The organism is uncultured Ruegeria sp. (assembly GCF_947504215.1).
In the GTDB taxonomy this organism is placed as follows: domain Bacteria; phylum Pseudomonadota; class Alphaproteobacteria; order Rhodobacterales; family Rhodobacteraceae; genus Ruegeria.
In genome coordinates, this window is sequence record NZ_CANNGO010000005.1 from 224209 (window position 1) to 333062 (window position 108854).

Annotated in this window: 106 protein-coding genes (1 of these 106 running past the window's edge); 66 read left to right on the top strand and 40 right to left on the bottom strand. The window is 56.9% G+C overall.

The features are described from left to right. The 3 genes in view from truB to rbfA are tightly spaced (at most 60 nt apart) and all read right to left on the bottom strand, a layout consistent with a single transcriptional unit that may run on beyond the window. Positions 1-380, bottom strand: the start of a protein-coding gene (truB, locus tag Q1B21_RS11770; protein WP_299079045.1) for a tRNA pseudouridine(55) synthase TruB. The gene continues 526 nt to the left of window position 1, outside the view; the window shows 380 of its 906 coding nt (coding positions 1-380); it begins with the start codon at positions 378-380; its stop codon lies off the left edge, out of view. 60 nt (positions 381-440) lie between these two features. Beyond that, positions 441-1178, bottom strand: coding sequence for a phosphodiester glycosidase family protein (locus Q1B21_RS11775; protein ID WP_299889571.1), 738 nt, complete (start codon positions 1176-1178; stop codon positions 441-443). Beyond that, on the bottom strand, positions 1175-1570 hold the full coding sequence (rbfA, locus tag Q1B21_RS11780; protein WP_085822706.1) for a 30S ribosome-binding factor RbfA: 396 nt from the start codon (positions 1568-1570) through the stop codon (positions 1175-1177). Before rbfA ends, Q1B21_RS11775 begins: the two co-directional genes overlap by 4 nt. Before the next feature lie 93 nt (positions 1571-1663). On the opposite strand from rbfA, the gene dapB reads away from it, so the two are divergent. Then, positions 1664-2473, top strand: coding sequence for a 4-hydroxy-tetrahydrodipicolinate reductase (dapB, locus tag Q1B21_RS11785; protein ID WP_298934452.1), 810 nt, complete (start codon positions 1664-1666; stop codon positions 2471-2473). A 410-nt stretch (positions 2474-2883) separates the two neighbouring features. Here dapB and Q1B21_RS11790 read toward each other — a convergent pair whose 3' ends face one another. The 3 genes from Q1B21_RS11790 to Q1B21_RS11800 form a co-directional block, all read right to left on the bottom strand. Beyond that, positions 2884-3747, bottom strand: a complete 864-nt coding sequence (locus Q1B21_RS11790) for a hypothetical protein (RefSeq protein WP_299889574.1) — start codon at positions 3745-3747, stop codon at positions 2884-2886. Between the two features lie 137 nt (positions 3748-3884). Continuing rightward, the gene (locus Q1B21_RS11795) at positions 3885-4475 is read right to left on the bottom strand and encodes an HD domain-containing protein (RefSeq protein WP_299889575.1); all 591 of its coding nucleotides are present in this window, start codon (positions 4473-4475) and stop codon (positions 3885-3887) included. Next, entirely contained in the window at positions 4472-5608 is a 1137-nt protein-coding gene (locus tag Q1B21_RS11800) for a gamma-butyrobetaine dioxygenase (RefSeq protein WP_299889577.1), read from the bottom strand. The genes Q1B21_RS11795 and Q1B21_RS11800 overlap by 4 nt, the downstream gene beginning before the upstream one ends. 99 nt (positions 5609-5707) lie before the next feature. On the opposite strand from Q1B21_RS11800, the gene Q1B21_RS11805 reads away from it, so the two are divergent. Next, a complete protein-coding gene (locus tag Q1B21_RS11805) occupies positions 5708-6562 on the top strand; it encodes a LysR family transcriptional regulator (protein WP_299889579.1) in 855 nt (284 codons plus the stop codon). 4 nt (positions 6563-6566) lie between these two features. Here the strand turns inward: Q1B21_RS11805 and Q1B21_RS11810 are convergent, their stop codons facing one another. Continuing rightward, positions 6567-6749: a DUF1674 domain-containing protein gene (locus Q1B21_RS11810; RefSeq protein ID WP_298934552.1), complete on the bottom strand. Its 183-nt coding sequence runs from the start codon at positions 6747-6749 to the stop codon at positions 6567-6569. An 88-nt stretch (positions 6750-6837) separates the two neighbouring features. Between Q1B21_RS11810 and Q1B21_RS11815 the strand changes: the two genes are divergently transcribed. The 7 genes from Q1B21_RS11815 to Q1B21_RS11845 all read left to right on the top strand — a co-directional run bounded on the left by Q1B21_RS11815 (position 6838) and on the right by Q1B21_RS11845 (position 15311). Further along, positions 6838-8097, top strand: coding sequence for a transcription antitermination factor NusB (locus Q1B21_RS11815; protein WP_299889581.1), 1260 nt, complete (start codon positions 6838-6840; stop codon positions 8095-8097). Between the two features lie 88 nt (positions 8098-8185). Further along, entirely contained in the window at positions 8186-9925 is a 1740-nt protein-coding gene (locus tag Q1B21_RS11820; RefSeq protein ID WP_299889583.1) for a heparinase II/III family protein, read from the top strand. A 22-nt stretch (positions 9926-9947) separates the two neighbouring features. Further along, entirely contained in the window at positions 9948-11537 is a 1590-nt protein-coding gene (purH, locus tag Q1B21_RS11825) for a bifunctional phosphoribosylaminoimidazolecarboxamide formyltransferase/IMP cyclohydrolase (RefSeq protein WP_299889584.1), read from the top strand. Continuing rightward, positions 11537-12013, top strand: coding sequence for a signal peptidase II (gene lspA / locus Q1B21_RS11830; protein ID WP_299889586.1), 477 nt, complete (start codon positions 11537-11539; stop codon positions 12011-12013). The genes purH and lspA overlap by 1 nt, the downstream gene beginning before the upstream one ends. A gap of 50 nt (positions 12014-12063) precedes the next feature. After that, complete coding sequence (locus Q1B21_RS11835) at positions 12064-12582, top strand: DUF3035 domain-containing protein (RefSeq protein ID WP_299079008.1); 519 nt, start codon at positions 12064-12066, stop codon at positions 12580-12582. A gap of 81 nt (positions 12583-12663) precedes the next feature. Continuing rightward, positions 12664-14004 (top strand): pitrilysin family protein, encoded by a 1341-nt coding sequence (locus tag Q1B21_RS11840; RefSeq protein WP_299079005.1) that lies wholly within the window; start codon positions 12664-12666, stop codon positions 14002-14004. Continuing rightward, positions 14001-15311, top strand: a complete 1311-nt coding sequence (locus Q1B21_RS11845; RefSeq protein ID WP_298934463.1) for a pitrilysin family protein — start codon at positions 14001-14003, stop codon at positions 15309-15311. The genes Q1B21_RS11840 and Q1B21_RS11845 overlap by 4 nt, the downstream gene beginning before the upstream one ends. A 21-nt stretch (positions 15312-15332) precedes the next feature. Here the strand turns inward: Q1B21_RS11845 and Q1B21_RS11850 are convergent, their stop codons facing one another. From Q1B21_RS11850 to deoC, 3 genes are read right to left on the bottom strand one after another with little or no spacing between them, the layout of a single operon-like run. Continuing rightward, a complete protein-coding gene (locus Q1B21_RS11850; protein WP_299889589.1) occupies positions 15333-16142 on the bottom strand; it encodes an SDR family oxidoreductase in 810 nt (269 codons plus the stop codon). A 25-nt stretch (positions 16143-16167) separates the two neighbouring features. Then, on the bottom strand, positions 16168-18501 hold the full coding sequence (locus tag Q1B21_RS11855) for an aldehyde dehydrogenase family protein (protein WP_299889591.1): 2334 nt from the start codon (positions 18499-18501) through the stop codon (positions 16168-16170). Between the two features lie 48 nt (positions 18502-18549). Beyond that, the gene (deoC, locus tag Q1B21_RS11860; protein WP_299889592.1) at positions 18550-19548 is read right to left on the bottom strand and encodes a deoxyribose-phosphate aldolase; all 999 of its coding nucleotides are present in this window, start codon (positions 19546-19548) and stop codon (positions 18550-18552) included. A gap of 200 nt (positions 19549-19748) precedes the next feature. On the opposite strand from deoC, the gene Q1B21_RS11865 reads away from it, so the two are divergent. From Q1B21_RS11865 to Q1B21_RS11895, 7 genes are all read left to right on the top strand, one after another. After that, a complete protein-coding gene (locus tag Q1B21_RS11865) occupies positions 19749-20702 on the top strand; it encodes a zinc ABC transporter substrate-binding protein (RefSeq protein WP_299889594.1) in 954 nt (317 codons plus the stop codon). A gap of 3 nt (positions 20703-20705) precedes the next feature. After that, positions 20706-21509: a metal ABC transporter ATP-binding protein gene (locus tag Q1B21_RS11870; protein WP_299889596.1), complete on the top strand. Its 804-nt coding sequence runs from the start codon at positions 20706-20708 to the stop codon at positions 21507-21509. 3 nt (positions 21510-21512) lie between these two features. Next, positions 21513-22718: a metal ABC transporter permease gene (locus tag Q1B21_RS11875; RefSeq protein ID WP_299889598.1), complete on the top strand. Its 1206-nt coding sequence runs from the start codon at positions 21513-21515 to the stop codon at positions 22716-22718. After that, positions 22715-23644, top strand: coding sequence for a metal ABC transporter permease (locus Q1B21_RS11880; RefSeq protein ID WP_299889600.1), 930 nt, complete (start codon positions 22715-22717; stop codon positions 23642-23644). Before Q1B21_RS11875 ends, Q1B21_RS11880 begins: the two co-directional genes overlap by 4 nt. A 281-nt stretch (positions 23645-23925) precedes the next feature. Then, positions 23926-25791: a DNA mismatch repair endonuclease MutL gene (gene mutL, locus Q1B21_RS11885; RefSeq protein WP_299889602.1), complete on the top strand. Its 1866-nt coding sequence runs from the start codon at positions 23926-23928 to the stop codon at positions 25789-25791. 57 nt (positions 25792-25848) lie between these two features. Then, entirely contained in the window at positions 25849-27087 is a 1239-nt protein-coding gene (locus Q1B21_RS11890; RefSeq protein ID WP_299889604.1) for a DNA recombination protein RmuC, read from the top strand. A 50-nt stretch (positions 27088-27137) separates the two neighbouring features. After that, complete coding sequence (locus Q1B21_RS11895; protein WP_299889606.1) at positions 27138-28448, top strand: adenylate/guanylate cyclase domain-containing protein; 1311 nt, start codon at positions 27138-27140, stop codon at positions 28446-28448. Between the two features lie 17 nt (positions 28449-28465). Here the strand turns inward: Q1B21_RS11895 and Q1B21_RS11900 are convergent, their stop codons facing one another. Beyond that, positions 28466-29116, bottom strand: a complete 651-nt coding sequence (locus Q1B21_RS11900) for a ChrR family anti-sigma-E factor (protein WP_298934474.1) — start codon at positions 29114-29116, stop codon at positions 28466-28468. A gap of 10 nt (positions 29117-29126) precedes the next feature. Next, on the bottom strand, positions 29127-29783 hold the full coding sequence (locus Q1B21_RS11905; RefSeq protein ID WP_298934475.1) for a sigma-70 family RNA polymerase sigma factor: 657 nt from the start codon (positions 29781-29783) through the stop codon (positions 29127-29129). A gap of 146 nt (positions 29784-29929) precedes the next feature. Between Q1B21_RS11905 and Q1B21_RS11910 the strand changes: the two genes are divergently transcribed. The 4 genes from Q1B21_RS11910 to Q1B21_RS11925 all read left to right on the top strand — a co-directional run bounded on the left by Q1B21_RS11910 (position 29930) and on the right by Q1B21_RS11925 (position 31836). Then, positions 29930-30703 carry a DUF1365 domain-containing protein gene (locus Q1B21_RS11910; protein WP_299889609.1) on the top strand — a complete coding sequence of 258 codons (774 nt, stop codon included), beginning with the start codon at positions 29930-29932 and terminating at the stop codon, positions 30701-30703. An 85-nt stretch (positions 30704-30788) separates the two neighbouring features. Further along, entirely contained in the window at positions 30789-31106 is a 318-nt protein-coding gene (locus Q1B21_RS11915) for a DUF3775 domain-containing protein (protein WP_298934477.1), read from the top strand. Between the two features lie 239 nt (positions 31107-31345). Continuing rightward, entirely contained in the window at positions 31346-31573 is a 228-nt protein-coding gene (locus Q1B21_RS11920) for a DUF1127 domain-containing protein (protein WP_298934478.1), read from the top strand. 59 nt (positions 31574-31632) lie between these two features. Continuing rightward, positions 31633-31836: a hypothetical protein gene (locus Q1B21_RS11925; RefSeq protein WP_298934479.1), complete on the top strand. Its 204-nt coding sequence runs from the start codon at positions 31633-31635 to the stop codon at positions 31834-31836. A gap of 94 nt (positions 31837-31930) precedes the next feature. Here the strand turns inward: Q1B21_RS11925 and Q1B21_RS11930 are convergent, their stop codons facing one another. From Q1B21_RS11930 to Q1B21_RS11945, 4 genes are read right to left on the bottom strand one after another with little or no spacing between them, the layout of a single operon-like run. Then, positions 31931-33073, bottom strand: a complete 1143-nt coding sequence (locus Q1B21_RS11930) for a saccharopine dehydrogenase family protein (RefSeq protein WP_299889612.1) — start codon at positions 33071-33073, stop codon at positions 31931-31933. 3 nt (positions 33074-33076) lie between these two features. Further along, positions 33077-34132: a saccharopine dehydrogenase gene (locus tag Q1B21_RS11935; protein ID WP_299889614.1), complete on the bottom strand. Its 1056-nt coding sequence runs from the start codon at positions 34130-34132 to the stop codon at positions 33077-33079. Between the two features lie 14 nt (positions 34133-34146). Then, the gene (locus tag Q1B21_RS11940; protein ID WP_299889615.1) at positions 34147-34761 is read right to left on the bottom strand and encodes a glutathione S-transferase family protein; all 615 of its coding nucleotides are present in this window, start codon (positions 34759-34761) and stop codon (positions 34147-34149) included. Positions 34762-34785: 24 nt separating this feature from the next. Continuing rightward, the gene (locus tag Q1B21_RS11945) at positions 34786-35436 is read right to left on the bottom strand and encodes a histidine phosphatase family protein (protein WP_299889616.1); all 651 of its coding nucleotides are present in this window, start codon (positions 35434-35436) and stop codon (positions 34786-34788) included. Between the two features lie 156 nt (positions 35437-35592). On the opposite strand from Q1B21_RS11945, the gene Q1B21_RS11950 reads away from it, so the two are divergent. The 4 genes from Q1B21_RS11950 to gcvP all read left to right on the top strand — a co-directional run bounded on the left by Q1B21_RS11950 (position 35593) and on the right by gcvP (position 41609). Further along, positions 35593-36771 carry a Zn-dependent hydrolase gene (locus Q1B21_RS11950; RefSeq protein ID WP_299889618.1) on the top strand — a complete coding sequence of 393 codons (1179 nt, stop codon included), beginning with the start codon at positions 35593-35595 and terminating at the stop codon, positions 36769-36771. A 394-nt stretch (positions 36772-37165) separates the two neighbouring features. Continuing rightward, on the top strand, positions 37166-38260 hold the full coding sequence (gcvT, locus tag Q1B21_RS11955; protein ID WP_299889620.1) for a glycine cleavage system aminomethyltransferase GcvT: 1095 nt from the start codon (positions 37166-37168) through the stop codon (positions 38258-38260). An 18-nt stretch (positions 38261-38278) separates the two neighbouring features. Beyond that, entirely contained in the window at positions 38279-38644 is a 366-nt protein-coding gene (gene gcvH / locus Q1B21_RS11960) for a glycine cleavage system protein GcvH (protein WP_299889622.1), read from the top strand. A 109-nt stretch (positions 38645-38753) separates the two neighbouring features. After that, entirely contained in the window at positions 38754-41609 is a 2856-nt protein-coding gene (gene gcvP / locus Q1B21_RS11965) for an aminomethyl-transferring glycine dehydrogenase (protein ID WP_299889723.1), read from the top strand. Positions 41610-41645: 36 nt separating this feature from the next. On the opposite strand, the gene Q1B21_RS11970 is transcribed toward gcvP, so the two are convergent. After that, positions 41646-42932 (bottom strand): cytochrome c peroxidase, encoded by a 1287-nt coding sequence (locus tag Q1B21_RS11970; protein WP_299889624.1) that lies wholly within the window; start codon positions 42930-42932, stop codon positions 41646-41648. On the opposite strand from Q1B21_RS11970, the gene Q1B21_RS11975 reads away from it, so the two are divergent. Further along, positions 42933-43403, top strand: coding sequence for a tetratricopeptide repeat protein (locus Q1B21_RS11975; RefSeq protein WP_298934490.1), 471 nt, complete (start codon positions 42933-42935; stop codon positions 43401-43403). Positions 43404-43437: 34 nt separating this feature from the next. On the opposite strand, the gene dctP (Q1B21_RS11980) is transcribed toward Q1B21_RS11975, so the two are convergent. From dctP (Q1B21_RS11980) to Q1B21_RS12005, 6 genes are read right to left on the bottom strand one after another with little or no spacing between them, the layout of a single operon-like run. Beyond that, positions 43438-44499 carry a TRAP transporter substrate-binding protein DctP gene (gene dctP / locus Q1B21_RS11980; RefSeq protein ID WP_299889626.1) on the bottom strand — a complete coding sequence of 354 codons (1062 nt, stop codon included), beginning with the start codon at positions 44497-44499 and terminating at the stop codon, positions 43438-43440. Between the two features lie 24 nt (positions 44500-44523). Further along, positions 44524-45813, bottom strand: a complete 1290-nt coding sequence (locus Q1B21_RS11985; RefSeq protein ID WP_120634119.1) for a TRAP transporter large permease — start codon at positions 45811-45813, stop codon at positions 44524-44526. Continuing rightward, the gene (locus Q1B21_RS11990; RefSeq protein WP_299889629.1) at positions 45814-46401 is read right to left on the bottom strand and encodes a TRAP transporter small permease; all 588 of its coding nucleotides are present in this window, start codon (positions 46399-46401) and stop codon (positions 45814-45816) included. Between the two features lie 52 nt (positions 46402-46453). Then, positions 46454-46972: a flavin reductase family protein gene (locus tag Q1B21_RS11995; RefSeq protein ID WP_299889631.1), complete on the bottom strand. Its 519-nt coding sequence runs from the start codon at positions 46970-46972 to the stop codon at positions 46454-46456. After that, positions 46969-47859: an aldo/keto reductase gene (locus Q1B21_RS12000; protein ID WP_299889633.1), complete on the bottom strand. Its 891-nt coding sequence runs from the start codon at positions 47857-47859 to the stop codon at positions 46969-46971. Before Q1B21_RS12000 ends, Q1B21_RS11995 begins: the two co-directional genes overlap by 4 nt. Further along, entirely contained in the window at positions 47859-49013 is a 1155-nt protein-coding gene (locus Q1B21_RS12005) for an LLM class flavin-dependent oxidoreductase (protein ID WP_299889635.1), read from the bottom strand. Before Q1B21_RS12005 ends, Q1B21_RS12000 begins: the two co-directional genes overlap by 1 nt. A 106-nt stretch (positions 49014-49119) precedes the next feature. On the opposite strand from Q1B21_RS12005, the gene Q1B21_RS12010 reads away from it, so the two are divergent. The 5 genes from Q1B21_RS12010 (at position 49120) to Q1B21_RS12030 (ending at position 54816) form a co-directional block, all read left to right on the top strand. After that, positions 49120-49830, top strand: a complete 711-nt coding sequence (locus Q1B21_RS12010) for a GntR family transcriptional regulator (protein ID WP_299889637.1) — start codon at positions 49120-49122, stop codon at positions 49828-49830. Between the two features lie 19 nt (positions 49831-49849). Further along, positions 49850-50950 carry a Gfo/Idh/MocA family oxidoreductase gene (locus Q1B21_RS12015; RefSeq protein ID WP_299078925.1) on the top strand — a complete coding sequence of 367 codons (1101 nt, stop codon included), beginning with the start codon at positions 49850-49852 and terminating at the stop codon, positions 50948-50950. A 195-nt stretch (positions 50951-51145) separates the two neighbouring features. Continuing rightward, a complete protein-coding gene (locus Q1B21_RS12020) occupies positions 51146-52300 on the top strand; it encodes a phosphoserine transaminase (RefSeq protein WP_299889639.1) in 1155 nt (384 codons plus the stop codon). 63 nt (positions 52301-52363) lie between these two features. Continuing rightward, a complete protein-coding gene (serA, locus tag Q1B21_RS12025) occupies positions 52364-53959 on the top strand; it encodes a phosphoglycerate dehydrogenase (RefSeq protein ID WP_298934499.1) in 1596 nt (531 codons plus the stop codon). Between the two features lie 119 nt (positions 53960-54078). After that, a complete protein-coding gene (locus Q1B21_RS12030; RefSeq protein ID WP_299889641.1) occupies positions 54079-54816 on the top strand; it encodes a metallophosphoesterase family protein in 738 nt (245 codons plus the stop codon). Here the strand turns inward: Q1B21_RS12030 and Q1B21_RS12035 are convergent. Next, on the bottom strand, positions 54803-56320 hold the full coding sequence (locus Q1B21_RS12035) for a malonyl-CoA synthase (RefSeq protein ID WP_299889643.1): 1518 nt from the start codon (positions 56318-56320) through the stop codon (positions 54803-54805). The two genes, Q1B21_RS12030 and Q1B21_RS12035, sit on opposite strands and share 14 nt — an antisense overlap. Positions 56321-56487: 167 nt before the next feature. Between Q1B21_RS12035 and serB the strand changes: the two genes are divergently transcribed. Genes serB through Q1B21_RS12055 form a run of 4 tightly spaced genes read left to right on the top strand, consistent with a single transcriptional unit; the run spans position 56488 to position 58499 of the window. Continuing rightward, entirely contained in the window at positions 56488-57366 is an 879-nt protein-coding gene (gene serB, locus Q1B21_RS12040; RefSeq protein ID WP_299889645.1) for a phosphoserine phosphatase SerB, read from the top strand. Positions 57367-57411: 45 nt separating this feature from the next. Beyond that, positions 57412-57741 carry a helix-turn-helix transcriptional regulator gene (locus Q1B21_RS12045; protein WP_299078907.1) on the top strand — a complete coding sequence of 110 codons (330 nt, stop codon included), beginning with the start codon at positions 57412-57414 and terminating at the stop codon, positions 57739-57741. Continuing rightward, on the top strand, positions 57729-58157 hold the full coding sequence (locus Q1B21_RS12050) for an SRPBCC domain-containing protein (RefSeq protein ID WP_298934504.1): 429 nt from the start codon (positions 57729-57731) through the stop codon (positions 58155-58157). Before Q1B21_RS12045 ends, Q1B21_RS12050 begins: the two co-directional genes overlap by 13 nt. A gap of 21 nt (positions 58158-58178) precedes the next feature. Continuing rightward, on the top strand, positions 58179-58499 hold the full coding sequence (locus Q1B21_RS12055) for a YciI family protein (protein WP_298934505.1): 321 nt from the start codon (positions 58179-58181) through the stop codon (positions 58497-58499). Positions 58500-58504: 5 nt separating this feature from the next. On the opposite strand, the gene Q1B21_RS12060 is transcribed toward Q1B21_RS12055, so the two are convergent. Next, on the bottom strand, positions 58505-59503 hold the full coding sequence (locus Q1B21_RS12060; RefSeq protein ID WP_299889649.1) for an asparaginase: 999 nt from the start codon (positions 59501-59503) through the stop codon (positions 58505-58507). A 177-nt stretch (positions 59504-59680) separates the two neighbouring features. Between Q1B21_RS12060 and Q1B21_RS12065 the strand changes: the two genes are divergently transcribed. The 5 genes from Q1B21_RS12065 to Q1B21_RS12085 all read left to right on the top strand — a co-directional run bounded on the left by Q1B21_RS12065 (position 59681) and on the right by Q1B21_RS12085 (position 63171). Beyond that, complete coding sequence (locus Q1B21_RS12065) at positions 59681-60214, top strand: invasion associated locus B family protein (protein ID WP_298934507.1); 534 nt, start codon at positions 59681-59683, stop codon at positions 60212-60214. Positions 60215-60388: 174 nt separating this feature from the next. Then, positions 60389-60556, top strand: coding sequence for a hypothetical protein (locus tag Q1B21_RS12070; protein WP_298934508.1), 168 nt, complete (start codon positions 60389-60391; stop codon positions 60554-60556). A gap of 149 nt (positions 60557-60705) precedes the next feature. Further along, positions 60706-61083, top strand: coding sequence for a lysozyme inhibitor LprI family protein (locus Q1B21_RS12075; RefSeq protein WP_299889651.1), 378 nt, complete (start codon positions 60706-60708; stop codon positions 61081-61083). A 78-nt stretch (positions 61084-61161) separates the two neighbouring features. Beyond that, positions 61162-62349, top strand: a complete 1188-nt coding sequence (gene rlmN, locus Q1B21_RS12080) for a 23S rRNA (adenine(2503)-C(2))-methyltransferase RlmN (protein WP_299889652.1) — start codon at positions 61162-61164, stop codon at positions 62347-62349. Positions 62350-62550: 201 nt separating this feature from the next. Next, entirely contained in the window at positions 62551-63171 is a 621-nt protein-coding gene (locus Q1B21_RS12085; RefSeq protein ID WP_299889654.1) for a cytochrome P460 family protein, read from the top strand. Here Q1B21_RS12085 and Q1B21_RS12090 read toward each other — a convergent pair. Both Q1B21_RS12090 and Q1B21_RS12095 read right to left on the bottom strand, forming a co-directional pair. Further along, positions 63168-63512 carry a hypothetical protein gene (locus Q1B21_RS12090; protein WP_298934512.1) on the bottom strand — a complete coding sequence of 115 codons (345 nt, stop codon included), beginning with the start codon at positions 63510-63512 and terminating at the stop codon, positions 63168-63170. The two genes, Q1B21_RS12085 and Q1B21_RS12090, sit on opposite strands and share 4 nt — an antisense overlap. Continuing rightward, complete coding sequence (locus Q1B21_RS12095; protein WP_299889656.1) at positions 63509-64435, bottom strand: J domain-containing protein; 927 nt, start codon at positions 64433-64435, stop codon at positions 63509-63511. Before Q1B21_RS12095 ends, Q1B21_RS12090 begins: the two co-directional genes overlap by 4 nt. Positions 64436-64594: 159 nt before the next feature. On the opposite strand from Q1B21_RS12095, the gene Q1B21_RS12100 reads away from it, so the two are divergent. Continuing rightward, positions 64595-64978 (top strand): hypothetical protein, encoded by a 384-nt coding sequence (locus Q1B21_RS12100; RefSeq protein WP_299889658.1) that lies wholly within the window; start codon positions 64595-64597, stop codon positions 64976-64978. On the opposite strand, the gene Q1B21_RS12105 is transcribed toward Q1B21_RS12100, so the two are convergent. Next, a complete protein-coding gene (locus Q1B21_RS12105) occupies positions 64979-66082 on the bottom strand; it encodes a cystathionine gamma-lyase (RefSeq protein WP_299889660.1) in 1104 nt (367 codons plus the stop codon). A gap of 4 nt (positions 66083-66086) precedes the next feature. After that, on the bottom strand, positions 66087-66929 hold the full coding sequence (locus Q1B21_RS12110) for a TIGR00730 family Rossman fold protein (RefSeq protein ID WP_299889661.1): 843 nt from the start codon (positions 66927-66929) through the stop codon (positions 66087-66089). A gap of 79 nt (positions 66930-67008) precedes the next feature. Between Q1B21_RS12110 and Q1B21_RS12115 the strand changes: the two genes are divergently transcribed. The 4 genes from Q1B21_RS12115 (at position 67009) to Q1B21_RS12130 (ending at position 70431) form a co-directional block, all read left to right on the top strand. Continuing rightward, positions 67009-67917 (top strand): threonine/serine dehydratase, encoded by a 909-nt coding sequence (locus Q1B21_RS12115; protein WP_299889663.1) that lies wholly within the window; start codon positions 67009-67011, stop codon positions 67915-67917. Positions 67918-68068: 151 nt separating this feature from the next. Next, complete coding sequence (gene dapD, locus Q1B21_RS12120; protein WP_299078876.1) at positions 68069-68896, top strand: 2,3,4,5-tetrahydropyridine-2,6-dicarboxylate N-succinyltransferase; 828 nt, start codon at positions 68069-68071, stop codon at positions 68894-68896. Positions 68897-69157: 261 nt separating this feature from the next. Next, positions 69158-69460, top strand: coding sequence for a TetR/AcrR family transcriptional regulator (locus Q1B21_RS12125; protein WP_299889666.1), 303 nt, complete (start codon positions 69158-69160; stop codon positions 69458-69460). A 116-nt stretch (positions 69461-69576) separates the two neighbouring features. Next, positions 69577-70431 carry a nuclear transport factor 2 family protein gene (locus Q1B21_RS12130; protein WP_299889668.1) on the top strand — a complete coding sequence of 285 codons (855 nt, stop codon included), beginning with the start codon at positions 69577-69579 and terminating at the stop codon, positions 70429-70431. A 233-nt stretch (positions 70432-70664) separates the two neighbouring features. On the opposite strand, the gene Q1B21_RS12135 is transcribed toward Q1B21_RS12130, so the two are convergent. The 4 genes from Q1B21_RS12135 to Q1B21_RS12150 form a co-directional block, all read right to left on the bottom strand. Further along, positions 70665-70802, bottom strand: coding sequence for an alpha/beta fold hydrolase (locus Q1B21_RS12135; protein WP_299889670.1), 138 nt, complete (start codon positions 70800-70802; stop codon positions 70665-70667). Between the two features lie 390 nt (positions 70803-71192). Then, positions 71193-71564 (bottom strand): ribbon-helix-helix domain-containing protein, encoded by a 372-nt coding sequence (locus Q1B21_RS12140; RefSeq protein ID WP_299889672.1) that lies wholly within the window; start codon positions 71562-71564, stop codon positions 71193-71195. Between the two features lie 14 nt (positions 71565-71578). Next, positions 71579-71899, bottom strand: coding sequence for a muconolactone Delta-isomerase family protein (locus tag Q1B21_RS12145; RefSeq protein ID WP_298934523.1), 321 nt, complete (start codon positions 71897-71899; stop codon positions 71579-71581). 28 nt (positions 71900-71927) lie between these two features. Further along, the gene (locus tag Q1B21_RS12150) at positions 71928-72323 is read right to left on the bottom strand and encodes a VOC family protein (RefSeq protein ID WP_298934524.1); all 396 of its coding nucleotides are present in this window, start codon (positions 72321-72323) and stop codon (positions 71928-71930) included. A gap of 320 nt (positions 72324-72643) precedes the next feature. Between Q1B21_RS12150 and Q1B21_RS12155 the strand changes: the two genes are divergently transcribed. From Q1B21_RS12155 to Q1B21_RS12175, 5 genes are all read left to right on the top strand, one after another. Continuing rightward, positions 72644-74374 carry an ATP-binding protein gene (locus tag Q1B21_RS12155; protein WP_299889675.1) on the top strand — a complete coding sequence of 577 codons (1731 nt, stop codon included), beginning with the start codon at positions 72644-72646 and terminating at the stop codon, positions 74372-74374. Beyond that, complete coding sequence (locus tag Q1B21_RS12160) at positions 74371-75711, top strand: sigma-54 dependent transcriptional regulator (RefSeq protein ID WP_299889676.1); 1341 nt, start codon at positions 74371-74373, stop codon at positions 75709-75711. The genes Q1B21_RS12155 and Q1B21_RS12160 overlap by 4 nt, the downstream gene beginning before the upstream one ends. Before the next feature lie 125 nt (positions 75712-75836). Beyond that, positions 75837-76847 carry a TRAP transporter substrate-binding protein DctP gene (gene dctP / locus Q1B21_RS12165; RefSeq protein ID WP_299889678.1) on the top strand — a complete coding sequence of 337 codons (1011 nt, stop codon included), beginning with the start codon at positions 75837-75839 and terminating at the stop codon, positions 76845-76847. A 66-nt stretch (positions 76848-76913) separates the two neighbouring features. Then, a complete protein-coding gene (locus Q1B21_RS12170) occupies positions 76914-77546 on the top strand; it encodes a TRAP transporter small permease subunit (RefSeq protein WP_299078854.1) in 633 nt (210 codons plus the stop codon). Between the two features lie 11 nt (positions 77547-77557). Beyond that, positions 77558-78958 (top strand): TRAP transporter large permease, encoded by a 1401-nt coding sequence (locus tag Q1B21_RS12175; protein ID WP_299889681.1) that lies wholly within the window; start codon positions 77558-77560, stop codon positions 78956-78958. A 265-nt stretch (positions 78959-79223) separates the two neighbouring features. Here Q1B21_RS12175 and Q1B21_RS12180 read toward each other — a convergent pair whose 3' ends face one another. Next, positions 79224-80303, bottom strand: coding sequence for a helix-turn-helix transcriptional regulator (locus Q1B21_RS12180; protein WP_299889683.1), 1080 nt, complete (start codon positions 80301-80303; stop codon positions 79224-79226). A gap of 127 nt (positions 80304-80430) precedes the next feature. Here Q1B21_RS12180 and Q1B21_RS12185 point away from each other — a divergent pair, with 127 nt between their 5' ends. Continuing rightward, positions 80431-81462 carry an alpha/beta fold hydrolase gene (locus Q1B21_RS12185; protein ID WP_299889685.1) on the top strand — a complete coding sequence of 344 codons (1032 nt, stop codon included), beginning with the start codon at positions 80431-80433 and terminating at the stop codon, positions 81460-81462. An 80-nt stretch (positions 81463-81542) separates the two neighbouring features. Here the strand turns inward: Q1B21_RS12185 and Q1B21_RS12190 are convergent, their stop codons facing one another. Then, entirely contained in the window at positions 81543-83084 is a 1542-nt protein-coding gene (locus Q1B21_RS12190) for an ankyrin repeat domain-containing protein (protein WP_299889687.1), read from the bottom strand. Between the two features lie 553 nt (positions 83085-83637). Here Q1B21_RS12190 and fosX point away from each other — a divergent pair. The 4 genes from fosX to Q1B21_RS12210 all read left to right on the top strand — a co-directional run bounded on the left by fosX (position 83638) and on the right by Q1B21_RS12210 (position 86463). Beyond that, on the top strand, positions 83638-84021 hold the full coding sequence (gene fosX / locus Q1B21_RS12195) for a FosX/FosE/FosI family fosfomycin resistance hydrolase (RefSeq protein WP_299889689.1): 384 nt from the start codon (positions 83638-83640) through the stop codon (positions 84019-84021). Positions 84022-84249: 228 nt separating this feature from the next. Next, positions 84250-85266 (top strand): Fe(3+) ABC transporter substrate-binding protein, encoded by a 1017-nt coding sequence (locus Q1B21_RS12200; RefSeq protein WP_299889725.1) that lies wholly within the window; start codon positions 84250-84252, stop codon positions 85264-85266. Between the two features lie 118 nt (positions 85267-85384). Beyond that, entirely contained in the window at positions 85385-85939 is a 555-nt protein-coding gene (locus Q1B21_RS12205; protein ID WP_299889691.1) for a helix-turn-helix domain-containing protein, read from the top strand. Beyond that, complete coding sequence (locus tag Q1B21_RS12210) at positions 85936-86463, top strand: GNAT family N-acetyltransferase (protein ID WP_299889693.1); 528 nt, start codon at positions 85936-85938, stop codon at positions 86461-86463. Before Q1B21_RS12205 ends, Q1B21_RS12210 begins: the two co-directional genes overlap by 4 nt. Positions 86464-86494: 31 nt before the next feature. Here the strand turns inward: Q1B21_RS12210 and Q1B21_RS12215 are convergent, their stop codons facing one another. Next, positions 86495-87295 (bottom strand): phenylalanine 4-monooxygenase, encoded by an 801-nt coding sequence (locus Q1B21_RS12215; RefSeq protein WP_299078838.1) that lies wholly within the window; start codon positions 87293-87295, stop codon positions 86495-86497. Between the two features lie 119 nt (positions 87296-87414). Here Q1B21_RS12215 and Q1B21_RS12220 point away from each other — a divergent pair, with 119 nt between their 5' ends. The 4 genes from Q1B21_RS12220 to Q1B21_RS12235 all read left to right on the top strand — a co-directional run bounded on the left by Q1B21_RS12220 (position 87415) and on the right by Q1B21_RS12235 (position 93368). Continuing rightward, positions 87415-87873 carry an Lrp/AsnC family transcriptional regulator gene (locus tag Q1B21_RS12220; RefSeq protein WP_299889695.1) on the top strand — a complete coding sequence of 153 codons (459 nt, stop codon included), beginning with the start codon at positions 87415-87417 and terminating at the stop codon, positions 87871-87873. Between the two features lie 128 nt (positions 87874-88001). Next, a complete protein-coding gene (locus tag Q1B21_RS12225; protein ID WP_299889697.1) occupies positions 88002-88568 on the top strand; it encodes a hypothetical protein in 567 nt (188 codons plus the stop codon). Then, a complete protein-coding gene (locus tag Q1B21_RS12230) occupies positions 88510-89988 on the top strand; it encodes a DNA polymerase Y family protein (RefSeq protein ID WP_299889699.1) in 1479 nt (492 codons plus the stop codon). Before Q1B21_RS12225 ends, Q1B21_RS12230 begins: the two co-directional genes overlap by 59 nt. Continuing rightward, positions 89985-93368 (top strand): error-prone DNA polymerase, encoded by a 3384-nt coding sequence (locus Q1B21_RS12235; protein WP_299889701.1) that lies wholly within the window; start codon positions 89985-89987, stop codon positions 93366-93368. Before Q1B21_RS12230 ends, Q1B21_RS12235 begins: the two co-directional genes overlap by 4 nt. 278 nt (positions 93369-93646) lie before the next feature. Here the strand turns inward: Q1B21_RS12235 and Q1B21_RS12240 are convergent, their stop codons facing one another. The 3 genes from Q1B21_RS12240 to Q1B21_RS12250 all read right to left on the bottom strand — a co-directional run bounded on the left by Q1B21_RS12240 (position 93647) and on the right by Q1B21_RS12250 (position 98547). Next, entirely contained in the window at positions 93647-94858 is a 1212-nt protein-coding gene (locus Q1B21_RS12240; RefSeq protein WP_299889703.1) for an NADH:flavin oxidoreductase/NADH oxidase family protein, read from the bottom strand. Positions 94859-94939: 81 nt separating this feature from the next. After that, positions 94940-97333: a 1-deoxy-D-xylulose-5-phosphate synthase N-terminal domain-containing protein gene (locus Q1B21_RS12245; protein ID WP_299889705.1), complete on the bottom strand. Its 2394-nt coding sequence runs from the start codon at positions 97331-97333 to the stop codon at positions 94940-94942. A 14-nt stretch (positions 97334-97347) separates the two neighbouring features. Further along, positions 97348-98547: a methionine gamma-lyase gene (locus tag Q1B21_RS12250; protein ID WP_299889707.1), complete on the bottom strand. Its 1200-nt coding sequence runs from the start codon at positions 98545-98547 to the stop codon at positions 97348-97350. Between the two features lie 115 nt (positions 98548-98662). Between Q1B21_RS12250 and Q1B21_RS12255 the strand changes: the two genes are divergently transcribed. The 6 genes from Q1B21_RS12255 to Q1B21_RS12280 all read left to right on the top strand — a co-directional run bounded on the left by Q1B21_RS12255 (position 98663) and on the right by Q1B21_RS12280 (position 105572). Further along, entirely contained in the window at positions 98663-99118 is a 456-nt protein-coding gene (locus tag Q1B21_RS12255) for an Lrp/AsnC family transcriptional regulator (RefSeq protein WP_299889709.1), read from the top strand. Between the two features lie 1146 nt (positions 99119-100264). Beyond that, a complete protein-coding gene (locus tag Q1B21_RS12260; protein WP_299889711.1) occupies positions 100265-101587 on the top strand; it encodes a sugar ABC transporter substrate-binding protein in 1323 nt (440 codons plus the stop codon). A 57-nt stretch (positions 101588-101644) separates the two neighbouring features. Then, positions 101645-102520, top strand: a complete 876-nt coding sequence (locus Q1B21_RS12265; protein WP_299078825.1) for a carbohydrate ABC transporter permease — start codon at positions 101645-101647, stop codon at positions 102518-102520. After that, entirely contained in the window at positions 102517-103344 is an 828-nt protein-coding gene (locus Q1B21_RS12270) for a carbohydrate ABC transporter permease (RefSeq protein WP_298934544.1), read from the top strand. Before Q1B21_RS12265 ends, Q1B21_RS12270 begins: the two co-directional genes overlap by 4 nt. Continuing rightward, positions 103344-104405, top strand: coding sequence for an ABC transporter ATP-binding protein (locus Q1B21_RS12275; RefSeq protein ID WP_299889714.1), 1062 nt, complete (start codon positions 103344-103346; stop codon positions 104403-104405). The genes Q1B21_RS12270 and Q1B21_RS12275 overlap by 1 nt, the downstream gene beginning before the upstream one ends. Before the next feature lie 138 nt (positions 104406-104543). Continuing rightward, on the top strand, positions 104544-105572 hold the full coding sequence (locus tag Q1B21_RS12280; protein WP_298934546.1) for a LacI family DNA-binding transcriptional regulator: 1029 nt from the start codon (positions 104544-104546) through the stop codon (positions 105570-105572). Positions 105573-105975: 403 nt separating this feature from the next. On the opposite strand, the gene Q1B21_RS12285 is transcribed toward Q1B21_RS12280, so the two are convergent. Then, entirely contained in the window at positions 105976-106791 is an 816-nt protein-coding gene (locus Q1B21_RS12285; protein WP_299889717.1) for a cyclase family protein, read from the bottom strand. A 263-nt stretch (positions 106792-107054) separates the two neighbouring features. Here Q1B21_RS12285 and msrP point away from each other — a divergent pair, with 263 nt between their 5' ends. Together msrP and msrQ are read left to right on the top strand one after the other, a co-directional pair. Then, complete coding sequence (gene msrP / locus Q1B21_RS12290) at positions 107055-107957, top strand: protein-methionine-sulfoxide reductase catalytic subunit MsrP (RefSeq protein ID WP_299889719.1); 903 nt, start codon at positions 107055-107057, stop codon at positions 107955-107957. 4 nt (positions 107958-107961) lie between these two features. Beyond that, positions 107962-108576 carry a protein-methionine-sulfoxide reductase heme-binding subunit MsrQ gene (msrQ, locus tag Q1B21_RS12295; RefSeq protein WP_299889728.1) on the top strand — a complete coding sequence of 205 codons (615 nt, stop codon included), beginning with the start codon at positions 107962-107964 and terminating at the stop codon, positions 108574-108576. The last annotated feature ends 278 nt before the right edge of the window (positions 108577-108854 follow it).

The window sequence follows — 108854 nt, forward strand, 5'->3', positions numbered from 1 at the left end:
GCGGAGAATTTTGGGGGAACCTGCATGATTTCACCTATGAAAGGCGACAGGGCTTGCTTGATGTCATCATCGGAAGGCCGTGCCGCGCTTTCGGCAATCACCTCGCCCTCGGCATCGTCGGTATTGGTCGCCTGACCCAGACGAACAGTGAATGTGTAGGCTTTCAGGGCATCGGTGATGTAGGGAACGGTTTTCGTGGCCTCGCCCAATGCCACGGCCAGAACGCCAGTTGCTTCAGGATCCAGCGTACCAGCGTGTCCAGCCTTCTTGGCGTCCATCGCCCAACGCACTTTATTGACCACGGCGGTCGAGGTCATGCCCGCAGGCTTGTCCACCACCAGCCAACCGGAAATGTCGCGACCCTTGCGTTTGCGTCCCATCTTGCACCTTGAATCTTGCTGAGGCGCGCGACCTATCGGATCACATGTGCCCTGTCAATTTCAGGGCACGTCTTCGACAACGCCAACAATCGGACCCAGCGAAAACCCAACATCGGAACGGTTCGCAGCGCGGTCGTAAACGCGTGAGATATTGCCGTCAAAGAACAGCGCATTTGGTGTTTCCAGCACGTCTCGAAACAGGCTGCCAAACTCGTGGAAGGTCACGTAGTCTTCTGAAATGGCAAAAACCGCGCGCGTTCCGTCTTTGCTGGTCCCAACGCCATTGCGGATGTAACGAGAGGTCGAATCGAGCAGGAACCGTGGGTGAAGCTCTCCATCGATCACCAGCATCGGGCCGGATTGGCTGGCGAAGCGGCATTCCGGTGCTTGATCGATGAAATCCAGCGTCTCGAACACATCGGCACGGCCCTCTCGGATGCAGAAGACACCGTTGGGCAGCAGGCCGAAATTACCCGGACCGGGATTTGAGATCACGCGCATGACCTCCTGCCCGTCTTCGACATAGTGGCCGACGGGCGAGCGGTCGTCGTGATACATGCCCGCATTCATTGCAAAGGCCAAGCGCTTACCTGTTGGCTCCAGCGTTTCATTCACGGATGAGAAATGCCCTAACAGTTCGTCGTTTTCGTCCTTCAGGAACAGGCGCAAGTCTTCAGTCGCGGCATCCACCTCGCAGATGGTGTACCGCTTATCCTCGTGAGTCAGTTTTTCGCAGGTGACTGCCGAGGCTTGCGCCGCCCAGAAGACAGCGCCCAGAACTATAAGCGTGCGGATCACTCGTCCAGATCGCGGCGCACCGCGTCCTGATCGAACATCCGGCGAGTGTCATCCAGACGGTCGAACGTGTCATCCAACCGGAACCGCAGATCGGGCGAGAATTTCAAACCAACCTTTTTGCCGACCATGCGCCGCAATTCGTGTTTGTTACGGGCCAGCAGCTCAATCACGTCCTCCTGCCCTTTGCCACCCAATGGCAGCACATAGGCGGTTGCGATCTTCAGATCGGGCGAGGTGCGCACTTCACCTACGGTGATCGACATGCGGTTCAGGTCGGGGTCGTGGACATCTCCGCGTGCCAACACTTCGGACAGGGTGCGGCGGATCAGTTCGCCGACACGGAGCTGTCGTTGGGACGGGCCGGGGCCATCGTGGAATTTGTTCTTAGCCATAAACCCCGATCTAAGCGCAAAGCGGGGCTTTGCCAAGCGGCCCCGAACCGGGTAGGAGGCTTTGAGCCGAATTTGACAAGAAGGACCAGCGCAATGACCCATATTCCGGGGATCGTCATCACAGGGGCTTCGGGCCGTATGGGGCAGATGTTGATCAAGACCGTGACTGACAGCGACCGGGCGCGACTGGCCGGAGTAGTCGAGCGCGAAGGGCATGACTGGATCGGTCAGGATGTGGGCGAAGCTATAGGCGGTCAGGCACTGGGCATCACTGTGACCGACGATCCGCTTGAGGCTTTTGCACAGGCACAGGCGGTGATCGATTTCACCGCCCCTCAGGCGACACTGGAGTTTGCGGCGCTGGCGGCGCAAGCGCGCTGTGTGCATGTCATCGGCACCACTGGCATGACGGACGAACAGATCGCCGCGCTGGAACCAGCCTCGCGCCACGCTGTGATTGTGCGGGCCGGGAATATGAGTCTTGGGGTCAACTTGCTGGTGCAGCTGACCAAAAAGGTCGCGGCCGCACTGGATGAAGATTTTGATATCGAAGTGATCGAAGGTCATCACCACCACAAGGTTGATGCACCGTCAGGCACGGCACTGATGCTGGGCGAAGCGGCTGCCGAGGGGCGGGGCGTTAATCTGGCCGATGTGTCGGACCGGGGTCGCGATGGGATGACCGGAGCCCGCAAGCGCGGCGACATCGGGTTTCACGCCATCCGCGGTGGCGACATTGTCGGAGAGCATGATGTTCTGTTTGCTGCACCGGGCGAACGGATCGTGCTGCGCCATCTGGCCACCGACCGCGCCATCTTTGCCCGCGGCGCGCTGAAGGCGGCGCTGTGGGGGCAAGGCAAGGCTCCGGGTCAGTATGACATGGTGGATGTATTGGGGCTGTAAGCGCTCCTAGAGATATGTAGCCAATACAATAAAAATCACAAATGCGATTACCCAAAAGAGCATCGCTGTTATGAGTGATGCCCCCTGCAACAATAGTAGCCTAAACATTTTTGCGTTTGGGATTAGCGGTATAGCATTGGGCATATGAGGGTCATGGCATCTTTCAACCATGAAAAAGTAATTCGCCGCTCCATATGCATTGAGCAGAAGCCGTCTGCGAGTCGGAGGGATGCCCCGTGCCTTGGTCCAAAAATCAATAAATTCATCTTTGAAGTTAAATATTGGGAAAATCGAAGCGAGAAGAATCATAGCGGCCCATGATGAGAGAGTCATGACAACCACAAATCCGATCATGATAAGAAACAGAGTAATCAATTTCGTTTACGGTTCACTATTGTAAGATTGCGTTTCTATCCTCTAAAGGCCGCCAGACCGGGCGGTTTCGCGCCGTCCTGTTCTACCTTCGAGAACAGCAGCCCCAGCCGCTGATCCCATGTCGGGTACTGGCCTGTCAGGGCAAAAGTAAGTCGTTCGGCCCCGATGGATATGCCAAGGGGTGCGACCTCTCCTGCAATCACAATTTCTCCGATCTCGGTCCAGTTGGGTGATGGCGGATAGGTGGCAGGCGCGGGCTCATCTGTCTCGCCGGCGCGATAGTAGACACCCATGGTCACGAGGTAGTCCTCGCCAAAGCGGTCCGGAAAGAAATATCCCGAAGCATCGCGCGCGGCCAATGCTTCGACATCGTCCCGCAGCAGAACTTTTTCTGGGAAGGGCAGGCCCATTTCGTCCAGAACAGGTCGCATATCGGTGGATTGCGGGACACTGACAAAGGCAATGCGCGCGGGGTCCAGACCAAGGTTGCCAGTCAATATGCGCACCATCAGGCGTGTGGCGACCTGACCATCCGTGCCGCGGGCTAGGTGACAGCCGATTTCGTGAAACAGGGGCAGAATGTCAGCACGGCTCTTTTCCGCGATATCCCCAACACGGGCTAAGGGCTGAATAACAAAGGCCTCGTTTGGCAGGGCAGATTGGTCAAAATCATGTCTCAGCCCACCATTGTAAGCATCATCCCCGGTGACAATGGACAAAGGCTGGGTTTCAGCAAAACCGAGATCTGAAAACACGTCTTTGAGCCTGGCGAGTGTTCTCTCAAACGCCGCCTCAAAGTCCGGGTTCGGATCGATATTTGCATTAGTAACGCCTGGAAGGACTGCACCAAGCGTGGCTGCGGTGCCCAATTGCACAGCTCTGCGTCGGTTCAATTCCATGTCGCGGCCCTTCTTTTAGTGCATCTACGGTTCCATCTCAGACTATCGCAGAAGATTGGAGCAGATGTTAAGAAATTCTGAAAACCCGTTGGCAGGCCTAGGGCGCGGTTTTCAGATCAGGTTTTGACCGGGCCCGTTTAGGCGGCACCCAAATGCCGATCGACCATCCGCTGCACTATAGGGGCAAAATGGGAAAAATCGGGGGTCTCCATGTTGGCGCGTTTTCCAGCTTCGTCCAGATACCGCACCTGAATGATCTCTTTCAGGTTCGGATTTGCCTCGAACTCGGTCACTTCCTCGGCGCTCATCGGTCCGCCCTGTAACTCTAATGTGTGGACCGATGCCTCGGACAAACGGCTGAAATACTCAGGCTTGGTGGCGCACAGGTAGCGTTTGGCCGCGACATGATAGCGGCAACAATCGGTGATGACGGTTGGAAAGAACTGCTCTAGCACATCTGCGCCTGCGTCTTCGTGATGGCGGTCTTCGGTATCGTCCGGGTGATAGGTGCCGAACTCGGACGTGAAATGCCCGATGTCGTGCAGCAGGGCACCGACAATGATCTCTTCGGGCATCCCATTCTGCTCGGCAATAGTTGCACCTTGCAGCATGTGTTCGGCCATGGTCACTGGTTCGCCCAGATATTCCTCGCCGCCGCGACGGTCGAAGATATCTGCGATGAAGGCCACGATATTGGCGCGGGTCAGGGTCGAAGAGTCGGGTTTCATTCCGCCGCCTCCGGCTGCGTCGTTTCCATTGCCGCTAGAGTGGACAGCAGCCCGTCCTTATCGGCATAGCATCCCTGCAACCAACGTGTTCCCGAGCCGGAATAGCCCAATCGCGCGTGCAAGACACGGGTGTTGTCAACGATGAAGCTTTCGCCCGGTTCAAGCTTGAACGACACGCCCATGTTTGGGTCGTCGATAATCTCTCCCAACTGGCGATAGGCGGCGTAGTAAGCCTGCATCTGATCGAAGGGCACATCTACAAACGGTGCGGATGAACGGTTGTTGAACCGGATGCCGATCAGCTCACCGTCAGGCGAAAGCTCGATCATAGGGCGCCGCGAGCGCAGGCAGACACCGCCCGAACCCTTGTATTCGAAACGGGCGGGATAACCTGCGAGCAGATCAAACCCTTGGGGATTCAGCTCATGCAGGCGCTGGGCGGCGCGAAAGCCATCGACGACAATAGAATCGCCACCTTCTGCCGAGTTTTCAAGGCAGTATAGGATCTGCAGAGTTGGCACCGGATCGCGATAGGGGTTGTCGGTGTGGGCCTGCAACCCGAGGCCGGTATAGGCTAGGTTGGTTGGGTTCACCTCGGTCCGGACTTCGAAATAGGGCCCATAGTTGGTTTCGCGCACATAACCGAACAGATCGGTCATCTGCAGCAGAGACTCCGGATCGGTGGGGCCGCCGGTCAGCTTGGCAAATCCAAACTCTGCAACAGCGGCCAGCCAGTCGCGTTTGGCGGTCGGGTTGGTGTGTACGTCGGACCAGTCGGCGCTGGGCGCGTCAAAACCACGTTGCCACGTGGTCAGACCGGGCGTGAGCCAGCCGTTTTTTTGCACCCTGTCCCAGTCATAATTATGCGCGGCCAGCCAATCGGCAGGGAAGGTGACCGTTTTGCCTTCGGGTTGAAACGTGACGCTCAGATCGCCATTGCTGATCGTGGCGGCGCTGACGGAAATATCGGTTGGGATATCGCCGATTGTGATCAGGCGTTGGCCATTTCCGGGTGCGCGGGTTTCAGGGTCAAGCGCGTTGTCGCGCAGCCAGATGGCGTGGAAACGAGCCTGGGTATCGGTGTCGAATTCAACAGTCACGACCGAGGCATCAAAAGTAGCGGAGCGCAGCATTGGGGATCTCCTGTTCAGCGCGGGCTTTGCTTGAGCAAATACGTCCCTTGTGGCATTACGACAATTAATCCTTCTTTCTGCTGAGGGATGGAAAATCTAATGGCTGGGAAAAAGACTGGACTGCCCCCGCTGGACTGGCTGCGCGTATTCGAGGCGGCCGGGCGGCTAGGTGGATTCTCCGCAGCGGCGCGAGAGTTCGGCCTGACGCAAGCGGCAGTCAGCCAGCGGATCGGCAATCTTGAGGCATGGTTGGGTCGGTCCCTATTCGTGCGCGAGGCGCGCGGCGTGTCGCTGACCGTTGAAGGCGAAAGCTATCTGCCGTTGGTGCAAGACAGCCTGCAGGCCTTGGAGCGCAATACTGAAGAGTTGTTCGGAAAATCGCCCCGCGCGTTACGAGTGGCGGCGCTGTCGTCACACATTCACGCGCTGGTATTGCCCTGTCTCGCGCGATTTCAGGAAACGCGCCCCAACGTGCGGGTAATGACCGACTCGGTGGCGCGACGGTCGTCGCTGGACGAAGAACGCACGTGGCTTCAAATCCGCTACGGGCGCGGTGCTTGGCCCGGCCGGGATGCAGTATTGATCGCGGATGAAGTGTTGGTGCCGATGGCCGCCGCGGGGGTGTGCTGGGGTGCCCCGCTGATTGACGTACGGGGGGAAAGGCCGGGGTGGCAGGACTGGTCCGTTAAGGCCGATCAGCCGGAGCTGCCGCAATCAAGCGTCAGTTTCGATTCGATGGAACATGCATTGACGGCGGCGCGGCTGGGGATGGGTGTGGCTCTGGGGTCCGTTCCGTTGGCCTCGGATGGCTTACAGGCTGGGCGCTTGCATAGGCTGGACTTGCCGGACTTAGAAACCAAGGATGGCTATTGGCTGACCTGGCCTGAGGAACGGGCAAAATCCAAAAAGCAGCGCGCACTGATTGATGATTTTCTGCAAGCCTTGCGCGGTTGACCGATCAGAAGTCGATCGCCAGCCCTTTTTTCTCCCAATCGCCATAGCGGGCAGGGTCCGGGCCATCACGTCCGCCCAGTTCCTTGGGCAGTTCCTTGGCCTGGGCTTTGGCTTTGCGGCGACGCTCTTCAGCCTCGGCCAAGGCGCGCTGAGCGGCGGCGGGCAAGTCTTTGGGGTCGTCACTCATGACATCGGGTTCCTTTCCGTCCACCGCCTTGATATACGCCCCCGTCCGCCAAAGGCAATGCGGATCCAGGTCACATGAAGGCGGTACCATGTCTAACAGCGCAACAGCAGCGCGGCGCAGCGCAATCTACCTGCTGGATCAGATTCTGGGTGAGGGTCGGTTGCTGTCTGAATGCCTAGTAGCGGGTGCGCTGGACCGTTTGCCCCCGGAAGACCGCGCCCGGGCGCAGCGGCTGGCGCTCGAGACCCTGCGGGGGATAGAGCGTGCCGACCGTCTGCTGGAAAATCACCTGAACCGTGCTCCCGCTTTGACCGTGCACAACGCCTTGCGACTTGGTGCGGTTGAGCTTTGCAACGGTGAGGCAGCGCATGGCGTGGTGAATTCGATGGTCGAGATCATCGGACGGTCGCGCAAGCACGGGCGGTTGAAAGGGCTGGTGAACGCGGTATTGCGTAAAGTTGCCGCTGAAGGGCCGGAAGCCTGGCCAAAAATGCGGGTGCCGCGCCTACCAGAGTGGCTGCGCGACCCACTGGTTGCAGCTTGGGGACCCGAGGCTGTTGGAGGCATGGAGCAAGCGCACTTCGCGGGTGCGCCACTGGATCTGACCTTGAAACCGGGCCGTGATGCTCCGGCTGGTGAGACGCTGCCAACCGGATCGGTGCGATTAATCAATGCAGGGCAAGTCTCGGCCCTGCCGGGATACATTTCCGGAGACTGGTGGGTTCAGGATGCGGCGGCGGCTTTGCCGGTTCAGATCCTGGCCCCGAAGGTTGGCGAAACAGTGCTGGACTTATGTGCCGCGCCGGGGGGCAAGACACTGCAGCTGGCGGCAGCTGGCGCCGAGGTCACGGCGCTGGATATCTCAGAGGCGCGGATTGAACGCGTGCGAGAAAACCTTGCTCGGACCGGGTTGAGCGCTCAGGTGGTTGCAGGCGATGCGCTGGATCATGCTGGACAATATGATGCGATCTTGCTGGATTCGCCCTGTTCTGCCACGGGCACGATCCGGCGTCATCCCGATTTGCCGTTCGCCAAGGATGGATCGGAATTCGGCGATTTGATCGATCTGCAGTCCCGGATGTTGGCACATGCCTGGACGTTGCTAAAACCCGGCGGGCGGCTGGTCTATTGCACATGCTCCCTGCTGCCTGACGAAGGCGAAGTTCAAATCGAAGAGGCGCTGCCGCAGTATCCGGACATGAGCGTGGATCGCACGGCGCTGAACATACCCGGTATCGAAAAAGACTGGATCACCGAAGAAGGCGGTCTGCGGCTGCGACCGGATTATTGGCTCGATCACGGCGGGATGGATGGGTTCTACATCGCCTGCCTGAACAAATCCGCCTGACCGCACGCTTTTCGATGACTTGACGATCGGCGCGGTCTATCGTTGGTTCAAGCGCCAGCAGAGCGCAAGGGGCAGAGTAACAAGCGTCATGTCAAATCCGGATACCATGACCAGTCGATGGATGCGGTTTCAGAACCGTTTCTATGCACGCCTGAGCCAACGGCAAAAGGCTGTGACGGGCTTTGTGGCACAGCCGGAACCGCGCAGTGTTGGCGCCTTTGCGCGGGGACGGCAGCTTGTTGCCGGTAACCTTCTGTTCGCCGGATATCTGGTCGAAGCGCAAGACACAGGGTTGTGGGACGTCGCAGCCCCAAGCGCTGGATTTGATGAAGAACGCCACGGTTTTGCGTGGCTGGATGATCTGGCCGCTGTTGGAGACATGCGGGCAAGGGAAAAAGCACAACGCTGGGTCTGGGGCTGGATCGAGGCGCATGGTCGCGGTCACGGGCCCGGCTGGGAGCCTGATCTGACCGGACGGCGAGTGATGCGTTGGATCAACCACGCAATCTTTCTGCTGCGCGGTGTTGACGAAAAACAAAGCAATCAATTCTTCGGAGCGCTTGCACAACAAACCTGGTTTTTGTCGAAACGCTGGCATGCCGCGACACCGGGACTGCCCCGGTTCGAAGCCTTGGCGGGTCTGGTACAGGCAAGTCTTGCGTTGGAAGGGCTTGAGCAGATGGCGGATCCGGCCCTGCGTGCGCTGGCGCGTGAATGCGACAGGCAGGTAGACAAGCACGGCGGCATTCCAACGCGCAACCCGGAAGAACTGCTCGAAGTGTTCACGCTGCTCAGCTGGACTTCGTCCGCGTTGAATGAATTGGGACGCGGTACGCCCGCAGCGCAAGCCAATGCCATCAAGCGGATCGCGCCGACCTTGCGCAGTTTGCGTCATGCAGACGGGGCACTTGCACGATTCCACGGTGGCGGGCGCGGGGTTGAAGGCCGGTTGGAACAGGCTCTGGCCGAAAGCGGTGTGAAGTTCAAGGCCGCGACCGAACTGCCGCTGGGCTACGCCCGCCTCGCTGCTGCGCGAACAACAGTCATCGTCGATGCCAGCACACCACCTTCCGGCGCAGCGTCGCTGAATGCCCACGCCTCGACACTGGCATTCGAACTGACATCCGGACGTCGTCCATTGATCGTGAACTGCGGATCAGGTGCGAGTTTTGGTGTGGAGTGGCGTCGCGCCGGGCGGGCGACCCCCTCGCATTCCACGCTATGCCTAGATGGCTATTCCAGTGCCCGGCTGGCCAATCCCGTTGCAAGCAGCGAGCACCAGGCGCTGATGGATGCGCCGGAGGACGTTCCGGTCGAATTCGCCGACGCGTTCGAAGGGATCGGGTTCATGGCCGGGCATGATGGGTATGCAAAGGTTTTTGGCCTTACACATGCCAGAACATTCGAGCTACGATTTGACGGGCGCAAACTGGCCGGCGAAGATATCTTGGTGACGGCGACAGACAAAGCAAAGCGGCAGTTCGACAAAGCCATAGACGCATCTGGCCTGTCAGGCCTTGCCTTTGACATTCGGTTTCATCTGCATCCTGACGTGGACGCGGCGGTCGATCTGGGCGGGGCGGCGGTGTCAATGGCACTGAAAAGTGGCGAGATCTGGGTATTTCGCCATGATGGCGTTGGAAAGTTGTCTGTTGAACCAAGCGTTTATCTTGAAAAAGGACGTTTAAAGCCACGCGCGACAAAACAGATCGTTCTATCCGGGCGCGCGATGGAGTATGCGACGCGCATCGGGTGGACGCTGAGCAAGGCACAGGATACAGCCTATGCCGTGCGCGATCTGCACCGGGATGAGCCCGAATTCGACTGACGCCAAAAGGACCCTTGGACCCATGACCGACTTTCACCCCGTGCGCCGCGCGTTGCTTTCCGTTTCCGACAAGACCGGATTGATCGAGCTGGGAAAGGCGCTGGCCGAGCGCGGGATCGAGCTGCTGTCGACCGGCGGGACCGCTAAGGCGCTGCGCGATGCAGGGTTAGAGGTCAAGGATGTCAGCGAAATCACCGGCTTCCCCGAGATGATGGATGGCCGGGTCAAGACGCTGCATCCCATGGTACATGGCGGCCTGCTGGCGCTGCGGGACAATGATACGCATGTCGCTGCGATGAATGAACACGGTATCGGTGCAATCGACCTTCTGGTGGTGAACCTCTACCCGTTCGAGGCGACCGTCGCCAAAGGTGCAGACTACGATGAATGCATCGAAAACATCGACATTGGCGGCCCGGCAATGATCCGCGCAGCGTCCAAGAACCATGCATTTGTGAACGTGGTGGTGGATGTCGAAGATTATTCCTCTCTGCTGGATCAGTTGGAAGAGAATTACGGCAAGACCTCGCTAGGGTTCCGTCAGTGGCTTGCCCAAAAGGCCTATGCCCGCACGGCAGCTTATGACAGTGCTGTATCGAACTGGATGGCCGACGCTCTGCGGCTTGAGGCGCCCAAACGCCGCGCTTTTGCAGGTGAGTTGAAGCAGACCCTTCGTTATGGCGAGAACAGCCATCAGCAGGCTGCGTTCTACACCGACGGCACCGACCGTCCGGGTGTGGCCACGGCTGTCCAGCATCAGGGGAAGGAACTGAGCTACAACAATATCAACGACACCGATGCGGCGTTTGAACTGGTGGCCGAGTTCGACCCCGCTCAGGGTGCAGCTTGTGCAATCATCAAACACGCCAACCCATGTGGTGTGGCCAAGGCCGCGACGCTGATTGAGGCTTACAAGGCTGCGTTCGACTGTGACCGCACCTCGGCCTTTGGTGGGATTGTGGCGCTGAACCAGCCACTAGACGCCGAAACTGCAGAGGAAATCACAGGCATTTTCACCGAGGTTGTGATCGCCCCGGGCGCATCGGATGAGGCAAAAGCGATCTTTGCGGCTAAGAAGAACTTACGACTGCTGACGACCGAAGCCCTGCCGGATGTAACTGCGGCCGGCAAGACGGTGCGTCAGGTGGCTGGTGGCCTTTTGGTGCAAGACAAGGACAATGGCTTTGTTGGCCTGGACGACCTGAAGGTTGTCACCAAGAAAGCCCCGTCAGATGAGCAGATGAGCGACCTTTTGTTTGCCTGGAAAGTAGCCAAACACGTCAAGTCCAATGCCATCGTCTATGTCAAAGACGGCGCAACTGTGGGCGTCGGCGCGGGTCAAATGAGCCGCGTCGATTCGGCCCTGATTGCTGCTAAAAAAGCCGAACGTATGGCCGACGTACTTAACTTGCCACAGCCGTTGACAATCGGGTCCGCCGTGGCTTCGGATGCGTTCTTCCCTTTCCCCGACGGGTTGATGGAGGCCGCCGAGGCCGGCGCGACCTGTGTGATTCAGCCGGGCGGCTCGATGCGGGATGACGAAGTGATCGCCGCCGCTGACGAGGCCGGATTAGCGATGGTCTTCACCGGCATGAGGCATTTCCGGCACTGATGGGTTATCGGCTGTTGATCTGGGCCGGATTGGCCGCGTTTGTGATCGACCAGGTCAGTAAGTATCTGGTCGTTCATGTGATGCGCGTGGCTGATCAACTGGGAGGCATCGATGTGCTGCCGCCCCTTCTGGTGTTCAAGTACGGCGAGAATCGCGGGATCAATTTCGGCCTGTTTCAGGGCGACAGTGACGCGTCCCGCTGGGTATTGATTGGTGTTTCCATCGCCATCTGCTTCGCTGTCATGATCTGGTTGCGGCGTTCGACAGCGACAAACTTCATGCTGATATGTGGCGGTCTGTTGATTGGCGGCGCGTTGGGGAATGTGATTGATCGCATCTTATACGGCTTTGTTCTGGATTTTCTGAACATGTCCTGCTGTGGAATCAACAATCCGTTTGTGTTCAATCTGGCCGATGTGTTCATATTTGCTGGAGCAATTGGTCTGGTTTTGTTCGATGGCAAAAAGCCCTCGTGACGCGCCGATTGATATGCGATAAAAGCTGACAAAACAGGCTGGAGACGATAATGCGGATGCCGCGCGCGATACTTGCTTTGACTGTTGCAGCCGCCGTTGCGGGATGCTCCAACCCTGGCTTGCGCGATCTCGAGCCTCCGGGTCAGGGACCGGATGAGTTTTCGGTGCTGCCGGTCAAACCGCTGACGGAACCGCAGGATTATGCTTTCCTGCCCGCGCCGACGCCGGGTGGCGGGAACCTGACGGACCCCAACCCCAATGCCGATGCAGTTGCCGCATTGGGCGGGAATCCTGCGGCGTTGAACCCGAACACCTCTGTTCCGTCTTCTGATGCAGCGCTGGTTACGGCGTCCAGCCGCTATGGTGTGCCCGCCAACACGCGGCAGGTTGTTCAGGAAGAGGATGATGCGTTCCGCAAGCGACGTGGTCGCTGGACCGGCCTGCGCTTGTTCCCGGTTGATCGCTATGCCCAGGTTTATGAACGTCAATCCATTGATCCGTTTCAGGAAACCGAGGCGGCCCGCGGCGTTGGCTTGGAAACACCATCATCCCCGCCTGCGAATGAATAATTCTTAACTTTCCGTCATCTCCCTTGAACCTGCGCCGCACCACCGTAGTTTGAAACCCAGAAACGAAACGGAGGATGCCCCATGGTTCGGGCCCTGACACTGTCGGCCGCCCTGATTGCCGCCACCCCGGTTTTTGCCGAGGACGGACAAGAGGCGGTCACAACATTTACGCTAGACAACGGCATGGACGTTGTGGTGGTCGAAGATCACCGCGCGCCAGTCGTTCAGCATATGGTCTGGTATCGGGCTGGTTCAGCTGATGAACCTGTCGGATCATCCGGCGTGGCACATTTTCTGGAACATTTGTTGTTCAAAGGCACCGATACGCTGGCGCCGGGCGAATTTTCGGCCACCGTTGCGGCAAACGGTGGCAATGACAACGCATTTACCTCATACGATTACACCGCCTATTTTCAGCGCGTCGCTGCAGATCGTCTGGAACTGATGATGCGGATGGAGGCGGACCGGATGCGTAACATCCGCCTGTCCGAAAACGACATCCTCACCGAACGCGATGTGATTTTAGAAGAACGCAACCAGCGCACTGAAAACAATCCGCGCGCCTTGTTTGGTGAGCAGATGAGCGCGGCGCAATATCTCAACCATCGGTATGGCGTGCCAATCATCGGCTGGAAGCACGAGATGGAAACGCTGGATATGGATGACGCCCTGTCCTTCTACCAAACCCATTACGCGCCTAATAACGCCATTCTGGTCGTGACCGGAGACGTCGACCCGGACGAGGTTCGCGCCTTGGCCGACCAGTATTACGGTGTGATCCCTGCCAACGCGGATTTGCCTGAACGCGTGCGCTCTCAGGAACCGCCGCAAACCACCGAACGTCGGTTGACTTACAAGGACCCGCGCGTTTCGCAGCCTTATGTGCAGCGCAGCTATCTTGCGCCTGAACGCGACCCGGATGCGCAGGAAAAAGCCGCTGCTTTGTATCTGCTGGCCGAGCTTTTGGGGGGCGGAACGACCTCTTACCTGAATGAGAAACTTCAGTTCGAGGATCAGAAGGTTGTTTATGCTGGCGCGTTTTATCGCGGCGTATCTCTGGATGACACGACGTTTGATCTTTTGGTCGTACCTGCCGAAGGCGTTTCACTGCAAGAGGCTGAAGATGCCATGGATCAGACCGTCGCCGATTTCATTGCCGAAGGTGTGAATGAAGAGGATCTGGAGCGTATCAAGATGCAATTGCGTGCTGCTCAGACCTATGCGCGCGACAATGTGGATGGGATTGGCAATCGCTATGGCCGGGCATTGACCAGTGGTTTGACAGTCGAAGATGTTCAGGCTTGGCCAGACATCCTGCAGGCCGTCACCAGTGATGAGATCATCGCGGCTGCCCGCGACGTGCTGCAACCCGAGGCATCCGTCACCGGTTGGCTGATGCGCGACGACGAGGTGACGCAATGAAGGCCTTTTTCACAACTCTGATTGTCCTTGTTTTTGCGCTGCCCGCCTGGGCCGAGATCGAGATCAAAGAGGTCACCTCGCCCGGCGGCATCACCGCTTGGCTGGTCGAAGACCATTCGATCCCGTTCACCGCTCTGGAATTGCGGTTCCGGGGCGGAACATCGCTGGATGATCCGGACAAACGCGGCGCGGTTTACCTCATGAGCGGGTTGATCGAAGAAGGGGCTGGCGACATGGATGCCCGTTCTTATGCTCGGGAGCTTGAGTCTCTGGCCGCTTCATTCGGCTACAATGCCAGCGACGATACGGTGTCCATTTCCGCGCAGTTTCTGACCGAAAACCGGGACGAGGTTGTGGGATTGTTGCAAACCACCCTTCACCAGCCTCGGTTTGATCAGGATGCGGTGGATCGGGTGCGGGCGCAGATCCTGTCGGGCCTCAGATCGGATCAGACCGACCCGAACGACATTGCCGGGCGCAGTTTCGCCAAAATGGCGTACGGAGAGCACCCGTACGGGTCCGAAGGCAAAGGAAATCTGGACAGCGTTGCGGGCTTGACGCGCGAAGACGTGGTGGCAGCTTATGACAATGTGTTTGCCAAGGACCGCCTGTTTGTCGGTGCCGTAGGCGATATCACTGCAGAAGAATTGGGCGTATTGCTCGACCAGCTTCTTGCGGATCTGCCGGAGACGGGCAAGCCGATCCCGGGTAAGGCCGAGGTTTCAATCTCAGGCGGTGTCAGCGTTATCGACTTTGATACGCCGCAATCGGTCGCCCTGTTCGGCCAGAAAGGGATCGACCGTGATGATCCGGATTTCTTCGCCGCCTACATCCTGAACCACATCCTGGGCGGTGGCGGTTTCGAAAGTCGCCTGATGCAGGAGGTTCGGGAAAAACGCGGCCTGACTTACGGTGTGGGGACGTATCTGGTGCCCAAGGATTTGGCTTCGGTTTATCTAGGCTCGGTATCTTCGGCCAATGACCGGATCGCCGAAGCGGTCGAAGTTATCCGGGCCGAATGGGCCCGCGCTGCTGAGGACGGTGTCACGCAGAAAGAGCTGGATGATGCCAAGACCTATCTGACTGGCGCCTATCCGCTGCGGTTCGATGGCAACGCGCAGATCGCGGGGATCATGGTTGGCATGCAGATGGAAGGTCTGCCGATCGACTATATCGCTACACGCAACGACAAGGTGAACGCGGTAACACTGGAAGAAGTGAACCGCGTCGCGTCTGAGTTGCTCGACCCAGACGGGCTGCATTTCACGGTTGTTGGCAAGCCGGTTGGTTTGGAAACCACCAATTGAATGATGGGGGTTGAGCGATGCTCAACCCTTTTTCATGCCACGCAGCATCTGACCCATGATTTGGCCGAACTTGCCTGAGCCTCGCTGATACAACGCACCATCAACGGCGAGCACTGTGCCGCTGATATAGCTGGCCCTGTCCGAGCTGAGGAACAGGCAGGCATTGGCAACGTCTTGCGGTTGACCCCAGCGGCCCAATGGGACGTCCTTGCGCAACGCTTCTCCGGCATCGGGTGTGGGTGCCAGACGTTTGGCGCCTTCAGTGCCTTCGATGAAACCGGGCACAACCGAGTTCACGCGGATGCCCTCGACGCCCCATTCCATCGATAAAGTACGCGTGATCTGGTCCACACCCGCTTTGGCGGCGCAGACATGGGCCTGGCCTTCATAAGGCAGATAAGACTGCGGGGCCGAGATGTTGATGATGCTGGCACCCGGGCGTTTCAGGTAAGGATAGGCCCCTTTCAACACATGGATAGTACCCATCAGATCAATGTCTATCACCGTCTTGAACGCGTTGACCGACATCTCGGCAGCGAGTGCCGGGAAGTTACCGGCTGCGCCGGACACCAGCACGTCAAAATTGCCCAAAGCCTCATGGAATTGTCTAAGACCTGCAGCCACCGCGTCAGAGTCGCGAACATCAAAGGCGGTACCGATCGACTCAGCCGCGCCGGCCGCTTTCAGGGCCGCGACCGTATCGTCCACTTTCTCCTGCGATCGACTGGCGACGGCCAGTTTGGCACCCGAGGCTGCAAAAGCCTCAGCAATACCACGGTTGATACCGCTTGTGCCGCCGATCACGATGACGGTTTTTCCTGCAAAGTCCATGTAGACCTCCCAAACTGTGGGAGCCCTACTCGCCGTAGGGCACCCAGATGTTCTTGATTTCAGTGGCAGCCTGAAGGAAGCGACGCGAATGGTCCATGCTCCAGTCAAATGCCGTCGCGTTATTGACCCAGGTCCGCTTGAGGTTCCCGGCGGATACGACCTCGATTTCCTTCGACAGGTCGGTGGACGAGAACGACCAGACCGCATCCACGTTCAGGTGCGAGGCCAGCGGTTTCGCCAGTTCCGCATGGCTGCCGGTCAGGATGTTGACCACACCTGCAGGCACGTCCGAGGTTTCGAGGATTTGGTAGAAATCCGTGGCTGCCAACGGATAGGGCTCAGACGCAGCCAGAACCACGCGGTTGCCCATCGCAATCGCTGGGGCCATAGCCGAGACAAGACCCAGCAGCGGAGCTTCGTCGGCACAAAGGGCACCGATTACACCGACCGGTTCTTTCATTGCAATGGCGACGCCCCGGATTGGAACGCCATGCACCTGACCGTCATACTTGTCGGCCCAGGCGGCGGCGGTGAACAGGCGCTGGATCGAGGCCTCGACCTCTTTCGCACCGTCCTTCTTGCCAATCATCGAGTCGATACGCGCTGCGAATTCATCCGCACGGGCCGAGAGGTTCTCGCCGATATAATACAGGATCTGTGCCCGCAGATGGCCGGTGGTTTTGGACCAGCCTTTGGCGCCCGCTGCGGCCTCAACCGCGTTGCGAATGTCTTTGCGGTTGGCAAGGCCCACATGACCCAATAGGCCGGACTTGCCCCAGATCGGCTTCGAATAACCGGAATCGGGTCGCGCTTGTTTGCCGCTAACATACATTTTGGCGGTACGGTCAATCGGATCGATCGGAGCGCCTTCGCCGGTCGCCGCTTCGACCTTTACCAGCGGCTTGATCTTGCTTTTGGGTTTTGTGTAGGCCGCCAGACCCTCCCAACCGCCTTCACGGCCAAAGCCGCTTTCACGCACACCGCCGAACCCAGCAGCTGCATCGAACAGATTGGTGGCGTTAACCCAGACCACACCCGCAACCAGCTTTGGCGCGATGTCCAGCGCAAGGTTCACATTCTCGGTCCAGACTGTCGCGGCCAGCCCGTAGCGGGTGTTGTTGGCAAGCTCGACCGCCTCTTCCGGCGTGCGAAAGGTTGAAGATACCAGAACTGGGCCAAAGATCTCCTCTTGCATCAGGGGGTCGGACGTTTCGAGGCCCGAGATCAGCGTCGGCGGATAATAGCAGCCATTCGCGGGCAGCTCGCAGGCTGCCTGATGCACGTGACCAGCGGTGTTGCTTTCGACCAGTCCCTTGATGGTCTGCAGCTGGACCGGGTCCACAACCGCGCCCACGTCGATGCATTTGTCCAGCGGATCACCAATACGTAGCGTGTCCATCCGCGCGCGCAGCTTGTCGTGGAAGCGGTCCGCTATGCCTTCCTGCACCAACAGGCGAGACCCTGCACAGCAGACCTGGCCCTGATTGAACCAGATCGCGTCGACCAACCCTTCGATTGCTGAATCGATATCGGCGTCGTCAAAGACGACATAGGCGGACTTGCCGCCTAGCTCTAACGTCAGTTCCTTGCCCGAGCCACCAGTCGCTTCCCGAATGCGGCGGCCCACAACGGTCGAGCCGGTAAAGGCGATCTTGTCCACGTCCGAGGCCACGATCATCTCACCCACCGCGCCGTCACCGGTGACAATGTTGACCACGCCCTTGGGCAGCCCGGCCTGTGTGCAGATATCGGCAAACAGCAGCGCGGTTAGCGAAGTATATTCGGCAGGTTTCAGAACCACCGTGTTGCCCATTGCCAGAGCGGGGGCGATCTTCCACGCTAGCATCAGCAGCGGGAAGTTCCAGGGGATGATCTGCCCGCAGACACCCAACGCCTCAGCATCGGGCAGTTCGCTTCGCATCAGCTGCGCCATGCCCGCGTGGTAGGAGAAATGACGCTGCGCCAGCGGGATATCGATATCACGCGATTCACGGATCGGTTTGCCGTTGTCCAGACTCTCAAGCACCGCGAACAGACGGGAATGCTTCTGCAACAGGCGCGCAATGCCATAAAGGTATCGTGCACGACCCGCGCCGCCCAGCTTCTCCCATTTCGGTTGCGCCTTGCGGGCGGCGGCTACGGCTGCGTCCACATCGGCCTGCTTGGCTTGGCTCAATTTGGCCAAAACTTCTCCGGTCGCTGGGTTGCGGCTTTCGAACCCTTTGCCCGGTTTGGTGAAGGCACCATCGATGTAATGCCCGAACTTGTCGCCCTGATCGACCAGCCAGGCCAATGCCTCGGCGGCGCTTTCGGGGGCAGGGCCGTACTCCATGGTTTCGAAAATCTCTTTGACTGTCATCGCTTCATCTTTTCCCAAATACTCATCGCCCAAACGTCACCAACGGGCTCACCCCATCGAATGCCTGTATCCGGCCGAGTAGGCTCCAGTCACATAGTGTTCCAACTGCCGCTCAATATCGCCCAATAAGGAAGACGCGCCAAAACGGAAGAGGTCCGGCTCCAACCAGCGATCGCCCAATTCGTCCTTGATCAGAGACAGGTAGACCAATGCGTCCTTGGCTTTCGAGATACCGCCTGCAGGTTTGTAACCCACGCGATACCCGGTGCGGTCATAGTAATCTCGGATCGCGCGGATCATCACCAGCGACACGGGCAGCGTGGCATTGACGCTTTCTTTGCCGGTCGAGGTTTTGATGAAATCCGCCCCGGCCATCATGCAGACCAGCGAGGCGCGCGCCACGTTACGCAAGGATCCAAGTTCGCCCGTTGCAAGGATGGCTTTGACATGTGCGTCGCCGCAGGCCAAGCGAAAGGCCTTCATCTCTTCATACAAGGCTTGCCAGTCACCCGACAGGACGTGGCGGCGTGAGATCACGATGTCGATCTCCTCTGCTCCGGCCTTCACGCTTTCCTCGATTTCGGCTACGCGCAGATGGAAGGGCGACAGACCTGCGGGGAAGCCGGTCGAGACGGCCGCAACAGGAATCCCGGTTCCTTCTAATGCGCTTACCGCGGTTTCGATCATGTCGTGATAGACGCAGACCGCCCCGGTTGTGATTGGTGGCATGTCCAATGCTTGCAGTGTCGAAGGAGCCACCGGCTGCCGCGCCTTGGCACATAGGCGCCGGACACGACCCACGGTGTCATCGCCGGACAGGGTGGTCAGATCGATCATCGTGACCGCCTTAAGCAACCATGCCGCCTGATACTCTTTCTTGACCGACCGTCGACCGGGCAGGGTGGCGGCGCGGCGCTCAATGGCCGAGGTATTGGCCTGCACGGCGCGCACCCAATCCAGATCGAGATCCATGCCCGGATTGCGGGGTTCAGTCACTTGCGGCAGATGCGCGGTGCGCACGGGGCTTTCTGAGCTCTGCGTTTCCATCTTCACGTCCTTTGGGAGGTTTGCGCCAAAATCGCACGGCATGCGACCAATTGGAAGGCATACAAGCCGATTGGCAGGAGATTATTTGACCATTTGGACAAAATACGGGGATTTAGTTGCGAATAATTCGCATTAGCGTTGACTTAGTTGCGAATGGTTCTCATATTCAGTCGCAAGAGAGCATCTTGAAAGGCACGCACATGATTCGTCGCAGTTTTCTTGCAGCTTTGGCACTTGCCGCTGCTTTGCCCATCGCAGCCTGGGCTGACGCGCCGCTGAAAGTGGTTGCGACGACAGGCATGATTGCAGATGCGGCGCGTCAGGTCGGTGGCGATCAGGTCGAGGTTAAGGGCTTGATGGGACCGGGCGTTGACCCGCATGCCTATCGCCAGACCCGTAGTGACATTGTGGCGATGACTCGCGCAGATCTGGTGCTGTGGCATGGTCTGTATCTTGAAGCGCAGATGGAAGGCTTCTTTCAGGACCTGGCGCGTAAACGGACCGTTATCGCGGTTGCGGATGGAATTGATAAATCCAAACTGCGCGCCCATGACGACTATGCCGACAAATACGACCCACATGTGTGGATGACGCCCGAGCTGTGGCGTGATGTTGTCATCGAAGTGCAGGCCGCGTTGACGGAAGTACGCCCCGAAGCGGCCGAGATCTTTGCGACCAACGCGCAGGCCCATCTGGCTGATGTCGACCGTCTGACCGCCTATGCGCAGGACACGCTTGGGACAGTGCCGGACAACAACAAGGTTTTGGTCACGGCGCATGACGCCTTTGGCTATTTTGGTGAAAGCTTCGGGTTCGAGGTGCTGGGCATTCAAGGCATCTCGACCCAGTCTGAGGCGGGGTTGAACCGGATTGGCGAGTTGGTTGATTTGCTGGTCGATCGTCAGATCACGGCCGTTTTTGTCGAAAGCTCGGTCTCGGATCGTTCGATGCGGGCGCTGATCGAAGGTGCTGCCGCGAAAGGGCACGAGGTTAAGGTTGGTGGTGAGCTGTTCTCGGACGCCATGGGCGATGACGGGACCTACGAAGGCACTTATGTTGGCATGCTGGATCACAACATAACGGTGATTGCCGGGGCATTGGACGGTGACGTGCCCGGTCGCGGCATGGACGGAAGACTGTCGGCGGGGTTCTGAGAAATGCTGGATCTGGTAGCGGATCAAGGTGCCAAAGTGGCGGCCCAAGGGTTGGTGGCAAGCCCCCTGGCCATCCGGGGTCTGACCGTGTCCTACGGCCAAAAACCGGCCGTGTTTTCGGTAGACATGACCGTGCAGCCCGGCGCCATGACAGCGATCATTGGTCCGAACGGGGCCGGGAAATCGACCTTGCTGAAAGCGGCGCTAGGGATTGTCTCACCTTTATCTGGTCAGGTGAGCGTGTTTGGCAGGCCGCTGGAAAAACAGCGCGCACGTATCGCGTATGTCCCGCAACGTGCCAGTGTAGATTGGGACTTTCCCACCCGTGTGATCGATGTGATTCTGATGGGGCTGTCGCGCGAATTGGGCTTGCTGAGGCGTGTTCGTGCCCGCCATGTGTCTTACGCCAAGGAATGCTTGAAACGAGTTGGCATGCAGGATTTTGCAGACCGACAGATCGGACAATTGTCTGGCGGTCAGCAGCAGCGGGTCTTTCTGGCGCGCGCGCTTGCTCAGGATGCAGATCTGTATCTACTGGATGAACCCTTTGCCGGGGTCGACGCGGCCACCGAAAAAGCGATTATCGAGGTGCTGAAATCGCTTAAAGAGGCCGGCAAGACCGTAGTGGTCGTGCATCACGACCTGGCGACGGTCACGGACTACTTTGACCATGTCTTCCTGATCAACACACGCAAAGTGGCTGAGGGAACTGTGGCAGAAGCCTTTACTGCTGAGACCCTGCAATCTGCGTATGGCGGTCGATTGGCAACTGCGCAGATCGACCAGATCTCACGCGCACTGGGATAAATCATGCTTTGGGATGCTCTGAGTTTGCAGCTTGGCTACAACGCCACGCTGGTCGCTATTGGTGCGACCTTGCTAGGCGTGTCTGCTGGGGTGACAGGTACATTCCTGTTCCTGCGCAAGCGTGCGCTGGTCAGTGACGCGATCAGCCACGCGACCCTGCCGGGCGTGTGTCTGGCCTTTATGGTTCTGGTCGCGCTGGGTGGGGATGGACGCAACCTGCCGGGACTGCTCGCAGGCTCTGCTATCTCGGCTTGGGTGGGCCTGCTTTGCATGAACTGGCTGACCCGTCACACACGATTGGCAGAAGACGCCGCGATTGGTGCGGTTCTGTCTGTATTCTTCGGGTTCGGAATTGTCTTGCTGACGGTCATCCAGACCATGGGTGTTGGCCGTCAGGCCGGGTTGGAAGGATTCCTGTTAGGCTCGACCGCCGGAATGCTTTGGGCTGACGCGCTGATCATCGCCATAGGAGGAGCGGCAACGTTACTTTTGGTCGTGTTGATCCGGCGGCCAATGACAATGGTTGCGTTTGACCCGGACTATGCCGCGGCACGCGGGCTACCGGTGCACCGGATTGACCTTGCCATGATGGGGCTGGTGATGGCTGTTACCGTGGTCGGCCTGAAAATCGTCGGCCTTATCCTGATTGTTGCCTTGCTGATCATCCCACCGGTGACAGCCCGGTTTTGGTCCGAACGTTCGGATCGGGTGGTTCTGCTGGCGGGTCTTGCGGGTGGATTGGCGGGCTATGTCGGGGCGGCCTTCTCGGCATCAGCCCCAAATTTGCCGACTGGCCCAATCATCGTTCTGGTCAGTTTTGTGTTTTTCGCCCTGTCTTTGTTTTTTGCCCCGGTCCGAGGTGTTCTGGCCGCCGTATTGCGGCATCTTCAATTCCAGCAACGCGTGCATATTCGGCAGGGCCTGTTGGCACTGGCGCAGGATCAGAAGATTTACGAACCTCTGACGCTGCGCCTTTTGCGGCGCGCCGGTTTGGTTCGCGCGGATGGTGTCGCGACGGACCCCGGCAAAGCCCGCGCCGCCAAAGCATTGCGCGACGAAAAACGATGGGAGGTTGTGCGGTCGGATCAAGCGCACGAGGCGACGGCGGCGCTTTACGATGGTCTGCGCGACATAGACACGGTTCTGACCCAGGACCAGATCGCCGAGATTGATCGCCGCATTGGCGGCCCACAGGAGGTCCCGTCATGAGCAGTGAAGAATTTGTCCCCCTGTCGCTGACGCCCCTTTTGATTGGCACGTTTGCAGCCGTTGCCTGCGCCTTGCCTGGCAACTTTCTGGTCTTGCGCAAACAAGCTTTGATCGGGGATGCGATCAGTCATGTTGTTCTGCCCGGCATCGTTGTGGCGTTTTTGCTGACCGGTGCGATTTCAACCTGGCCGATGATGCTGGGGGCCGCAGGTGCCGCCATTGTGGCGGTGGTTCTGATCGAGGCAATCCGTCGTCTTGGGCAGATCGAACCCGGTGCTGCAATGGGCGTTGTTTTTACCACAATGTTTGCGGCAGGTGTTCTGTTGCTTGAGCAAACTGATACGTCGACCGTGCATCTGGATGTTGAACACGCGCTGTATGGCAATCTGGAAAGCCTGATCTGGCTGGATGCGACCGGCTGGTCCTCGCTTTGGGACCTCGAAGCACTGGCGGGGCTACCGTCTGAGCTGTCGCGTATTGCGCTGACCCTGATTGGGGTGATCCTGTTCACCTGGTTGTTCTGGCGCCCGTTGAAGATATCCACGTTCGACGAAGGGTTTGCCCGGACCATCGGCATTCGCACGGGTGCATTGGGCATGGCCTTGGTCATCACGGCGGCTATCGCTGCCGTGGCGGCCTTTGATGCCGTGGGGTCTATCATCGTGATTGCCATGTTCATCTGCCCGCCTGCAGCCGCCCGGATGATGACCAATCGGCTGGAAACGCAGATTATCTGCAGCGTTGTCTTCGCCATCACTTCGGCGGTCGCCGGCTATGTGCTGGCGGGGTATGGGCCATTGTGGCTAGGGGGCGCGGATGCAGTCAGCGCGGCGGGAATGATCGCTACGATATCGGGTCTGATTCTTGCCCTAACGGCCATGTTTGGCCCGTGTCGCGCCCGTGTCGGTGTGCAAAACTCTTCGTGAATTGGCGCTTTATCGCCAGCGTCGATCGCATGTCATCGGCCAATCTCTGCCCAGAAATTTGCGACATGAGTCTTAACAAGATTTTTAGAAAATCGCGTGTTAGGTCGATTGATATTAGGAGCTATCACATCACCACTCACTTCGGCTCGTCCGGACGGTCGTGATCAACGCTGGCCGCATTTTGGTGGCTGGTAACGATTGTCCGGACGCCTGCTGAAACAGCAATCAATGACATTCAAACCAGTGGCAGAATCGCGCTTGGTTGTGCTAGGTCTAGCGGTATGGCGCAACCAAACCCCAATATCCGCGAAAATCGCCCCATGATTCGGCAACTCGACGATGCTGCGATAAACCGGATCGCGGCGGGTGAAGTCGTCGAACGTCCTGCCTCGGCCGTCAAGGAGCTGGTTGAAAACGCCATTGATGCAGGTGCCACCCGGATCGCCATCGATATTGCCGACGGGGGCAAGACACTTATCCGGGTCACTGACGATGGGTGTGGGATCGCGTCGCATGATCTGCCGCTGGCCTTGTCGCGCCATGCGACGTCCAAGATTGATGGGTCTGACCTGCTGAACATCCATACTTTCGGCTTTCGTGGGGAAGCACTGCCTTCGCTGGGAGCTGTCGGCCGATTGACCATCACGAGCCGCGTGCCAGAGGGTGAGGCCGCCTTGATCCGGGTATCGGGTGGGAAGACCGAGGCTGTGAAACCTGCGGCCTTGCGCGCCGGAACTGTGGTTGAATTGCGGGATTTGTTTTTTGCCACACCCGCACGGCTGAAGTTCATGCGCACAGACCGGGCCGAGGCGCAGGCTATCTCGGATACGGTGAAACGCCTCGCTATGGCGGAACCTGCGGTGACCTTCACTTTGCGTGACGTATCGGGTGGCGGTGAAGGCCGCGTGACCTTCCGCGCTGATCGCGAGAACGGTGATCTGTTCGACGCTTTACATGCCAGACTGGCCCGCGTGATCGGCCGCGAGTTCGCCGAAAATGCGTTGCAGATTGATGCCACGCGTGAGGGGATCAGGCTGTATGGTTACGCCGCATTGCCCACATATTCGCGTGGCGCGGCTGTGGCACAATATCTGTTCGTCAATGGTCGACCAGTGCGTGACAAGATGCTGACCGGCGCCCTGCGCGCCGCCTATTTTGATTTTCTGAGCCGCGACCGCCACCCGGCGGCGGCGCTGTTTATCGACTGCGAACCAACTCTGGTGGACGTGAACGTGCACCCTGCGAAATCCGAAGTGCGGTTCCGTGATCCAGGCGTCGCGCGCGGGTTGATTGTTTCAAGCCTGCGCCACGCTCTGGCCGAGGCCGGGCATCGGGCGTCATCGACGGTATCCAATGCAACCCTGGGCGCGATGCGGCCTGAACAGGCGGCACCCGGTCCGGCACGCGTCTATCAGATGGATCGGCCATCCCCTGCCGCGCGACAAGCGGCTTATCGGGCGCAATCGCCGGGCTTTGCTGAGCTGGCCAATGACTACAGCGGAAGCGTCGTTGACGCGAATCCCGCCGAGCGTGCGGGTGCTGCAGAGGTTGAACAATCTGCACAGGACCTTCCGTTGGGGGCAGCGCGCGGGCAGGTTCATGAAAACTACATCATCGCTCAAACCGCCGATGGTATGGTGATCGTCGATCAGCACGCCGCGCATGAGCGGTTGGTTTACGAAAAACTGAAAACCCAGATGGCTGAGAATGGCGTGGCCGCGCAGGCGCTGTTGATTCCGGAAATCGTAGAACTGTCCGATGGGGATTGTGCGCGTCTGATGGCCGTCGCCGAGGATTTGTCGCGTCTCGGTCTGACCATCGAACCATTTGGTGGCGGTGCGGTTGCGGTGCGGGAAACTCCGGCCATTCTAGGCGAAGTCAACGCCCGCGCCATGATCCTCGACATACTGGATGAGCTGGCAGACCAGGGCGAAAGCCAGACGGTGCAGGCACGGATCGAGGCGATACTGAGCCGGGTGGCCTGTCACGGGTCCGTAAGGTCGGGCCGCCGGATGCGAGCGGAAGAGATGAACGCCCTGCTACGCGAAATGGAGGCGACGCCGCATTCCGGTCAGTGCAATCATGGACGCCCGACATACGTTGAACTCAAGCTGAGCGATATCGAACGGCTGTTCGGACGCAGTTGATCCGACGCGTGGAACCGATTACAAGAATAGAAACAAAACGAGAACATACTGACTAAGATGATAGAGATTGCAGGCATACAGTATTCGTTGATCGACCCAATGGTTCTGACCGTTTTGGCGGGGGTCGGGGTGGTCCTGCTGATTCTGGTCCTACTGTTTTTGTCTTTACGTGCGGCCAGTCGATCAGCCCGGATGGCGGAACCTCTGGCACGGCAAATGGCGCATTTGGGTCAACATGTACAGCAACTGGGCCAAGGGCAGGATCAGCTGCGGGGTGGGTTGCAGCATGTCTCGGATACGCAGGCCAACGCGCAGGTGCAGGTGATCCAGACGGTCGAGTCGCGGCTGTCTTCGGTTCAGCAGCAGATGAATGACCGTTTGGCCGACAACGCCATGAAATCCGCCCGTGCACTTGCTGATATGCAAGAGCGGATGAAGGAATCCTTACACGGATCATCGAAACAAACCGCGACCTCGCTGACGCAATTGCAGGAACGTCTGGCGGCGATTGACAAGGCGCAGGACAACATCACCAAGCTGTCGGGTGACGTGTTGTCCTTGCAGGATATCCTGTCGAACAAGCAAACGCGCGGTGCCTTTGGTGAGATTCAGCTGAACGATATTGTGTCCAAGGCTTTACCCTCTGACAGTTTTAAGCTGCAGGCGACCCTGTCAAATGGCCGTCGCGCTGATTGTCTTATTCACCTGCCGAACCCGCCCGGACCTATTGTCATCGACAGTAAGTTCCCGCTGGAAGCCTATGAGGCTTTGATCAATTCGAGCACCGATTTGGAGCTGAAAGCGGCGGTACAGATGTTCCGAAGCACGGTGCGCAAGCACATCACGGACATCTCAGAGAAATACATACTGGACGGCGAAACTGCCGACGGTGCGCTGATGTTCCTGCCCTCCGAGGCTGTTTATGCCGAGCTGCACGCCAAGTTCCCGGAACTGGTTCAAGAGAGTTTTTCCAAGCGCGTCTGGATCGTCTCACCCACCACGTGCATGGCGACCTTGAACACGATGCGCGCCATCCTCAAAGATGCGCGGATGCGGGAACAAACAGGCGCGATCCGCAAGGAATTGGGATTGCTCCACAAGGACGTCGACCGTCTGGGCGACCGGGTGACCAACCTGGATCGGCATTTTGGGCAGGCGGCAAAAGATATCTCGGAAATCAAGATCAGCGCCGAAAAGGCAGGCCGTCGGGCGCAGCGGCTGGACAATTTTGATTTCGAAGAACTGGCCCCGGATGAAACACCGGGAGTTGTTCCGTTGACCCGACAGGAAGGGTGATCCCAAGCGAACGCACCGGTAGACAGGCAGCGTGGAGCTCATACAGCAAAATGAACACAACTAGTCAGTCGCCGAATACTTCCGAGCTGCTCGAACAGGCCGAACAGGACGCAGAACGGATTGTCGGATTGCTGCGCATGCTGGTCGCAGCTGGCCTGGCCCTGTTCTTTTTGTTTACGGTCCAGCCAGTGGTCAATTCAGGGCACGCCGTTCTGGAGCGGCAATGGGTTTTTGCCCTGAGTACGATGCTTGCCTATTTCGTTCTGGGATTGGCAACGTGGTGGACCGCACGACGCGGTCATTTTTCAGCCTGGGTTGCCTGGCCTGTCTCAGCGGCGGATTCCCTATTTCTTGTTGCGAATGTCTGGGTGGGAATGCGCAACGTGGGTCTATCCGGGGATGCGGTTTTCGTGCTGCCAGCGGTTTGGCTGGTCCCGATTGTGCTCGCCTTCGGCGTCTTGCGTGGTAACCCAAAGATTATGGCATTGCAGGTAGGGTTACTTGTACTGGGGTTGTTGATTTTGGTTGGCGTTGACGCTGGGTCGACGCGTGGATTGGAAGACAACCCGATCTGGTTGTTCTTGTCACTGCCGCCAAATCTTATCCGACTGTTCATGATTGCACTTGCAGGCATCGTGCTTATCGTCGCGGCACGCCGCGTCCATGCCTTGCTGTTCCGCTCGATTACAGAAGCACAACGCCGGGCCAACCTGACGCGGTACTTACCGTCTCAGGTGGTTGAAGATCTTGGCGACAGTGGCTTGGCCGCTCTCAAAACTGGGCGACGTCAGATGGCAGGCTTGATTTTCATCGACTTGCGGGGGTTCACAACAGTGTCGCAACAGCTTCGCCCCGAGCAAGTGTCCGAACTGGTTTCGGATTACCGCAGCCGCGTTTCAGCGGTCGTTCGGGCCCAGAACGGGATCATCGACAAGTTTATCGGCGATGCGGTGATGATTGTTTTCGAAGGGGATCAAGCTGCCAGCCGTTGTCTAGATTGCGGTATGGGGCTGTGGAAAGAAATGCAGGTGTGGAGCACCGAACGTAGACAGGCAGGGCGGCCAGCTTTGGACACAGGGATCGGGCTGCACTGGGGAGAGGTCTTTATCGGCGTGATTGGCGATCAGGAGCGGTTGGAATTTTCGGTGTTCGGGGACACCGTCAACATCGCGGCCCGGCTGGAAAACCTGACGCGATCACACGAAATGGTCATGATCCTGTCGGCTGATCTAATCAGTGCTGCCGGTGAGGCCGGGCAGAATGCAAAGCTGGTGTCGCTGCCCCCGATCGAAGTCAGAGGTCGCAGAGGTACGTTGGAATTGCTTGGGATACCTCAAGAGCACTACACGGGCGGAAGTTGATCCGACTGACGCCTAGGTCAGATCCGCAGGAAGGGCTGGAATAGGCGCGGCACGAGCTTGCTGAATTTCAGCGGCGCGTCGGTGACCGCAAGGCAGATGCAATCTTCGCCGATATCTGCAACAGGTGTGTGTTCCAGATCTTCGTCGGCAATCTCGACATCGCCACGGGCGAAGCGATCAACCTCATCGGAAAACGCACCCTGAAGCACCATTGTCAATTCCACGCCGTTGTGTCCGTGATCGGGCACTGCGGCACCTGCGGGAATGAACAACAGCCTTGCGGTGGCATCCTTACCAGTCGGCAGGATCGCCTGTTTGACGCCCATGCCGATGGACCGCCAGCGAATATCAGCAACACTACCGCCAACATAATCCTGCAGCGGGGCAGGTAAAACGGCGCAACCCGGTCGAGCGGGTTTGGGGGTCGGTGCGCCCTGAGCGATCAAAGCCATCGTGGCAGCTAGGGATTCATCGCTCATGCTGACGGGTTGGCCTTGCTGTTCCAGAACATGTCCACCCACAGCATCAAAGCTTTCAGCCCGCGCGCGGCAATCGTCGCACAGGGACAGATGCGTGGCGACCATCAGGTCGAACGCCTCGGGCAAGCTTCCGGCCGCATAAGCCATCAGCAAGTCGTCCGTCAGATGATGTTTAATCGTTTTGCTCATCTCATTCATCTCAGTTCATCGCATGGCGCAGGCGATCCAGCGCCAGCCGTATCCGTGATTTGATCGTGCCAAGGGGCAGCCCGGTCTGAGAGGCGATTTCTCGATGGCTCAGATCTCCGAAGTACGCCTTCTCGATCAGCTGTCTCTGCGCGTCTGGCAACGCCGATAGGGCGGTACGCAATTGCGCGGTTTCTTGTTGCAGAACGATGACATCGTCCTGTTCGGGTTCCGCTTCGGGGCCCCAACCCAGTTCTTCGGGTTCGGGGCGGCGTTGTTTGCGCAGAACATCAATTCGTTTGTTTCGGGCGATTGTGAACACCCATGTCGCCACGGTTGCCCGTGTTGGATCAAACAGACGAGCCTTGTGCCACAGGGTCGCCATCACCTCTTGTGCGCACTCCTCGGCCATTGCAGGGTCAGATCCTGAGCGGATCAGGAAGGCCTTAATACGAGGTGCGAAGTGTTGGAACAGTTCGGCAAATGCCGCCTGGTCCTGCGTGTCCCGGATGCGTTTGACATGGTCCACCCACTCGGCCCTGGTGTCGCAACTTTCTTTGGTTCCGTTCACCGGCTTGCCCTTGATGTGTTTCTTTGCACGCCATGACCGAGACACGACCGTCTCGGTCGGGGGCTCGTCGATGGTCGCGGTATTCATCTCGGTAAACATAACCACATTACGTGGCGCGGCCCAAGCCGGATCACTTTACGGGGTCATTTTAATCCAAACTGCGCTAGCTTTCGTATTCAGGTAAACAGGCTTTCGGGGAAAAGAACGCCTTTTGAACAGTTTACAGGCAGAACAGAAAACAACGAATGACACAAATAGTCGATCATATTGCCGGTCATACCTATCATGGGCGCAAAGGCGCGATTGAAAACGCGTTTCGCTATTCGATAGACTACATTTTGCTCGACCCGGAAGCAGAACTGAAAACGCCAGCGCTGTTCTCAATTGACCGCGTGAACATCACAAATTGGCGGACCCGAGATCATGGTGGTGAGCCGGGGCAAGGCACAGGTGCCGCTTGGTTGCGTGCGCAATTTGACGTGAAAGATGTGTCGCAACCCGCGCGGATCATGTTGTTGACGCAACCTCGTGTGCTGGGCCACGTATTCAACCCGGTCAGTTTCTGGTTCTGCTTTGACGAGGAAGAAACGCTTTATGCGGTGGTGGCCGAGGTCACCAATACCTTTGGCACGCGTCATAGCTATCTGTGTCACAAACCCGAATTTTCGCAGATCGAACCCGGGGATCGGGTCGTTGCGGACAAGTTGATGCATGTCTCGCCCTTCCAAAAGATCGAAGGGTCATACACGTTCCGCTTTGACTATCGCCCGGATCGGGTTGGCGTTTGGATCGACTATGGACGTGACGGCGGTGGTCTGATTGCCACGCTGACCGGTCCGCGCCAGCCGCAGACCAATCGCGTGATTCTGTGGTCGCTGCTAAGGCGCCCATTCGGTGCGCGGCGAACGTTCACGCTGATCGTTTGGCAGGCCTTTAAGCTCTTGTTCAAAAAAGCAACCTTCCGTCCGTTTCGCACTGCCCCGGTTCCAGATCGGCCCATGTCCCGCGTACGCCGATAGCCTTTTCAGTTTGCGTGAGATCAAAGACTCCGGCTTGGTTGAATGGTTGTCATGGGCAAGAACCGCGAACATGAGGAGCTGAAGGATGTTGGAAATCTCGGCAAGAAAAGTCGCCCAGGTTGCGATGATGGGCCGCGAGCTGAACCGGGCCGAGGGCGAGCTACGCGCCTTTGTCGATCACATGAGCGAAGATGAGCAGGCCGAACTGGTTGCTATCATGTGGGTCGGTCGGGAGAGCTTTTTCGCCGAGGATCTGGCCGAAGCCATTGCGACAGCCAAAGCCGAAGCTTCGACCCCCTGCGCCGACTACTTGATCGGTACACCGCATATGTCTGACCATCTGGAAAACGGGTTGGACGCGCTTGGAATATCAGCCGAGGATGTTGAGAACGACCTGATGTAGCTGTCTTTATCGACCAAACGCTCTTGGTGGCAGTTCGAGTGTCTTCAGACGTTTACCGTGAATTGAAGATCCGTGTTGAGACACGGGTTGTAGCGTGGTCTTAGCGTATCAGACCCGCCGAAGCCTTGCTGCCAACGAGTCTAAAAGAACCTTAATGACCCGCTTTGGCAACGTTAAGGAAGCAGTCCCAGATATGAAGCTGTGAAGACAACGCAATTAGAGTTTAGGAGGAGAAAGACATGGCACATACACAGACTGTAGACGCCCGGAGCGGCCCTCTTGACGGCCTGTTTGCAAAATACGCAGATGCAAAGGTTGAGCACTTTCGCCGCCGGATTTACTCGAAAACCGTGCGGGATATGGAAAGGCTCGAAGATCATCAACTGGCCGACATCGGTGTCCAGCGGGACCAGATCAAGCGATGCGCGTATGAAAGTGTGTATCACAACAAGCCCTACCGGCAGTGACGACGCACTCAGCGTGAACTGATCCCAATCCCCATGACCATGCTTGTGAGGTAACCAGTATGTTTGACGTTATCCAGCAAACCGATCAACCGGCCCCGGCTGCCAGCGCATTGTTGTTGTTCGACCGTGCTATGCGAATCCGGGCGATCAGCCCTGACATCGTCTGCGCTGCTCAGCAATTGAACGCTATGACCGATCACCAGTTGTCAGAGCTTGGCATCAACCGAAGCGATGTCGAAGACACGATAGAGCGGTATATCTGAAGGCCCAGTAAGATAAATTCAGACGATTATTACACACCCAAAGAAGAGCAATGAAAGCCATTCTAGAAAGTCTGGGATGGCTTTTTTGTTTCAGTCAGGTCAGATGATCCACGATTTGCAAATGCTGCGCCAACGTGTCGATTTGGCTCATCCATGCAGAGACCAGCTTCGGATCGCTGGGCGCTGCATGCACGCCGACCGGGATCGCGCGGTTCAGAACGGCTTCGACGGCGAGCGATACCGGGACTGATACCAGCCGTGCCATTGCGGTGCCTCGTGCATCACCCCAGGCATCCATAACATAGGTTTTATGCCAGACCGCGACGCCGTCTTTTTCGGCCTTCAAGCCAACGCACAGCACGACGCGATCGGGTTCGCCGTCGTCATAGGCGTTTTCGTCCCAGAACTGATCCGACATTTCCTTCAGGCGTGCGTCGCCTTCCGGGCCGGTCAGGGTTTCGATTTCGCTAAAAACGCCTGACCATGCATCTGCCCAGCCATTCAGGCGCAACGTGCCACGGACGAACTCTTTGACCGTCCAATGCTCCTCAAAATGGTACTGCCGCATGAAGGGCAGCGAGTCGCGGTTTGGATAGACCTCAAAGCTCTCTGGCGTGGGCAAAGGGGCCGTGTAACTGCTGATCGCGTCCCAGGGGCGGGACACATCCAGCGGCGCGTAATCTCGGATCGAGCGGGAAGGCGACCGCAACGCTTTGAGCACACCCAGCGGCGACCAGCTGAACTTGTACCGGAACGGGTTTGGGTTCTTGGGGATGCCGCCGCAATAGGAAATGAAGCTCAGGTGGTTTTCCGGATCGAACACGCCCGAGGCGCGGTAGTCGTCCAATAGCGCATGCGCCATCAGGTGATCGATGCCCGGATCAAGTCCAACTTCGTTGACAAGAACCACACCGGCTTCGCGGGCCTTGTCATCCAACGCGCGCATTTCCGGCGCGATGTATGAGGACGAGACAAAATTTGCCTTCCTTGCGATTGCAAGTTCGGCCAAAGGAACGTGCCAGTCGCCCGGCAGCATCGAGACGATGACATCTCCGGGTTCCAGAACAGCTGTGAGCGCGTCAATTTCAAAGGCGCGGATGTTGTCGGTCAGATCGCCGATCTCGGCCCTGGCCTTTTCGACGGTTCGGTTCCACACCGTAACACTGTGCCCGCTTTCGATCAGACGGCGCAAACCGGGAATGGCCGATAGGCCGGTGCCACACCAATGGATGGTCATCGCTCAGATCCCTTCGATATGAGAATGGTAAGTTGCTGCTGCCCGGCCCCAAACTCCACTTTCTAGGTCTGGCAGGGTCAGCAGGGACGGCAACAATTGCGCCGCATAGTCTTCCGAACTTTCGACCGGCAGCATCGACGGAAGATTGTCGATGGCGATCACGTCCAGAACCGGGTTGGTGGCCACGCGCAAGGCGGGGCGTTCCCACGTGGTGGCCTGATCATAGACAGGCACAGGGTTATAGTCGCTGTCCGGATCGCAGGCGACATCGCCAATGGCTGTCAGGGTGCGCCTGGCATTCAAAGCCTCTGGTGGGACAAAGACAGGGGTTCCGGGGCGGGCAAAGATGCAGTTCAGGAACAGGTCATGGTCAAGGATCTCGGGGAATGGACCGCCGCTGGCCGTCTCGGCCATATCCCATTTGGTGACCTGCACACCCATCGCCTCGCACAGATCAGCGGCGCCGGTTCCGACACGACCTAACGCGCCGATGACAATGGCCCGAGGGTGGGGGCACTCGGTGGCATCCACCTCGGCCAGCAGTTCTGAATTCAGCGCGTCTTTACTGGAATAGACGCCGACCGCAGGGCATTCTTCGCCGCGTTGCTGCGCGGCCCAGGTTTTGAGCGTCACCGCGGCCCCGGCATAACCGGCCCAATAGCCAAAAGCGGCGACACGGCGGCCGTCTTCTTGCACCAGATACTCCAGATCATACAGTGTTCCGCCCCCGGCCTTGAAGCGTTCAAGCAATGCGCGGCCGGAGTGTTGTCCCTTGTACGCATGGCCAAACATGATGTGCCGATGAGGCAGGGGTGAACCATCTTCGGGCAGCTCCTTGAGGCCAAAGATGATCGCATCTGCAGGCGCCTTGGGCCAGGAATTCTCGGCAGCGATTTCGCATCCGACTGCTGTGTACCCATCTATCGGGATCGCCCGGACCGAGCTTTCCTCGACTGTCACGCGGATGCCCGCAGCGATCAGGTCTGCGGCCCCTTGGGGCGTCAGGCCGACCCGTTCTTCGTTGGGGCGCTGTTCTGCCCTGACCCAGAGATGTGTCATTTGCTATCCTATGTTCAGAGCATTCCGGCGGCCCTGACCGCCTGAACCGACGCGCGCGCCTCCATGGCGTCGCGAAAGGCGACGATCTTTGGGAAGTCGGCAACGTCTACACCGTCGCCTTCAAGCCAACTGCACACAATATAAAGATAGGCATCTGCAAGGCTGAACCGGTCGCCCAACACGAAAGGGCCTCGCAGACCATTTGATACAATGTAGTCGCAGGATGCGGTCATCGTCTCGGCCACTTTGGCAGTCATGTCGTCCCAGCTGGATTTCTTGTCCGCCCAGCGGTGCCCCCGCAACTTGTGAGCGTGGTTCACATGCATTGTGGTCGCAAGGTAATACATCACTTCGCGCATTCGGCCCGCCATAACGGGTCCATCGGGCACCAGTCCGGCCTCTGGGGCTTGGGCCGCGACATATTCCAGTAATGCTCCGGTTTCGGTCAGAATCCCGCCATCCACCGCCAGCGCCGGAACCCGGCCTTTGGGATTGATTTGTTGATAGGCCGGTTTGGTTTGTTCACCTGCGGCGAAGTCCAAACGGATCGCTTCATACTCCAACCCGGATTCTTCTAGAGCGATGGCAACAGCGACCGAAATGGTCCGTGGGGCATAATAAAGCTGCATCGCGTGTTCTCCGTTGCGATCGTATTATAAGTGCGTTTGGGCAAACTGCCGGTCTGGTGCTTCCAGGTGCGGAACAGCATTGAACAGAACTGGGCTAAGTTGTGGGCCAATCGGGTGCAGACGATGCATCGACGTGTTCATGATGGCAAGAGCGACGCGCGCCATCGATGAAACGTCCAAACCCATGACCTGTCGCACCACCATCGAGATCAGACCACCCGAGGTCACGACGATTGCAGGGCCCCCTTCGGTTCCGATGTCATGCAGCGCGCCGGACACGCGGGATTCGAATTCGGAAAAAGTTTCCGGCGTATCGCTGATTTGGCCACTGGCCCATGCGGCGAAGGTTTTTGGCAGATGTTCCACAAACCCTTCGCGATCCGTTGGAACGACCTCACCATGCTGTTCTTCGAACAGTTTCGCGATGTTGAAATACTCGATCTCATTCAGTCGAGGATCCTGAATTGGATCTGACAGCCCCATGCTGGCTGCGGTTTCGATATGCCGAATAAGCGTACCGCAGTAAACGCGCGGGTGATGCGCGCGCGTGTCGCGCAAATGCGCTCCCAGCCATCGCGCTTGCTGATGGCCAAGCTCACTTAGCTTGTCATAGTTCTTTTCATCACTTGCGGCGGTATTGGCCTGGCCGTGACGAACCAGTGTGATGTGCGACATGGCGGTCCCTCTTGGCCGAAGTCTTAGGGCAGGATCCGTGCAGGGACCAGAGGGGTTTGCCAGCCACGCACTAAAAACACCGTGCAATTCATGCGATCGGCTTGCACGACGACGCGCCGGGCGTATGTTTGGGCCATCGTGGGAGCGGAGCAGTACATGGCCATTGACGAAAATCGGTTTCTGGCTGACCTGCACGCGCTGCGAGAGTTCGGTGCTGCGGGCGTCGGTAAGGGTGTGACACGACCCGCCTATTCACAGGCAGATATTGCTGCGCGCCGTTGGCTGGCCACGCGCATGCAAGAGGCTGGACTGCAACCGCATTTCGATCCGGTCGGCAATCTGTTTGGTCTTGCCCAGGAACCATCCCTTTTGATGGGATCGCATTCAGACAGTCAGCCAGAAGGCGGCTGGTTGGACGGTGCGCTGGGGGTGATTGCGGCCCTTGAAGTGGCGCGCGCCTCAGACCGGCCCATTTCGGTCGTGAGCTTCCAGGACGAAGAAGGTCGGTTTGGTGTCACAACCGGATCAGCAATCTGGTCCGGAGGGTTGAACTTGTCACAGGCGGACAGTCTGACCGATCACGCAGGCGTAACCCTTGGGGCCGCACGTGCGTCCATGCGGGATTTGGCGCGGGGTTTTGTCGATCCCGGTCAGTTCACCGGGTTCATCGAAATGCATATCGAACAGGGCCCGTCGCTGGATGAAAGCGGAGATCTGATCGGCGTTGTGACGGATATTGTGGGCATCCGGGACATGGTGATCAGCTTCGAAGGTCAACAGAACCATGCCGGAACCACTCCGATGCACCTGCGCCGCGATGCGTTTCAGGCTTTGTCGCTGTTCAACGCGGAAATCAACACGCGGTTCCGGAACGTTGTAACGCCACAAACGGTTTGGACGATCGGGCATGTGGAGGTGCATCCCAATGCATCCTCAATCGTTCCGGGCCGCGCCCGGTTTTCGATGCAGTGGCGCGATAGTGATCCAGACCGTCTGCTGCGAATGGAGGAGATCATTCGAAAGACCGCGCAGGACATTGCCGATCGCTTGGAAATGGGTTTAGCCTTTGGCCCGATGTTGGGGCTGGAGCCGGTCTCGATGGACAGGGCATTGCAGGCGAAACTGGAAGTTGGAGCACAGCGTGTTGCACCCGGAAAGTGGCGGAGTATGCCGTCGGGTGCGTTGCATGACGCGACCAACATCGCAAAGCTGATGCCAGCGGCGATGTTGTTCGTACCTTCGATCAAGGGAATCAGTCACGATTTTGCCGAGGATACTTTGGAAAAAGACCTGATTGCAGGCCTTCATGCGCTGGTTATTGCCGTTAACGGGTGACCGAGCAGCAAGATCGCGTCATTTAACCATTTGATGTATTTGTGAATATTCTAGAAACGCCTGAAAGTCACCTGCAAAGCTCATGCGATCACATCGCTTGCGGTTGGTTGTTGCCGAATGGAAAAAAGTTTCCTATAGGAGACAAAACGCGGTGTATCACCGTATACAGTTCGTCATTTGATCAAGCATCGGGGCAGTCATGATGGCCAGTGAATGGATACGGCAAAGACCAATATCAGGGTGTTTCTCCGATGTCTTTTTGGACCGGTGCCACGTGTTTGGGCGCAAGATCATTCGACGCAACTGCCCCAAAAACAAGCATTGAAAAACCGGCCATGTTCTTCGACCATAACGCCACCCGATCTCATGCCGCGACAAGAGAAGGAGACTCACAATGACTGACCCAAAACGCACTCCGCTTTATGATCTGCATGTTGAGTTGGGTGGTAAGATGGTCGATTTTGCCGGGTGGGAGATGCCCGTTCAGTATCCTCTGGGGATTATGGGCGAACACAAGCAGTGCCGCGAAAGGGCAGCGGTGTTTGACGTGAGCCATATGGGCCAAGTGATCCTGCGTGGCGAGAATGTGGGGGAGAAGCTGGAAGCTTTGTGCCCGCAGGCTTATGCGACGCTGAAGGAAGGCAAGGCGCGGTATGGGTTTTTCACCAATGCGGACGGCGGGATCATGGATGACCTGATCGTGTCGAACGCGGGCGATCACTACTTTGTGGTGGTGAACGCGGCGCTGCGTCATCAGGACATTCCGCATATGCAGGCCAATCTGGACGGCGTCGAAGTGATTGAAATCTTCGACCGCGCGCTGGTGGCGGTTCAGGGTCCTGCCGCAGAAAACGTTGTGGGCGAGCTGTGTCCGGCGGCGCGGGATCTGAAGTTCATGGAAACCACCGTGGCCGATATCAACGGCGTCGAATGCCGCATCTCGCGGTTGGGCTATACCGGCGAGGACGGGTACGAGATCTCGATCCCCGAAGAAAAGGCCGTGGAGGTGACCCGCGCCTTTCTGGCGCATGAAGATTGTGAAGCTGCCGGTCTCGGCGCGCGAGACAGCCTGAGGCTGGAGGCAGGTCTTTGCCTATATGGCAACGACATTGACCAGAGCACCTCACCGATCGAGGCATCTTTAGGCTGGGCGATCCAGAAGCGCCGCAAGGAAGAAGGCGGTTTCCCGGGCGCGGACCGGGTGCAAAAGGAACTGGCCGATGGGGCCTCGCGCAAGCTGGTCGGCATCAGGCCAGAAGGCCGCGCACCGGCGCGCCACGGCGTGGAGATCCAATCTTCCCAAGGAAACACGATTGGTCAGATCACGTCGGGCGGGTTCGGCCCCACAGTTGGTGGCCCGGTGGCGATGGGCTATGTCGCAGCCGGACATGGTGAGCCGGGTGAGGTGGTGAACCTAATCATTCGGGGCAAGCCACAACCGGCGCAGATCGTGGCGCTGCCCTTTGTCATACAGAATTACAAGCGTTGAAGTCAGGAGAGAGACAACATGGCAACCTATTATTCCGATGAGCATGAATGGCTGACCGTCGAAGGCGACACGGCCACGCTGGGGATCACCAAACACGCGGCCGAGCAATTGGGCGATGTGGTGTTCGTGGAACAGCAGGAAGCAGGTGACGAGTTTGAGAAAGGCGGCGAGATCGGTGTGATCGAATCCGTCAAGGCAGCCTCCGAGCTGTACGCGCCGGTTGATGGCGAGATCGTCGAGGTGAACGAGGCGCTGGTCGACAACCCCGGTTCGCTGAACGACGATCCCGAAGGTGAAGCCTGGATCTACAAGATCAAGATTGCGGATGCATCGCAGTTGGAAGATCTGATGGATCTGGACGGCTACAAAGCCCTGATCGGCTGATCCTTGGTTGGGTCCCCGCGCGGGCCCACCGCTTCATCTTTTTCCAAATACTCCCGCCGGAGGCTCCTGCCAGAGCGGCTTGGAGAGACATTGCTTGAGGAGCGCACAAATGGCCTTCAAACTCACTGACTACGAAGCCTATGACTTCGCCAACCGACGCCATATCGGACCAAGCCCGACCGAGATGCGCGATATGCTCAAGGTGATCGGCTTCAAGACACTGGACCAGCTGATCGACGCCACGGTTCCGCCTGCGATCCGGCAGAAAGAACCCTTGGACTGGGGTCCGGCGATGACGGAACGCGATGCGCTGTTCTACATGAAAGAGGTAGCGAGCAAGAACAAGGTTCTGACCTCGCTGATCGGTCAGGGCTATTACGGCACCACCACACCGGCGCCGATCCTGCGCAACATCCTGGAAAACCCGGCCTGGTACACCGCCTACACCCCCTATCAGCCCGAGATCAGCCAGGGCCGTCTTGAGGCGCTGCTGAACTTCCAGACCATGGTCAGCGACCTGACCGGGCTGGACGTGGCCAACGCGTCCTTGCTGGACGAAGCCACTGCTGCGGCGGAAGCGATGGCGATGGCCAAGCGCGGCGGGCGGTCCAAGGCCAATAATGCGGCCTTCTTCGTGGACAAGAACTGCCACCCGCAGACCATTGCGGTGATCAAGACCCGGGCTGAGCCTCTGGGCATCGACGTGCAGGTCGCCGATCCAGACACGCTGGATGCAGGGTCGGTGTTTGGTGCGATCTTCCAGTATCCCGGCACCCATGGCCATGTGCGCGACTTCACCTCGGAAATCGCCGCGTTGCATGAGCACAAGGCGATTGCCATTGTTGCCGCCGACATCCTGTCGCTGGCGCTGCTGAAATCCCCCGGTGAGATGGGCGCGGATATCGCCATCGGCTCGACCCAGCGCTTTGGCGTGCCGATGGGCTATGGCGGGCCGCACGCCGCCTATATGGCGACCACCGACAAGCTGAAACGCTCGATGCCGGGCCGGATCATCGGCGTCAGCATCGACAGCCGGGGCAACAAGGCCTACCGCCTGTCGCTGCAAACCCGCGAGCAGCATATCCGCCGCGAAAAAGCCAACTCCAACGTCTGCACCGCGCAGGCGCTGCTGGCCGTCATCGCCTCAATGTATGCCGTGTACCATGGCCCCGATGGCATCAAGGCCATCGCGCAATCGGTGCACCGCAAGACCTCGCGCCTGGCCGCAGGCCTGGAAGAGGCAGGCTTTGCCGTGGAACCAGAAGTGTTCTTCGACACCATCACGGTTGAGGTCGGCCACCTGCAGAACGTGGTGATGGAGGCCGCCGTGGCGCGCGGCGTCAACCTGCGCAAGGTTGGTGAGACGAAAGTGGGCATCAGCCTGGACGAACAGACCCGCCCCGAGACCATCGAGGCGGTCTGGGGCGCCTTCGGCATCGACCGCACCGATGACAGCTCAAACAAGCAATACCGTCTGCCGGACTATGCCCTGCGTGAAAGCGCGTATCTGACTCACCCGATCTTCCACAAGAACCGGGCCGAGGCCGAGATCACGCGCTATATGCGCCGTCTGGCCGACCGCGATCTGGCGCTGGATCGGGCGATGATCCCGCTGGGGTCGTGCACTATGAAGCTGAACGCCACGATCGAGATGATCCCGGTCACCTGGCCCGAGTTCGGCAACCTGCACCCGTTCTGCCCTGAAGATCAGGCGCAGGGCTACATGCAGATGATCGACGATCTGAACGACAAGCTGTGCCAGATCACCGGCTATGACGCGATCTCCCAGCAGCCCAATTCGGGCGCGCAGGGGGAATATGCGGGGCTGCTGACTATCCGCAACTACCACTTCGCCCGCGGCGAAGGGCAGCGCAATGTCTGCCTGATCCCAACCTCGGCGCATGGAACCAACCCGGCCTCGGCCCAGATGGTGGGATGGCAGGTTGTGCCTGTGCAGGCCGATGAGAACGGCAATATCGATCTGAATGACTTCCGTGCCAAAGCGGAAAAGCACAGCGACCATCTGGCTGGCTGCATGATCACTTACCCCTCGACCCATGGCGTGTTCGAGACCACCGTGCAGGAGGTCTGCCAGATCACCCATGACCATGGGGGTCAGGTCTATATCGATGGCGCCAACATGAACGCGATGGTCGGCCTGTCGCGTCCCGGTGACATTGGCGGTGACGTCAGCCACCTGAACCTGCACAAGACGTTCTGCATACCGCATGGCGGCGGCGGCCCCGGCATGGGGCCGATCGGCGTCAAGGCGCACCTGACCGAGCATCTGCCGGGCCACCCGGAATACGGCACCGCAGTGGGTCCGGTCTCTGCGGCGCCCTTTGGCTCACCGTCGATCCTGCCGGTCAGCTGGGCTTATGTGTTGCTGATGGGTGGCGCGGGTCTGACGCAGGCCACTAAGGTGGCGATCCTGAACGCCAACTACATCGCGGCACGCCTGCAGGATGCCTACCCTATCCTCTACACCTCGGAAACGGGCCGCGTGGCGCATGAATGCATCCTCGACACCCGCCCGCTGGACGAGGCCGCGCATGTGACCGTGGATGACGTGGCCAAGCGTCTGGTCGATTCAGGTTTCCATGCCCCGACGATGAGCTGGCCGGTTGCCGGCACCTTGATGGTCGAGCCCACGGAATCGGAACCCAAGGACGAGTTGGACCGCTTCTGCGACGCCATGCTCTCGATCCGGGCCGAGGCGCAAGACATCATAGACGGCAAGATCGACGCGGAAAACAACCCGCTGAAGAACGCCCCCCACACGGTGCGCGATCTGGTTGGTGATTGGGATCGCCCCTATACCCGTGAGCAGGCTTGCTTCCCTCCGGGTTCGATGGGCGTCGACAAGTATTGGTCGCCGGTCAACCGCGTCGACAACGCATATGGCGATCGAAACCTCGTCTGCACGTGCCCGCCGATGTCGGAATACGAAGAAGCCGCCGAGTGAAAAAGAAAACCCCCGCCAGCGCTGGCGGGGGTTTTCTTAGGGTATAAACCCGGCGGGTACGCCAAACGGCAACGTGTCTACGCTGGTTCCGGTTAACGCATTCAGGAAGGCGACGAGATTGTCGATTTCCGCATCTGACAAGTCGACTGGGGCAATGTCGATCCTGTTGCGTTGGCGTTCCATTTCGAAACGATCATCCCAAACCACAAAATCTGCCTTTTGCAGCCACGGCACCTGTGGCAAAGCAGCCATTGCACGCTCCCATCGTGACAGGCTGCTTTCAGGGTTCAGATGGTGGCGGATCATGCTTTCCAGATCGGGAAACGCCCCGTTGTGACCATAGGGCGCCGTCAGCGCAACGTTGCGCAGCATTGGGGTGCGGAACCGATAGGCGTCTTCCAATCGGTTGCTTTCGCCCATGCGTCCCACATCCCGGACAAAAGGATCCCACTGTCGGGTCCTGCCCGGCCCGAAGGGCGGCAGACCCAAAGCGTGAAACTTTTGGTCAGACATCAACGGACCGGAATGGCAGGTTGCGCATCGCGCTTTGCCATAGAACAGGTCCATTCCGTTCTTTTGTGTGGCAGAAAGCGCGGCGGTGTCCCCGGCCAAGTATTGGTCGAACGGGCTGTCTGTGCTGCGCCACTCTATTGCCATGAAGGCCGCAAGCGCATTTGCGATTTGGGTTATTGTTATGTCTTTGGCCGTTTCAACGTCGTCGAACGCGTTGACCATGGCTGACCCATATCTCGGATCTGTACGGACACGTTTGGCAAGGATGGGCCAGCCCTTGTCGATCCGGTCATGTACCGCTCCGGTGACCTGATTTTCGGCCACATTCCCGGCCATTTCGAACTGCGCGGTTAACGGGAACAGCGCTTGTGCGGCCAGTAACGAGTTTAATCCCTCGGGCAGCCATTCCTGCGCCGGAGAATTGAAGCCGTTGCCATAGATATCGGATTTGCTGAGACGTCCATCGTGAAACAGCGTGTGTATGTCTTTGGCCCCAAGGTTCCACAAGCCGGGTGCGTTGCGTGGGATACGCTTGCGAATTCTATCCGCCCCGGTTCCGGGCGTGCGGTCCGGCCCCAGCCCAACGCCACCTTCCCCGATGCCCAAGGACAGCCCGTCAGACGTACCAAAATCCGGATGGTGGCAATGGGCACAGGTAATGTTCCGATTGCCCGACAGGATCGGATCGTAAAAGAGTTGATGACCGATGGCGGCCTGTTCCATATCAAAGGGCAGGAAATCATCATCGGTCAGCGGACGCGGCAAATCCTGTGCCCCAGCAGCGCCAGCCCACAGGAGTACAGCACCCATATGCGCCAGTTTGTAATTGCCCTTTGCCTGATTGCTACACCGGCGCTGGCCGAACTGGAACAAGCCCGCGATCTGATGGAGGCCGGAGAATTCGAGGCTGCCCGCGAAGAACTGTTGCCAGCCGCGCGGTCCGGCAATGCCGAGGCCGAGGAACTGATTGGCGTGATGTACGGGTTGGGCCTTGGGGTCGAACAGGACTATCAGCGGGCGTTTGATTGGTATCTGCGCGCCTCGATGAAGGGGCATCCGGGGGCGCAGTCTGGGGTGGGGTGGTATTATGAGTTGGGTCTTGGCATGCCCGCGCCTGATCTGGTGCGCGCTTATATGTGGTACACGCTCAGCGCGATTGGTGGTGATCCCGATGCCGCGATCAGCCTGGAAGAAGTGGTCAAGAAAATGACGCCGGAGCAGATCGAAAAGGCTCATGTCCTGGTGAACGATTACAAAGTGTGGATGTATCCGTTTCGGTAGATGGGCCGGGCTGAAAAAACCCGGCCCATATCGCTTAGTTCAGGTCCGCGTCGCGTGACGCATTGATATCCGCCTCAGCCGCTGCCACGGCATCTGTCAGCGCAGTGAAGACCTGATCGCCACGGGTTACGTTGGTTTGGAACCACTCGTAAACCGGAGTTGCAGCCTCTTTGAACGCGGCCTTTTGCTCGGGTGTGGGCACATAGAGGTCACCGCCACCGGCGACGAAATCCTCATAAGCCTGAATCGACTTGCGTTTGGGCGAAGCAAAGGTCGCCTGCTGCAAAGCATAGAACCCGTCGACAACCACACGACGCATGTCTTCAGGCATTTCCTGAAACTTGGCGTTGTTCATCCACCACAGCGCGCCCATGTAGGCGTGTCCGTCCAGAGTGACATATTGCAAACCCGCATCCGGGAATTTCATACCCATGATATCGGTGATGCCGTTCTTGGATCCCTCAACCACGCCTGTCTGAAAGCTGGTGAACAGTTCCGGCCACGGGATCGGGGTAGGCGAGGCACCCAGTGCCTTGACCAGCTCTTGCGGCAAGTCTGCGACCACGGTGCGGATTTTCAACCCTTCCATATCGGCGGGCTCGGCCACGCGGCGTTGAGTGTTGGCAAAGTTGCGCCAGCCGCCGGTATTGCCGATGGTCATCAGGCGGATCGCGCCGCCAGAATCCTCAAGCGCCATGTCGCGCACCTGGCGGGTGAAATCACCGGACAGAACATGCTCGGCCACGCGGTCATCCGCCATCAGGTAGGGCAGATCCAGAACCTGCACGTAGGGGAAGATGCCTGATGCACCGCCTGAGGTCGAAATGTAGATATCGATGGTGCCATCGGCGACACCCTGTAGGCATTCGGCGCCGTTGGAACACAGCTGCGTACCGATGAACAACTCAACCTCAATTGCTCCGTTGGATGCGTTCTCGACGAAGTTCTTGAAGACGATCAGGCCGTCATAGTCTTCGTCGTTTTCATTCGAGTTGGCCGTGGCGCGCAGCGTGTAGTCGGCCGCTGTGGCTGCGATGGCGGATGCTGCCACCAGCGATGTGGCCACCGCTGCGGTTTTGATGAATCTTCTGAGCATGCGTTTCCTCCCTGTGATACTCAGTTAGTTTGCAAATCCCGTTATTCTCGGGATCGTCATTGATAGTGCCGGGATATAGGTGATCAGGAAGATCACTATGATTTCGACTGCCAGGAACGGCAGGATGGCCTTGGCGATGGTCTCAACCCGTTCACGCGAGACTGCTGCGGCCACAAACAGGACCAGCCCCATCGGTGGCGTGGCCAGACCGACGGTCAGGTTGACGCTCATGATGATGGCGAAATGGATTGGGTCGACGCCGAGGCTGGTGAAGATCGGACCCAGGATCGGGCCAAGGATGATGATCGCTGGCCCAGCGTCCAGAAACATACCGACAACAAATAGCAGCAGGTTGATCAGGAACAAAAGGATCAGCGGGTTTTCCGACAGGCTGAGGATCAGCGACGCCAGTTGTTCCGGCGCGTGGCTGAGGCTGACCACGGTCTTGAACGCCATTGCGGCGCCAACCAGCAGCAAGACAACCGCCGAGGTCATACCAGCGTTGCTGAGAACCTCGGGCACTTCTTTCCACGACAACGTGCGCAAAACAAAAAATCCGATGAGGAAGGCATAGCCCACGGCGACCGCCGCCGCCTCGGTCGGGGTAAAGATACCGCCGAGGATTCCCCCCAGAATGATGACGGGCGTCAGCAAAGGGAAGAATGCCTTGAGGCTGGCTTGCCTGCGTTCGCCCCAGGTGTATTTTCGGCTGGCAACCGGGAAGTCGTAGCGATCTGCCATGAGTTTGATCATCAGCATCAGGCCTACGCCAACCATAACCCCGGGCACGATCCCGGCCAGAAACAGCGCCGCGACGCTTTCGCCCATGACATATGCGTAGATGATCATGATGCCCGAGGGCGGGATGATCGGACCAATGACCGAACTGGCTGCGGTAATGGCAGCGGCGAATTTGCGAGTATAGCCCTGTTTCTCCATCGCCGGGATCAGCATGGATCCCAGGGCCGAGGTGTCGGCTACTGCAGAACCCGAAAGGCCCGCAAACAGGATCGAGCTGAGAACGTTTACATGCGCCAGACCGCCGCGCAAATGACCCATCAGGGCCTGACTGAATTCGACAAGGCGGATGGTTATGCCACCTCGGTTCATCAATTCTCCGGCCAGCATGAAGAACGGGATCGCCATCAAGGGGAAACTGTCCATGCCATTGTAGACATTGCGGTAGAGCAGGGTGATGTCGTTGGTCTGACCGTTCAGCCACAGCAGAATGCCGGGCGCGGCCAACAGTGCGAAGAACACGGGCAAGCCGATCAACAGGAAGATCAGGAAAGTGGGCAGGAACCATATCAACATTTATTCAGCCCCCACTGCTGCATCAGGAATTTCTGGCAATAGGTGACCGCCGCCCAACATGGTGATGAATGACCGGAGGATCAGTTCGATGTTGACTGAAATAAGCAGAACGATCCCCACAAGTAACGAGGCCATCATCCAACTGCGGGGAATGCGGTACCATTCGTCAAACCCGAAGGATGTTGGAAGGTAAAGCGCAGCGGTAGCGAACTTGCCGCCAAAGCCCGTCACCTCGGACCAGCCGATTGTGACCGCGACCAGCAAAACCGCCAATGAGACCAGAAGGAGAAAAATGTTCAGTGTTTGTCCGACAACGCGCGGCAGGAACCGTTGCAGCATGTCGATGGCGACGAAACCACCGCGTCGGAATGCGGTCGGAGCCATCAGACCGGTCATCCATAACATGCAGAACCGCGCTGCCTCATCCGGCCAGGGCAGGGCGTTGCCCAGAACATACCGGAAGAACACCTGAATTAGGATCGCGATCACCATCAATGCAATCGCAACGACACCAACCGCGCGGCCCAGACGCAGCGCGGCTTCGTTCACGAATGCAATCGGCGCCAGCACCGATGCCAGTCCGCCCATGCGGTTCCTCCCTATGTCAGCTGCGGGTCTTTCCGCAGCGGTCTTCTCGCGCTTATTGGTGCGCGAATTGGCCGAGTTTCCCGGCATAAAAGGTCAGCGCGTCTCCATCCGCCATGCTGGCCTTCAAAACTTTACCCACGACAATAACGTGATCACCTGCGTTGTGATACGCATGTTGTTCGCATTCGAACCGCGCCAGACAATCCGGCAGCAGCGGAGTCCCGTTTTCACAGCGCTCATGTTCGATATCCCGCAGGGCATGGGCGTTCTTGGAACACCCAAAGCACAGCTCGGCCTGTTCGGCTGACAAAACGTGAACGCTGAAGTGGCGCGCCTTCTGAAAATAGGGGAAGCGGCGAGAGTTTCGGTCGCCAGCCCACATCACCAAAGGCGGATCCAGTGACAGGGACGAAAAGCTGTTGGCTGTGATGCAGATCGGCCCGTCCTCGCTGTGGCAGGTCACGATCGTCACCCCGGTGGCAAAACGGCCAAAAGCATCCCTAAGGGTTCGGGTGTCGTCTTTATGCGGGACGAATGTACGGCTCATGTCCTTTGAGATTGCGTTCATCATGGTACCTCATGTCCCAGCGCCGCCTCATAAAGGCGATACCAGGTTTCGCGATCCAGATTGACTTTCATGGCGTCGGAAATCCGTTTGATACGGTCCAGATTGTTGGTGCCTAGCACCGGAAGGATACCTGCCGGATGAGCCAGCAGGAATGCAACCGCAACAGCAGCACGGTCGACACCGAACTCCTCGGCAATTTCGTCAGCAACCAATCCGACCGGGGGATTCCCGGCCATCAGCATCCCGCCACCCAAGGGGGACCACGCCATCACAGCGTGGCCGTGCTGCTGGTGAAACGCCAAATCGCCATTGGTGAACGGACCAATCTCGCCCAGAGAAATTTCGATCTGATTGGTGACCAGCTGCGTTTTCATGGCCGATTGCAACAGCTGCCAATCCCACGGACGGAAGTTGGATACACCAACGGCCCCCACTTTGCCGCTGGCGACCACCTCATCCAGCACCGCACCAGTCTCGTGGTGATCCATGAACGGATCGGGGCGGTGAATCAGCAGTAGATCGATGTGATCAATAGCCATTTCCTGCAGTGAAATTTCGACGGACTTCAGGATGTGCGCACGCGACGTGTCATAGTATTTGGCCTTGGCATCGGCATACCGGCCGCAGGGCGCAACGATGTCACATTTGGTGACAATCTCCATCTTTTGACGCAGGCCGGGATTGGCGCGCAGGGCATTGCCCAGAACGGCTTCGGCGCCATAGTCGCCATAGATATCCGCCTGATCGAAGGTGGTGATGCCCTGATCCAGGCAAGCTTGGACCTTGGCCTCGACATGACCAGCCGAGGTGTCGCTGTCATCGCCCAGCCGCCACATGCCGTAAACCAGACGGCTCAATTTCAGCGTTTCAGATAGTTTGACACGTTGCATCAACGACGCACTCCGTTGCCCAGCGGCGTCGCTGGGATGTTGTTGGGAACCCGTCCGTAAGCTTCGGGAAGGGAGCAGGTTTTTAGGTTGGGCATCACGCGGGTGCCGAAATGGCGTGCTTCGTCCATGTGTGGATAGCCCGAGAAGATGAAGGCGCGGATGCCCATCTTCTGGTATTCTTCAATCTTGGACATGACCTGATCGGTCGAGCCGACCAATGCTGCACCGCAACCCGACCGGGCGCGGCCAACGCCTGTCCAAAGGCCCGGCTCGACATACCCATATTCATCGGCCAGATCGCGGTTTTTGGATTGATGTGCGACGCCCAGAGATGTGGAGTCCAAGGCGCGCTCTCGTATGGCGCGGCCATATTCATCGTCCAGCTTGGACACGATGTAGTCGGCGTATTCCTGTGCCTCAGCCTCGGTATCGCGGACAATCATGTGAACCCGTAGACCATAATCCAGTGTGCGACCGCATTCGTCGGCGACTGCATGAACGGCTTTCATCCGTTCGGCCAACTGGTCCTTTGTTTCCGGCCACATCAGGTAGACGTCACAATGTTCGCCGCACAACTGCAAGGCGGATGGGGAATAGCCACCGAAATACAGCAGCGGGCCGCCGGTTTGATACGGTTTTGCGGGATCAGTGGTCAGACCGCCGAAATTGTAGACCTCGCCCGCATAGTTGATCTCATCATGTGTCCAAGCCTGTTTCAGGATCTCGACCACTTCGCGCGAGCGTTGGTAGCGATAGGCGCTGTCAGCTTTTTCGCCGGGAAAATCGGATGAGATGATGTTGACGGTTAACCGTCCCTTCAACATGTGATCAAGCGTGGCGATGGTTCGGGCCAGCATAATGGGCTGCATCTCGCCGCAGCGCACCGCAGCCAGCATGTTGATCTTTTCGGTGATCGGTGCGCAGCCCGCGACAAAGCTGAGCGTGTCCTGACCGACTTGATATGAAGATGGGCACAGGATGTTGCGAAACCCCTGCGCCTCGGCTTCTTTCACGATGCTGGAACAATGATCCCAGCTGGATCGCAGGTCACCATCCGGCACGCCAAGAAACTGATAATCATCCGAGCAAAGCGCTGCAAACCACGAAACCTCAGCCGCATCCAGATCGGGTGACGTGATGGGGACAATTGTCATCTGTTGCGCGCTCCGCATTGATTTTGCTTTTTCTCTTGCGTAGCAATCACATTGATGTAGATCAATAGTGTATCAATTTTTCCTGCGACCGAATGAAGCGTCTGCTGTGACACCAACCAGCCGAAATCCAAATGCCCTGCCGATGTATATTCAAATCTCGGAACTGCTGATCCGGGATATTGCGGCTGGTCGCCTGATCGACGGAGAGCGCCTGCCCCCGGAAAGGGACATGGCGGCTGAGCTTCAGGTTTCGGTCGGGACTTTGCGAAAATCGCTCGCAGAGCTTGAGAAAAAGGGGATGTTGGAGCGTATTCAGGGCTCGGGCAATTACGTGCGCGAGACCGGAACGCAGAACAGCGTCTATGCGATGTTCCGACTAGAGCTGCCGGAAGGCGGCGGTTTGCCACGCGCCGATATCCTGTCGGTTGATCAATTGGAAAAGCCAGACGATCTGCCGGAATTCGGAAAATCCAACATCGGGTCACGCGTGCGCAGAATGCGGTATCTGAATGACACAATTATCGCTGTCGAGGAAATCTGGCTGGACGAATCAGTGGGTCTAATCGACCAGAACCTGCTGTCGGACTCGCTTTATCGCTACTACCAGCAGCAATTGGGGTTCTGGATATCGCGCGCGGAAGATCGGGTTTCGGTCGGATTGATGCCGCACTGGACGCCACTTGGGTTCACCAAGCCGATCGGAGAAACGGTTGGATATATCGAGCGGTTTAGTTGGTCGGAAAAACCCGACCCAGTCGAGTTTTCAAAAACATGGTTCGATGCGGATCGGGCCACTTATGTACAACGCCTGAAGTAAGAAGAATGAGGAAATACGCATGACCCGGACGATCAATTACGGGCTGATTGGATGCGGCATGATGGGGCAAGAGCACCTGCACAATATTGCCCTGCTGGACGGCACCCGCGTGTCGGCGATTTTCGAACCTGATGCGGGTATGGCAAAGATCGCGCAGGACATTGCACCGGACGCGACGATCGTGTCTTCGGTTCAGGCGTTGCTGGCGGTTGACGATCTGGATTGTCTGGTGATCGCCAGCCCAAATCACTTGCATGCTGATCAACTTGACGAAATCGCCCAGACACGCCCGCTACCGTTGCTGGTCGAAAAGCCCTTGTTCACCGATCCCAACGATACCGCCCGGTTGGAGGTGATCCGGCAAAGCTATCCCCACCCAATCTGGGTTGCGATGGAGTACCGGTACATGCCCCCGATCGCGGAACTGATCTCGCAGGCTCGGGCGGTCAGCGGCGGTGCGAAAATGTTGTCGATCCGGGAACACCGCTTTCCTTTTCTTGAAAAGGTCGGGCACTGGAACCGATTTAACCGTAACACCGGCGGAACCTTTGTCGAGAAATGCTGCCATTTCTTCGACCTGATGCGGTTGATCCTGCAATCTGATCCGGTGCGGATCACTGCGAGCGGGGGACAAGCGGTCAATCATCTGGACGAAACCTATGAAGGGGAAACACCGGACGTCCTGGATCACGGTTATGTGCTGGTTGATTTTGCGTCCGGTGCACGGGCGATGCTGGAATTATGCATGTTTGCCGAGGGTTCTCGTTACCAAGAAGAAATCTCGGCCATTGGCCCAGATGCCAAGATCGAAGCCTTAGTGCCCGGGCCGGGTCGCTTCTGGCCTGAACATCTGGGTGCACCGCCGGTGCCGCAGGTGATTGTCAGTCCGCGTGATCCGAAAGGTCCGGTTGTCAAAGATATTCCGGTCGATCCACGTTTGCTTGCAGCGGGGGACCACAACGGATCCACCTTTTATCAGCATCAGGGATTCCTGGAGTTGGTGCGCGGAGATCGCGCCGAACCGGATGTGTCAATGCGCGATGGGCTGTGGGCGGTTCAGATGGGATTGGCGGCTCAGCAGGCTTTGATCACCGGCGAAGCTGTTCACCTGACGGGTTGAGCGCCGGCGGCAAGCTCTAAACTGGCCAAGGAATTGCGCCTATCGGAAACGCGCGTTCCCAATGCCCACATTTTTCGGTGTCGTTTTTGACCTTCAAAGGGTCTTTTCCGCTTGCGCGGCTGTTTCAGGGAAAATACGTCTGGCGGCGGGACACCCCTCCCCAACGAGGGGCGTGTATCTGGAAGGATAATACACATGAGCACTGAACAACCGGCGACGCGGCCGGCCAATCCGCGTTTTTCTTCTGGCCCCTGTGCCAAACCCCCCACATTTGACCTGACCAAACTGGCCGATGCCGCGTTGGGCCGTTCGCACCGTGCCGCTGTTGGCAAGGACAAGCTGAAAGCGGCCATCGAAGGCACGCGTGACGTTTTGGGCATCCCGGCAGATTACAAGATCGGCATTGTTCCCGCATCGGACACCGGTGCGGTCGAAATGGCGCTGTGGTCGCTGTTGGGCGAGCGCAAGGTCGAGATGCTGGCGTGGGAAAGCTTTGGGTCCGGCTGGGTCACGGATGTGATCAAGCAGCTGAAAATCGATGCCGAGGTCAAAACGGCAGATTATGGCCAGCTCGTTGACCTAGCTTCGATCGATTTCTCCAATGACGTTGTCTTTACCTGGAACGGCACCACCTCGGGCGTGCGGGTTCCAAACGGCGATTGGATCGCGGATGACCGTCAGGGTCTGACGATCTGCGACGCGACTTCCGCGGCATTCGCGATGGATCTGCCTTGGGACAAGCTGGATGTGACCACGTTTAGCTGGCAAAAGGTTCTGGGTGGCGAAGCGGCGCACGGAATGCTGATCCTGAGCCCCCGTGCGGTGGAGCGGCTGGAAAGCTACACCCCCGCATGGCCCCTGCCCAAGATTTTTCGCCTGACCAAAGGCGGTAAACTGATCGACGGCATCTTTACCGGAGCCACAATCAACACGCCTTCGATGCTGGCGGTTGAGGATTACCTGTTCGCGCTGGACTGGGCGCGCTCGGTCGGCGGGTTGCAGGGGCTGATCGCCCGCGCGGATGCCAATGCCGGTGCGGTGCATGCGTTTTGCGCGCAGAATGATTGGATCGCCAATCTGGCTGAAGATGAGGCAACACAGTCGAACACATCTGTTTGCCTGAAATTCACCGACGCCCGTATTAAGGACGGTGCGAGTTTCGCTAAGGCCGTGGCCAAACGGCTTGAGGCTGAAAACATCGCGCTGGACATCGGTGCCTATCGCGACGCGCCTGCCGGTCTTCGCATCTGGTGCGGCGGCACGGTCGAAACATCGGATATCGAAGCGATGTTGCCCTGGCTGGCCTGGGCCTTTGAGGCTGAACTCGCGGAGCAGGCCGAAGCTGCCTGAGCATTTCCAATTTTCACCGGGCCGTAACTGGCCCGGCTCTCCACATATTCAAGGACCACAGACATGGCCCCTAAAGTACTCGTATCCGACAAACTCAGCGAAACCGCTGTTCAGATATTCCGTGACCGCGGGATCGACGTGGATTTCATGCCCGATCTGGGCAAGGACAAAGACAAGCTGGCCGAGGTAATTGGCCAATATGACGGCCTTGCGATCCGGTCGGCCACCAAGGTTACGCCGACTATTCTGGACAAGGCAGACAAGCTGAAGGTCATCGGTCGTGCCGGGATTGGCACGGACAATGTCGACAAGGACGCAGCCTCGAAAAAAGGCGTGATCGTGATGAACACGCCGTTTGGTAATATGATCACGACCGCCGAACACGCGATTGCGATGATGTTCGCCGTGGCGCGGCAAATCCCCGAGGCGAGTACCTCGACCCACGCGGGCAAGTGGGAGAAGTCCAAGTTCATGGGGATCGAGCTGACCAATAAAACGCTCGGTGTAATCGGCGCGGGCAATATCGGTGGAATTGTTTGTGAGCGTGCCTTGGGTCTGCGGATGAAAGTGGTCGCCTATGATCCCTATCTGGGTGAAGAAAAAGCCGCCAAAATGGGCGTTGAGAAAGTCGAGCTGGATGAGCTGCTTGCACGCGCTGATTTCATCACTCTGCACGTGCCGCTGACCGACCAAACCCGCAACATTCTGAGCCGCGAGAATCTGGCCAAGACGAAACCCGGCGTGCGTATTGTCAATTGTGCCCGTGGCGGTTTGGTCGATGAAGAAGCGCTGGCCGAGATGCTAAAGTCTGGTCATGTCGCAGGCGCCGCCTTTGACGTGTTCAAAGAGGAACCGGCAAAAGACAACCCGCTGTTCAACCTGCCCAACGTGGTCTGCACCCCTCATCTGGGCGCGGCGACCACCGAAGCTCAGGAAAACGTAGCGCTGCAAGTGGCCGAGCAGATCTCGAACTACCTGCTGACCGGCGCGGTAGAAAACGCGCTGAACATGCCCAGCGTTACGGCAGAAGAGGCCAAGGTCATGGGGCCATGGATCAAACTGGCCGGACATCTGGGCAGCTTTATTGGCCAGATGACGGACGAGCCGATCAAAGCCATTAACATCCTCTATGATGGTGTGGCGGCCGACATGAACCTCGCCGCTCTGAACTGTTCTGTAGTCGCGGGGATTATGAAAAAGTTCAATCCTGAGGTGAACATGGTGTCGGCTCCGGTCGTCGCCAAAGAGCGTGGGATCAAAATCTCAACCACCAATCAGGACAAGTCGGGCGCCTTCGAAGGCTACATCAAAGTCACGGTCGTCACAGACAAGCGCGAACGCTCAATCGGTGGAACTGTGTTCAGCGATGGCAAGCCGCGGTTTATTCAGATCAAAGGGATCAACATCGACGCTGAAGTTGGCGCCCACATGCTGTACACCACGAACGAAGATGTCCCGGGCATTATTGGCACGCTGGGTCAAACTATGGGTGAGCATGGGGTCAACATCGCGAACTTTACTCTGGGCCGGTCTGAGGCCGGGGGTGAGGCGATTGCGCTGCTCTATGTTGATGAGCTGGTTCCAGCAGAAGCGCGCGCCAAACTGGCTGAGACCGGCCTCTTCACGCAGATCAAGCCGCTGGAATTTGACGTTGTCTGAGCTGCGGCGCTGAATTTGTGACCCAATCGATGCCCGCGCTGAATAATGCGCGGGCATTGGCTTTTTTTAGCGGCCTGATTACGGCAAAAGACCCGTAACCAATTCGAAGAGGCGCCGGTTTGACAACTCCTATCTATGCCGTTGGTGACATCCACGGGCAGCTGGGCATGCTGCAAAACGCGCTGTCCCGGATTGAGGCGGATGGTGGTCCAGATGCACGCGTCGTTTTTCTGGGGGACTACGTGGATCGCGGCCCTAATAGCCGTGAGGTGTTGGACCTGCTGATCGAGGGGCAACAGGCGGGGCGAAACTGGGTCGTGGTGAAGGGTAATCACGACCGGATGATGGCCCGGTTTGTGCAAGAATGTGAGATTGCGGACAAGCAGCTGCCGATCGCCTTGAACTGGCTGAACCCGCGTCTGGGTGGTCGTGAAACGCTTGCGTCTTACGGCGTCGAAGTCACGGACAATGATCGCATCTATCAGGTCCATGAACGCGCCTGCGCTGCTGTGCCGCCCGCGCATCTGGACTTTATCAATGCCTTGCCGAACTATCATCAGGAGGGTGAGCTGCTATTTGTCCACGCCGGTATCCGGCCCGGTATCCCTCTGCCGCAACAATCCGAAGATGATCTGGTCTGGATCCGGCAGGAGTTCTTGATGGAGGCCGGTCCGCACCCCTGGCTGATCGTGCATGGCCATACACCCGTGGATGCGGCAGAGCATTTCGGGAACCGGATCAATCTGGATGCAGGCGCAGGCTATGGCCGGCCGCTGGCCACTGCGGTGTTCGAAGGCCGCCAGTGTTGGTTACTGACGGAATGCGGGCGAACGCTGTTAACTCCTAGCCCTTTGTAAAAAGGCCGCGGTAGTAGTCGCGCAGCACGTTTTTCTGAACCTTGCCCATGGTGTTGCGGGGTAACTTGTCCAGCATGATCAGTTTGCGCGGATGTTTGAACCGGGCCAGTTCTGTTTGAATGGTGGCCAGAATGGCTTCTGCGTCAGGTGATTGGCCGGGTTCCGCGACAAGAATGCCCAGAACAGTCTCGCCAAAGTCTGGATGCGGTACGCCGATGACGGCGCTTTCCAAAACACCGGGCTGGTCGTCCAGCACCAGCTCGATCTCTTTGGGATAGATGTTGTACCCGCCCGAGATGATCAGGTCCTTGCCGCGCCCAACAATGTGCACATAGCCATCCGGATCCACGCGGCCCAAATCACCGGTGATGAAGAACCCATCCTCGCGTAGTTCGGCGGCGGTCTTCTCGGGCATTTGCCAATAGCCGTCGAACACGTTGGGACCGCGCACTTCGATGATTCCAATCTCGCCCTGCGGCAGGTTTTCGCCCGTGTCGGGGTCGGTGACCTTCAGTTCTACACCCGGCAGAGGAAACCCGACCGTCCCGGCACGGCGTTCGCCGTCATACGGGTTGGAGGTGTTCATGTTGGTCTCGGTCATGCCATAGCGTTCCAGGATGCGGTGACCGGTGCGCGCCTGAAACCGTTCGTGGGTTTCCGCCAGCAAGGGGGCCGAGCCTGAAATGAACAGCCGCATATGTCGCGTCAGATCACCGGTGAACCGATCATCATCCAGTAGGCGCGTGTAGAAGGTCGGAACTCCCATCATGGATGTCGCCTTGGGCATCAGCCTCAGGATGTCATCCAGATCGAATTTCGGCAGAAAGATCATCGACCCGCCCGAAGCCAAGATGACATTTGTCGCCACAAACAGCCCGTGAGTGTGAAAGATCGGCAACGCGTGTAGCAGGACGTCTTCAGGTGTGAACCGCCATTCACGTACCAGTGTTTCCGCGTTGGACAACAGGTTGGCTTGCGTCAGCATTGCGCCCTTGGAGCGTCCTGTGGTGCCGGATGTGTAAAGGAAAGCGGCCAGGTCACTTTCGGACCTTTTGACCGGTTCAAAGGCAGGTAGCATTCCCAACGCGCGACGCATCAGGCTGCCGGTGCCATCTGCGTTCAACGTGACCAACTGCGCATTTTGTGCCTGCGCGATGGGCCTAAGCCCGGCTTCGTTGGCCTGATCGCAGACAACCAGAGACGCTTCGCTATTTTCGATAAAGTAGCTCAGCTCAGCGGTCGTGTAGGCAGTGTTCAAAGGCAGAAAGATTAAACCCGTCTGAGCGCAAGCCGCATAAAGCGCCAGTGCTTCGGGGGATTTTTCCACCTGAATGGCCACGCGGTCGCCGGGCTCCAACTCCAGTCCAGTCAGCGCGTTGGCAATTCGAGAGGACATGTCGAGGAATTCGGTGTGGGTGACGACTCGACCATCTGGCAGATGCAGGAATGGCGTGGTCTTGCCAGCGTGGCGCCCGAACAAGCGATCATACAGCGGGTTACCCATCCCAATTCTCCTTTAGTCCTAACCCTGCTGAACCTGTCTTGGATTTGCTGGACGGTAAAGCCCTGAAATCGATGAAAACCGGGCGTTTTTGGCTGTTTTGTCCCATCCGCCTCTGGCGAAAATGCTGCACCTGCGATATGCGCGTGTCAGACTGTCGGAGACTGAAAATGCTCGTTGCCACCCTGCTGACCAACCCTGCGGCGCCCTCGCTTGATGGCACTCTGGTCGAGTCGTTGCGAAATGCATGGGGAGGGGGGGATGTCGTTTGGTTGAACTCTGATGAGGCGGCCGAGTTTCCGTTGGTGGAGATGCCAGACAACCGCTGGGATGTCTGGGCGGATCTGCAGGGTATGGGCGTCGACTTGATACTGCAGCCGATTGAAGGGCGTCGTAAAAAAATGCTTTTGGCGGATATGGACAGCACCATGATCCAACAGGAATGCATCGACGAACTGGCCGATGAAGCTGGGGTTGGCGAACGCGTCAAAGACATCACGGCGCGTGCGATGAACGGTGAATTGGATTTTGATGGTGCCTTGCTTGAACGGGTTGGTCTGCTGAAAGGCCTGGATGAGGCGGTGATCGATCAGGTGCTAAACACGCGGATCACCCTGATGCCCGGTGGCCGCGAACTGGTTGCAACGATGCGCGCGGCCGGTGGCTACGCGGCGCTCGTCTCGGGTGGGTTCACCGCGTTCACAGCTCGGGTGGCTGAACGGTTGGGGTTCGATGAAAACCGAGCCAACACTTTGCTATCTGAAAATGGGCACCTGACCGGCGATGTGAAACGTCCGATTCTTGGACGTCAGGCCAAAGTCGAATCCCTGGAACGCATTACTGCGCGGTTGGGTATTGAAGAAGCTGATGTAATTGCCGTGGGCGATGGGGCTAACGATTTGGGCATGCTGGGCCGCGCCGGGACGGGTGTTGCGCTGCATGCCAAGCCTGCGGTCGCAGAGCAATGCGACATTCGGATCAACCATGGCGATTTGTCTGCACTGTTGTACGTACAAGGCTATGCCCGACCAGATTTTGTCAGCGCCTGATACAGCGTACTTTCTTTTATTTAACACGTGTGTTAATAAGTGGTTATGAGCACACTTCTAACCGCCTTTTCGGCACTATCTGATGCCACAAGGTTCTCGATTGTCGAACAGCTGATGGAGAACGGAGAGTTGCCCGTCGGCGACCTGATTGACGGCAAGGGCATGTCCGGCGCAGCCATTTCGCGCCATCTGAAAGTTCTGCGAGAGGCCGGGTTGGTCCAGCAGCGGGTGCACGGGACGCGGCGCATGTATTCGATCCAGCCCGATGGTCTGCGTGCGATTGCGGAATGGACGATCTCGAAACGGCAGTTTTGGGAAGGTAGTCTCGACCGTTTGGGTGATATTCTGGAGGGGGAGAATTCATGGCCGACCTGAAACTGGAGCGGGATTTCCCTGTCAGCCCCGAAACCCTGTTCGATTGGATCAGCAATGGACCAAAACTGCTGCAATGGTGGGGGCCTGAAGGGGTGCATGTAACGGAACATGATCTGGATTTTTCACGCCTTGGGCCGTGGTATTCGGTTATGGAAAACGGTGAAGGTCAAAGGTTCAAAGTCTCAGGCCATGTCACACATGTCGATCCACCAAACTCGGTGGGGTTTACCTGGGCCTGGCACGATGATCAGGACCAGCGCGGCGCTGAAAGCCACGTCACTTTTTACGTCGCCGCATCGCAAACTGGGTCGCGTTTGGTCTTGGACCACCGCGAATTGGCAGATGCCGACATTGCAGGGAACCACGAACAAGGCTGGACATCGTCGTTGCGCAAACTCGAAGCGCGCTGCAAATAGTTTTTAACAAGGAGAAATGGAATGCCCCAATATCTGTTTGTTTATCACGGTGGTACGACTCCAAGCGACCCCGCCGAAGTCGAAGCAACCATGGCCGCCTGGGGCGCATGGTTTCAGGGTATGGGGGATGCGCTGGACATTCCCGGCAATCCGGTTGGTCAATCCCACACAGTCAGCAGCAGCGGTGTTGCGGATAATGGTGGCGCCAACCCGGCCTCGGGCTTTACCGTGATCAAAGCCGATAGCATCGACGCCGCGACCGAGATGGCCAAGGGCTGTCCGATGGTCGTGAACGGATCGGGTTCGGTCGAGGTCGCCGAGGTGCATGAAATCGAGATGTGACGGCCCTAGCCGGGGAAACCCGGCGCAGGTCTGATCTCGCCGCATTCCAGCCCGCGACGGCTGTACTGCGGTGCGTTCATGAATTTGCGGGCGGCCGGGTGATCGGCGTCCAACACCCCAAGGCTGACCAGAATGGCGGCGATGGCGCATTCACTGGCGCGGGTTGCACCATCGGCGATTTTCAGTGCAACGCCCATCCGTTTTTCCGGGATGATTGCGACAAAAACGGCTTCAGCACCCGTCTTGATGGCGGCCCGGCCAGCCATTGCGCGCATCAATTCAGTACAGGCGCGGGTTTCCCCAGCGACCAGTTCAGGGTGTTTGATCATCGCGGCCGTCAACTGCTGAGCTGCATCGCTGGCGCGATCAGATCTGTCAGCGGAGGATGCGAACCACGCCATCGACCGTGCCAACCCGGCCAGCGAGGTTGCAAAATTCGGGGCAGAACAGCCGTCGATACCGTAGGCTGGGCTGGTCTCGCCTGTGGTTTCTTCCACCGCAGACAGGCAGGCCTGCTGCACGGGGTGGTCGATCTCCAGGTATTCGGGTCCGGCCCCCATATGCTGGGCCACGGTCAGAAATCCGCAATGTTTGCCGGAACAATTGTTGTGGATCTGGCAAGGCGTGTCATCAGCCAGAATCAGCCCATCCCGCGCTGCCATATCGGCTGGCTCTTGTGGTCCGCAGCGCAGGTCCGGTTCTGCCAGACCTAAATGATCCAGCCATGCGGATACACGCTCGGTGTGAATCGCGGCCCCATTGTGCGAAGCACAGGCCAATGCTAGATGCTCAGTGTTCAGCCCATATTTCGCAGCCGCGCCTGACGTAATCAGTGGCAAAGCTTGAATCATCTTGGCCGAAGATCGCGGGTAGATGACTGCCTTGGGATCACCCCAACTGCGCACGATTTGTCCGGTATCGTCGCAGATCACAGCGTGGCCCAGATGCAAGCTCTCTAACAGCGGTCCACGCCACAATTCTGTCATTGGTACGGGCTGCGTCATCTGGACCTCCGGTTTTATGCGCAAAAAACTGCCAATCGCCCTTTCGCCTGTGGCGAAACCTGCGTTAGTGTGTGTATGTCGGCAATCATCGGGATGCGCAACGTTACAGACGAACCGGCAGGGTTCGCAGCCTTTTCCGATGGATAAGAGGTATGGGTCGAGCTAGGAGGCTGGACAATGGGATCAATGCTCGTCCGCGTGATCGCGGGCCTGTGTGTGGCGGGATTGGCCACAACTGCAATCGCTCAGCAGGCGACAAGCACAAACCGGGTTGCGGCAAAAACCGATTGGAGCGTTTTTGTTGAAGATGATCCCACCGAATGCTGGAGCGTCTCTGCGCCTAAGGAAACCGTGAACACCAAGGGGGGTCGTGTTGTGTCCGTGCGGCGCAGCGACATCCTGTTGTTTGTGTTCTACCGTCCCAATGCCGAGGTCAAAGGCCAGGTCACGTTCACTGGCGGCTATCCGTTTGCAGCTGGGTCGACAGTGAACCTGACAGTCGACGGCAGTGAATTCGAGCTGTTTACCGAAGGCGAGTGGGCTTGGCCGGCGACAGCCGCGGATGATGCCAAGATCGTCACCGCGATGAAGCGCGGCACCGAGGCCGTGTTAACGGCACGGTCTGAACGCGGGACGCAGACCAAAGATACTTTTTCGCTGTTGGGTTTTACGGCTGCAATTGAAGATGCTGAAAAGCGCTGCACAAACTAAACTTGGTTTGTGTAGCTTCTGAGCCTCGTCTTGCTCGCGAGGCTTTTTGATTCAGATATCCACGGATGTAGTAGCGACGTCTTACGCGACGTCCGATTCTCGATTTGATCCGGATCAATGTGAAGCTCTGCCATTTCTGAACTAACTGGTTCAGACACAAACAGGAGCTGCCCGATGCTTAAAAAATCTTTTGTCATATTGCTGATGCTATCCGCGCCCTTGCTGAGTGCGTGTGAGAATACTGGTGAGACGTACCCCGTTAGTGGTGAACAATGCGGTCCGGAAGATCCGGTGAAAACCCTGGACGCGGCCGATTGTAACGTACCGCCCGCAGGGATTTGATACGTAGCCCCGTTCCGGTTGCGTGACGGGTTTCGAAAAAGTGCTTTCGGCCGCAGGGGAGCCACCTTTGCGGCCGAGCTTCGTTTAGCTGCACGACAGTTATTGTGCTAAGCTGCTGCGAAAAGTGAGTTCTAACGGAGTATCGGACCATGCGCTGGGCTATTTTCGCGATGTTCTTGCCAAGTGCCGTAGTGGCGGACCCGGCAATGGAGTGCTCCGATGCGAGTTCGCAGGTCGAGGTTGGCGCTTGCGTTACTGAAATGGAAGGGCGCGTGAATGGCGCGCTGGAAGAAAGCTATTCTTTCGCTATTGCCGCAGCGAAGGAACTTGATGACGTGACCGGACGGGTCGCTGCGTTACCTGCGTTGGAAGCCGCGCAAAACGCGTGGGCCGCGTTCCGGGATGCACAATGCGAAGCGGTTGGCACCTCGTTCGGTGGCGGATCTGGCACGGGAATTGCAATTACGTCTTGCAGGATCGATTTGGGCCGTGCCCGCGTGGAAGAATTGCTGCATTTCGCAAATTGATCGGTACGAATTCTTTTGATCTTTGCGCGCAGTCCTATATAGAGGCGCATCCCAAGCCCGAAGCCCTGAGATTCAATCATGTCAGCCAAAGCGCCGATCACCCAAGACGTCATGACCATCCCCCGCAAACTGCCGGAGGGAAAGGTCAATCTTGTCGGCTTGACGCGCGACCGGCTGCGCGATGTTCTGATCGAACATGGCACGCCTGAAAAACAGGCCAAGATGCGAACGGGGCAGATCTGGCAATGGATCTATCAATGGGGTGTGCGTGACTTCGCAGAGATGACCAACCTGGCCAAAGCTTATCGCGCGCAACTGGCCGAAAACTTTGTCATCGAAACCCCCGAAGTTGTGACGCGTCAGGTGTCTGAAGATGGCACGCGCAAATATCTGGTCCGCATCGCGGGCGGGCATGAAGTCGAAGTAGTCTACATCCCAGAAGAAGATCGCGGCACGCTGTGTATCTCGTCGCAGGTTGGGTGCACGTTAACCTGTTCGTTCTGTCACACCGGCACCCAAAAACTGGTGCGCAACCTGACGGCGGCTGAGATCGTCGGTCAGGTGATGATGGCGCGCGACGACTTGGACGAATGGCCGACGCCCGGCGCCCCCAAGGACGAAACCCGCCTGCTGTCGAACATCGTTCTGATGGGTATGGGCGAGCCGCTTTATAATTTCGAGAATGTTCGCGATGCGATGAGGATTGCGATGGACCCCGAAGGGATTTCCCTGTCGCGGCGCCGCATCACCCTGTCAACCTCGGGTGTTGTGCCCGAGATTGCGCGCACTGCTGAAGAAATCGGCTGTCTGCTGGCGATCTCGTTTCATGCCACCACCGACGACACCCGCGATTTTCTGGTGCCGATCAACAAACGCTGGAACATCGAAGAACTACTGCAGGCGCTGGCCAGCTATCCCAAAGTCTCGAACTCTGAGCGGATCACGTTTGAATACGTGATGCTGGCTGGCGTGAATGACAGTGACGAGGATGCCCATCGCCTGATCGATCATATCAAGCGCCACAAAATCCCAGCCAAGATCAATCTGATCCCGTTCAATGAATGGCCCGGTGCGCCGTACAAGCGTAGCTCGAACAACCGTATTCGCGCTTTTGCGAACATCATCTATCAGGCGGGCTATGCCTCACCCATCCGCAAGACGCGGGGTGAGGATATCATGGCCGCCTGTGGCCAGCTGAAATCGGCGACCGAACGCGCGCGTAAATCACGCAAACAGATCGAGGCCGAGGCGGGATTGAAGGGTTAGTCCCGACCGCATCTCAACTCAACGCGTCAGATCAGATCTGATACATTTTAGGTAACCAAAACCCGGTTTGGCATCTCAAATCTGCGCACAAGGCAGTGAGCGCGTCATGGCGAAATTGGCAACTCGCCTGATGATTGCTATTATTGCCCTTGCCAATCTACATGGCAAAACGGCGAACTGGTTTTCAGGTGGGCCACTATTATGATCATAAATTTTAAACAGAATTTCCAAAAAACAACGATAGCATTTGCCTTGCTTCTGGCTTTTACCAGTACGGCGATGGCCGACGAACAAGATGCGCATCTGGCGATCGAGAACCCAGCCGAGCTGAGCAAGGAAGAGGCCGAGGCGTTCTATCGGTCTTTGACCCGCCGCATGGCCCGGGGCTATGCGGCCGCCCGAATGGATCTGATCCGAAACTATCAAAACTGGCCATTGTTCAACGACGCACCCTACATCTCGGCCACCCATGGGCAGCGCTACGTCAACAGCTATGCCAACCGGATGGCGCACAATTATGGCACCCTGCTGGAAGGCGAAGCCCTGCCTATGGGCTCCGTTCTGGCCAAAGACAGTATGACCGTCACCGATGAAGGCAATGTGCACCCCGGCGCCATGTTTGTGATGGAAAAGCTGCCCGAAAGCACCAGCCCTGATACAGCTGACTGGCGGTACATTATGGTCTTACCGGACGGGTCGGTGTTCGGCGATACCACGGGTGATCGGTCTGCGGCTGTTGCCTATTGCCACGATTGCCATGAACAAGTCGCGGATCGCGATTACACGTTCTTTGTGCCGGAAGAGTACCGGGTGGACAACTAATTTTGGCGGAAGCGCGCAGTGCCGATCACCTCGATCAAGGTGTTGCGAACAGCGTCAGGCTGGGCTTCGACCGCGCTCAGCACTTCCCGAAGTTCTGCCCGCAGACAATGCATCTGATCGATCAGAGAAATCATCATCGACAGCGCATCGGCTTCCATGTCGTATTGTTCATGCAACTCGCACGCCAGCTCAAGCCGTGCGACATCGATGCTCTGATACACCCAACCCTGTTCCGATTGCTCGGGGATCACGATTTCCGCGGCCAGATATTCTGATAAACGGTCTGAGGTGAGGCGGGTTATGGTGGCGATCAGTTCCTCTTCGGTCAGCGTACGGGTCATGACGGCATTCCTTTTCGAGGATCATAGCGGTGCGTTTCGCGCCAGCTCTCCATGAAGGTCTTCAGATCATCGTCAATTTTATCGGGCACTGAGACAGTCAGCTCGATCAACTGATCCCCTCTGTCGGACGATCCACGCTTCTTGACACCTTTGCCCCGCAGTCGCAGGGTTTTGCCGCTGCTGGTTCCGGCCGGAACGTTGACATTGACGCCGCCATCAATTGTTGGGGCGGGGACTTTGCCACCCAGAACGGCCTCATCAATTGTGATGGGCAGCGTGATGTGGATGTCATCGCCCTGACGGTCAAACACCGGATGATCAGCAACCGATACCGACACCAGGGCATCACCCGCTGGGCCATCGCCGTAGCCAGGCGCGCCTTTACCGCGCAGACGGATGGTCTGTCCATTGGTGATGCCAGCAGGGATTTTGACCTCGATCCGATCGCCGTCGGGCAGCGTCAGCTTTTGGCTGGCGCCAAAAACTGCATCCAGAAAACTGATCTGAAGCGAATAGTTTAGGTTGTGGCCCGGGGCGTGAAACTGATGGGTGCGCTGCTGGCTATGCTGCCCACGTCCGCGCATAAACTCGGCAAATATGTCGGACATGTCGTCGGGTTCGCCATAAGCCGCGCCCGAGCGATAGGGGTTTCCAGCGGCTTCAGCGTAGTCGCGATAGTACTGTTGCTGTGGACGTTCCTGACCCGAGGCGTCAATCTCTCCATTGTCGTACCGTGTGCGGGTTTCGGGATCTTTCAACAGATCATATGCCGCTGCGGCGGCTTTGAACTTTGCTTCCGCCTTGGCATCACCGGGCTTGAGATCCGGGTGACATTCCTTGGCGATACGCCGATAGGCTTTCTTGATATCGGCTGCGCTGGCATCCTTCTGGACACCGAGGACCGTGTAAGGATCGTCGCTCATCTCACTCTCGCTGGTGTGGTCAGGTCTGATCTTGATGAAAGTGTTTTATCACGTGATTTCAACAGGTCAAAATGAAGAAGGGCACAAGCAGCCTCGTAAATTTTCGCAACTCTGTTAGAATTTACGTGTTTCGAATTATTTGTTGACGGAGGCCGACCCATGTCACGCAGAATTAAGTCCGCTTTGGCCTTGCTGGCCGGGAACGCCATTGGTTTGTTATTGGCGACGCTGCTTTTGGCCGGGTTTGCGATCCGGCCGCTTTCATTCATCGTGGTGGTGATTGTCTTCACCTTGGTTCAGCTTGTGGCCGAGCCTTTGATCCTGAAGCTGGGCGAAAAGAAAGCGCCCGCGCTGAAAGGCGGGATCGCTTTGATCGTTACGTTCGTTGGGCTGTTGGTAACGGATTTGATCACGGCAGGTCTGACGGTTGGTGGTATTTCAAACCTTTTAGCCGCCACATTGCTGGTCTGGCTGGGAGCGCTGATCGCCAGCGTCGTTCTGCCGATCTATGTCTTCAAAGAACTGCGCGACCCTAAGCACTGACTATAGCGCATTCAGGCTGGCCTCGATCGCCTGCCAAAGCTCCTCAACAGGTTCACAGCCGACAGACAGGCGAATAAAGGCCGGATCGACATCGTCCCCCCACCGGGCGCGGCGTTCTGCGGAACTGTGAACGCCACCAAAGGAGGTAGCAGGTCGCAACAGGGGGCACGCGTTGATGAACTGTTCGGCTTTTGCTTCGTCTTTTAATGTGATCGACAGTAAGAATCCGAACCGGGCCGTTTGCGCCTGAGCAAGGGGATGAGAGGGGTCGTCCGGCAGGCCTGGATAGCGGACTTGTTGCACAGCCTTGTGCGCCATGAAACGCTCGGCCAGAACCTGAGCAGACGTACACATCCGGTCAAACCGAACGTCCAGCGTTTCCAACCCGCGATGCAAAAGCCACGCTTCATGCGGGCCCGGAATCGCGCCGGACACACGTCGCCACTCTTCGATCCGTTCCATGATCGGTGCGCTACGACTGGCGACATGACCCATAAGAAGATCCGAATGCCCCCCCATTGCCTTGGTGTCAGAGGACACAACAATGTCGATCCCGAGATCCAGCGGGCGCTGACCCAAAGGCGTCAGTGTTGTGTTATCGGCAATCGTAATGCCGCCAGCCGCACGGACGTCCCTTGCGACAGAAGCAAGGTCAATCGTCTCGAGACCCGGGTTCGAGGGGCTTTCGACAAACACCACATCGAAGCCATCAAACCCACCATCAGCGAAGGCTAAGGTGGGGCGCTCTTCGACCGCAACCCAGAGGTTGGATAAGAATCTGTCGGCCAGCAGCCGCGTAACGTAGTAGCCATCCGACGGGATCAGAATTCGCGATCCGGCTTTGACAGTTGCAAACAAAGCTGCCGAAATCGCTGCCATACCAGATGGGAAAGTCAGACAGGGTGCGTTTTCCAGATGCGACAGCACATGCTCTAGGTGAAGCCATGTTGGGTTGTCGACACGCCCGTAAGCCGCGTGCCCGTCCGGCGCGCCGGGCAGGTGGAACATGCTGCTTTGGGTCAACGGCAATGCCACCGGATCGCCTTTGGTCAGGGCGTTTCCGCGCAAATGAAGCATTTCGCCTAGTTTTAGGGGAGGTTTCATAATGTCAGCGCCCGGGAATCTCATCCCGAGGCGGGGCAGGTTCCCAGTTCTCGATGATGTCAACCGCTTGCTGCGCCGTGTCGACAAAACGGAAAAGGTTCAGATCCTCATCTGAAATCGTGCCGGCATCGGCCAGAGCTTCCCAGTTGATCACCTTCTCCCAGAACTCTCGCCCGAACAGCAGGAAGGGGACGCGTTCCATGCGACCGGTCTGAATCAGGGTCAGGGATTCGAACAGTTCATCCATCGTGCCGAACCCGCCCGGGAAAATCGTAATTGCGCGGGCGCGCATCAGGAAATGCATCTTGCGGATGGCGAAATAGTGAAAGTTGAAGCTGAGTTCGGGTGTCACATATAGGTTCGGTGCCTGCTCGTGCGGCAGCACAATGTTCAGACCGATCGAGCAACCGCCCGCATCCTGCGCGCCACGGTTTCCCGCCTCCATCACACCGGGACCACCGCCGGTGACAATCACGTTTTCGTGGCCGCCACTTTGGTGCGATTTCTCTGTCATCAACCGGGCGAACTCGCGCGCCTCATCATAATATTGCGACAAACCAGCCAGTGTTTCGGTCCGCGCGGTGTGCTTCCGCGCAGGCTCAGGGATACGCGCGCCTCCGAACATCACGATGGTCGAGGTGATCTCACGCTCGGTCATGATCATTTCGGGTTTCAGCAGCTCCAATTGCAGGCGCACAGGGCGTAGTTCATCCCGGCACATGAAATCTTCGTCGGCGAACGCAAGACGATAGGCCGAGGAACGTGTCTGTGGCGTGTCCGGCACCTCGCTCGCGGTCGAGCGGTCAGTTTGTGCATCGCGAAAGGGGCTGAGGCGGTCTTCTCTCATTGCTGGGGCTTCCCTGCTTGCGTGTTTTTTAAACAGCTATAGGGTTCCCGGGCAGAGTGCCAGTCACGGAAAGACAAGAATGAATTGGAAGTCGGAAATTAAGGCAGCGGGCGATCGCATTGCTGGATACGCGCAGGTGACACCGGTCATGAAAAGCGACATCCCCGGATACCCGATTGAAATGAAGCTGGAACATTTGCAGCACACCGGCAGCTTCAAAGCGCGTGGGGCTTTCAACACGTTGCTCAGTTCTGATGTGCCAAGCGCAGGTGTGGTGGCCGCGTCGGGCGGCAATCATGGCGCAGCGGCAGCCTACGCCGCCCGCGCCTTGGGATATCCGGCGAAAATTTTCGTGCCAGAGCTGGCAGGCCCATCCAAAATTGCGCTGATTGAACAGACTGGCGCGGACCTGAGCGTGGTTTCTGGCGAGTATGCCAACGCTCTGACAACGGCGCGCGCGCATGAAAAAGAAACCGGAGCCATGCAGATCCACGCCTATGACGCACCAGCAACAGTGGCTGGGCAAGGCACCTGTTTTGCAGAATGGGACGCGCAGGGTTTACGGGCCGATACAGTCCTGATCGCTGTTGGCGGCGGCCTGATTGCCGGGGCACTGGCCTGGTTTCAGGGTGCGCGCAAAGTGGTCGCGGTCGAACCCGAAACCTCATGCGCTTTGAATGCCGCGCTAAAGGCCAACAAGCCGGTGGATGTTACCGTCTCAGGCATTGCGGCCAACGCGCTGGGCGCCCGCCAGATCGGGCAGATCTGCTTCGGGCTGGCGCAGGATGTAACCTCGGTGCTTGTGCCGGACGCCGCGATTTCCAAGGCCCAAAAGGCATTGTGGCAATCCCATCGGCTTCTGGTCGAACCGGCCGGGGCGACCGCGCTGGCCGCTTTGACGTCGGGGCGGTATCAGCCGGAGCCGGGTGAACGGGTGGCGGTTTTGATCTGTGGCGGGAATGTTGCTCCGGATCCGTTTGCGTCCTAGTCAGACTGTCTTGTGAAACTCAGGTTTCTGCCATGGTTCGCGGATTGATCGGGCGCTGACGCAATTTGGTTCACCTACGTCGCATTGCGCCATGGGCCATGCTTGCGTATAGGCCAAACCAACGTGAACAGATTCTGCAGGGAGTACCCCCATGTCCAACGCACAATTGGAAGCCGCGATTGAAGCCGCCTGGGAGGCACGTGACACGATCACCCCAGCCACCACAGGTGAGCAGCGCGAGGCGATCGAGGACACTCTGAACGCGCTGGACAGTGGCGCATTGCGTGTGGCCGAAAAGCAAAGTGATGGCAGCTGGCATGTGAACCAGTGGGCCAAGAAGGCGGTTTTACTGGGCTTCCGCATCAAGGACATGGAAGTCCAAACTGGCGGTCCGCAGGACGGTGGTTGGTGGGATAAGGTGGACAGCAAGTTCGCCGGTTGGGGTGAAAACCAATGGCGCGCTGCCGGTTTCCGGGCCGTGCCGAACTGCATTGTCCGTAAATCCGCGTATGTGGCGCCGGGCGTCGTTCTGATGCCGTCCTTCGTTAATCTGGGCGCCTATGTCGACGAAGGCACCATGGTCGACACCTGGGCAACCGTCGGGTCCTGTGCGCAGATCGGCAAAAACGTACACCTGTCGGGCGGTGTCGGCATTGGCGGTGTGCTAGAGCCGATGCAGGCAGGCCCAACCATTATCGAGGACAACTGCTTTATTGGCGCACGTTCCGAAGTTGTCGAAGGCTGCATCGTCCGCGAAGGCTCGGTTCTGGGGATGGGCGTCTACATTGGCCAATCCACAAAGATCGTGGATCGCGAAACCGGCGAGGTTACATACGGTGAAGTGCCGCCTTACTCGGTTGTTGTGTCGGGGTCGATGCCATCCAAGAACAACATCAGCCTGTATTGCGCTGTTATCGTGAAGCGGGTCGACGAAAAGACCCGGTCAAAAACTGGCATCAACGAGCTGTTGCGCGACTGATCCGATCACAGTGTCTCGGAATTGAAGCAGGTCGCTGCGGCAGTCGCTGCGACCTTTTTTCTGCGACGCCAAAGTGCAAAGCTTAACAGAGTCTAAGTAGAAACTACCCATTCTTTGTCTGCAGTGCAGGCCAAACCTGCCACTACTTTAGATCAGATCGATGTCTGCAGTTGTGTTTAGCCGGTGCTCCCCGCAGAACACCTCTTCGTCTTCTTTTCCAGATGGGCTATCTCCCTTTTCGGTGAGCTCAGGAAGAAACTGATGGTCAAGCGCAAAACTGGGGACAAGCTGGGTGACATCCGTCGCGCAACCATAGCGGAGGTCGTGGAATGTAGGTCTTCGGCTGCTTCCGTGATCGCTATTGCCAAACGCGCAGGGCTGGCTGTCGGAACTGTGTACCGCTACTATGAGAACAAGGAACAGCTCCTTCGTGCCGTCTATCTTGCGGTCAAAACGGAGCTCCACAATGCAATGATGACCGCTGCGGCAGAGGCATCAGGATCTAAGGCAAAAATTCGATCCATGTGGTTCGCTGTGCTGGCGCGCCATAAAGGCTTGATCTAACGTAAAATGAGCAATCAGTCATTTTAGAAACTATCAATAGGTCCGCCATGCGTCGCTCGTCCATCCTTCTTTCGGCCACCATTCTAGCAACTTCTGCCACTCAGGGGGTCGCTCAGATGACGGAAGATGAGATTCGCCGGGGTTTTCAGGAACATGCTGCACTGGCCCAATACTACCGATGGTATCAGTTCTACGAGCGTGTCGAGGGCGGCGTGTCGAACGCCATCGATATTCTCGCCGAAGATGTGGTCGTCACATCTGGTTTGGGGACAGCCAGAGGTCATGACGAATATGCGGCACGTGTGTCACAACTCCCGGATACTTGGAACAATGCGCATCACGTGCAGTCGGTCGCTATCGAGCATGGTGATGAGGGGGCTATGACGCTCAACGCTCAGATTACTTACCAGAATCGGGGCATGTTACCGGACGGTGCGGTGCGGCAGGCTGATCTAAGTTACACCGTCGAAATGGTGCCTGGGGAAACGGTCTTACCGCTACTGTCCAACGTTCTGATTGAGCAGGATGCTGAAACCGAAGCTGAAGACTTCAAGGATGCTTACGCCACTAACCGGATGCGGAGTCTTGTGCATTACTGGCTTGCGCTTATCGAAGATCCATCACGCAATGCGGGCCCGGTGCGCGAAATCCTCGCTGACGACTTCTCTTTGAACTTTTCGAGCGGCGCGATCACCGACTTTGACGGCGTTGCTGCGTGGCTGGCAGGACCAGGCTCCCAGGTGGTCGCGAGTACCCATCTCATCAGCAACTTCCAAGCTGAAGAAACAGCTTCCAACACCTATTCGGTGACAATGGATTTCGACTGGTCAGGCATCCTTCCCAATGAAACGGTTTTGGTCGCTAAAACTCAACACAGTTGGGTGGTCACAAACGATCCAACCGAGCGGTTCGCACGCATTCAATCCGTCGATGTCGAGGTACTTGAAGCTTTCCGCCCTCGAGAAAACTAGTGTCTTAGAATCGACCGTCGGACCAGGTTGCGGGGGAGGTTGCTGAACAGATTACTGCTGGTAGTGGCATTGCAGGAAGCCTTTCCCCGTATTTACGGGCACTCAGGAAAGCACGGATTCCATTCGCAACGATATCAGGAACCTCGATTTGCCGAACACGGCCAGCATTCTCTATCGTGATCAGTTCTGAAATCGAATTCTTCGTCGGTTTCGATGTCTTTTCCGAATCCAGTTTAGGTGGCATGATCGTTAAGCTTGAGCGTGGCCGCATTCAGCAGAACGAGCTTTTTGACATCGTCGGAGTATTTGATCGCGTAGGCGGAAGACGTGTGGCCGCCTATGGAAATCCCGACAAGGTGGAACTCATCCATATCAATTGCGCAGGAACGCAGGCAGGACAGACGAGTGCCTATCTATGGAGTAGTCCCGGCTCGGATTCCGCGTTCCCGCCGAGTCCGGCGAGGTCCGTTAGAACGAGATGATAGCACTCGGAAAATATCCCGCCAGACTGCAGGAAACTGTTCTTGTCGCCATCCAATCCGTGGACCAGCATGAGGGTTTCCTTGTCCGATGAGTTTACGCTTTCGAAATAGTTAACCTCGTAGCTGTTCAGAATGAATGATCATTCATTATACAGGCCGAGGAGAGCGAGACCAACCTAGGCTGATCGAGCCGCCAATAACCATCAGAAATTGTGCTACCAAGTGACTGAGAAGGCCAAAATCGAAGTAGATCAGTCACGAGTTGGACGGCAGCATACTTTAGAGCAGACGCGGCGCAGCTTTATCGCGTTCATCAGACTCAAGCGCAAGAATGTCGGCGGCGGGTAGCTGAGAAAGCTGGACGCGCTCCTCGACCGGAATGAGCCCTCTCATCTGTAAATCAAGGTATCGCAGGCAGCACACGCGCAAGAAGGATGTGAAGTTACCAACGTCATGCCCGGCATCCAGGCTTTCATTGTAGAGACGATGCAGCAATTGCGGAACGCTGAGATCATCTCGCTCGCCAATCGTTTCCAGCGTCCGCCAGAAGAGTTCTTCCATGCGGACGCTTGTGACCATCCCATCCATACGGAACGAGCGGGTATGAGACGCCCAAAGTGCCGGATCAGCATCGATAAAGAGTTGGCACATTTCGACGTCTCCTATTAGGCAGCTCGGCCGATCCGGCTTTTAACATCAGCTGCAAAGTCTTCATAACGGCGCAGAGATTTGACCTCGACCTGCACATGATGACCCATCTTCTGCATGATAGGCAAATCGAACAGAATGCGGTCGAGGACATCGGGGTTCTCAACTTCAACGATAGCGACAACTTTGCGCTCCCCGACAACTTTCCAAAGGTCTTTGACAACGCCCGCATCTTTTGCGCCAAGAGCTGCCTCAGCTTCCTCCTCCCAGACGCCAAGCAGGCCTTGTTGCGCCATCGTTGAATCGTACTCAACAGTAAAATCGAGCTTATAAAGCATGGTTTCCTCCCTTTATGCTTCTGTGGTCTTAGGCAAAGCGACCACCCTTCTCGATGACCTCGATCTGATAACCGTCGGGATCGTTCACAAAAAAGAAACGCGCGACACGATCTCCACCGGGACAAAAGTCGACGATGTCTTTTGGTGTTGCTCCAGCGGTTTCAGTCTTGGCCCTGGCGGCCTCAAGATCATCAACAACGATCGCCAGATGACCGTATCCATCCCCAATGTCGTAAGGTGTGTCGCGCTCTTTGTTGACGGTCAGTTCGATTTCGAAGTTGGCGGTGGGCAACGCCATGTAGATCAACGTGAACTTCTCAAAGTCCAGGCGGTCGACAATCTCTAAATCGAAGGCCCTCTGATAGAACGAGACGGATGTATCCTCGTTGATCACGCGGATCATGGAATGCGCAAGTTTGGTCATGGCTCCTCCTATCGAATGCTCCTAGCATTTGTTTACGAGGAGGTGGTATTAGGGGGCTACTACTTGCGGAATTTCTAGATTGGCGAAACGGACTTTCGTTGCAGCGTCTTTCCGGGCAGGAGAGTTGTCGTCGTTTCGTATTCGTTGCTGAAGTTTGTGGTCTGTGTAAGTCAGAAAGAACACACGCTTCGCTGAATGGCGGATCATAGAAATCCTGTTCGGCTTTTGTTTCCAGAAAACTCAAATTTGGGATTAGAGGTCTTGGGATGGACGGCAAAAACCGTCTGTGATCCTATGCGGTCGCAAATAATGGGCAGTCCATGCGATCAATGCCGTACATTGTTGGTTTTTTTGGGGCCGCTGTCGCCAGCGTTGGCCTCTATCTGATGTCCTATCAGTATTTTCTTTCAGAAGAACACTCCAAGGTTCAGGGGCGGTTGTCTCTGTACCAAAGCTCGGTCAAGGCCGAGTTGGAGCGGTTTTCCCACCTCACATATGTGCTGTCAAAAGACCCCTTTGTCATCGGAACAGCCGAAGGAGACGGCACAGGAACGTTGAACCGGCGCCTCGAGGATTTCGCGGCGCAGGCAGGTCTGGATGCGATTTACCTAATGGATAAAAACGGTATCACCATTTCCGCATCGAATTACCGCGATGTCGGAAGCTTTGTGGGTCAAAACTACGCTTTCCGCCCGTACTTTCAGAACGCCCTCTCGGGTGAGCAAGGGCAGTTTTATGCAATTGGAGCGACGACCGGTCTGCCGGGATACTTTATTGCCAATGTGGTACTCGACGACGCGGCCGCGCCTACCGGTGTCATTGCGATCAAGATTGATTTTTCGGGTCTTCAGGAAAGTTGGAGAAATTCTGGTGAGCAGGTCCTGCTGGCAAACGAGGACGGAGTTGTTCTTTTGTCCTCTGATCCGGATTGGCAGTACCGTGTGTTGAATCCGCTTTCTGATCAACAACAGGAAAGGATCAGACAGGCTCGGCAGTTTACAGGTCATAAGCTTGATCCGTTGGACTGGATCGAGTTGCCGGGAAACCAAGCCAGGATTTCAGGGGCGAAACGTCTTCATCTGGCCGCAACCGACCTACCGCATGGTTGGTCGCTTCATTATTTTGCAAGTGACGACCGGGCGGTCGCGCGAAGCTGGCTCGTCACCGCTCTCTTCGTCCTCCTTGCAGGTGTGGCGTTCATCTTCCTGCAAATACAACGAACGCGCCGCGTCGGGGCTGCGTTGGCAAGATCTGAGCAGGAAGAGGCACAGCTGCGTCAGGCAAACGAGCGGCTTGCAATCGAAATCGACGACCGGAAGACTGCGGAACGACGCCTCAAGCGCACACAAGGCGAGTTGGAGCGCGCAAGTCGGCTGGCTGCTTTGGGGCAACTCTCTGCGTCTGTCACGCACGAACTGGGTCAACCCATTGCTGCCATGCGTAACCATCTGGTGGCAGCTGAGATCGGCACATCTGGCCAAGCCTCGCTAGCGCAGAAAGTCGGCAGCCTTGTAGATCGCATGGAGGGCATAACACGCCAGTTGCGGTTCTTCGCTCGTTCGGAAAACGAACCGTTCGATAACGTCGATCTGTGCAACTCTGTGCGCGCCGCCCTGGCCCTGGTCGATCCGAATATTGAGCAGGCAAAAGTGGAAGTTTCGCTGGATGTACCAGCCAATCCAGTTCTGATCCGAGGAATTGCTTTACGTGTCGAACAGGTGATAACCAACTTGTTGCGAAATGCCATGGACGCAACAGACGAAACGAGCGCGCCTGAAATTCGAATAGCCGTCACAGTTTCCGAAGACCAAGCCACACTTGAAATTCAAGACAATGGTCACGGCTTAGGGGAGGCGACACTGGCCGAGTTGCAAGAACCATTTGTAACCACAAGGGAGAGCGGCCGCGGCATGGGTTTGGGGTTGGCCATTTCCGCCAGCATTGTCAAAGATCACGATGGCACAATGACGGCCCGAAACCGGAGTGGCGGTGGAACGGTATTCTGTGTCACCTTCCCGATAGCGTCACGACCTGAAGAAGCGAACGAATGACTCAACAGCAACCCTTCAAAGTGTTGATCGTCGACGATGATAAATCGATGCGACAATCCCTTATTGAGTTGCTCGAAGCCACAGGGTGGCGCGTCAGCGCCGTGTCGCGCGCGACTCAGGTGGCGGAATATCTGACCGGTGCCACGCCGGATGTAATCCTTTCGGATGTGCGGATGCCAGGTATGTCAGGTCTTGAACTACTGGCCAGCCTGGATAAACAGATCGCGCCGCCGGTTGTGATTATCTCGGCGCATGGCGACATCCCGATGGCAGTGCAAGCCATTCAGGATGGGGCATATGGGTTCATCGAAAAACCCTATGAGCCGCGCCGTCTGCTGACGGTGCTGACACACGCGGCTGAGCAAAGCCGTATGCGGAAAAGCAACGCGCGGCTGAAGGACAGGCTGCTAAAACTGTCCGGACTGGACCGCATTTTGCTTGGCCGAACCGATACGATTACAGCGTTGCGGCAAGAGGTTCTCGATCTTGCGGACACCTCTGTTGCGGTCCTTTTGCAAGGCGATACAGGGACCGGAAAGGAGCTGGTAGCCCATGCCTTACATGATTTGGGTGGTTCGCCCGATGCACCGTTTCTTGCTCTGAACTGTGCAGCTTTATCCACCGATACGTTCGAAGCCGAAATGTTTGGGGTCGCGGGGGCATCTCACGGAAGGCTGGTGGCGGCATCGGGTGGAACCTTGTTTCTGGATGAAATTTGCTCGTGTCCACTCGTGGTTCAGGCCAAGCTGCTAAGGGTAATCGAAGATCAGCAGGTGTTGCCGGTAGGTGCTGTCTCGCCGTTGCCGGTAAGCTTCAGGGTCGTGTCAGCGACTAACGAAGATGTCGTACAGGCAGCCGAGGAAGGCCGCCTGCGTCAGGACCTTTTGTTTCGATTGAACACGGTCGTATTGACTTTGCCTCCGTTGCGGCAAAGACGGGATGATCTGGTTCTTTTGGCAACGCATTTTCTGAACGAATACGCTCAGGTTTACGAGATCGATGCGCCAGAGCTCAATCAGGACGATCTCGCCGCTTTGCTTGCACATGACTGGCCCGGCAATGTGCGTGAATTGCGCCATGTCTGCGAACGGCGCATTTTGGCGGCCCGACGCGGAGGAGGGTCGGTGGCGCAGGCTATCCAAAGCGATCAGCACTTTGACGATGTGCCGGATACGCTGCGCGAAGCGGTTGCTGCTTTCGAACGCGAGCTCATTGGCAAAGCCATAAAGGCGCACAAAGGCCGTATGGATGCCGCCGCCGAAGCGCTTGGAATCGGACGACGTACTCTCAACGAAAAGATCGTCAAACTTGGTCTCGATAAAGAGACCTTGCTTTAAGCGATACAGCCCTGCGGAAATCCGCAGAGTACGTGGAACATGACCCGCATTTTCCTTCATAGTCAGCAAGCGTCGCATTCTGAATACTCCGCCCAAACGAATTGCGTGATCTGGGAGGAGCCACTATGCGCAAACACCTTAACCGGGCGGCCATTGCCGTCCTGTCGCTGACCGTCGCATCTGAGGCATTGGCCGTTGAATGGAATGTTTCCCTTTGGGGCAAGCGCCGCGCCTTTACGGAGCATGTCGAAAAACTTGCCGAACTGGTGAACGAAAAGACCAACGGCGAATTTACCCTGAACATCAGCTACGGCGGGCTGTCGAAGAACAAGGAAAACCTCGACGGTATTTCGATCGGTGCCTTTGAAATGGCTCAGTTCTGCGCTGGCTATCACCGCGACAAGAATCCATCGATCACCGTTCTGGAACTGCCGTTCTTGGGCGTGACATCACTGGAACAGGAAGTCGACTTGTCGATGGCTGTCTACCAGCACCCGGCGGTGATCGAGGATCTGGCCCGCTGGGACGCGACCCTACTGATGCCGTCGCCCCTGCCGCAATACAACCTTGTCGGTGTTGGTGAAGCGCCGAAATCTCTGGCGGATTTTGAAGGTCTGAGTGTGCGTGCTACCGGCGGTATCGGCAAGGCAATGGAGACAGTTGGGGCGGTTCCAACTTCGATGTCCGCGTCCGAAGTACGTCAGGCAATGGACAGCGGTATCGTCAAGGCCGTCAGCTTCGCACCGCACGCCCATATGTCCTTCGGGACCATTGAGAACGGTACGTGGTGGACGACGAACCTGAACCCCGGAACCGTCAACTGCCCGGTCGTGGTGAACACACTCGCACTGGAAGGCCTTTCAGATGAGCATCGTGAGGCTCTGATGGGTTCGGTTGATGAAGCGCTGGATCACTACGTTTCCCACTACCAGACCAAAACGATGGAAGCCTGGGGCCCCGAGCTGGATCAGCGCGGCATCGAACGCGTCACGTTCAGCGATGAAGAAATCGCAGCGTTCAAAGAAGCAGCCGCCGCACCCGCTGCAGAGGCTTGGATTGCAGATAACACCGAACGCGGCCTACCAGCACAAGAGCTTTATGATCTTGTGACCGGGAAGATCGCAAACGGTAGCTAGTCCACTCACTACCCGGCGGCAAAACGGCCGCCGGGTAGTCTTTCTTTCCTGATAGCGGAGGAAACGATGGCCGGGTCATCCCTTGTGCTGTCCGACGACAGCCGTCTTAGCATTCTTGATCAGCGCCTCTACAAGCTCGAAGGTTTTTTGGCCCTGATCAGCGGTCTGGCAGTCTTTTCCCTGATGCTGATGGCCGTGGTTTCCGTCGGCGGCAGAAATTTCGCCAACGCCCCATTGCCTGGCTATGTCGACTGGATCGAGCAGGCGATGCCGCTGATTGCCTTCATGGGCATATCCTACGCACAGCGCGATGGTGGTCACATTCGAATGGACATGGTTGTAGGCGCACTAAAAGGGCGAACGTTGTACATTGTCGAATTCGTGACGACCGCTGTCATTCTGGCGCTGATCGTCTTGCTGATCTGGGGAAGTTGGGCGCATTTCGCACGCAGTTTCGACTTTGGCGCACCGCTTTGGAGCCGCGACAGTTCCATCGATATCGGCATTCCGCTGTGGCCCGCCAAGCTGTTGGCCCCGGTGGCCTTCAGTGTTCTTTGTCTAAGGCTCTTTCTGCAGCTCTGGGCCTACGGTCGCGCCATCCGTCACCCTGAACAATCGCCCATCGCCGTCCCGCTAATCGCTGACGCCGCCACTCAGGCTGCGATGGAAGCCGAGCATGTCTCCGGCCACGACAACTGAGGTAAAATCTGATGGAACCCATTGATATTGGCCTGATTGTCTCTGGCGGTATGCTTGTTCTTGTGGTGCTTGGAATGCGTGTGGCTTTTGCCGCCGCGACTGCGGGCATGGTTGGGCTGATCTGGATTTTCTGGGCCAAGTTCGGATACGATCCGGCGCGGTTCGGCAAGGCTGTGACTGTGGCGGTCAAAACCGCCGGGCAGGTACCTCATTCAAAGATTTCGAGCCAGGCGCTGAGCCTTATCCCGACCTTCATCCTTATTGGCTACCTCGCCTATTACGCGGGCCTGACCAAAGCGCTGTTCGAAGCCGCCAAGCGTTGGCTCGCCTGGGTTCCAGGCGGGCTGGCGGTTTCGACTGTCTTCGCGACCGCCGGGTTCGCTGCGGTTTCAGGAGCCTCGGTTGCCACGTCAGCCGTTTTCGCCCGCATCGCCATCCCCGAGATGCTGAAAATCGGCTACGACAAGCGCTTTGCTGCAGGTGTCGTCGCTGCAGGCGGCACGTTGGCCTCACTCATCCCTCCCTCGGCCATTCTGGTCATCTACGCGATCATCGTGGAGCAAGACGTGGGCAAACTGCTTTTAGCCGGTTTCATTCCGGGCATGTTCTCGGCGCTGATCTACGGCTTGTTGATCATTGGCATGGCCGTTGTGATCAAAGACTTTGGTCCGGCAGTCTCAGGCTTTACATGGAAAGAGCGATTCATGTCTTTGCCGCCCGCACTGCCTATCTTGTTTGTCGTCGTGACGATTATCTTCTTTGTCTACAACCCATTCGGAGGCGATGCTTGGGGCACGCCAACCGAGGGTGGCGCAATCGGTGCCTTCGTTGTCTTTCTGATGGCGCTGTACCAGGGCATGCGCTGGTCCGAACTGAAAGACGCGTTGCTGGAGACAGCCAAGCTTAGCGTCATGATCTTTACCATCATCTGGGGCGTGTTGGTCTACGTTCGCTTTCTGGGATTTGCCGAGCTGCCGAACGCCTTTTCCGACTGGATAACCTCGCTTGAGATGTCACCCATGTTGATCCTGATCTGTATTCTTCTGGCCTACGCGGTTCTGGGCATGTTCATGGATGCGATCGGGATGCTGCTGCTGACACTGCCGGTCGTCTACCCCGCCGTCATGGCGCTGAACGGTGGCGACGCCGTGAGTGCAGCCGACAGTACCTTCGGCATGTCTGGGCCAATGTGTGCAATCTGGTTCGGTATCCTGGTCGTCAAAATGGCCGAATTCTGTCTGATCACGCCACCGATTGGATTGAACTGCTTTGTCGTGGCTGGCGTGCGTGATGATCTAAGTGTTCAGGATGTCTTTAAAGGCGTAACACCCTTCTTTCTGGCGGATGCGGCGACAATCGCAATGCTCGTTGCCTTCCCCGCAATCGTACTTTGGCTCCCAGGACAGGTTTGAAGTGTCATGGGGGTGGTTACAATGAAATTCGAAAAGACGAGTGGAAAGCATGAGCGTTCAATTTACGCGTCGTAGCGCATGAGGTTAAACCGTTTGCAACTAAAGCAATCTTTGTCCGCGTTTGGTGAATTCACTAAACTCAAAGTTTTGCGCCTGCGACGAACGTCAGAAAAGCGGGCAGCTACTGCATCGCGGTACCTGTTGATGTCTCTCATGGGCTACTACGGTCATTTGATTTGTGACCGATTACTTTCGCCGGGCTGACTCATTTAGCGTCTAGCGGATTTTGACCGTCGAACCGAGGTTTCTGCGTGGATTTGCGTAGTGTCCGGTACTCGATAGGCGATTGTCCGTAGACCCGTTGGAATGCACGATAGAAGTTTGAACGTGCGATGAACCCTGATTGAGTAGCGATTTTGGCAACGCTTTCGTCAGTGTCGGTAAGCAATCGGGCCGCGTGAGCCAAACGAAACTCGTTCACGTATTGCGACATGTTGGTTCCCTGAGTTCTGTTGACAGCAGACGACACAGCGCGGGCCGGAAGGCTCAGGCGCTTGGCAAGTCGTTGGACGGTAATGTTGGGGTCCAGAAAAAGCTGTTGTTCATCCATCAATACCTGCAGTCGATCCACGACTTCTGCTTCTTCAGTACTGGCAACTGGCGCTGAGTTTGACGCCGCGTTGACCTTGGAAAACATCAATGGGAGCGTGATTGATGTCGCAAGAAGAAGAAGGATCAACGGAACAGTTCCGTAAGAAATCAGCATTGAGGCATTTGCGCCCTTGTTAACTGCAAAGTCGATTGCGATCGCGCTGTCCAAAACAAGTACAAAGACGAGAAACCCAATGCTGCGTAAAAGCCAGTTGGAAAGGGTCTGGGTAACATCGACCCGTGCTTGACTCAGTGCGTCGGGACCCTTCCGCCAAAGTAAGAAGAGAGCGACGCAATAATACGAATAGCTGGCACTGATAACCCAATCCAAACTTCTCAAGTCGCTGGCCAAGAGCAGGTACAACCCGATCAAAATGAATGGCGCAGCCAGGTGCATCAAGACGATCTTGGCGACGTCGTTCCTTTCGAGGGCCATCGATGCAAAGCTCAGATAAAGGAGTGGCCCGAGGAACAAGGGCAACGTGCGTTGCAGCGGGATCAACTCCTCGATTCCATAGCCAAACCGCAGACCGACCAACAGGGATGAGAAGGCGCCCAACCCAAAAAAGGCCGAGAACAACATGTTGGCCAGACGAAAGCCCAGATCCAGCCGCCAGGCCAGCATGGTTAGAACACCGCAAAGCAACGCCGTCGCCAGCGGCAAGGGGAAACTGATCAACCCGGGGCTGTCCATTTGTCCTCTTTCTATCGCGGCCTGTCCTCGATCAGGATCAAGTACAGGTATAGGCAATGCAACTCATTGTTTCAAATAAACCTACGGCTCAGCTTTGACGTATCTTGAACGATGATCGGAGCTTTCGATGAGACAAACTTCTTACCTTTTTGCTGGAATCTTAGCTATGTGCGCAGCCACGGCATTTGCCCAGCCGTACCGGTCTGCAATGACAGAACTCAAGATCGCCGACGTCGAGGGAGAACGCCATCTGTCCGGGTTTATTTGGTATCCAACAGATGCCACTGGGCCAGAAACTTACGACTTCGACAGTGAAGTGTGGGTGGGGACGAAAGTTGTGAAAGATGCTGCGCCAGCGACGAGCCGGTTCCCACTTGTTGTCTTATCTCATGGTATGTTTGGTAACGCTTACAATCAGGCGTGGCTTGCCGGGGCCCTAGCGCAACGCGGTTACATTGTCGCCGCCATCAGCCATCCTGGTACATCAACCTGGTCCCGCGATCCCGATCTAACGCGGCAACTATGGGAGCGGCCAAAGGACATTTCCCGTGTTATCGACCATGCGACTGGCGCATCTGATTTTTCGCAATATGTCGATTCAGACAGGATCTATATGGCGGGACACTCACTGGGTGGGTTCACGGCTGTTGCCCTAGCCGGTGCGCGCTACGACGCGGCTGGGTTAAGTCAGTTTTGCGCCACTCAGCCAGACGAGCTGGCCTGCGGCATCCTTTCGAATTGGAAAATCGCGCAAACACCTGAAGATCGCGTTCAGATGGAGGCCGATCTGTCCGACAGCCGGATCAAGGCATTTGCCGTTTTTGACCTTGGCGGAACTCAGAGCTTTTCCGGCACCAGCCTTCGTCAAATTGACCGACCCATGCTTGTCTTTGGGGCACCAATCATGAATTCGGGTCTGACGCTCGACATTGAATCCCGCGCGCTGATTGCCGCCCTACCAGAGAGTAATTCGCGCTACATTGAACCGGAGACGCTATCGCATTTCGATTTCTTGGGTCGCTGCAAGCCTGAAGGCTATGAACTTCTGGCAAAAGAAGAACCGGGAGACGAGATCATCTGCTCAGATGGCGGCACAGCGCGCGCTGCCAAGCATGAGATGATCATCGACGCTGTTACGGATTTCTTCTCGAATTCCTAACGCGACCGGAGGCGGAGTGCTATGGCGATACCGGCCCTCCGCTTTCGCCATCAACAGCTGTCATGATCGCATAAACCAGTTTAAGCGACACCACCTTCGACGACCTGCTCGGGAAATCGTTCCGCCCAATCTGACAAAAACTCGGATACAACGTCCTGGCTTGCCAGTTCTATGGCACGGTGCGGGAGAGCGACACCTTCCCGCAGTGCCAGACTCAGACACCGAGTATAGTCGCGGTCTAATCGTTGCGGGCAGTTCTCCGATCCATGAATAATTGTCGACAGAAGTGTTCCCCCATAGCCGTTCACATGTGTCAGGTCTGGCTTTAACGACAGAAGGTATTCCATGACCTCTGGCAAGCCCTCCCATCCGGCGACCTGCACCGGCGTCAATCCTTCGGTATCCGGGCGGTCATATTCAACTCCTACGGCGACCAGCCGTTGAACGTGATCCAGTTTGCCCGGGATATGCAAGATCATTCGGATGATATTGCGGTAAGCGTCAGGTATCTTGTCTGGATCAACTTTGCCCGGCGGCTGAACGCCATCGGCAACAGCAGCTAGTAGTGTTTCGATCTCACTCAAATCAGTATCTGCGCCGCGCTCTTCGAGCACCCTCGCCAAACTGGCATTTCCAAACACTCGCGCATAAGCATAGGGCGTTGTGTTCTCGAAAGGGCGGTTCAATTCGGCGCCATTTTCAAGAAGAAGTTCCACCATATCTGGTGTGGCCATCCTTCGCGCCGCTTGGTGTAGCGCAGGAACGACCCATGGTGCTTCGCCGCCAACATGCGTCCCGTCAAATTCATCTACTTTAGCCCCATGGTTGAGAAGCATCTGAACCGCCGTTGTGTCATGGAAGTCCATCGCGCGCAGCAATGCGTTTGTCCCCTTCGGGTCGGCGCCATGATCCAGAAGCAGTTGCAATCCCTTATGATGACCGAGCTCGGTAGAGTGATAAAGGCTCTCGCCGTCGTTCGGATTTGCTCCGTTCTCCAGCAGCCACTGTCCAAGAACCATATTGTCCGCATGGCCGATGGCGAAGTAAAGCGGCGATAGCTTATAGTCGTTGCCATGATAGACTGGCGCACCGAGATCGACATCAGCACCAGATTTCAAAAGTGCGTTTGCGATATCAAGCATGTCATTAGCCAGCTCAGGTGCGCGATGGATCCACTTGGATCGGGCAAGGATCGTTAAAGGAGGCGCCAGATCGCCAATGAGCTGCGTCACCAATTTAGGCGTCCGGTCTAGAAGTTCCCTTACGTCGGACTTGCGATAAAGGGCCAAACAAAGCCCGAAATCTCCGTCTGCCAAGTCTGGTGTGTCAGCAAGAAGTTGATCAACAGCGGTGAAGTGACCTTGAGCAAGCGCCAGTTTCAGGCGTTGCCGCTTGGCGGCTTTGTCCATGCCAAGCAAATCGGCCGCGAACTTTAGGGCAGGCCAGGATGGAAAACTGTGCTCGCGCGCAATGACGTGCAAATAGTCGGAGTGTTTAAGAGCTGTTGTCTCCGGTCGAGGTGGATAGTTTGCGATGCGTTGACGGGCACGCAATTTGCCTGCTTCATAGGCTTTGCGAAGTGCTTTGGCGTCGCGGCGCAATTGGTCCAGGGATTTTGTCATCGGTGTCCTCACTTTTGGCTCGATGGTCCGCTGGAAACGAGCATGAGACATACCGAAAGAAGGTTGTCGTCTTGTTGATAGAGATGCCGATGACAGCTTTCCGCGGACCTGGACGCTTTCCCTAAAAGCATTCACAACATAACCACTCGAAGTAGTACCCGCAAGATCAGCTTGAGTGGGGCGCAAAGGGCGGAACGACCGCAAAGCAAAAGCCGCGATGCAGAGAGAAGTACACTTGTGGATGTCCGCCTTGGGTCGTCCTCGAGATTTGTCAGATGTGGGGCAGGGGGTTACAATGCACTACCTCCGATGTCTGCTGCGAACCCAACCTATGAATTCGATTTTCTCGCGGCGTGCGCTCGCGGCAGAAACGTTTCTGCATCTGCTCAGCTTTTGGTATCGCAGTGCCGCATGATAACCGTTCGTAAGCGCTCAGCGAGGCGACGACGGCCAAGGGTCAAGTTGCGGGCTTTGCTGCTGTTGGCCGGGGGTCTGGAATGGTGTGAAGAAAAGAAAAGCCGGAGGCTAAGCAGTGATCGAAGGGTTAAGTCACATGACGTTCATCGTGAGCGATCTCGACAAGATGGAGGAGATGCTAACGAGTGTTCTGGACGCAAAGAAAATCTACGACAGCGGAGAGAAGACTTTTTCGCTTTCGAAGGAACGCTTTTTCGATATTGGCGGTGTTTGGGTTGCGACTATGGAAGGCGAGCCCCTTGCAGAGAAGACCTACAACCATGTGGCTTTCAAAATGGCAGCCGATGAATACGATGACAGGCTACAGCGGATACAGGCGCTAGGATTGGAAGTCCGAGAAGGTCGCTCGCGCGTTGATGGTGAAGGACACTCGATCTATTTCTATGACCATGACAACCACATGTTTGAATTGCACAGTGGCTCGCTGGACGAGCGGTTACGACGTTACGCAGAAACCTGAAACCTCTCGTTTGCTGTACCCTGTCCAATGAGCGAGTTGGGCTAGACGCAGACATTTGTTTCATGCCCTAGCGACGCCAATTCCCGTCGTCATACTTGTAATTTCACACCAGCGACCATTTGACCGACTAAATTTGTCAGTTTTTGTTGCATCTCTCCCAGAATCGTTTAATTGACCAAATCAGTCGGATTAAACTCCGCCAAGAGATTTACTATGTTGGGAGACATTATGCTGAAATCCTCGACCTGTATTGCGGCCGCTTTGACAGCCGTCATTGCCACCTCGGCGGCCGCCGAAGGTGAGTTGAACCTCTATTCCTCACGCCACTATGACACGGATGAGCGCCTGTATTCGGATTTCGAAGACGCGACTGGCATCAAGATCAACCGCATCGAAGGCAAGGCCGACGAGCTGATTGCCCGGATGGAAGCCGAAGGTGCCAATTCTCCTGCAGACATTCTGCTGACCGTCGATACGTCGCGCCTGGAACGCGCCAAAAACGCAGGGGTTCTGCAGTCGATCGACAGCGCCGTTCTGGAAGAGCGTATCCCATCCAACCTTCAGGACAGCGACAATGAATGGTTCGGCTTCTCTCAGCGTGCCCGGATCCTGTTCTATGACAAGAACGACGTGAGCGAACCGCCACAGACCTATGCCGAACTGGCTGATCCCAAATATAAGGGGATGGTCTGCATCCGCTCGAGCTCTAACGTGTACAGCCAGACGATCCTGGCGGCCATCATCGAGCATGCTGGCGCCGACGCTGCCAAAGAATGGGCCGAAGGTGTGGTTGCGAACTTTGCCCGTGATCCGCAGGGTGGGGATACCGACCAACTGCGCGGCATCGTATCCGGCGAGTGCGACATCTCGATGTCGAACACCTATTATTTTGCTCGCGCTATCCGCAAAGACGTTGAGGGTGTCTCGGCCGACCGCGAGATGATCGGCTGGGTCTTCCCGGATCAAGGCGGCAACGGGGCACACGTAAACCTGTCGGGTGGCGGCGTAGCAGCACATGCCCCGAACAAAGAGAACGCGATCATGTTCCTAGAGTATCTGGCAAGCGATCAGGCGCAACAGTACTTCTCGGCGGGTAACGACGAATACCCGACTGTTGAGGGCGTGGCCCTGTCTGCTTCGGTTGCCGCTCTGGGTGACTATCAGGCCGACGCTGTTGACCTTTCGGCAGTTGCGAAGAACGTTCCCGACGCTCAGAAAATCTTCAATGAGGTTGGCTGGAAGTAATTCAACCCAAAGAACTACGCAGGCCAAGGGTGCAGATTATTCTGCACTCTTTTTTGTTGCGCGGTTATATATTTCAGTTACTTTTCTCATATTCGGAACTGATTCTCGGATATGAACTATGTTGGACGATCTCTCAAACAGACTCGCAAACCATCTGGGCGAGCTTCGCAAGGCGCGCCGTTGGTCCCTGGATCAATTGTCAGAACACAGTGGTATCAGCAGGGCCACCTTGTCCCGGATGGAAAAGGGCGAGGTCAGCCCGACCGCCGAAAGCCTCGGGCGCTTGTGCGCAGCTTACGGCGTGCCGATGTCACGTTTGCTGATGATGGTCGAAGACAGTTTTGACCCCAAAGTCCCTTTTGACCGACAGGCTGAATGGCGCGATCCAGAAACGGGTTTTACCCGACGCTCCGTTTCTCCTCCCTCGGCTGGCCTGACCGGAGAGGTGCTGGAGTGTCACCTGCCCCGTGACACAGATATCACGTACGAGGCCCCCCCAAAACCGGGCCAGGAACATCACCTGATCATGCTGGACGGCATGTTGACCCTGACGGTCGACAATACTGCGCATGTGCTGTCTGGCGGTGATTGCCTGCGCTATCACCTGTCCGGGCCGACCCGATTTGAAACAGGCGCACGGCGTGGTGCGCGTTACATTCTGGTGCTGATATGATCACCCGACTGACCGCGGATTACTTCCCAGACGTGTTGGATGATCTGACGGATATCTTACACGCCTGCGTGCATACCGGTGCCAGCATCGGGTTCATACTCCCCTTCTTGCCCGATGATGCCCGAGCTTATTGGACAACGCGCGTACAGTCCGACATGGGCTCAGGTGGTCTGGATCTGTTTGTCGCTTATGGCGAAGGTCGCGTTTTGGGAACGGTGCAACTGATCCCTGCGGCCATGCCAAATCAACCGCATCGCGCCGATGTGGCGAAGCTGCTTGTTCATCCGGATGCCAGGCGACGTGGGCTCGGACGTACTTTGATGCATGCTCTTGAATGCCGCGCTTCAGAACTGGGAAGAACCATGCTGGTACTGGACACACGCAGCTCGGATCCATCCCGTCTTTTGTATCAAAGTCTGGGATTTCAGATCGCCGGCGAAATCCCTAACTATTGCCGCAACCCTTTTGAAGACAGGTTGGAGCCGACGACGTTTATGTACAAAGACCTGAGTCCGGGCACCTGAAAGCGGGCGCCAGCCCTCCTGCAGTCACTTTTTATTCTGCGGCGGTGACTTTCTCGGGGAATTTGTTTGGTAGCAAGCCAAGCTTGCGGGCATGCCGGATATCAGCCAGCAGATCACGATCCGCTGCTGCAAAAAGGTCCTCTGAATCGTTTAGAACAAAATAGCCCATCTGGTGCATATCAATACGGTATGGGGTGCGCAGGATTGTCAGGATGTCGAACGGATCCCGATCCGGCGTATCACTTGTAACTGCGTAAACCAATTCGGTCGGTGAAGACGCAAGCCCGGACCCTAGCGCTTTGATTTCACCATCCTGACGACGCAGTCCAAATTCGATTGAGAACCAATAGAGCCGGATCAACCATGCATAATCCGCTGCATCCGCCCGGGTTCCGGCCTGCCCGATGGCGTGGCTGAAGGCGGCAAAGCGGGCATCGCTCAGCAGCGGTGTGTGGCCGAAAATCTCGTGAAAGATATCGGGCTCTTCAATATAGTCGAAATCCTCGCGCGAGCGGATAAAGGATGCAGCTGGGAAGACGCGATCTGCCAGCATACCGAAGAAGGTTTTGAACCCGATCAACGCAGGAACCGGTTGAACGCGCCATCCGGTCAGATCCAGCAAACGTTCAGAAATATCGGCGCAAGACGGAACGGAGGTTTTCGGCAAATCCAACCGCGTCAGCCCGTCAAGATATTCCCGCGCCATGTATTGCTGAACATTCTCTTCCTGTGCGGCATATAGATCAGCCCAGACGGCGTCTTCTTCGGCGGTGTAATCGATATGGCCGCGTGCATCGGCAATTTTGGCGACATATTTGGTCGATTTGGGCATTGGACTCCTCCTTCTGGATGACAGGATACCCCCTCCTCATCGACAAAATTCGTTTGAATGTAGAGAGATTTGAGGTAACTTGAAAAATATATATCGTTTTTGGAGATAATCCGAAACAAATGCTTCAAACTGCAAATATTGCCATTCTCCGCGAGCTGCAAATCAGTGGACGCTTGTCGATGCAAGAGCTCGCCGAGCGCACGGGACTTTCCGCGTCGCAGTGTTGGCGGCGTGTTCGTGATCTTGAGGCGTCAGGTGTAGTGTCTGGCTATCGTGCGCAAGTGGCCGCAAAGGCCGTTGGGTTGAATGCGATCGCGTATGTCCATATTGCCCTGCAGGATCATCAGGAAAAAAGCATCTCGGATTTCCTGCGCCTCGTCGAAACTGAACCACAGATCGTCGAGTGCGCTTCGATCACCGGAGATCATGATTTCATTCTTAAGGTATATGCCAAAACCCCCGAGGATCTGGAGGTGTTTATCATGCAGCGCTTGCTGAAATCCGGTCTCGTCCGTGACACACGCAGCAACTTTGTCCTGCGGCAAACCAAAACGCGGGGGCCCTTGCCCATTCTTTGACCGAACGTAGGTTTGCAGCTTTGGAATCACGCGAGCACAGCGCGAGACTTAAAATGAGGTATCGGTGTTTTGCGGTCCTTAGCATGACAGTGTTTTCCAATATTGCTATCGGATGCTAAAGCATAGACATGCACAATCTTGATCCGCGTTTCTTTCCACCCAGTAACACGCGCACACACGAGGTCTGCGGGCCCGGCGCAGACGTGTTTGCATTCACGCTCGCTGCGCGGCTTCGCGGCGATGTTATGTGGGTACGAGAGCGGTGGGAGCCAAGCCAGATTAACCCGGACGGGTTTGTCGAATTCATTGATTCTGCGTCCCTGACGCTGTGTAACACCAAGGACCAGACTGAAACCTTGGCTGTCGCCGAAGAAGCTCTGCGTTCAGGGGTCATCTCGTTGGTGGTGATGCAGTTGACAAAACCCCTCGGTCTGACCGCGGGGCGGCGTTTGCAGCTTGCGGCGCGTGATGGAAAATCCACCGGGTTGTCGATTATACCTGAAGGTATGGGCAGCAATGCGGCTGAAACCCGTTGGCATTGTGCACCTGTGTTTGATCCCAGATTCAGCTCTCAGGACTCGACTCTGCAAAAGTGGGAACTTATAAAGAACAAATCAGGAACATTAGGTGTTTGGTATGTTCGATGGGATCCCGCGTCGCGTCGTCTCATTATGGTTTCCCCGGCTGGCGAGTGACCAGATTTTGCGGCGCTGCCCGTCGGGTGGTCCCTTTGCCCTGACGCTGAAACAAAGCAACATCAACCGGCTCTATTGCCTTAATGGCCAGGCCACGCAGCAGGGTTTGCATCCCGGCATGCCCTATTCCGATGCCCGTGCTTTTTGTCCCAACTTGCAAACGGCACCGGTTGATCTGCTGCAAGGCCAGCGATTTTTGCAGATCCTGTGCCGTTGGGCCACGCGGTACTGTCCTTGGGTGGGGCTGGAAGGTCGTGATGGGCTGGTGCTGGATATCAGCGGCTCCACCCATCTCTTTGGCGGTGAAAAAGAGATGCTGAGTGATATGCGCACCCGCCTGACGCGTGCGGGCCTGTCGGTGCAGATCGGCCTGGCGGACACGCGCGCGGCGGCCTGGGCCCTGGCGCATCATGGTGAGGGGCTGGCGCCACCCGGTGATATGTTGGCCGCGCTGCAGAACCTCCCTGTTGCCGCCTTGCAGCTGGATGAGAAAACCTCAACGGCTTTGACCCGATTGGGGCTGCGTAAGATTGGCGATCTTGCTGCGGCGCCGCGTGCGCCGCTGACCCGCCGCTTTGGACCGGATGTACTGAGACGGCTGGATCAGGCTGTGGGGCAGCAGCCGGAAGGTATCACGCCCGTGGCTGACCCGCCCCATTACGGAGTGCGCATGACATTGCCAGAGCCTATTGGCCTCATCAGCGATGTGATGGCTGGTACAGAGCGATTGCTGACCCGGCTTTGCGCCAAATTGAAAGCGCAGGAAATGGGTGCGCGAGGGCTAACAATGACACTGCGCCGGGTGGATCAGGATCATCAAGAGGTTGAGCTGCGTCTGGCGCGCCCTTTGCGGGACCCTCATCGCATTCTACCGTTGTTTGAACGGGGGTTGGCCGAGGTGGATGCAGGTTTTGGCATCGACCAGCTGCGGCTTGAGGCAACGCAGGTTGAGGCCTTGCCAGCCCAGCAACTCACCCATGTTTCGGCGGGGCGGAAGGGTCATTTGGAAGACCTCATCACCCGGATCGGCACAAGGATCGGGCTGACGAATATCCAACGTTTCCTGCCCGCTGACAGCCATATCCCAGAGCGCAGCTTTATCATTGCGCCTGCCGCTTATTCAGATCCTGCCAGCGGCTGGACCTGCACAAACCCACGCCCGCTGCGTCTGTTTCCACCTGAGCCGCTTATGATCGCTGAACCACATCCGCCAGAACGGTTCCGCTGGCGGCGCATGTCATTGACCACGGCGCGCGCCACGGGCCCTGAACGCATCGCTCCTGAATGGTGGCTGGAGGATGACAACTGGCGTTCTGGCCTGCGCGATTACTGGCGTGTGGAAACCACGCAGGGACGGCGGCTCTGGTTGTTTTACACGCCGCAAAACCCTGGATGGTTCGTGCAGGGAGAATTTGCATGATTGAAGTCAATCGCACGCATCGTCCGGTAGAGGCCTTTCGCCGGGATCTGCTGCACATGCAGATACAGGGGCAAGGCTATGCCGAGCTTTGTGTCACCAGTAATTTCACCTTTTTGACCGGAGCTTCGCACCCCGAAGAACTGATCGTGCGGGCTGCAGAGTTGGGGCTGTCTGCGATTGCTATCACGGATCGCAATTCACTGGCGGGAGTGGTGCGAGCCTGGACCGCGCTCAAGGAGTTACGGCGAGACACTGCAGAAGCTTTGAAAATTCGTTCTCAGCAGCGTGTGGATGCCTCCTCCCGGCAAAAGATTGAATCGGGACAAGCCATTGCACACCCCCCTTTCGCAACATTGCCCAGACTAATCGTTGGGTGCCGTCTGGTCTTGCGTGACAGTTCGGTGGAATGGGTTGCCTTACCCCGTGATCGGGCAGCATATAAACGCCTGACCCGCCTTCTGACCGCAGGTAAACGCCGGGCGGAAAAAGGTGATTGTGAGCTTTACAGCAAGGATATGATACCCGCCTGCAAGGGGATGATTTTGATTGCCCTGCCGCAACAGGGATTGAAAGAGGCCGTACCGGATATCCAGCGGCTGCAGCGACGCTTTCCCAATCACGTTTTTCTCGGGGCCGCCCCCCGTTATGACGGCAGCGATCAGGCTTATCTGGCGATCTGCGCAATGGCTGCGCAAAAGGCAGGTGCCCCGATGGTCGCGGTTGGCGATGTGCTGATGCATCGCGCAAACCGCAGACGGCTGGCCGATGTTTTGACCTGCATGCGCGACCATATCACCATTGATCAGATCGGCACGCGTGCGCTGCCCAATGCCGAACGCCGGATCAAGTCCGGTCAGGATATGGCGCGGCTGTTTCGTAACCATCTGGGCGCAATACGCCGTACATTGGAGATCACCGATAAATGCAGCTTTGACTTGGGCGAACTCTCCTATGAATACCCCCATGAAGACACTGAGGAAGAAACGCCGCAAGCCCGGCTGGAACGGCTGGCCCGAGAAGGCCTGACACGACGCTACCCTCATGGTCCGCCCTCCAAAGTAACCCACCTGCTGAAAAAAGAGCTGGCCGTGGTCAAGGAATTGGATTTCCCAGCCTATTTCCTGACTGTCCACGATATTGTGCAATTCGCCAGATCGCAGGGCATCTTATGTCAGGGGCGCGGGTCCGCTGCGAATTCAATCCTTTGCTATCTTTTAGGCATCACCGATGTCAGTCCAGATATGATCTCGATGGTGTTTGAGCGGTTTGTCTCAAAGTACCGTGGCGAGCCACCGGATATCGATGTCGATTTCGAACATGAGCGGCGCGAAGAGGTGATCCAGTGGATTTACAGGAAATACGGCCGCCACCGCGCCGGGCTTTGCGCAACCGTCATTCACTTTCGCACACGGGCCGCCATTCGTGAGGTGGGTAAGGTCATGGGCCTGTCTCAGGATGTGACTGCCGGTCTGTCGGGCCAAATCTGGGGCATGAGCAATGGCGGGATTGATCTTGATCGCATCCGCGAGATTGGCCTTAACCCCGAAGACCGCCGCCTTATGCAAACCATCCAGCTTATTGGCGAGATCATCGGCTTTCCCCGACACCTGTCGCAGCATGTAGGAGGCTTTGTCATCACACGTGGTCGTCTGGATGAACTGTCGCCGATTTCCAATGCTGCGATGGAAGATCGCACCGTCATCGAATGGGATAAGGATGACATTGATGCACTTGGTATTCTGAAGGTCGATGTCCTGGGACTCGGCATGCTGAGCTGTGTGCAAAAAGCCTTTGCCCTGATGCAGCAACACGAAGGGCGCAGCCTCAGTATCGCTACGGTTCCGCAGGAAGATAAACCCACATATGATATGCTTTGCGTTGCCGATGCGGTGGGGGTGTTTCAGGTCGAAAGCCGTGCCCAGATGAACTTTCTGCCCCGGATGAAACCCCGAACATTCTATGATCTGGTGATCGAAGTTGCCATCGTGCGCCCCGGTCCGATCCAGGGCGGCATGGTGCAGCCCTATATCAAACGCCGCCAGGGTCTGGAGCAGGCTGAACCCTTTGGCCCCGCACTGGAAGAGGTCACAAAACGTACGCTTGGCGTACCGCTGTTTCAGGAGCAGGCCATGCAAATCGCTGTGGTGGGGGCGGGTTTTTCCGCCGAAGAGGCCGATCACCTGCGCCGATCACTCGCCTCATTCCGGCGTATGGGTACCATCGGAGCCTTTGAGGAGAAATTCATTAATGGAATGCTACGGAATGGCTATGATCTGGACGTCGCCAAGCGCTGTTTCTCTCAGATCCAGGGCTTTGCCGATTACGGTTTCCCCGAAAGCCACGCCGCCGCTTTTGCAATGCTCGCTTATGTCTCGGCCTGGCTGAAATGCCATCACCCGGCGATCTTTGCCTGTGCGCTTCTCAACTCCCAGCCTATGGGGTTTTACGCCCCCGCCCAGATCGTGCGCGATGCGCGGGAACATAGTGTTGAAATACGCCCCATATGCGTGAACCATTCAGAATGGGACAATACCCTTGAGCGCCGCCCCGATGGCGCATTGGCTCTGCGGTTGGGGTTTCGCCAAATCAAAGGTTTCAAAGAAGAAGATGCAGGCTGGATTGTTGCGGCACGGGGCAATGGGTATCGCGATCCAGAGGCGCTGTGGCTGCGGGCAGGCCTGCGCCCCGATGTGTTGATACGGTTGGCCGAAGCGGATGCGTTCTCTGACATGGACCTCACGCGTCGCGATGCTCTGTGGCAAGTCAAAGCCATCCGCAGCGAAAAACCGCTGCCGCTTTTTAACGACCCGATTGATGGGGAAAGTATTAATGAACCGCAGATCACCCTGCCCACCATGCATTTGGGTGAAGAAGTCGTTGAGGATTATGTATCCACCCGCCTTTCCCTGCGCGCCCATCCAATGGAATTGCTACGCCCCGGCATTCCGGACCTTACCCCTCACAACGCACTCAAGGATGTGCCTCTGGGGCAGCATACGGTCTGCGGGCTTGTCATCACCCGCCAACGCCCCGGCACGGCGTCCGGGGTGATTTTCCTGACGCTTGAGGATGAAACCGGGGTCAGTAATGTCGTCGTCTGGCCCAAAATATATGAGCGTTTCCGGCGCATCGTGATGGGGGCACGGCTCCTGCGTGTCCGGGGTTATCTGCAACGCGAAGGCATTGTTGTGCATCTGATTGCTCAGGAGATTTACGACATGTCCTATAAGCTCTCGGACCTGGGCCACCCGTTGCCAGAGGCTCTGACCACCGAAGGCCTGCGCGCGGATGACACCCCAAAAGCATCCCGCTACCCCGCCCGCGCCATGCATCCGCGTGATCAAGCCAAGCGACTGTTTCCGAGCCGGGATTTTCATTAAACAGGCATTCATGCAGACCGCGGCATCCGCTTGTTTGCGATTTCCCAACCCGTGCGCCCGACTTGACGAACAACAGCTTCTGTACTGTTGAATTTCCGGTTAACCGAAAAGCGCCAGCGCTCGGTCACCGGCGCCCAGATCGGCCTTGAGGGCTTCGCGTTGCTCCGGTATCTCGCCTAGCTCCTTAATCATCCCTGTATCGCGTGTTCCATGCATGCACGATGGATTCAAGAGGCCCGATTGTTCAGCGGGCTGTTGATGCATAAGGCCGGGCTTACTTATGAAGCGAAGGGTTCATGCACAGGAAATCGTTTCTTCCAAAGGATCGCGCGTTCCGCGTCGCGCGCCTCATATTCGGCAATTGCATCATTGATATCCCGCTCAATCAGACTCTCTTGGTCTTCACCAAGGTCCGTCATCCGCATCGTAAACCAAGCTGTCATTCCTCCTGGTGGCAGGGTGGCGAATCGAGGAAAGGCAGGGTCACCTTTGCCCGCCTGCCATGACAAAGGCAGCGATGGATCAAGGACGAAACCCCGCGCAAGGCCAACCGCATCCACATCACCTTGGATGATCGCGGCCTCTGCCTCGTCATAATGCTTGAACCCTCCGGTGATCATGAGGGGGGCCGTGGTCAACCCGCGTGCGGCACCGGCGAATTCGAGAAAATATGGGCCTTTGGATGCTCGTTCGGAACTTGATGGGGCACCGGGGAAATAGGTTCCACCGCTGATGTCCAGCAAATCAACGCCTTTGCCCTCAAGTCCTGCAACAACTTTGAGGGCATCATCTTCCGTTAGCCCACCGTCCAGCTGGTCAGTGGCATTCAGTTTGACTGCAACCACAAAGTCAGTCGGTACAGCAGCACGAACGGCCTCGACCGTCTCGACAAGCAGCCGCATACGTGCATGGATCGAACCACCATAGTCATCCGTGCGGTGGTTGAAGAGAGGAGATAGGAACTGGCTTAAGAGAAACCCATGAGCCGCATGAATCTGAACGCCTCCAAACCCCAGCTCAGCCGCACGCCGTGCCGTTTGGGTAAAGGAATCAGGAATGCTCCTAATCTCGGCCAGAGACATGGCTTCGCTATTAAAATCGGGAAAGTTGATGGCACTTGGTCCCCTCGGCTTGCTGATCGGCAGGTGAGACAATGCCCCGGCGTGGCCAAGTTGCAACCAGAGATGCGCCCCGTTTGCTGACCCGCGCCGCGCCAGATCACGGAACGCTGCAGTGTCGGCCCCTTGATCGAGCACAAGATTGCCCGGTTTTTCAGGGTACCGTGGGTCGCCCTGCACTTCTCCGATGATTGACGCTGCCAGACCACCGTCGGCCCAGCGTTCATACAACCTTATCTGTCTGGCAGTCGGATCGCCATGTCCATCCGCGAGTGAGTCAGACATGGCCGATTTGATGATCCGATTTTTTAGCACACGCCCGTTCGGCAGGGTGAGTGGCTTGAAGAGCAAATTATTCGAAGCTGCGTGCAAGTCAGTTCTCGCTGGGGTTTTAACCTCGACCCAAGATGCTTTGGGTGGTTATCTTCGATAACACGTTGTTTAGGAGGGGCTTCAAGGTTTGACAAGACCAAGGTCTCGCTGAAACATCTGTTTCCCGGCCGTCAGTCCGTTCACCTTATCGACGATGGCATCGGCATCAATACCATGATGGCGATAGAGATCGCCGATCGTGCCGGTCTGACCAAAGTGCTCGATGCCCATCGGAATGGTTTGATGGCCAATCACGGCTCCCAGCCAGGATAGCGTGGCAGGATGTCCGTCAATCACTGTGAGCAGTTTGCAGTGTGCGGGAAGGCCGGAAATCAGAGTTTCGACGTGGCATATTGCCGCCTGATTGCCGCGCGAGCGTTCTCGTTGCGCGGCCGTCCATCCGGCGTTCAATCGATCAGCCGAGGTGACGGAAAGAACACCGATATCCCGCCGGCCCTCACCAATTATTCCGGCGGCCCTGATTGCCTCTGGTGCAATGGCGCCTTGATAGGCGATCACAACTTCGCAATTGGGACCCGGCTTGCGCAGCCAATAGGCTCCGTCGATTGCGCCCTGTCGGAATTCATCATCGACGCGCTTGCCCGGTTGCTCGATCGGATTGGTGGTCAGGCGCAGATAAACTGAACCACCGGTTTCATCTCGTAGCCATGTGCGTTCGTCTGGTTGTCCCTCACCGTCGCGCTGAAGGTAATCGAAGGCCCATTCCATGATCACCGCCAATTCATCGGCAAAGGCAGGTTCAAATGCAGCCAGCCCGTCCTGGCTCATGCCGATCAAGGGGGAGCCGACGGATTGGTGTGCGCCGCCTTCCGGAGCCAGCGTTACCCCCGAAGGTGTACCTACCAGCATAAACCGCGCATCCTGATAGCAAGCGTAGTTCAGCGCATCGAGTCCGCGGCAAACAAAAGGGTCATACACTGTGCCAATCGGGATCAACCGCTTGCCGAACAGGGAATGTGACAGCCCTGCAGCCCCCAGAAGCAGCATCAGGTTCATTTCGGCGATGCCAAGCTCGATATGCTGCCCTTTAGGCGTGAACTCCCATTTCGCAGTTGATGGGATACGGTGTTCGATAAACGCGTCGGCTTGTTCGGATCGGGAAAACAACTTGCGGCGATTAACCCAGGGGCCAAGGCTGGTCGTACCAGTCACGTCGGGCGACGTTGTCACGATGCGTTCGGCCAGTTGGCTGTCTCCCTTGGACAGATCATCTAATATCTTGCCGAAAGCCATCTGGGTTGAGACCTCACGGCCGGTGTCGATCCCGATGGATGGAACAGCCAGTCTGTTATCAAAGTAGCGCCGCGGACCTTTGGCGAAAAAGGGTATCTGCGACAGGAAACGTTTGAAAGCCTCTGGATCACCGACGGTTGCAAACGGCTCCCATTCCTCGCCCTCATGCACCCCCATATGATCCTGCCACTTTGCGAATTGGCTGTTGTTCATCAATCCGCCATGGTTGTCCTTGTGGCCAGCGATTGGCGTGCCCCAGCCTTTGATCGTATAGGCCAGAAAACAGGTGGGTCTGTCGTGGTCGATGGCGGCGAAAGTCTCGGCCATGGTCTCGACGCAGTTGCCGCCAAGGTTTTCCATCAAGGCGGCCAGTTCCACATCAGAGCGGCGTTCAATAAGGGCTGTGACGTCCCCTTGATCACCCAAATCATCCATGAGGCGTTGGCGCCAGACCGTGCCGCCCATGAATGTCAGAGCCGAATAGTCCTGGTTGGGACAGGCATCGATCCAGGCACGCAGGCGATCCCCTCCGAGCTCCTCAAATGCGGCGCGTTGCAGGACGCCGTATTTCACGCGCACGACGTCCCAGCCGAAAGCATCGAAGATTTTCTCGATCCGCTCGAACAACCCTTCGCGAACAATGCCGTCCAGTGACTGTCGGTTGTAATCGATAATCCACCACGTGTTGCGCAGGTCGTTCTTCCACCCTTCCTGCAACGCCTCATAGATATTGCCTTCGTCCAGTTCGGCATCGCCGACCAGTGCCACCATGCGTCCCATCGGGGCATCTGCCCCCCAGCTTTTGGCGTTGATGTAATCTTGAATGATCGAAGCAAACGAGGTGATCGCCACACCCAGCCCCACCGACCCGGTCGAAAAATCCACGTCGTCGATATCCTTGGTGCGGCTGGGATAGCTTTGCACCCCACCGAAACCACGAAAGTTCTCCATCTTCTCGCGTGTTTGATTGCCCATGAGATATTGCATGGCATGAAAGATCGGCGATGCGTGGGGTTTGACAGCCACCCTGTCCTCAGGTCGCAGAGCCGAAAAATATAGCGCGGTCATGATCGATACTATCGAGGCCGACGACGCCTGATGCCCGCCGACCTTGATCCCGTCCACCTTGGGTCGGATATGGTTGGCATGGTGAATCATCCAATGCGACAGCCAAAGTAGACGTTGCTCGACGACCTTAAGCTGGTTGGGATCAGGCTGCATGTCAGTCTCCAAGTTCAGGCGGCGCTACGGGTAGGATAGAGCAGGGCTTGCTCAAGGTCTGCAAGGATGTCTTCGACGTCCTCAAGTCCGACTGACAGGCGGATCAGACCGTCGCTGATACCATGCTCGGCCCGTTCCTCGGACGTGTAGGTGGAATGCGTCATCGAGGCTGGGTGCTGTATCAGGGTTTCGGCGTCACCCAGAGAGACCGCGCGCTGGATCATGTTCAGGTTATTCATCAGGCCAATGCCACCGGACAGTCCAGTTTTGATCTCAAAAGCAATCATTGCACCGGGTTGGGACATCTGTCGCTGTGCGATATCATGCTGAGCGAAGCTCTCAAGCCCTGGGAAATACACCGCTCCAACTGATGGATGGGCTTCGAGAAAGCCAGCAACAACGCCCGCCGAGGCGCAATGTCGGTCCATACGCAGGTTCAGTGTTTTTAACCCGCGCAGAACGAGCATCGCATTGAACGGTGCCATTACTGCCCCGGTCATGTCCTTCATTCCGACAAGACGAATCTCGGCAATTTGTTCTGACTTGCCGACAACCAGACCAGCGACCACGTCTCCATGCCCGCCTAGATACTTGGTCGCAGAGTGCAGAACGATATCTGCACCATGCTCAATCGGGCGGGTGAGATATGGGCTGGCATAGGTGTTGTCGACCACGACCTGTGCGCCGACCGAATGCGCGATCTCTGCGTTGGCGGCAATATCCACAAGTCGCATATTCGGGTTGGCAGGGGTTTCGAAATAGACCACGCGGCTTTTCTCTGACACGGCTGCGCGCAGGTTCTCGGGGTCCGTCATGTCGACATGGGTGATTTTGACACCCCATTTCGCCAGGCCATGACGCATGAATGCAAAGGTGCAGCCGTAAAGCGTTTTGTCGACGATAACTTCGTCACCGGGCGACAGCAGTGTCCACAACACGGCGGTGATCGCGCCCATACCACTGGAAAGCGCCAGCCCGGCTTCGGCCCCTTCGAGGGTGGCAATGCGGCGTTCCAGAAGATCGCATGTGGGGTTAGAAATGCGGCTGTAGATATGGCCTTCGCGTTCGCCAGCGAACATCTCTCCACCGGCCTCGGCTGTTTCAAAGGAAAAAGTCGAGGTTAGGTGCAAAGGCGGGGTCAGCGCGCCGTCGTTTTCTTGTGGGTTATAGGCATGATGGATGGCGCGGGTAGCAAATCCGGTTAAACGGGTCATAGAAGTCTCCTCAGTCCTGTTGAGGATCAATTTATACCCTATCGCTAGGCATTTGATTGCAAGTTGTACTAATATCTGAGTAAAAGTTGGCATAATCTGCTACTCTGAGAATATCATGGACGCCAAAGACAGACACATCATCCGTGCGCTTCAGCGGGACGGACGTATGACCAATCAGGATCTCGCTGACGCGGTGAACTTATCGCCGTCGCCCTGCCTGCGCCGGGTCAAGAACCTCGAGGCCAAGGGGATCATCAAGGGATACAGCGCCGATGTAGATGCCGCCGCTTATGGGATGGCCATTACCGTCTTTGTGCGCATTCGGCTGGAACGGCATAACGAAACGGATGTGCAGAACTTCGAAAAGCGGGTTCGGATGATCGACGAAGTTCTCGAATGCCATGTGTTAACCGGTGCGATGGACTACCAGTTGCGGGTTCTCGTGTCGGATCTTGAGGCCTATGAAGAGTTTATTCGAAATCGCATCCACCCGATTGGAGGGGTTGCCTCGATCGACACCAGTTTCGTTTATGGTACGGTCAAGAAGACGGCTGTGTTTCCGCCCCCTTGATTGGCAATGAATCAATCGCCGCGCCATGGTTTCTGAGGCCACTATGGCTTCGATGTCGACTGGCCCGGACAGCGGCCTGAGGAGATGAGCCAGCATGGCAACTGCACTTAATTCGAATGATTCAGCTTAGCGTATCTCTTTCCGCTCTTTGCAGGTCACCGAACGCTTGCTCTGGCCTCGCGACCATTGCCTCAGCCCACAAGAGGATGATCTTTGCGACACTGACGACGGCGTTAAGCGATTTCTTTCATCAAGGTTGAAAACCATGCCGTCCTCGCCGATCACATGAACGACAGTCACTAAACCTGTTAGGTGAATTATGGCGATGTTATCTCCAAAACCATTCTAAGGTAGTAATGAGATCATCTTTTGGTGCTTGGCGTTTCGGGTATGAAGCGAAGAAATCGAGTTCATCTAGCATCTAGCAAAGCGAATTGCTTGAGCCGTTGTCACGCGTTCGCGATGATACTCTGCAGTTTGATGCACCCGTCGCTTTGGAAATGACGTTTGCATTGTGCGAGGGTTCCCGACTGATCATCTTACGAGACGTTTTCCAGAACGCTGATCTTGAAGCCGACGGCGATCGGCAGCAAGGTCCGCATGGTGTGGGTTCGGGCGGATCTCAAATTTGAAGTTGCGTTGAGTAACCGGTTGGATTGAGCTGCCCAGCGGCGCCAAATACCGGGATAGAATCTTTTCTATGGCTCGTCTGTGGCCTCATTCGCTGCCAGCTCTGTCCCTGGAGTACTCTTTGCGGACGGCGAATCTTGGCTGGCACATGACATAGTCGCAAGTGCTGCTCCAATCTGGAGGTCTCACCGCAATTCAAACGCATAAAAGATCGAACAGTTTCGGAATACTTATGTAACCCTCCAGAAGTGGCACAAGTTCGATCAAGCTAGACTCGCTGTCCTTCGAGATGTTGAGATTCCCATGGACGAAGGGGCAGTGATCTGGTCCAGATTTGGATCGGACGGTCTCGCATGGCAGCAGCCAGCCAATCGGTGAATGTCGAACCCGCTGGTTAGTGCGCATTTAGCCGGGTTAGAAGGCCAGCATCAACACGCGTCAGATAGTTCTTGAATACGTATTCATGATAATCTTACCCTAGGTAACCAAATGTTGCGATTCGTGAGGGAGGAGAGAATGCGCAGACAGACTCTATTGAAGGCAGGCGTCGTCGTGACCGCAATGTCGTTGATGCCGCTCAACGCCGCCGCAGAAGACATTCCCTATGATCTGAAGGAAGGTCAGCCATATGCAGGGGCAAAGCTCAACATCCTAAGCGTGGTAACCCCACAATTCGACGGCTTGATGCTGCGGGACGACGAATTCACCGAACTGACAGGGATCGAAACAGAGTGGACGTTTATTCCTTTCGGGTCGCTGCAAGAGAAAATCAATGCCGAAGGGATTGCGGCCAACGGAACCTTCGATGTGGTCAATTACCTCGACAGTTGGGGCCCTCCTAATGCGCATTGGCTGATGCCAATCGATGATATGATGGCGCAGGACGGGATTTCGATGGATCGCTATCCAACTGCATTTGCGCGGTCAGCCCAGTATGATGGCAAGACGCTTGGCTTCCCCCTGCGCGCCCATCCGCAGCTGATGTTCTATCGCAAGGATCTGATTCCAGAGCCACCGACATCCTGGCAGGAAGTGATCGAGATTGGCAAAGCTCTGAAGGAAACCAACCCCGACATTGCCCCTCTTGCACTCTACTATAACAACGACGGCAACCGACAGAACCTGTTCATCTGGATCAACTTCCTTTGGGCCGCTGGGGCGGATATCTTCAACGATGACTGGACCGCTGCCTGGACCAGTGACGAGGCGATAAAGGCCACTGAGGATTATATCGCATTACACACTGTTCACGGCGTTACGAACCCCAACAGCCTGGCCTTTGTCGAACAGGACGCGCGTCAGTCGTTTATGCAGGGTAAATCTGCGATGATCCCTGTTTGGTGGTGGGCTTATTCTGGTTTCTACAACCCGGAATCGTCTACTCTGACCAAGGATCAGGTCGGGTTCACCGGGATGCCGTCTTATGATGGTCGGACGAAAACCTATGCAATTTCGATGCCGTTTTCTATTTCTGAGTATTCCCAGAACAAGGAAGCTGCGTGGGAATTCATGAAATGGCTTTCGAACCCAGAAATGGATAAGGCCAACGCCATCGAACGCGAAGTGGCTGGCAAGTCGATTGTGAACAACGTTGTCACCCATATCTCGTCGCTGCAGGACGCGGATGTGAACGCGGCAAATGATGGTATTCAGGCAGCAGCCTGGGAGTCGCTGGAAGAGTCCGACATCATGCCGCAAATTCCCGAATGGCCCGAAGTCGGAGACATCTTGTCAGCCGCTATCGCTGAGGCAGCGGCCGGTGGCGATGTCCGGGAACTGATGACCAAGGCCGCCGAGCAATCCAACCGCGTGCTCAGGCGCGCTGGGCGTATCGAGTGATACTTTGCAGGGTGTGGCCATGACGGCTGCGCCCGCCACAATCGGATCGGACGGACAATGCGTGACAATACGCTGAAATACCTGCTGGTGCTGCCAGCGGTGCTGGTCGTTTTCGCCACGGCGATCTGGCCGCTTGTTGAGTCTCTGCGCTTGTCTTTCACTGTGGGGCGGCTCAACAAACCCGACTTCCCTCAGGGCTATCTTGGTTTCGAGAACTACACATGGGCGTTCTGGGAAGAACCAGCTTTCTGGAATTCGGTCTGGGTGACCGGGATTTACACTGTGTTGACGGTTGCCTTGACGACCGTGCTAGCCTTGGGTCTGGCAATGCTTCTGGCTCCGGGTGGACGACTCAGGTCGGGTGTGCAGACGTTGCTGATCCTGCCCTTTGCCATGTCGCCGGCATTAATAGGTGTCTCGTTCCGGTTCATGTTCAACCCCGAATTCGGATTGTTTGACGCGTTTTTCGGCGCCGTCTTTCCTCCGCTGGCTGACATCAGCTGGCTGGCCCATCCACAGCTTGCCTTTGCGGTTTGCGTGATGGCCGATGTCTGGGGATGGATCCCGTTCCTGACACTTGTGCTGATCGGCGGGCTGGCGTCGGTTCCGCAGGAAACGATCGAGGCCGCGCAGGTTGACGGCGCTTCGGGCTGGCGGGTGTTCCGGGACGTGACATTGCCTCAACTCGCACCGGTTCTGGCGGTGGTGATCATCCTGAAATCGATCTTCAGCCTGAAGACATTCGATCAGATCTTCATGTTGACCAATGGCGGGCCGGGCACGGCCACCCAGACGCTCAGCCACTATATCTACTTCAACGGCATGAAATACGGACAGATCGGCTATTCGGCATCCGTCGCCTGGCTGATGGTTATCCCGATGATCTTCCTGACCTACGCCTATGCCAAGTTCGTGTTCAGGAAAGCATCATGACCGGGCGCCAGAAAAAACAGATCGTCGATGCGATCCAGATTGTGCTGATCCTGATCGCGATCTTCATCATGCTGGTCCCGATCATCTGGATCTTTCTTGCTGCGTTCAAGAACCACGTGGATGTTTATCAGTTAAAACTACTATTCACACCGACGCTGAAAAACTTCGGGATCGTGTTCGATGCGCCGTATTACTTGGGCGCCAAGTTGATCAACTCGACCGTCGTGGCGCTTGTCACCGTCGTCATCGCGATCCCCATTGCCACCATGGCGGCCTATTCCTTTTCCCGGTTCCGCCTGACCGGTGAAACGGCGATGCTGGTGATGATCCTTGCGACCCAGTTCGTCCCGGCAGTGGTCATCATCCTGCCGTTCTTCGTGATGTTCCGTGACATCGGGCTGCTCGATACCCGCTCGGGACTGATCCTGGTCAACCTCGCCATTGTGATGCCTTTTGCCATCTGGATGATCAAAGGCTTCATCGACGGCATCCCGCTGGACACGGAAGAGGCGGCGATGGTGGATGGCTCTTCCCGGATACAGGTGATCCTCAACATCGTGTTGCCGATGGCGGCGCCGGGCCTGCTGACGGCGGGGATCTTCTGTTTCATCATTGCTTGGAACGAGTTCCTGTTCGCGCTGATCCTGACCAACAAGGACGCTGTCACGCTGCCCATCGGGCTGGCCCTGTTCAAAGGCGAAGAGGGCGATCTGTGGAACCTGCTCAGCGCGGCGGGCATCATCATCATGCTGCCGATGTTCGTCCTCGCCCTCATCATCCGGAAATACTTTGTGCAAGGCATGACCATGGGAGCCGTACGCTGATGGCCGAAGTCATTCTCAAGAACCTGACCAAACGCTGGGGTGATTTCGTCGGCGTCGACGACCAGTCTTTGGAAATTCATGACCGTGAATTCCTGGTTCTGCTGGGGCCGTCCGGCTGCGGCAAGACCACGACCATGCGGATGATCGCGGGTCTCGAAGATCCAACAGGCGGCGAAATCTGGATCGGCGATCGCATGGTCAATGATGATCTGCCAAAGGATCGGGACGTCGCCATGGTTTTCCAGAACTACGGTCTCTACCCTCACATGACGATCTTCGACAATATCGCGTATCCGCTGAAGGTACGCGGAACTCCGAAACCGGAAATCGAACCTAAAGTGCACGAAGCCGCCGAGAAGGTTGAGCTGACCCAGTTTCTGGACCGCAAGCCCAAGGCCCTGTCAGGCGGCCAGAGGCAGCGCGTCGCCCTTGCACGCGCCATCGTGCGCACACCCAAGGTCTTTCTAATGGATGAGCCGCTCTCCAATCTCGACGCCAAGCTGCGCGTGACGATGCGGGCCGAGCTGAAACATCTCAGCCGCCAGATGAAGATCACTACGGTCTATGTCACCCATGACCAGATCGAAGCCATGACCCTGGCCGACCGCGTGGCGGTGATGAAACACGGGGTAATCCAGCAGCTCGGCACACCGGACAAGATCTACAATGACCCAGCCAACCTGTTTGTTGCCGGCTTCATCGGTTCTCCGGCGATGAACTTGATCAATGGGTCGGTTCAGGACGGCATGTTCGTCACCACGGGCGGAACACGACTGGTCAAGGTGGCAATCCCCGATCGCGCCGCGGTCATCCTCGGCGTGCGTGCCGACGATATGAAGGTGTTCGAGCCCGGCGAAGGCGACATAGACGTCACCATCTACGCCTTCGAAAACACCGGTGAAAGCACATTGCTGACGGTTCAATGGGGTAAACAGCGCGTCATTGCTCGCGGTAGTCGGCACCTGCGCAAGAACCAAGACGATGTTGTCGGTATCTCGCTATCGGCCGAGCATCTGTATCTCTTCGACCCTGAATCTGGCAGCCGAATTCGGGAAGACTGACTTGCCAGTCGGTATTGCAAATCAGGTATACTAACTTTGGTCATGGTCAGGCGATCGCACATTCGTATGAGCTGCTCTGGCGATCATAACTCGGCTTGTGATAAAGCTGCAGGATATCGTTGAATAAGCGGGTTGTGCATGCGGGTGAGCCGAACAACAGCGGCAGAGGTTGCAAAGCTGGCAGGTGTTAGCCAGCCAACGGTAAGTCGTGTCTTTATGCAGGGATCAAAAGTCTCCGCCGACAAACAACGACGCGTACGCGAGGCAGCACTTAAACTCGGATATCGACCCAACACACTGGCCCGTTCATTGAACACCGGCCGGTCCCGAACCATAGGTATTGTTCTCGCCTACCTAAAAAATCCGTTCTACACCGAAGCTTTGGAGAAGCTGTCCTCCGAGTTCCACGAACATGGTTATCATATCATGACCTTCTTCGCCTCAAACCTGACCGACGAAGTTGATGGCGTTGTCGAAGATCTTCTTGCTCATCAGGTCGATGGTATCATTCTGGCGTCCGTCAGTGTGTCCAGCGAGCTAACAAAACGCTTACAAGATCATGGTATCCCGCTAGTGCTGTTCAATCGAGGACAAGAAAACCCCAATCTTGCTTCGGTAACGGCGGCGAATTTCGAAGGTGGGCGAGTTGCGGCAAGGTTCTTACTGGCCGGAGGTCACAAGCGAATAGCGCATATCGCAGGCTGGCAAAAATCTCTTAACGGTCGTGAGCGGCAGGCCGGGTTTCTGGCGGAAATGTCAGCTCAGGGAACAGAGCCGTTTCACGTTGTTGATTGCGAATACAGCCGAGTGATCGCGCGAAAGGCGACGCTTGGCCTGTTCGAGAAGGGTTGTGGGCCGGATTCGATATTCGTCGGCAACGACCATATGGCCTTTGCGGTTCTTGAAACACTCAAGCACGAGCTTGGTCTGGATGTTCCAGGGGATGTGTCTGTCATCGGCTATGATGATGTTGCGATGGCGGCATGGAAAACTTTTGACCTAACCACGATGCGCCAGCCGGCGAACCGAATGGCTGAAGCGACGGTCAGGATGTTGCTATCGATGATTGATGATCCTGAACCGTCTCTGGGGCGCATTGAAATCGAAAGCCAGTTGATTGTTAGGGGAAGCACAAGAAATCCACCTGACTGGCAACGCGACCCATAAACTGCCCGGCATAATGGTTTTGTGTGAGCTGAGCGAAAACCGCAGCCCTTTCTGACCGAACCTTGCCGTCGTGCGTGAAGGGTGGTTGAAACTTCACGAAGGAAAGCAAGCGACGCGAGCACTAGTAAGCAATCACAATGCCATTGCAGATGTCTTTGTAAAGTGGATGTCTCCGCTCTGCGCGATCATTGTGGATATCGACCGCTTTTGCGTCCCCGCTTTTCCGCATGTCGAATATGATACCCGCCGGTCTGAAGACTTCTTGAGGTGTTCCGAGTGGATGTGTGGACACCATTCTTGATCTGCCTGCACCGGTTTGAGTAGGTGCAAGCACAGTGCCGCACTTTCATACAAGTATTGCGGCTACAAAAATGATGCCGGTCGTGTCGGCTTTTTCGGTTCCTCAGATCAGTGCAAACACACGCGCCGGACCTCCGGTGCCACCCGCATGTTTCGGCGCGCCAATGACAAGTGTTGCACCTGATGCAGGGACGCGATCCAGACCGGCAAGACACTCAATACCAAACCGGCCCGAGGGCAGCCACGCATAGTGGGTGGCGAAATCGGCCGACATGCCGTGATCCAGCGACAAGGTATCCACGGCAATCGACCGGGTGCCGGTGTCCTCCATCAGCATTTGTGCAGCCTCGACATGAAAACCGGGATAGTGCTGTGCCTCCCCGTCGAAATTCCGAAAGCCATCGGTTGCAACCTTGGCGGACCAACCTGAGTGCATTGCGATGCAGGCTCCGTCGGGGATATCGCCATTGGCTGCAATCCAAGCTTTCAAGTCATCCGGCGTGACCCGTGTATCGGCGTCCTCGGCTGCACGGGCGGCGATGTCGACAACGCAAAGCGGTGCGACCAGATCTGTGACCGGGATTTCGTCAACAGAAGCGCCATCCGCCGAAAAATGCAAAGGCGCGTCGATATGTGTGCCCGTATGTTCATTGATTGAAAGATTGAACAGGTTGAAACCGTGATCCGCAAAATTAAACGCTTGCTCGGCTGAAATCCCTGGCTCACCTCCCCAGGTCGGAAATTCAGGGCTTAGGGTGTGGGTCATGTCTTCGACCGTGCCGTGGCCGTCAGCCATCGCAGCTGGCGCTGAAACGCCCGTTGCGGCGGCTGCCACACCGGTGGCTGCTGCTGCCTTGAAGAACCCTCGCCGCGACAACATACGATCCTTGACCGCGTTCATTACGCAAATGTCACACATAGTATTCTCCCTAAGCGGTTTCGCAATCCATTCGGATGTCTCAACCATCCGCCCAATTACACTTACTATTCTGCGGTCCAGCCTGCACTTTTGGCCCTGCACTTGTAAAGTTCACGCTTCCTGGCAGCCCGCCGAGCTGGCGCAAGGTGTCGACGCCATTGTGAACGTTACAGTCACTTCTCTCAATCGTGACGCCCGTTTCCTTGGCTCTGTGGTATCAGACATTACCTTGTTCCCGAGGCTGATTGAATACGGAGACCCAAATGGCGCAACGCTGGACCAACACTTTGACATATGCCGACGTCACCCCGCGGAAGGCGTTTTTGAACCGGCGGCAGGTCATGGCCGGTATGGCTGGTGTCGGGCTGACTGCTATGTCCCGGCCAGCTGCGGCTGAGGATGGTCTTGAAGCCAATACTTGGGAAGAGATTACGTCTTACAACAACTACTACGAGTTTGGCACAGGCAAGGACGACCCGGCCAAGTATGCCGGATCACTGACAACTGAACCGTGGAGCATCAAGATTGATGGCTTGGTGGATCGCCCCGGCGAATACGACTTCAAGGACATTTTGTCCGAGATGACGATTGAAGAGCGTATCTATCGATTCCGCTGCGTCGAAGCCTGGTCGATGGTGATCCCTTGGAACGGGTTTGAATTGTCCGATCTGCTGAACATGGCCGGTGTTCAGGAGGATGCAAAGTATGTGGCCTTCGAGACCGCCTATCGCCCGGAAGAAATGCCGGGGGTTCGTTCCCCTGTTCTCGAATGGCCCTATCGCGAAGGTCTGCGTATGGATGAGGCGATGCATCCTCTGACAATTATGGCAACTGGGATTTATGACCGACCTATCCCGAACCAGAACGGGGCACCTCTGCGTTTGGTGGTGCCTTGGAAATATGGGTTCAAGTCGATCAAGTCGATTGTCCGTATAACGTTGACTGACACTCAGCCGCCGACCAGTTGGAACATGGCCGGTCCGCGAGAGTATGGTTTCTATAGCAATGTAAACCCCAATGTGGATCATCCCCGCTGGTCGCAGGGCTCGGAGCGGCGCATTGGAGGTGGTCTGTTTTCCAAGCGCGTTCCCACCTTGATGTTCAATGGATATGAACAAGAGGTTGCCAGCTTGTATAATGGCATGGATCTGGCAAAGAATTACTGAGATCATGCAGGCGGTGAACCAGATATTGCGCAAGATCCCTGTCTGGGGCGTCTACCTGGTGGGCGCGTTGCCTGCACCCTGGTTGCTGTATCTCGCAATGACCGGCGGGCTGGGGGTCGAGCCGATCAAAGCGCTCGAGCATGAGTTGGGTGAACTAGCGCTGCAGCTGCTGATCGTTGGTCTGGCTGTTACACCTCTGCGGCGGCATGTCGGTTTGAACCTGATGAAGTTTCGTCGGGCAATCGGAGTGCTGACATTTGCCTATGTCAGCCTGCATCTGGTGGTTTGGCTGGTGTTAGATGTACAACTGCCTAGCCAGATCTGGGCCGACATCGTCAAGCGCCCATACATCACAGTTGGTATGGCCGCGTTCCTTATGTTGCTTCCCTTGGCAGTTACGTCGAATAACTGGTCAGTGCGGCGTCTAGGTCCGTCCTGGCGCAAATTACATCGGCTGGTTTATCCCGCAGCGCTTCTCGGGGCGCTTCATTATGTGATGCTGGCTAAGGGGTTTCAGATCGAACCTTTGATCTATCTGGCGATCATCGCGGGCCTTCTTGTCCTGCGTTTTCCGAGTCCAGGTGGGTTTGCCCGCTGGCGACAGGCCGATTCCGCCTGACTCGCGACCGAGTCTGCCGGTATTTTTACGTACACGCTTTGTGGCGGCGTTTTTTCGAGTTGGATACGCGCGTTTTAGGCGCGGTTGCGCTCAGGTGTATTTATGTAGCTTTTTGATAAATAAATATAAAATCGCCAGTTGAGAGATTTTCCGAGTTTTTGTCTTTTTCTGCTTGCGGTCTTTGTCAGTAGTACTTAGAACCCCCTTCACCGGCGCTGCTGAGGCTGCGCTGACGGGTCGGGGAGACGGCCGGACGGGTTGGAGAGACAGCTGGACGC

Excerpts from the sequence above, each read along its gene's own strand:
- Q1B21_RS12190 (WP_299889687.1), bottom strand. The coding sequence starts at position 83,084 with ATGACAAAATCCCTGGACCAATTGCGCCGCGACGCCAAAGCACTTCGC.
- Q1B21_RS12005 (WP_299889635.1), bottom strand. The coding sequence starts at position 49,013 with ATGACAATTGTCCCCATCACGTCACCCGATCTGGATGCGGCTGAGGTT.
- Q1B21_RS11890 (WP_299889604.1), top strand. The coding sequence starts at position 25,849 with ATGATAGAGATTGCAGGCATACAGTATTCGTTGATCGACCCAATGGTT.
- Q1B21_RS11935 (WP_299889614.1), bottom strand. The coding sequence starts at position 34,132 with ATGACACATCTCTGGGTCAGGGCAGAACAGCGCCCCAACGAAGAACGG.
- Q1B21_RS12045 (WP_299078907.1), top strand. The coding sequence starts at position 57,412 with ATGAGCACACTTCTAACCGCCTTTTCGGCACTATCTGATGCCACAAGG.
- Q1B21_RS12075 (WP_299889651.1), top strand. The coding sequence starts at position 60,706 with ATGCGCTGGGCTATTTTCGCGATGTTCTTGCCAAGTGCCGTAGTGGCG.
- Q1B21_RS12245 (WP_299889705.1), bottom strand. The coding sequence starts at position 97,333 with ATGCAGCCTGATCCCAACCAGCTTAAGGTCGTCGAGCAACGTCTACTT.
- rlmN (WP_299889652.1), top strand. The coding sequence starts at position 61,162 with ATGTCAGCCAAAGCGCCGATCACCCAAGACGTCATGACCATCCCCCGC.
- Q1B21_RS12265 (WP_299078825.1), top strand. The coding sequence starts at position 101,645 with ATGCGTGACAATACGCTGAAATACCTGCTGGTGCTGCCAGCGGTGCTG.
- dapD (WP_299078876.1), top strand. The coding sequence starts at position 68,069 with ATGTCCAACGCACAATTGGAAGCCGCGATTGAAGCCGCCTGGGAGGCA.
- serA (WP_298934499.1), top strand. The coding sequence starts at position 52,364 with ATGGCCCCTAAAGTACTCGTATCCGACAAACTCAGCGAAACCGCTGTT.
- Q1B21_RS11975 (WP_298934490.1), top strand. The coding sequence starts at position 42,933 with ATGCGCCAGTTTGTAATTGCCCTTTGCCTGATTGCTACACCGGCGCTG.
- Q1B21_RS12185 (WP_299889685.1), top strand. The coding sequence starts at position 80,431 with ATGAGACAAACTTCTTACCTTTTTGCTGGAATCTTAGCTATGTGCGCA.
- Q1B21_RS12055 (WP_298934505.1), top strand. The coding sequence starts at position 58,179 with ATGCCCCAATATCTGTTTGTTTATCACGGTGGTACGACTCCAAGCGAC.
- serB (WP_299889645.1), top strand. The coding sequence starts at position 56,488 with ATGCTCGTTGCCACCCTGCTGACCAACCCTGCGGCGCCCTCGCTTGAT.
- Q1B21_RS11995 (WP_299889631.1), bottom strand. The coding sequence starts at position 46,972 with ATGATGAACGCAATCTCAAAGGACATGAGCCGTACATTCGTCCCGCAT.
- Q1B21_RS12095 (WP_299889656.1), bottom strand. The coding sequence starts at position 64,435 with ATGAGCGACGATCCTTACACGGTCCTCGGTGTCCAGAAGGATGCCAGC.
- lspA (WP_299889586.1), top strand. The coding sequence starts at position 11,537 with ATGGGTTATCGGCTGTTGATCTGGGCCGGATTGGCCGCGTTTGTGATC.
- Q1B21_RS12205 (WP_299889691.1), top strand. The coding sequence starts at position 85,385 with ATGTTGGACGATCTCTCAAACAGACTCGCAAACCATCTGGGCGAGCTT.
- Q1B21_RS11855 (WP_299889591.1), bottom strand. The coding sequence starts at position 18,501 with ATGACAGTCAAAGAGATTTTCGAAACCATGGAGTACGGCCCTGCCCCC.
- Q1B21_RS11925 (WP_298934479.1), top strand. The coding sequence starts at position 31,633 with ATGTTTGACGTTATCCAGCAAACCGATCAACCGGCCCCGGCTGCCAGC.
- Q1B21_RS11845 (WP_298934463.1), top strand. The coding sequence starts at position 14,001 with ATGAAGGCCTTTTTCACAACTCTGATTGTCCTTGTTTTTGCGCTGCCC.
- Q1B21_RS11875 (WP_299889598.1), top strand. The coding sequence starts at position 21,513 with ATGCTTTGGGATGCTCTGAGTTTGCAGCTTGGCTACAACGCCACGCTG.
- msrP (WP_299889719.1), top strand. The coding sequence starts at position 107,055 with ATGGCGCAACGCTGGACCAACACTTTGACATATGCCGACGTCACCCCG.
- Q1B21_RS12020 (WP_299889639.1), top strand. The coding sequence starts at position 51,146 with ATGAGCACTGAACAACCGGCGACGCGGCCGGCCAATCCGCGTTTTTCT.
- Q1B21_RS12225 (WP_299889697.1), top strand. The coding sequence starts at position 88,002 with ATGCACAATCTTGATCCGCGTTTCTTTCCACCCAGTAACACGCGCACA.
- Q1B21_RS11945 (WP_299889616.1), bottom strand. The coding sequence starts at position 35,436 with ATGTCGCACATCACACTGGTTCGTCACGGCCAGGCCAATACCGCCGCA.
- Q1B21_RS12090 (WP_298934512.1), bottom strand. The coding sequence starts at position 63,512 with ATGACCCGTACGCTGACCGAAGAGGAACTGATCGCCACCATAACCCGC.
- Q1B21_RS11865 (WP_299889594.1), top strand. The coding sequence starts at position 19,749 with ATGATTCGTCGCAGTTTTCTTGCAGCTTTGGCACTTGCCGCTGCTTTG.
- Q1B21_RS12070 (WP_298934508.1), top strand. The coding sequence starts at position 60,389 with ATGCTTAAAAAATCTTTTGTCATATTGCTGATGCTATCCGCGCCCTTG.
- Q1B21_RS12140 (WP_299889672.1), bottom strand. The coding sequence starts at position 71,564 with ATGTGCCAACTCTTTATCGATGCTGATCCGGCACTTTGGGCGTCTCAT.
- Q1B21_RS12015 (WP_299078925.1), top strand. The coding sequence starts at position 49,850 with ATGACCCGGACGATCAATTACGGGCTGATTGGATGCGGCATGATGGGG.
- Q1B21_RS12135 (WP_299889670.1), bottom strand. The coding sequence starts at position 70,802 with ATGGATGAGTTCCACCTTGTCGGGATTTCCATAGGCGGCCACACGTCT.
- Q1B21_RS12035 (WP_299889643.1), bottom strand. The coding sequence starts at position 56,320 with ATGGGTAACCCGCTGTATGATCGCTTGTTCGGGCGCCACGCTGGCAAG.
- Q1B21_RS12150 (WP_298934524.1), bottom strand. The coding sequence starts at position 72,323 with ATGACCAAACTTGCGCATTCCATGATCCGCGTGATCAACGAGGATACA.
- Q1B21_RS12235 (WP_299889701.1), top strand. The coding sequence starts at position 89,985 with ATGATTGAAGTCAATCGCACGCATCGTCCGGTAGAGGCCTTTCGCCGG.
- Q1B21_RS12170 (WP_299078854.1), top strand. The coding sequence starts at position 76,914 with ATGGCCGGGTCATCCCTTGTGCTGTCCGACGACAGCCGTCTTAGCATT.
- Q1B21_RS11835 (WP_299079008.1), top strand. The coding sequence starts at position 12,064 with ATGCGGATGCCGCGCGCGATACTTGCTTTGACTGTTGCAGCCGCCGTT.
- Q1B21_RS11930 (WP_299889612.1), bottom strand. The coding sequence starts at position 33,073 with ATGACCATCCATTGGTGTGGCACCGGCCTATCGGCCATTCCCGGTTTG.
- Q1B21_RS11905 (WP_298934475.1), bottom strand. The coding sequence starts at position 29,783 with ATGTTTACCGAGATGAATACCGCGACCATCGACGAGCCCCCGACCGAG.
- Q1B21_RS12155 (WP_299889675.1), top strand. The coding sequence starts at position 72,644 with ATGCGATCAATGCCGTACATTGTTGGTTTTTTTGGGGCCGCTGTCGCC.
- Q1B21_RS12215 (WP_299078838.1), bottom strand. The coding sequence starts at position 87,295 with ATGCCCAAATCGACCAAATATGTCGCCAAAATTGCCGATGCACGCGGC.
- Q1B21_RS12250 (WP_299889707.1), bottom strand. The coding sequence starts at position 98,547 with ATGACCCGTTTAACCGGATTTGCTACCCGCGCCATCCATCATGCCTAT.
- Q1B21_RS12065 (WP_298934507.1), top strand. The coding sequence starts at position 59,681 with ATGGGATCAATGCTCGTCCGCGTGATCGCGGGCCTGTGTGTGGCGGGA.
- Q1B21_RS12085 (WP_299889654.1), top strand. The coding sequence starts at position 62,551 with ATGATCATAAATTTTAAACAGAATTTCCAAAAAACAACGATAGCATTT.
- Q1B21_RS11920 (WP_298934478.1), top strand. The coding sequence starts at position 31,346 with ATGGCACATACACAGACTGTAGACGCCCGGAGCGGCCCTCTTGACGGC.
- Q1B21_RS11990 (WP_299889629.1), bottom strand. The coding sequence starts at position 46,401 with ATGGGCGGACTGGCATCGGTGCTGGCGCCGATTGCATTCGTGAACGAA.
- msrQ (WP_299889728.1), top strand. The coding sequence starts at position 107,962 with ATGCAGGCGGTGAACCAGATATTGCGCAAGATCCCTGTCTGGGGCGTC.
- gcvT (WP_299889620.1), top strand. The coding sequence starts at position 37,166 with ATGACTGACCCAAAACGCACTCCGCTTTATGATCTGCATGTTGAGTTG.
- dctP (WP_299889678.1), top strand. The coding sequence starts at position 75,837 with ATGCGCAAACACCTTAACCGGGCGGCCATTGCCGTCCTGTCGCTGACC.
- Q1B21_RS11820 (WP_299889583.1), top strand. The coding sequence starts at position 8,186 with ATGTCAAATCCGGATACCATGACCAGTCGATGGATGCGGTTTCAGAAC.
- Q1B21_RS11940 (WP_299889615.1), bottom strand. The coding sequence starts at position 34,761 with ATGCAGCTTTATTATGCCCCACGGACCATTTCGGTCGCTGTTGCCATC.
- Q1B21_RS12175 (WP_299889681.1), top strand. The coding sequence starts at position 77,558 with ATGGAACCCATTGATATTGGCCTGATTGTCTCTGGCGGTATGCTTGTT.
- gcvH (WP_299889622.1), top strand. The coding sequence starts at position 38,279 with ATGGCAACCTATTATTCCGATGAGCATGAATGGCTGACCGTCGAAGGC.
- rbfA (WP_085822706.1), bottom strand. The coding sequence starts at position 1,570 with ATGGCTAAGAACAAATTCCACGATGGCCCCGGCCCGTCCCAACGACAG.
- purH (WP_299889584.1), top strand. The coding sequence starts at position 9,948 with ATGACCGACTTTCACCCCGTGCGCCGCGCGTTGCTTTCCGTTTCCGAC.
- Q1B21_RS12180 (WP_299889683.1), bottom strand. The coding sequence starts at position 80,303 with ATGGACAGCCCCGGGTTGATCAGTTTCCCCTTGCCGCTGGCGACGGCG.
- Q1B21_RS12255 (WP_299889709.1), top strand. The coding sequence starts at position 98,663 with ATGGACGCCAAAGACAGACACATCATCCGTGCGCTTCAGCGGGACGGA.
- Q1B21_RS12160 (WP_299889676.1), top strand. The coding sequence starts at position 74,371 with ATGACTCAACAGCAACCCTTCAAAGTGTTGATCGTCGACGATGATAAA.
- dapB (WP_298934452.1), top strand. The coding sequence starts at position 1,664 with ATGACCCATATTCCGGGGATCGTCATCACAGGGGCTTCGGGCCGTATG.
- Q1B21_RS12230 (WP_299889699.1), top strand. The coding sequence starts at position 88,510 with ATGTTCGATGGGATCCCGCGTCGCGTCGTCTCATTATGGTTTCCCCGG.
- Q1B21_RS12145 (WP_298934523.1), bottom strand. The coding sequence starts at position 71,899 with ATGCTTTATAAGCTCGATTTTACTGTTGAGTACGATTCAACGATGGCG.
- Q1B21_RS11970 (WP_299889624.1), bottom strand. The coding sequence starts at position 42,932 with ATGGGTGCTGTACTCCTGTGGGCTGGCGCTGCTGGGGCACAGGATTTG.
- Q1B21_RS12260 (WP_299889711.1), top strand. The coding sequence starts at position 100,265 with ATGCGCAGACAGACTCTATTGAAGGCAGGCGTCGTCGTGACCGCAATG.
- Q1B21_RS11810 (WP_298934552.1), bottom strand. The coding sequence starts at position 6,749 with ATGAGTGACGACCCCAAAGACTTGCCCGCCGCCGCTCAGCGCGCCTTG.
- Q1B21_RS11790 (WP_299889574.1), bottom strand. The coding sequence starts at position 3,747 with ATGGAATTGAACCGACGCAGAGCTGTGCAATTGGGCACCGCAGCCACG.
- Q1B21_RS12275 (WP_299889714.1), top strand. The coding sequence starts at position 103,344 with ATGGCCGAAGTCATTCTCAAGAACCTGACCAAACGCTGGGGTGATTTC.
- dctP (WP_299889626.1), bottom strand. The coding sequence starts at position 44,499 with ATGCTCAGAAGATTCATCAAAACCGCAGCGGTGGCCACATCGCTGGTG.
- Q1B21_RS11840 (WP_299079005.1), top strand. The coding sequence starts at position 12,664 with ATGGTTCGGGCCCTGACACTGTCGGCCGCCCTGATTGCCGCCACCCCG.
- Q1B21_RS11870 (WP_299889596.1), top strand. The coding sequence starts at position 20,706 with ATGCTGGATCTGGTAGCGGATCAAGGTGCCAAAGTGGCGGCCCAAGGG.
- Q1B21_RS11805 (WP_299889579.1), top strand. The coding sequence starts at position 5,708 with ATGGCTGGGAAAAAGACTGGACTGCCCCCGCTGGACTGGCTGCGCGTA.
- Q1B21_RS12000 (WP_299889633.1), bottom strand. The coding sequence starts at position 47,859 with ATGCAACGTGTCAAACTATCTGAAACGCTGAAATTGAGCCGTCTGGTT.
- Q1B21_RS12105 (WP_299889660.1), bottom strand. The coding sequence starts at position 66,082 with ATGAAACCTCCCCTAAAACTAGGCGAAATGCTTCATTTGCGCGGAAAC.
- Q1B21_RS12130 (WP_299889668.1), top strand. The coding sequence starts at position 69,577 with ATGACGGAAGATGAGATTCGCCGGGGTTTTCAGGAACATGCTGCACTG.
- Q1B21_RS12210 (WP_299889693.1), top strand. The coding sequence starts at position 85,936 with ATGATCACCCGACTGACCGCGGATTACTTCCCAGACGTGTTGGATGAT.
- Q1B21_RS12100 (WP_299889658.1), top strand. The coding sequence starts at position 64,595 with ATGTCACGCAGAATTAAGTCCGCTTTGGCCTTGCTGGCCGGGAACGCC.
- Q1B21_RS11880 (WP_299889600.1), top strand. The coding sequence starts at position 22,715 with ATGAGCAGTGAAGAATTTGTCCCCCTGTCGCTGACGCCCCTTTTGATT.
- Q1B21_RS12220 (WP_299889695.1), top strand. The coding sequence starts at position 87,415 with ATGCTTCAAACTGCAAATATTGCCATTCTCCGCGAGCTGCAAATCAGT.
- Q1B21_RS11795 (WP_299889575.1), bottom strand. The coding sequence starts at position 4,475 with ATGAAACCCGACTCTTCGACCCTGACCCGCGCCAATATCGTGGCCTTC.
- Q1B21_RS12285 (WP_299889717.1), bottom strand. The coding sequence starts at position 106,791 with ATGTGTGACATTTGCGTAATGAACGCGGTCAAGGATCGTATGTTGTCG.
- gcvP (WP_299889723.1), top strand. The coding sequence starts at position 38,754 with ATGGCCTTCAAACTCACTGACTACGAAGCCTATGACTTCGCCAACCGA.
- Q1B21_RS11915 (WP_298934477.1), top strand. The coding sequence starts at position 30,789 with ATGTTGGAAATCTCGGCAAGAAAAGTCGCCCAGGTTGCGATGATGGGC.
- deoC (WP_299889592.1), bottom strand. The coding sequence starts at position 19,548 with ATGGAAACGCAGAGCTCAGAAAGCCCCGTGCGCACCGCGCATCTGCCG.
- Q1B21_RS12115 (WP_299889663.1), top strand. The coding sequence starts at position 67,009 with ATGAATTGGAAGTCGGAAATTAAGGCAGCGGGCGATCGCATTGCTGGA.
- Q1B21_RS12270 (WP_298934544.1), top strand. The coding sequence starts at position 102,517 with ATGACCGGGCGCCAGAAAAAACAGATCGTCGATGCGATCCAGATTGTG.
- fosX (WP_299889689.1), top strand. The coding sequence starts at position 83,638 with ATGACGTTCATCGTGAGCGATCTCGACAAGATGGAGGAGATGCTAACG.
- Q1B21_RS11815 (WP_299889581.1), top strand. The coding sequence starts at position 6,838 with ATGTCTAACAGCGCAACAGCAGCGCGGCGCAGCGCAATCTACCTGCTG.
- Q1B21_RS11910 (WP_299889609.1), top strand. The coding sequence starts at position 29,930 with ATGACACAAATAGTCGATCATATTGCCGGTCATACCTATCATGGGCGC.
- Q1B21_RS12110 (WP_299889661.1), bottom strand. The coding sequence starts at position 66,929 with ATGAGAGAAGACCGCCTCAGCCCCTTTCGCGATGCACAAACTGACCGC.
- Q1B21_RS11800 (WP_299889577.1), bottom strand. The coding sequence starts at position 5,608 with ATGCTGCGCTCCGCTACTTTTGATGCCTCGGTCGTGACTGTTGAATTC.
- Q1B21_RS12125 (WP_299889666.1), top strand. The coding sequence starts at position 69,158 with ATGGTCAAGCGCAAAACTGGGGACAAGCTGGGTGACATCCGTCGCGCA.
- mutL (WP_299889602.1), top strand. The coding sequence starts at position 23,926 with ATGGCGCAACCAAACCCCAATATCCGCGAAAATCGCCCCATGATTCGG.
- Q1B21_RS12050 (WP_298934504.1), top strand. The coding sequence starts at position 57,729 with ATGGCCGACCTGAAACTGGAGCGGGATTTCCCTGTCAGCCCCGAAACC.
- Q1B21_RS11850 (WP_299889589.1), bottom strand. The coding sequence starts at position 16,142 with ATGGACTTTGCAGGAAAAACCGTCATCGTGATCGGCGGCACAAGCGGT.
- Q1B21_RS11950 (WP_299889618.1), top strand. The coding sequence starts at position 35,593 with ATGGCCATTGACGAAAATCGGTTTCTGGCTGACCTGCACGCGCTGCGA.
- Q1B21_RS12200 (WP_299889725.1), top strand. The coding sequence starts at position 84,250 with ATGCTGAAATCCTCGACCTGTATTGCGGCCGCTTTGACAGCCGTCATT.
- Q1B21_RS11985 (WP_120634119.1), bottom strand. The coding sequence starts at position 45,813 with ATGTTGATATGGTTCCTGCCCACTTTCCTGATCTTCCTGTTGATCGGC.
- Q1B21_RS11895 (WP_299889606.1), top strand. The coding sequence starts at position 27,138 with ATGAACACAACTAGTCAGTCGCCGAATACTTCCGAGCTGCTCGAACAG.
- Q1B21_RS12060 (WP_299889649.1), bottom strand. The coding sequence starts at position 59,503 with ATGACGCAGCCCGTACCAATGACAGAATTGTGGCGTGGACCGCTGTTA.
- Q1B21_RS11900 (WP_298934474.1), bottom strand. The coding sequence starts at position 29,116 with ATGAGCAAAACGATTAAACATCATCTGACGGACGACTTGCTGATGGCT.
- Q1B21_RS12280 (WP_298934546.1), top strand. The coding sequence starts at position 104,544 with ATGCGGGTGAGCCGAACAACAGCGGCAGAGGTTGCAAAGCTGGCAGGT.